The sequence below is a fragment of the Paenibacillus sp. JJ1722 genome, assembly GCF_048282685.1.
Lineage (GTDB): Bacteria > Bacillota > Bacilli > Paenibacillales > Paenibacillaceae > Paenibacillus > Paenibacillus polymyxa_B.
The window spans coordinates 1781614-1896956 of record NZ_CP182500.1 but is presented as its reverse complement, the minus strand read 5'-3'; the positions used below and the strand labels follow the sequence as shown (position 1 = coordinate 1896956).

Annotated in this window: 118 protein-coding genes and 4 pseudogenes (2 of these 122 only partly in view); 25 read left to right on the top strand and 97 right to left on the bottom strand. The window is 41.7% G+C overall.

Annotated features, from left to right (window positions below):
• The 4 genes in view from ACM1ND_RS08520 to ACM1ND_RS08505 are tightly spaced (at most 16 nt apart) and all read left to right on the top strand, a layout consistent with a single transcriptional unit that may run on beyond the window.
• Positions 1-1121, top strand: partial view of a YheC/YheD family protein gene (locus ACM1ND_RS08520; RefSeq protein ID WP_013309575.1) — the 3' portion only. Its footprint begins 250 nt before the window's first position; 1121 of the gene's 1371 nt are visible here — the last part of the coding sequence; its start codon lies beyond the left edge, outside the window; its stop codon occupies positions 1119-1121.
• On the top strand, positions 1118-2227 hold the full coding sequence (locus ACM1ND_RS08515; RefSeq protein ID WP_023987900.1) for a YheC/YheD family protein: 1110 nt from the start codon (positions 1118-1120) through the stop codon (positions 2225-2227). Before ACM1ND_RS08520 ends, ACM1ND_RS08515 begins: the two co-directional genes overlap by 4 nt.
• A gap of 16 nt (positions 2228-2243) precedes the next feature.
• Positions 2244-2759 (top strand): GNAT family N-acetyltransferase, encoded by a 516-nt coding sequence (locus tag ACM1ND_RS08510; protein ID WP_023987899.1) that lies wholly within the window; start codon positions 2244-2246, stop codon positions 2757-2759.
• Positions 2741-3955: a YheC/YheD family protein gene (locus ACM1ND_RS08505; protein ID WP_071558958.1), complete on the top strand. Its 1215-nt coding sequence runs from the start codon at positions 2741-2743 to the stop codon at positions 3953-3955. Before ACM1ND_RS08510 ends, ACM1ND_RS08505 begins: the two co-directional genes overlap by 19 nt.
• A 103-nt stretch (positions 3956-4058) precedes the next feature.
• Here the strand turns inward: ACM1ND_RS08505 and ACM1ND_RS08500 are convergent, their stop codons facing one another.
• The 3 genes from ACM1ND_RS08500 to ACM1ND_RS08490 form a co-directional block, all read right to left on the bottom strand.
• A complete protein-coding gene (locus tag ACM1ND_RS08500) occupies positions 4059-4760 on the bottom strand; it encodes an HAD family hydrolase (RefSeq protein WP_013309571.1) in 702 nt (233 codons plus the stop codon).
• A gap of 84 nt (positions 4761-4844) precedes the next feature.
• Complete coding sequence (locus tag ACM1ND_RS08495; protein WP_023987896.1) at positions 4845-5507, bottom strand: class I SAM-dependent methyltransferase; 663 nt, start codon at positions 5505-5507, stop codon at positions 4845-4847.
• Positions 5508-5532: 25 nt separating this feature from the next.
• Positions 5533-8340, bottom strand: a complete 2808-nt coding sequence (locus tag ACM1ND_RS08490; RefSeq protein WP_418027588.1) for a methyltransferase domain-containing protein — start codon at positions 8338-8340, stop codon at positions 5533-5535.
• Between the two features lie 435 nt (positions 8341-8775).
• Here ACM1ND_RS08490 and ACM1ND_RS08485 point away from each other — a divergent pair, with 435 nt between their 5' ends.
• Positions 8776-9846: a glycosyltransferase family 2 protein gene (locus ACM1ND_RS08485; protein WP_023987894.1), complete on the top strand. Its 1071-nt coding sequence runs from the start codon at positions 8776-8778 to the stop codon at positions 9844-9846.
• Positions 9847-10096: 250 nt separating this feature from the next.
• Here ACM1ND_RS08485 and ACM1ND_RS08480 read toward each other — a convergent pair whose 3' ends face one another.
• From ACM1ND_RS08480 to ACM1ND_RS08450, 7 genes are all read right to left on the bottom strand, one after another.
• Positions 10097-10666: a manganese catalase family protein gene (locus tag ACM1ND_RS08480; protein WP_013309567.1), complete on the bottom strand. Its 570-nt coding sequence runs from the start codon at positions 10664-10666 to the stop codon at positions 10097-10099.
• Between the two features lie 33 nt (positions 10667-10699).
• A complete protein-coding gene (locus ACM1ND_RS08475) occupies positions 10700-11149 on the bottom strand; it encodes a spore coat protein CotJB (RefSeq protein WP_023987893.1) in 450 nt (149 codons plus the stop codon).
• Between the two features lies 1 nt (position 11150).
• Positions 11151-11375 (bottom strand): spore coat associated protein CotJA, encoded by a 225-nt coding sequence (locus tag ACM1ND_RS08470; protein WP_025722540.1) that lies wholly within the window; start codon positions 11373-11375, stop codon positions 11151-11153.
• Positions 11376-11615: 240 nt separating this feature from the next.
• On the bottom strand, positions 11616-12965 hold the full coding sequence (locus tag ACM1ND_RS08465) for a hemolysin family protein (RefSeq protein ID WP_023987891.1): 1350 nt from the start codon (positions 12963-12965) through the stop codon (positions 11616-11618).
• Between the two features lie 107 nt (positions 12966-13072).
• A complete protein-coding gene (yfkAB, locus tag ACM1ND_RS08460) occupies positions 13073-14203 on the bottom strand; it encodes a radical SAM/CxCxxxxC motif protein YfkAB (protein ID WP_023987890.1) in 1131 nt (376 codons plus the stop codon).
• A gap of 97 nt (positions 14204-14300) precedes the next feature.
• The gene (locus tag ACM1ND_RS08455; RefSeq protein ID WP_025722542.1) at positions 14301-15461 is read right to left on the bottom strand and encodes an HD-GYP domain-containing protein; all 1161 of its coding nucleotides are present in this window, start codon (positions 15459-15461) and stop codon (positions 14301-14303) included.
• Positions 15415-16869, bottom strand: coding sequence for a bifunctional metallophosphatase/5'-nucleotidase (locus ACM1ND_RS08450; RefSeq protein ID WP_418027584.1), 1455 nt, complete (start codon positions 16867-16869; stop codon positions 15415-15417). The genes ACM1ND_RS08455 and ACM1ND_RS08450 overlap by 47 nt, the downstream gene beginning before the upstream one ends.
• A 319-nt stretch (positions 16870-17188) precedes the next feature.
• Between ACM1ND_RS08450 and ACM1ND_RS08445 the strand changes: the two genes are divergently transcribed.
• Positions 17189-18253: an HD-GYP domain-containing protein gene (locus ACM1ND_RS08445; RefSeq protein WP_023987887.1), complete on the top strand. Its 1065-nt coding sequence runs from the start codon at positions 17189-17191 to the stop codon at positions 18251-18253.
• A 213-nt stretch (positions 18254-18466) separates the two neighbouring features.
• Here the strand turns inward: ACM1ND_RS08445 and ACM1ND_RS08440 are convergent, their stop codons facing one another.
• The 7 genes from ACM1ND_RS08440 to ACM1ND_RS08410 all read right to left on the bottom strand — a co-directional run bounded on the left by ACM1ND_RS08440 (position 18467) and on the right by ACM1ND_RS08410 (position 25234).
• Positions 18467-18829 (bottom strand): YmaF family protein, encoded by a 363-nt coding sequence (locus tag ACM1ND_RS08440; RefSeq protein WP_023987886.1) that lies wholly within the window; start codon positions 18827-18829, stop codon positions 18467-18469.
• 318 nt (positions 18830-19147) lie between these two features.
• Entirely contained in the window at positions 19148-20545 is a 1398-nt protein-coding gene (gene sufB / locus ACM1ND_RS08435) for a Fe-S cluster assembly protein SufB (RefSeq protein ID WP_013309556.1), read from the bottom strand.
• 30 nt (positions 20546-20575) lie between these two features.
• Positions 20576-20998 carry a Fe-S cluster assembly sulfur transfer protein SufU gene (gene sufU, locus ACM1ND_RS08430; RefSeq protein WP_013309555.1) on the bottom strand — a complete coding sequence of 141 codons (423 nt, stop codon included), beginning with the start codon at positions 20996-20998 and terminating at the stop codon, positions 20576-20578.
• Positions 20988-22211 carry a cysteine desulfurase gene (locus tag ACM1ND_RS08425; protein ID WP_076161336.1) on the bottom strand — a complete coding sequence of 408 codons (1224 nt, stop codon included), beginning with the start codon at positions 22209-22211 and terminating at the stop codon, positions 20988-20990. Before ACM1ND_RS08425 ends, sufU begins: the two co-directional genes overlap by 11 nt.
• Complete coding sequence (gene sufD / locus ACM1ND_RS08420; RefSeq protein ID WP_023987884.1) at positions 22208-23512, bottom strand: Fe-S cluster assembly protein SufD; 1305 nt, start codon at positions 23510-23512, stop codon at positions 22208-22210. Before sufD ends, ACM1ND_RS08425 begins: the two co-directional genes overlap by 4 nt.
• Positions 23513-23535: 23 nt before the next feature.
• Positions 23536-24318, bottom strand: a complete 783-nt coding sequence (gene sufC / locus ACM1ND_RS08415) for a Fe-S cluster assembly ATPase SufC (protein WP_013309552.1) — start codon at positions 24316-24318, stop codon at positions 23536-23538.
• Between the two features lie 445 nt (positions 24319-24763).
• Positions 24764-25234 (bottom strand): Dps family protein, encoded by a 471-nt coding sequence (locus ACM1ND_RS08410; RefSeq protein WP_013309551.1) that lies wholly within the window; start codon positions 25232-25234, stop codon positions 24764-24766.
• 313 nt (positions 25235-25547) lie between these two features.
• Between ACM1ND_RS08410 and mtnK the strand changes: the two genes are divergently transcribed.
• A complete protein-coding gene (gene mtnK / locus ACM1ND_RS08405; protein WP_418027579.1) occupies positions 25548-26783 on the top strand; it encodes an S-methyl-5-thioribose kinase in 1236 nt (411 codons plus the stop codon).
• Positions 26776-27885 carry an S-methyl-5-thioribose-1-phosphate isomerase gene (gene mtnA, locus ACM1ND_RS08400; protein WP_028542909.1) on the top strand — a complete coding sequence of 370 codons (1110 nt, stop codon included), beginning with the start codon at positions 26776-26778 and terminating at the stop codon, positions 27883-27885. Before mtnK ends, mtnA begins: the two co-directional genes overlap by 8 nt.
• A 151-nt stretch (positions 27886-28036) precedes the next feature.
• Here mtnA and ACM1ND_RS08395 read toward each other — a convergent pair.
• From ACM1ND_RS08395 to ACM1ND_RS08190, 42 genes and pseudogenes are all read right to left on the bottom strand, one after another.
• Positions 28037-28237: pseudogene (locus ACM1ND_RS08395) on the bottom strand (YunC family protein); the annotation flags it as partial.
• Positions 28238-28312: 75 nt separating this feature from the next.
• Entirely contained in the window at positions 28313-29440 is a 1128-nt protein-coding gene (locus tag ACM1ND_RS08390) for a tyrosine-type recombinase/integrase (protein WP_418027576.1), read from the bottom strand.
• 99 nt (positions 29441-29539) lie between these two features.
• Positions 29540-29725 carry a helix-turn-helix domain-containing protein gene (locus ACM1ND_RS08385; protein ID WP_263561034.1) on the bottom strand — a complete coding sequence of 62 codons (186 nt, stop codon included), beginning with the start codon at positions 29723-29725 and terminating at the stop codon, positions 29540-29542.
• 537 nt (positions 29726-30262) lie between these two features.
• A complete protein-coding gene (locus tag ACM1ND_RS08380; protein ID WP_044645149.1) occupies positions 30263-30487 on the bottom strand; it encodes a hypothetical protein in 225 nt (74 codons plus the stop codon).
• A 36-nt stretch (positions 30488-30523) separates the two neighbouring features.
• Positions 30524-30772, bottom strand: a complete 249-nt coding sequence (locus tag ACM1ND_RS08375) for a hypothetical protein (protein WP_418027574.1) — start codon at positions 30770-30772, stop codon at positions 30524-30526.
• 345 nt (positions 30773-31117) lie between these two features.
• Positions 31118-33025 carry a CHC2 zinc finger domain-containing protein gene (locus ACM1ND_RS08370; protein WP_418027572.1) on the bottom strand — a complete coding sequence of 636 codons (1908 nt, stop codon included), beginning with the start codon at positions 33023-33025 and terminating at the stop codon, positions 31118-31120.
• Positions 33026-33113: 88 nt separating this feature from the next.
• Positions 33114-33827 carry a helix-turn-helix domain-containing protein gene (locus ACM1ND_RS08365; RefSeq protein ID WP_418027570.1) on the bottom strand — a complete coding sequence of 238 codons (714 nt, stop codon included), beginning with the start codon at positions 33825-33827 and terminating at the stop codon, positions 33114-33116.
• A 254-nt stretch (positions 33828-34081) separates the two neighbouring features.
• Positions 34082-34435: a hypothetical protein gene (locus tag ACM1ND_RS08360; protein WP_418027568.1), complete on the bottom strand. Its 354-nt coding sequence runs from the start codon at positions 34433-34435 to the stop codon at positions 34082-34084.
• Complete coding sequence (locus tag ACM1ND_RS08355; protein ID WP_418027566.1) at positions 34428-35627, bottom strand: WXG100 family type VII secretion target; 1200 nt, start codon at positions 35625-35627, stop codon at positions 34428-34430. The genes ACM1ND_RS08360 and ACM1ND_RS08355 overlap by 8 nt, the downstream gene beginning before the upstream one ends.
• Before the next feature lie 642 nt (positions 35628-36269).
• Entirely contained in the window at positions 36270-37055 is a 786-nt protein-coding gene (locus ACM1ND_RS08350) for an LPXTG cell wall anchor domain-containing protein (RefSeq protein ID WP_418027564.1), read from the bottom strand.
• 25 nt (positions 37056-37080) lie between these two features.
• Complete coding sequence (locus ACM1ND_RS08345) at positions 37081-37680, bottom strand: C39 family peptidase (protein ID WP_418027562.1); 600 nt, start codon at positions 37678-37680, stop codon at positions 37081-37083.
• A 531-nt stretch (positions 37681-38211) separates the two neighbouring features.
• A complete protein-coding gene (locus tag ACM1ND_RS08340; protein WP_418027560.1) occupies positions 38212-39630 on the bottom strand; it encodes a helix-turn-helix domain-containing protein in 1419 nt (472 codons plus the stop codon).
• A gap of 732 nt (positions 39631-40362) precedes the next feature.
• Positions 40363-41217, bottom strand: coding sequence for a tyrosine-type recombinase/integrase (locus tag ACM1ND_RS08335; protein WP_418027558.1), 855 nt, complete (start codon positions 41215-41217; stop codon positions 40363-40365).
• A gap of 743 nt (positions 41218-41960) precedes the next feature.
• The gene (locus tag ACM1ND_RS08330) at positions 41961-42188 is read right to left on the bottom strand and encodes a hypothetical protein (RefSeq protein WP_322159166.1); all 228 of its coding nucleotides are present in this window, start codon (positions 42186-42188) and stop codon (positions 41961-41963) included.
• Entirely contained in the window at positions 42185-42841 is a 657-nt protein-coding gene (locus ACM1ND_RS08325) for a hypothetical protein (RefSeq protein WP_418027556.1), read from the bottom strand. The genes ACM1ND_RS08330 and ACM1ND_RS08325 overlap by 4 nt, the downstream gene beginning before the upstream one ends.
• Before the next feature lie 279 nt (positions 42842-43120).
• Entirely contained in the window at positions 43121-43279 is a 159-nt protein-coding gene (locus tag ACM1ND_RS08320; RefSeq protein WP_274484668.1) for a hypothetical protein, read from the bottom strand.
• A gap of 333 nt (positions 43280-43612) precedes the next feature.
• Positions 43613-44149 (bottom strand): 3'-5' exonuclease, encoded by a 537-nt coding sequence (locus tag ACM1ND_RS08315; protein ID WP_322159164.1) that lies wholly within the window; start codon positions 44147-44149, stop codon positions 43613-43615.
• Positions 44150-44185: 36 nt separating this feature from the next.
• On the bottom strand, positions 44186-44386 hold the full coding sequence (locus ACM1ND_RS08310) for a hypothetical protein (protein ID WP_075154499.1): 201 nt from the start codon (positions 44384-44386) through the stop codon (positions 44186-44188).
• Positions 44387-44447: 61 nt separating this feature from the next.
• Complete coding sequence (locus tag ACM1ND_RS08305; RefSeq protein ID WP_418027554.1) at positions 44448-45035, bottom strand: metallophosphatase; 588 nt, start codon at positions 45033-45035, stop codon at positions 44448-44450.
• Positions 45036-45183: 148 nt separating this feature from the next.
• Positions 45184-45372 carry a hypothetical protein gene (locus ACM1ND_RS08300; RefSeq protein ID WP_418027552.1) on the bottom strand — a complete coding sequence of 63 codons (189 nt, stop codon included), beginning with the start codon at positions 45370-45372 and terminating at the stop codon, positions 45184-45186.
• Positions 45373-45408: 36 nt separating this feature from the next.
• Entirely contained in the window at positions 45409-45576 is a 168-nt protein-coding gene (locus ACM1ND_RS08295; protein WP_155613662.1) for a hypothetical protein, read from the bottom strand.
• A 44-nt stretch (positions 45577-45620) separates the two neighbouring features.
• A complete protein-coding gene (locus ACM1ND_RS08290; RefSeq protein WP_418027550.1) occupies positions 45621-45866 on the bottom strand; it encodes a hypothetical protein in 246 nt (81 codons plus the stop codon).
• A gap of 57 nt (positions 45867-45923) precedes the next feature.
• Positions 45924-46376: a hypothetical protein gene (locus tag ACM1ND_RS08285; protein ID WP_418027548.1), complete on the bottom strand. Its 453-nt coding sequence runs from the start codon at positions 46374-46376 to the stop codon at positions 45924-45926.
• Between the two features lie 303 nt (positions 46377-46679).
• Positions 46680-46901: a hypothetical protein gene (locus ACM1ND_RS08280; protein WP_418027546.1), complete on the bottom strand. Its 222-nt coding sequence runs from the start codon at positions 46899-46901 to the stop codon at positions 46680-46682.
• 161 nt (positions 46902-47062) lie between these two features.
• Positions 47063-47678 (bottom strand): annotated as a pseudogene (locus ACM1ND_RS08275) (stalk domain-containing protein).
• 654 nt (positions 47679-48332) lie between these two features.
• Positions 48333-49295 carry a DUF4062 domain-containing protein gene (locus ACM1ND_RS08270; protein ID WP_418027544.1) on the bottom strand — a complete coding sequence of 321 codons (963 nt, stop codon included), beginning with the start codon at positions 49293-49295 and terminating at the stop codon, positions 48333-48335.
• A 151-nt stretch (positions 49296-49446) separates the two neighbouring features.
• Positions 49447-49923, bottom strand: coding sequence for a hypothetical protein (locus ACM1ND_RS08265; RefSeq protein WP_418027542.1), 477 nt, complete (start codon positions 49921-49923; stop codon positions 49447-49449).
• 452 nt (positions 49924-50375) lie between these two features.
• Positions 50376-51470: a hypothetical protein gene (locus ACM1ND_RS08260; protein WP_418027540.1), complete on the bottom strand. Its 1095-nt coding sequence runs from the start codon at positions 51468-51470 to the stop codon at positions 50376-50378.
• Between the two features lie 533 nt (positions 51471-52003).
• Positions 52004-52630: a hypothetical protein gene (locus ACM1ND_RS08255; protein ID WP_418027538.1), complete on the bottom strand. Its 627-nt coding sequence runs from the start codon at positions 52628-52630 to the stop codon at positions 52004-52006.
• A gap of 42 nt (positions 52631-52672) precedes the next feature.
• Positions 52673-53077, bottom strand: coding sequence for a TatD family hydrolase (locus tag ACM1ND_RS08250; RefSeq protein ID WP_418027536.1), 405 nt, complete (start codon positions 53075-53077; stop codon positions 52673-52675).
• On the bottom strand, positions 53002-53448 hold the full coding sequence (locus ACM1ND_RS08245) for a KAP family P-loop NTPase fold protein (RefSeq protein WP_418027534.1): 447 nt from the start codon (positions 53446-53448) through the stop codon (positions 53002-53004). The genes ACM1ND_RS08250 and ACM1ND_RS08245 overlap by 76 nt, the downstream gene beginning before the upstream one ends.
• 110 nt (positions 53449-53558) lie before the next feature.
• On the bottom strand, positions 53559-54725 hold the full coding sequence (locus ACM1ND_RS08240) for a UvrD-helicase domain-containing protein (RefSeq protein WP_418027532.1): 1167 nt from the start codon (positions 54723-54725) through the stop codon (positions 53559-53561).
• Positions 54670-56298 (bottom strand): ATP-dependent nuclease, encoded by a 1629-nt coding sequence (locus ACM1ND_RS08235; protein WP_418027530.1) that lies wholly within the window; start codon positions 56296-56298, stop codon positions 54670-54672. Before ACM1ND_RS08235 ends, ACM1ND_RS08240 begins: the two co-directional genes overlap by 56 nt.
• 198 nt (positions 56299-56496) lie before the next feature.
• Positions 56497-57420, bottom strand: a complete 924-nt coding sequence (locus ACM1ND_RS08230; RefSeq protein ID WP_418027528.1) for a helix-turn-helix domain-containing protein — start codon at positions 57418-57420, stop codon at positions 56497-56499.
• 424 nt (positions 57421-57844) lie between these two features.
• Positions 57845-58183 (bottom strand): helix-turn-helix domain-containing protein, encoded by a 339-nt coding sequence (locus ACM1ND_RS08225; RefSeq protein WP_418027526.1) that lies wholly within the window; start codon positions 58181-58183, stop codon positions 57845-57847.
• 201 nt (positions 58184-58384) lie between these two features.
• Positions 58385-58699 (bottom strand): hypothetical protein, encoded by a 315-nt coding sequence (locus tag ACM1ND_RS08220; RefSeq protein ID WP_418027524.1) that lies wholly within the window; start codon positions 58697-58699, stop codon positions 58385-58387.
• Positions 58700-58753: 54 nt separating this feature from the next.
• On the bottom strand, positions 58754-59470 hold the full coding sequence (locus ACM1ND_RS08215; RefSeq protein ID WP_418027522.1) for a hypothetical protein: 717 nt from the start codon (positions 59468-59470) through the stop codon (positions 58754-58756).
• 94 nt (positions 59471-59564) lie between these two features.
• Positions 59565-59732 carry a hypothetical protein gene (locus tag ACM1ND_RS08210; protein ID WP_418027520.1) on the bottom strand — a complete coding sequence of 56 codons (168 nt, stop codon included), beginning with the start codon at positions 59730-59732 and terminating at the stop codon, positions 59565-59567.
• 539 nt (positions 59733-60271) lie between these two features.
• A complete protein-coding gene (locus tag ACM1ND_RS08205) occupies positions 60272-60445 on the bottom strand; it encodes a DUF6953 family protein (RefSeq protein WP_418027518.1) in 174 nt (57 codons plus the stop codon).
• Complete coding sequence (locus ACM1ND_RS08200) at positions 60417-60542, bottom strand: hypothetical protein (protein ID WP_418027516.1); 126 nt, start codon at positions 60540-60542, stop codon at positions 60417-60419. The genes ACM1ND_RS08205 and ACM1ND_RS08200 overlap by 29 nt, the downstream gene beginning before the upstream one ends.
• A 77-nt stretch (positions 60543-60619) precedes the next feature.
• Complete coding sequence (locus ACM1ND_RS08195) at positions 60620-61084, bottom strand: hypothetical protein (RefSeq protein ID WP_418027514.1); 465 nt, start codon at positions 61082-61084, stop codon at positions 60620-60622.
• A gap of 55 nt (positions 61085-61139) precedes the next feature.
• On the bottom strand, positions 61140-61775 hold the full coding sequence (locus ACM1ND_RS08190; protein WP_418027512.1) for a restriction endonuclease: 636 nt from the start codon (positions 61773-61775) through the stop codon (positions 61140-61142).
• Positions 61776-62802: 1027 nt separating this feature from the next.
• On the opposite strand from ACM1ND_RS08190, the gene ACM1ND_RS08185 reads away from it, so the two are divergent.
• Positions 62803-63030, top strand: a complete 228-nt coding sequence (locus ACM1ND_RS08185; RefSeq protein WP_418027510.1) for a DUF3139 domain-containing protein — start codon at positions 62803-62805, stop codon at positions 63028-63030.
• Between the two features lie 289 nt (positions 63031-63319).
• Here ACM1ND_RS08185 and ACM1ND_RS08180 read toward each other — a convergent pair.
• From ACM1ND_RS08180 to ACM1ND_RS08090, 19 genes and pseudogenes are all read right to left on the bottom strand, one after another.
• Positions 63320-63439: pseudogene (locus ACM1ND_RS08180) on the bottom strand (DUF1805 domain-containing protein); the annotation flags it as partial.
• Positions 63440-63626: 187 nt separating this feature from the next.
• Positions 63627-63962, bottom strand: a complete 336-nt coding sequence (locus ACM1ND_RS08175; protein ID WP_418027508.1) for an RNA 2'-phosphotransferase — start codon at positions 63960-63962, stop codon at positions 63627-63629.
• Between the two features lie 626 nt (positions 63963-64588).
• Entirely contained in the window at positions 64589-64840 is a 252-nt protein-coding gene (locus tag ACM1ND_RS08170) for a hypothetical protein (protein ID WP_023987879.1), read from the bottom strand.
• A 13-nt stretch (positions 64841-64853) separates the two neighbouring features.
• Positions 64854-65738: pseudogene (locus ACM1ND_RS08165) on the bottom strand (WXG100 family type VII secretion target); the annotation flags it as partial.
• A 371-nt stretch (positions 65739-66109) separates the two neighbouring features.
• Positions 66110-66241 (bottom strand): hypothetical protein, encoded by a 132-nt coding sequence (locus ACM1ND_RS08160; protein WP_279831444.1) that lies wholly within the window; start codon positions 66239-66241, stop codon positions 66110-66112.
• Between the two features lie 177 nt (positions 66242-66418).
• Positions 66419-66865 carry an RNA 2'-phosphotransferase gene (locus ACM1ND_RS08155; RefSeq protein ID WP_418028024.1) on the bottom strand — a complete coding sequence of 149 codons (447 nt, stop codon included), beginning with the start codon at positions 66863-66865 and terminating at the stop codon, positions 66419-66421.
• Between the two features lie 345 nt (positions 66866-67210).
• Positions 67211-67699 (bottom strand): hypothetical protein, encoded by a 489-nt coding sequence (locus ACM1ND_RS08150; RefSeq protein ID WP_071640119.1) that lies wholly within the window; start codon positions 67697-67699, stop codon positions 67211-67213.
• A complete protein-coding gene (locus tag ACM1ND_RS08145) occupies positions 67699-69042 on the bottom strand; it encodes a WXG100 family type VII secretion target (RefSeq protein ID WP_418027505.1) in 1344 nt (447 codons plus the stop codon). The genes ACM1ND_RS08150 and ACM1ND_RS08145 overlap by 1 nt, the downstream gene beginning before the upstream one ends.
• Before the next feature lie 182 nt (positions 69043-69224).
• Positions 69225-69770, bottom strand: coding sequence for an RNA 2'-phosphotransferase (locus ACM1ND_RS08140; RefSeq protein ID WP_418028023.1), 546 nt, complete (start codon positions 69768-69770; stop codon positions 69225-69227).
• A 412-nt stretch (positions 69771-70182) separates the two neighbouring features.
• Entirely contained in the window at positions 70183-70728 is a 546-nt protein-coding gene (locus ACM1ND_RS08135; RefSeq protein WP_418027503.1) for a hypothetical protein, read from the bottom strand.
• A 372-nt stretch (positions 70729-71100) separates the two neighbouring features.
• Complete coding sequence (locus ACM1ND_RS08130) at positions 71101-72471, bottom strand: transcriptional regulator (protein WP_418027501.1); 1371 nt, start codon at positions 72469-72471, stop codon at positions 71101-71103.
• A gap of 1041 nt (positions 72472-73512) precedes the next feature.
• Entirely contained in the window at positions 73513-74844 is a 1332-nt protein-coding gene (locus ACM1ND_RS08125) for a helix-turn-helix domain-containing protein (protein ID WP_418027499.1), read from the bottom strand.
• Positions 74845-75065: 221 nt separating this feature from the next.
• Complete coding sequence (locus tag ACM1ND_RS08120) at positions 75066-75521, bottom strand: GNAT family N-acetyltransferase (protein ID WP_053325065.1); 456 nt, start codon at positions 75519-75521, stop codon at positions 75066-75068.
• An 81-nt stretch (positions 75522-75602) separates the two neighbouring features.
• Complete coding sequence (locus tag ACM1ND_RS08115) at positions 75603-76277, bottom strand: VOC family protein (protein ID WP_076157991.1); 675 nt, start codon at positions 76275-76277, stop codon at positions 75603-75605.
• 94 nt (positions 76278-76371) lie between these two features.
• The gene (locus tag ACM1ND_RS08110) at positions 76372-76896 is read right to left on the bottom strand and encodes a hypothetical protein (RefSeq protein ID WP_316243485.1); all 525 of its coding nucleotides are present in this window, start codon (positions 76894-76896) and stop codon (positions 76372-76374) included.
• Between the two features lie 52 nt (positions 76897-76948).
• Entirely contained in the window at positions 76949-78124 is a 1176-nt protein-coding gene (locus tag ACM1ND_RS08105) for an MFS transporter (protein ID WP_053325062.1), read from the bottom strand.
• Between the two features lie 75 nt (positions 78125-78199).
• Positions 78200-78511, bottom strand: coding sequence for an ArsR/SmtB family transcription factor (locus ACM1ND_RS08100; RefSeq protein WP_023987858.1), 312 nt, complete (start codon positions 78509-78511; stop codon positions 78200-78202).
• Between the two features lie 129 nt (positions 78512-78640).
• On the bottom strand, positions 78641-80689 hold the full coding sequence (locus tag ACM1ND_RS08095; RefSeq protein ID WP_418027496.1) for an iron ABC transporter permease: 2049 nt from the start codon (positions 80687-80689) through the stop codon (positions 78641-78643).
• On the bottom strand, positions 80686-81681 hold the full coding sequence (locus ACM1ND_RS08090) for an ABC transporter substrate-binding protein (RefSeq protein ID WP_023987856.1): 996 nt from the start codon (positions 81679-81681) through the stop codon (positions 80686-80688). Before ACM1ND_RS08090 ends, ACM1ND_RS08095 begins: the two co-directional genes overlap by 4 nt.
• A gap of 168 nt (positions 81682-81849) precedes the next feature.
• Between ACM1ND_RS08090 and infC the strand changes: the two genes are divergently transcribed.
• The 3 genes from infC to ACM1ND_RS08075 all read left to right on the top strand — a co-directional run bounded on the left by infC (position 81850) and on the right by ACM1ND_RS08075 (position 84179).
• Entirely contained in the window at positions 81850-82365 is a 516-nt protein-coding gene (gene infC, locus ACM1ND_RS08085) for a translation initiation factor IF-3 (protein ID WP_418027494.1), read from the top strand.
• A gap of 60 nt (positions 82366-82425) precedes the next feature.
• Positions 82426-83196 (top strand): ANT(4')-I family aminoglycoside nucleotidyltransferase, encoded by a 771-nt coding sequence (locus ACM1ND_RS08080; RefSeq protein ID WP_418027492.1) that lies wholly within the window; start codon positions 82426-82428, stop codon positions 83194-83196.
• Positions 83197-83630: 434 nt separating this feature from the next.
• The gene (locus tag ACM1ND_RS08075) at positions 83631-84179 is read left to right on the top strand and encodes a hypothetical protein (protein WP_023987852.1); all 549 of its coding nucleotides are present in this window, start codon (positions 83631-83633) and stop codon (positions 84177-84179) included.
• 107 nt (positions 84180-84286) lie between these two features.
• Here the strand turns inward: ACM1ND_RS08075 and ACM1ND_RS08070 are convergent, their stop codons facing one another.
• On the bottom strand, positions 84287-84670 hold the full coding sequence (locus ACM1ND_RS08070; RefSeq protein ID WP_028542927.1) for a DUF423 domain-containing protein: 384 nt from the start codon (positions 84668-84670) through the stop codon (positions 84287-84289).
• Positions 84671-84889: 219 nt separating this feature from the next.
• On the opposite strand from ACM1ND_RS08070, the gene ACM1ND_RS08065 reads away from it, so the two are divergent.
• From ACM1ND_RS08065 to ACM1ND_RS08055, 3 genes are all read left to right on the top strand, one after another.
• Positions 84890-85363, top strand: a complete 474-nt coding sequence (locus tag ACM1ND_RS08065; RefSeq protein ID WP_023987849.1) for a hypothetical protein — start codon at positions 84890-84892, stop codon at positions 85361-85363.
• Between the two features lie 32 nt (positions 85364-85395).
• Positions 85396-86247 (top strand): DegV family protein, encoded by an 852-nt coding sequence (locus ACM1ND_RS08060; RefSeq protein ID WP_023987848.1) that lies wholly within the window; start codon positions 85396-85398, stop codon positions 86245-86247.
• 157 nt (positions 86248-86404) lie between these two features.
• Complete coding sequence (locus ACM1ND_RS08055) at positions 86405-88033, top strand: S-layer homology domain-containing protein (protein WP_418027489.1); 1629 nt, start codon at positions 86405-86407, stop codon at positions 88031-88033.
• Between the two features lie 69 nt (positions 88034-88102).
• On the opposite strand, the gene ACM1ND_RS08050 is transcribed toward ACM1ND_RS08055, so the two are convergent.
• Together ACM1ND_RS08050 and ACM1ND_RS08045 are read right to left on the bottom strand one after the other, a co-directional pair.
• On the bottom strand, positions 88103-89692 hold the full coding sequence (locus ACM1ND_RS08050) for an amidohydrolase (protein ID WP_418027487.1): 1590 nt from the start codon (positions 89690-89692) through the stop codon (positions 88103-88105).
• A 45-nt stretch (positions 89693-89737) separates the two neighbouring features.
• A complete protein-coding gene (locus ACM1ND_RS08045; protein WP_418027485.1) occupies positions 89738-90436 on the bottom strand; it encodes a 4'-phosphopantetheinyl transferase family protein in 699 nt (232 codons plus the stop codon).
• Between the two features lie 226 nt (positions 90437-90662).
• Here ACM1ND_RS08045 and ACM1ND_RS08040 point away from each other — a divergent pair, with 226 nt between their 5' ends.
• A complete protein-coding gene (locus ACM1ND_RS08040) occupies positions 90663-92129 on the top strand; it encodes an RICIN domain-containing protein (RefSeq protein ID WP_418027483.1) in 1467 nt (488 codons plus the stop codon).
• 109 nt (positions 92130-92238) lie between these two features.
• On the opposite strand, the gene ACM1ND_RS08035 is transcribed toward ACM1ND_RS08040, so the two are convergent.
• Positions 92239-92754, bottom strand: a complete 516-nt coding sequence (locus tag ACM1ND_RS08035; protein ID WP_013309488.1) for an acyl-CoA thioesterase — start codon at positions 92752-92754, stop codon at positions 92239-92241.
• A gap of 100 nt (positions 92755-92854) precedes the next feature.
• Complete coding sequence (locus ACM1ND_RS08030; RefSeq protein ID WP_023987843.1) at positions 92855-93403, bottom strand: helix-turn-helix domain-containing protein; 549 nt, start codon at positions 93401-93403, stop codon at positions 92855-92857.
• A gap of 413 nt (positions 93404-93816) precedes the next feature.
• Between ACM1ND_RS08030 and ACM1ND_RS08025 the strand changes: the two genes are divergently transcribed.
• Positions 93817-95055, top strand: a complete 1239-nt coding sequence (locus ACM1ND_RS08025) for an MFS transporter (protein ID WP_075153979.1) — start codon at positions 93817-93819, stop codon at positions 95053-95055.
• Between the two features lie 73 nt (positions 95056-95128).
• Here ACM1ND_RS08025 and ACM1ND_RS08020 read toward each other — a convergent pair whose 3' ends face one another.
• On the bottom strand, positions 95129-95302 hold the full coding sequence (locus ACM1ND_RS08020; RefSeq protein WP_160790889.1) for a hypothetical protein: 174 nt from the start codon (positions 95300-95302) through the stop codon (positions 95129-95131).
• Positions 95303-95456: 154 nt separating this feature from the next.
• Between ACM1ND_RS08020 and ACM1ND_RS08015 the strand changes: the two genes are divergently transcribed.
• Positions 95457-96182, top strand: coding sequence for an AzlC family ABC transporter permease (locus tag ACM1ND_RS08015; RefSeq protein ID WP_069080732.1), 726 nt, complete (start codon positions 95457-95459; stop codon positions 96180-96182).
• Positions 96179-96502, top strand: coding sequence for an AzlD domain-containing protein (locus ACM1ND_RS08010; RefSeq protein WP_053325053.1), 324 nt, complete (start codon positions 96179-96181; stop codon positions 96500-96502). Before ACM1ND_RS08015 ends, ACM1ND_RS08010 begins: the two co-directional genes overlap by 4 nt.
• A 44-nt stretch (positions 96503-96546) precedes the next feature.
• Here the strand turns inward: ACM1ND_RS08010 and ACM1ND_RS08005 are convergent, their stop codons facing one another.
• From ACM1ND_RS08005 to ACM1ND_RS07980, 6 genes are all read right to left on the bottom strand, one after another.
• Positions 96547-96702 carry a hypothetical protein gene (locus ACM1ND_RS08005; RefSeq protein WP_155613660.1) on the bottom strand — a complete coding sequence of 52 codons (156 nt, stop codon included), beginning with the start codon at positions 96700-96702 and terminating at the stop codon, positions 96547-96549.
• A gap of 57 nt (positions 96703-96759) precedes the next feature.
• Positions 96760-97494 (bottom strand): ABC transporter permease, encoded by a 735-nt coding sequence (locus tag ACM1ND_RS08000; protein WP_013309463.1) that lies wholly within the window; start codon positions 97492-97494, stop codon positions 96760-96762.
• Positions 97495-97508: 14 nt separating this feature from the next.
• The gene (locus tag ACM1ND_RS07995) at positions 97509-98216 is read right to left on the bottom strand and encodes an ABC transporter permease (protein WP_418027478.1); all 708 of its coding nucleotides are present in this window, start codon (positions 98214-98216) and stop codon (positions 97509-97511) included.
• Positions 98213-99136 carry an ABC transporter ATP-binding protein gene (locus tag ACM1ND_RS07990; RefSeq protein ID WP_023987831.1) on the bottom strand — a complete coding sequence of 308 codons (924 nt, stop codon included), beginning with the start codon at positions 99134-99136 and terminating at the stop codon, positions 98213-98215. Before ACM1ND_RS07990 ends, ACM1ND_RS07995 begins: the two co-directional genes overlap by 4 nt.
• A 144-nt stretch (positions 99137-99280) precedes the next feature.
• A complete protein-coding gene (locus tag ACM1ND_RS07985; RefSeq protein WP_418027476.1) occupies positions 99281-100351 on the bottom strand; it encodes a sensor histidine kinase in 1071 nt (356 codons plus the stop codon).
• On the bottom strand, positions 100348-101067 hold the full coding sequence (locus ACM1ND_RS07980) for a response regulator transcription factor (protein ID WP_023987829.1): 720 nt from the start codon (positions 101065-101067) through the stop codon (positions 100348-100350). Before ACM1ND_RS07980 ends, ACM1ND_RS07985 begins: the two co-directional genes overlap by 4 nt.
• 164 nt (positions 101068-101231) lie before the next feature.
• Between ACM1ND_RS07980 and yhbH the strand changes: the two genes are divergently transcribed.
• From yhbH to ACM1ND_RS07965, 3 genes are all read left to right on the top strand, one after another.
• The gene (yhbH, locus tag ACM1ND_RS07975; RefSeq protein WP_023987828.1) at positions 101232-102398 is read left to right on the top strand and encodes a sporulation protein YhbH; all 1167 of its coding nucleotides are present in this window, start codon (positions 101232-101234) and stop codon (positions 102396-102398) included.
• Positions 102395-103837: a SpoVR family protein gene (locus ACM1ND_RS07970; RefSeq protein WP_418027474.1), complete on the top strand. Its 1443-nt coding sequence runs from the start codon at positions 102395-102397 to the stop codon at positions 103835-103837. The genes yhbH and ACM1ND_RS07970 overlap by 4 nt, the downstream gene beginning before the upstream one ends.
• A gap of 216 nt (positions 103838-104053) precedes the next feature.
• Positions 104054-105085 carry a Rieske 2Fe-2S domain-containing protein gene (locus ACM1ND_RS07965; RefSeq protein ID WP_418027472.1) on the top strand — a complete coding sequence of 344 codons (1032 nt, stop codon included), beginning with the start codon at positions 104054-104056 and terminating at the stop codon, positions 105083-105085.
• On the opposite strand, the gene ACM1ND_RS07960 is transcribed toward ACM1ND_RS07965, so the two are convergent.
• From ACM1ND_RS07960 to ACM1ND_RS07930, 7 genes are all read right to left on the bottom strand, one after another.
• Positions 105072-106253: a PD40 domain-containing protein gene (locus ACM1ND_RS07960; RefSeq protein ID WP_053325050.1), complete on the bottom strand. Its 1182-nt coding sequence runs from the start codon at positions 106251-106253 to the stop codon at positions 105072-105074. The genes ACM1ND_RS07965 and ACM1ND_RS07960 overlap by 14 nt on opposite strands.
• A gap of 122 nt (positions 106254-106375) precedes the next feature.
• Complete coding sequence (locus tag ACM1ND_RS07955) at positions 106376-107959, bottom strand: sensor histidine kinase (protein WP_264454003.1); 1584 nt, start codon at positions 107957-107959, stop codon at positions 106376-106378.
• Entirely contained in the window at positions 107956-108642 is a 687-nt protein-coding gene (locus ACM1ND_RS07950) for a response regulator transcription factor (RefSeq protein WP_025723943.1), read from the bottom strand. The genes ACM1ND_RS07955 and ACM1ND_RS07950 overlap by 4 nt, the downstream gene beginning before the upstream one ends.
• A 34-nt stretch (positions 108643-108676) precedes the next feature.
• Positions 108677-110212, bottom strand: coding sequence for a PucR family transcriptional regulator (locus tag ACM1ND_RS07945; RefSeq protein ID WP_053325048.1), 1536 nt, complete (start codon positions 110210-110212; stop codon positions 108677-108679).
• Between the two features lie 258 nt (positions 110213-110470).
• The gene (locus ACM1ND_RS07940) at positions 110471-111097 is read right to left on the bottom strand and encodes an aspartate/glutamate racemase family protein (protein WP_068940131.1); all 627 of its coding nucleotides are present in this window, start codon (positions 111095-111097) and stop codon (positions 110471-110473) included.
• A 15-nt stretch (positions 111098-111112) separates the two neighbouring features.
• Positions 111113-112063, bottom strand: coding sequence for an aminopeptidase (locus ACM1ND_RS07935; protein ID WP_028542944.1), 951 nt, complete (start codon positions 112061-112063; stop codon positions 111113-111115).
• 26 nt (positions 112064-112089) lie between these two features.
• Positions 112090-112785, bottom strand: coding sequence for an AroM family protein (locus tag ACM1ND_RS07930; protein ID WP_068940130.1), 696 nt, complete (start codon positions 112783-112785; stop codon positions 112090-112092).
• A gap of 326 nt (positions 112786-113111) precedes the next feature.
• On the opposite strand from ACM1ND_RS07930, the gene ACM1ND_RS07925 reads away from it, so the two are divergent.
• The 3 genes in view from ACM1ND_RS07925 to ACM1ND_RS07915 are tightly spaced (at most 22 nt apart) and all read left to right on the top strand, a layout consistent with a single transcriptional unit that may run on beyond the window.
• A complete protein-coding gene (locus ACM1ND_RS07925; RefSeq protein WP_023987818.1) occupies positions 113112-113813 on the top strand; it encodes a response regulator transcription factor in 702 nt (233 codons plus the stop codon).
• Positions 113810-115171 carry a sensor histidine kinase gene (locus tag ACM1ND_RS07920; RefSeq protein WP_068940128.1) on the top strand — a complete coding sequence of 454 codons (1362 nt, stop codon included), beginning with the start codon at positions 113810-113812 and terminating at the stop codon, positions 115169-115171. Before ACM1ND_RS07925 ends, ACM1ND_RS07920 begins: the two co-directional genes overlap by 4 nt.
• A gap of 22 nt (positions 115172-115193) precedes the next feature.
• Positions 115194-115343, top strand: partial view of a PepSY domain-containing protein gene (locus tag ACM1ND_RS07915; RefSeq protein ID WP_068940126.1) — the 5' end (the start) only. 444 nt of this gene lie beyond the right edge of the window; 150 of the gene's 594 nt are visible here — the first part of the coding sequence; it begins with the start codon at positions 115194-115196; its stop codon lies off the right edge, out of view.

The window sequence follows — 115343 nt, the reverse complement described above, 5'->3', positions numbered from 1 at the left end:
GTGATATACAGCTAGGGCCGTTGATTGGCGTGCTGTCTGACGGTACCACCTCCACCACTCGCCCTTTCGGATCACGCACAGGCTTTATTAAGCAACTGCTGAAGGAAGGTAGCAAAAAATCGTATATTTTTGCCTTCACCCCTCGGGATATCAACTGGCAAAATGATACGATTAACGGCTATTTTCTGTCATCCAGCGGGGAATTTACACGTAAACTTGTACCTTTGCCAGACGTGATCTATAATCGTTTGCCGAGCCGTCGCTCTGATTTTTCCCCAGCGATCAATCAACTACGCGAACGCTTTTCCCGCAAACGAATTCCCTTCTTTAACTGGAGCTTTTTCAATAAGTCCGATATCTATAATCTGCTGGAGAATAACCCAGATGTTAACCGCTATGTCCCTGAATCATACACGAATCCCAGCTCTGAACGTATCCGAAGTATGCTGGAGCGACATCAATTTGCTTATTACAAGCCAAGTGGAGGCAGTCTCGGTAAAGGAATCTACCGTCTGTCCCATGTTCCCAAGCAAGGATATTATGTGAGGTACCGTAAGAAAAATAGCAATGTATTGCTAAAATTCACCTCTTTTAACTCCATGCTCAGGATGCTTCACTCCAATCAGGGACAGATGCTAAAGGGTTATGTCATTCAACAGGGCATCCAGCTGATCGAGATTGACAATTGCCCGATTGATTTCCGGTTTCACATGCATAAAAATGGAAATAACCAGTGGGTCGTTGTCGGCATTGGAGCCAAAAAATCCGGACGTGGCAGTGTCACAACCCATATCAAAAATGGCGGCTCCCTTATGACACCTGAACAGGCGTTGAACCGGGTATTCGGAGACCGGGCGGGTGAAGTGCTTCAACGTGCCAAGAATGTAGCAGTTACGCTCGCTGAAGCCATTGAACACCACCACCAGCATCTACTGGGTGAAATCGGTTTTGATCTGGGCATTGATCAGGATGAAAAGGTATGGATGTTTGAAGCCAACTCCAAGCCAGGCCGATCCATTTTTCAGCATCCATCGTTGCGTGCGGAGGGTAAAGCATCCGTGGAGCATATTTTGGACCACTGTCTTTACCTCAGTAAATTCCGCAGAAAAGAGGAACTATGAATACCCGGGCGGAGCATAAGCCAGTCGTTGCTGTATTGACAGTGCACGACGAAGGGCAATTTTTCAAGGGCAATCAGCGCAATTTCAGGGATATTCTTGAAACGGGAACACGGATGGGATATCAGGTGTACATTGTTACCGTCAGGGACCTGAAACTGGCAGATGAGACGGTTAAGGGCTATGTCTTCAACAAGAGCTTACAGACGTGGGAGGAACAGAATTTCCCACCTCCACAGGTCATTTATAATCGCATCCCAAACCGTAATTATGAACTTAAAACCTCTGTGCGCACAAAGTTGGATGAAATTTCACATGCCTCAGGCATTGAACTGTACAATCCAGGCTTTTTTAACAAATGGGAACTGTTCAAGTGGTTGCGTACCTCGGAAACCACTCGTCAGCTTGTTCCGGCAACCAAACGGTTAAGCAACCTGTCTTCATTAGGAAAAATGCTGTCTGCGTATCCATACCTGTATCTCAAGCCGGAAAACGGTAAGGCCGGAAAAGGGATTATGATTCTTAAATTCCACCCAGACCATCTCATGGCTTACAGACTGACCATTCAGCATGACAAAAAAAGTGTAACCTACAAATCTGTATCGCTATCCCGGCTGTGGGGACGTATCCGCCGGGAAGCAGGCAACTCGCCTTATATCATTCAACAGGGTATCGATCTGGCAACCTATCAGAAAAAACCCTTCGACCTGCGTATCCTGGTACAAAAAAATATCCGTGGCTCCTGGAGTATAACCGGGGTCGGTGCCAGACTGGCGGGTAAAGGGAGCATCACCACACATGTCCCGCGTGGCGGGAGTGTAGAGGACCCGTTCAAGCTACTGTCCTCGCTGTTTGGGCCTGAGGACAGCACGGATCTACTGAGCAAAGTTAAAAGTACGGCCATACAGATTGCACGTCAAATTGAACGCGCATCCGGTCTTTCTCACGGCGAAATGTCCATGGATTTGGGCGTGGATACGCTCGGAACACTCTGGTTTTTTGAGGCCAATGCCAAACCGATGAAATTTGACGAGCCGGAAATCCGCCAAAAGTCGCTTAGACGCATATTCCAGTACAGCTCCTTTTTGGCCGGACGATTGAAATCATGATCAAGGAAGTGGAATCATGCCGCAAATTAGCGATGTTCAACATTTGCCTGCCCGGAGCTGGCTACTGAGACGACGACAGTTGCTGTTTTTGGCCCGCAGTTCAGGGGGCATGCGCATTACTCGTAATGCTCTGCGGCAGTTGGCAGTTTTAACGCCCGAGCTATTGAACACCCCCGGCTCCTCCCTCTTGTGCGCATATGTGCGCACGGAGAAGGGGCTGCGGATTGCGGGATTTTCCCTCGCTCTGAATTACGGGAAGGATGCTTGCATCGTAATTGTTCGTCCGCTTTACCGGGGCCGCAGACTGGGCGCTAGACTGCTGTCCGCCCAGCTCAAACAGCTGCGCCGTCTGACGTGCAGCGTAGCCGCCGACAATATGTCCAGTCTCAAAACCTGTTTCCGCGCTGGACTTGTTGCGCACGAAATGACGACTGGACCGACCGGGAAACCCACGCTGATATTTCACGGGGAGTTATCCCAAGATAAGCAGACGGCAGAGGAAGGTGGAATGCTGTGCCAAAACCTGTCCTAGGCATCATGACCTTGTATTTGAACAACAAGAAGCAATTGGAGGAGCGCGACATATATGAGCGCATGATTGCAGAAGGGAAAAGGCTGGGACTGGATATGTATGTATTCACTCCTGCAGATGTCCACAAGGATCGCAGGCTGCTCCTTGCCCAAATCTATGATCCACACAGCGGAAAATGGACCCGAAAATGGAGAGAGTTTCCAGATATGATTTTCGACCGTTGCCGGGTACAGCGCAGTGAGCGATATCGTCAGTTGAAGCAGTTCCGATTGCAATACACAGACCTTGTATATTTAAACCGACCGCTGAGTAACAAGTGGGTCATTCATCAGCAGCTTGCGAGGAGGTCTGCCTTTCGCGCCCATTTGCCTGCAACAGAGCTGTTCAGTGGATTTCATAGTGTAAAACGGATGCTTAAACAGAATTCACTAGTGTACCTCAAGCCGATTAACGGTACGGGAGGCCGCGGCATTTTACGTATTGAACCTGTTAACAAGCAAGGAGGCCTGTATCTGATTGAGGGCCGCAATCGCAAACGCCATATTATTCCCCAGCAGCGGGTACGTCTAGACCGTCTGGAGCCGCGTCTGAGCAGCTGGAACATGGATAACTACATTGTTCAGGAAGGCATTCCTGTGCAGTTGCCGAATGGCAGAGTCCATGATTACCGTATGCTGGTACAGAAAAATAGCCAAGGAGTATGGGAGCTAACCGGATGCGCCGGGCGAATCGGGGCACATCGGAGTGTCACTTCCAACCTGCATGGTGGAGGCAAGGCGGTACCGATGAGCCAATTGCTGACGCAATGGATTCGTGATGAAAGCCATAGAGAGAAAATCATCAAGCAAGGGGAAAAACTCGGACTGGACATCGCTGCATATCTGGAAGAAAGCTACGGGGCATTGTGCGAGCTTGCGCTCGATTTGGCAATTAATAAGGACGGTCATATATACGTGCTGGAAGTCAACCCGAAGCCAGCCCGTGAGGTCTTTTCACGTATTGGTGAAAAAGAAACCTATCGCCGTTCCATCGCCAAGCCCATGGAATATGCTTTGTGGGTCTACCACACACAAATTAATCCTAAGCCTCAGACGGACTACAAAGCAGAAGATAAAACAGAAGATAAAGCAGAAAATAAGACAGAGAATAAGACAGAGAATAAGACAGAGAATAAGACAAAGGAAGGCTCCACGTAAAGTGGCTGCCTTCCTTTCTTTTTTCGTCTGCCCGACAGTACCAGCATGTTTTAATTATATGGTGCGTCGAGCCTATTTATAACCAATTACCTGTGTTTCACAGTTACTCGGCGTTTTTATAAAGTGTAAGCAGTTGCGTAAAGTCTGTAATAATCGCATCGGACCCCTTCAACTCATCGTTCACACCAAATCCAGCATAAGCGCAACCGATCACCGTCTGTCCGTTCTTTTTGCCTGCTTCCACATCTGAGGAACGATCTCCTACCATCCATACGTTCGAAATATCGTGCTTGCTCAACAGAATTTCCAGCAAATTCACTTTGGAAAGCGTGCTGTACTCCCCAGCACTGTACAGTCCTTCAAAAATGGGAACCATTTCATACGCAGCAGCGATCCCCTTTACATAGTCCTCCAGCCCGTTACTGGCTACGAACAATCGAACACCTTGCTCATGAAGGGTCTGGAGTGTTTCTTTTACATGTGGATACAGGGCATGACTTCCGTTCTTCAATCCTTCCAGTTCCAGCTGAAGCAGCAGCTCGTCCGCTCTTCTATGGGCCGCTTCGCTGGCTTCCGGCATCACTCTTCTCCAGATTTCATCCAGCAGCATGCCCAAACTATTCAAAATAAGCTCCTCGGGAGGAGTCTCTCCTTCATAAAGCCCTTCGGCGCGCAGCGTATCAAACAGCTTGTGGTACGCAGGAAGCAATAGCGTCTCCGTCTGAAAAAGTGTACCGTCCATATCAAATACCATAGCCTCAGGTTTCTTCAACACAGGTGCATTGTTCATGTAGTTATCAGTCATTCCTTTCCTATGTAGGTTTACAACTCTAACCCCTCTCATGATAAGCAATAAGAGAGGTCCGTGTAAACCTCATTGCGCATACCGCTAACTCTTATATTTTTTTAAAACAGTCCTGAAACAATGCAAACCACCCCACATATCCGTGTGTAAAGCACCCCGTGGAAGCTTGAGATCCACACCATTCCAATACGAAAATCCCGCCTGCTCTATCCATTGCTCCATCGCTGACAGGTCCACTGTAGGGTAATCAAACGTCAGCAGAAGCATTCCGTCATCGCGTAAGGTCCGGTGAAATTCACGTAAGGCTGCCAAAGATTCATCAGGTGTTAAATGCTCCAGCACCGAAATACATACAATTTTGTCAAAACTGGCATCCTCATAGGGCAGAGCCGTCAGATTGGCATGTGCGGAGTGGAGCCGAACTGGCAAAATCTCCTGAATGCGCTCGGCAGCCTCCTCTCCGATATCCCGCCGCACCTCGGCCAAAATGGCATCCACGGAAATGATCCGAATATCCAGATCGCAGGCATAGACCTGAGCGCAACGGCGGGCCAACTCAAATTTGAATGGATGTGGGATTCCACATGCTGCGTCCAGCACTGTATCTTGCCCAGACATAAATTGAAGACACCACTCATACTCATAGGGGCGACTCCACCAGCTTTGGGGGAGTCTGTAAATCATGCTGGAGGAGTTGGGATCAGAATATACAAAAAAGCGAGACAGATACGGGTCAGACATGTTCATGGATGCTGCCTCCTTTTAGGGATGATTAAATTACTCTTGCGACACAGCACAGTTCATGACCCCGTTTCTCGCCTTGAAGTTTGGCTAACAATCCCATTTGCTCCGTAAAGGCAAGCTCACCGTACAAAGGATGGGCTTGCAGCAGGGCATCCAAACCAGAGGAAAGCTGGCGGGTGAACATAGCCACTGGGCGGAAGCCAGACTTTTCCAGTAAGAGCGCAAGCGTATGCTCAGAATAATGATACAAATGATCTTCCTCCGTAAATAAAGGCGAATAAACACCATAAGCCTCATTGGTGAACGAGTTTTTGTTGGGCACCGTAATATACAACGTCCCGTCAGGTTGAAGCTGTTCGCGTAAATCTGTCAAAAATGTAACAGGGTCCGCAATATGCTCCAGCACATGCCAGCATGCTACGGCCTCGTATTTGTGATCCAGTGATAAGTCAGTATCTTCTTCTGCTTCTTGTTCTTCATTCAATTCCTGTATTTCATGTGCTTCTTCGGTTTGAGTATCTTCTTCGGCTTCATCGCCCCAGTAACCCGGCAATAAATCCACGTCATATTTGTATTTTGCGTAAGCACGCGAGTCTATGGAAGGTTCAATGCCCACTGCATCCCAGCCGGCTTGAAGGGCAGCATGAATAAATTCTCCGGTACCTGATCCAATCTCAAGCAATTTTCCTTTACTGGTACTGAACATATCCAGCAGCATAAGTCCAAAAAGGGCATGATCTCCATAAGTTGAAGTTGCTGCACTATCCCGCATAGCAACCCATTCGGCATTATAAATTTTTGCAATCATATCCTCTGGCTGTATATGATCCACATCATTACGAAAAACCAATCCGCAGGAGCCGCATCCCATCAAGGTAAAGCGTTCATAGCTATGAAATACTGCCGTGTCGGATGAGCCACACAGTTTGCATTTACTATAAAGTAAGTCCTTTGTTTCACTTTTTATTTGTAGGTCGGAATTATTAATAACCTGGACACTCGCAATCTCAGCAACATCCATGGCGTTCACATCATCGGCAGCTTCATACTCTGGTGCAGTTTCTTTTTCTGCATTTATGTTGTCCTGATCTACCCAAAGCGTGAGTCGGGGGTTCGGGTCCAAAATAGATTCATATTGCTCTTTCCAGCCATAACGAGCACTTGGATCAAGCAACTGGTATCGCTGAAATTTGGCCATGCGAATAGCAGGTGTACACCATCCCCAATGCTGGATGCGGTAGTTGCTGATTTCACTGGGTAGGTCAAGCACATTTTCGGGAAATCTCCCACAGTGCAAGGACTGCTCCTTCCATTTATAAGAAAACCCTTCCTTATATCGAATTAAAAAAGGACGGTAATACTGATGAGCCTGCCAATAATCATCATCGCGATAATGCGTGGAAGTCCACATATCAAACAACCTGAAACAAATCGTATCCGCTTTCGTTCCCGCTAACAACGAATGTACCCCTTGAGCAAAACGGGATTCGAACATTTCGTCAGCGTCCATGTTTAATATCCACTCGGGAGAGGATGCCAACGTCTCTCTCCACTGCTGTTTTCGCAGCTCTAATTCATTGGTAAAAGAAGCTGTTTCATTGCGTATTAAACGCAATGGGATTCCCTTCAGGATCTCGCGGCACAACTCTCCGCTATCATCCTGACTGCCATCATCAATAATGACCGCTTCATCAATATATTCCCGATGACTCCGCAGCACGTCAATGAGCTTGCGATCTGCCTCATTGTATACCGTCATGGTCAGCGTCAATTTGGGTTTGGAGACAGGCGGCGTATGAAGTTCACTTTGTCGTGGACCAGAGAATGTTTGTGGTACAGCAAAAGAATCTGCAGTGTACTTGGCAAAGACAGCTGACTCACGGAGATCATACGGTATAACAGGAGGTTCAGGGAACTTAGAGGGACTTGATGATGCAGAACGATTGAAGGCAGGAGAGTTAGTAGAAGTATCGGAGTGATCCAGATATGCTAAATGTTCTGAATGGTCCGTATGAACAGCACTCGTTGTAAAATACTTTAGGGTGAATAGTAGCTGCTCTGCCTTTATTCTATCCGCTTCCCGGTACAGATGCATCGCCGGATAGTGTGTATCCACAAAAAGTGGAAATCCAAATGCAGCTGCCCGAATACAGAAATGTCGATCTTCTCCCCAATAGGAAACGTTTTTGATTTTACCAAAGTGAATCCCTGCTTCCAGTGCACGTCTGCGGATTAGGGTGCAAGCGCCTAGACCACCCACCTCGTACAAACCAGGAACGTGCAATTGGTGTATGAAATGCAACTCGCGTTGCGCTCGCTCCTCTGCCGACAACACTTCGCCTTCTTCACGATGGAACAAATTATATTCATCACTAACCCACACCTGAGGCAATAGAGGCCCCTCCGGCTGCCAGCGTGTCCAGAAAATCTCAGATACAATATCCTTCTCCGCCTCTACCAGTTTACATAAGGTACGGGAATGGAGAATCAGGTCTGAATCGACCAAAAACAGCGCGTCATAATTATGCTGAAGTGCATAATCAATAAGACGATTTTTAAAATCAGCCACTTTCCAGACGAGGGCAGGCGGCCAATAATGAGTGTGCTCATCACTTCGGTTCTCCACTTGCTGTGAGCCTGTCAACAAGGGCAAAACCCTGCCTGGCAGTCGATTAGAAAAATCGGCAAGCCATTGGCTTGAAGTCGGATTGTCATTATCATCGACAAATAAATAATCGGGCAGCACGTCAGGTGCCTCCAGTCGCTCCAAAGCTTGAAGAAATAAAGACAATGTTTCCGGTTTCTGGTGCACCGGGCTACCGATTAGTATACGCATGATTCAACGCCTCCATCAGGTAGAAGCCTCATAAACCGTTCTCCCTCCATGTCCTTAGGCATACCATAATTGCGACCAAGCGATATGGGAGTGAGCGTGGTAGGAATGGACTTACACCTGGAAATATCAATGAAAACGACATCAATACAAAAATACAACCTTAACATCCAGTTAACTGCCTTTTTTCTGTTTTTCACCTGTTTTCCAACTACATTTAGCCATCAAATTTATTTCCCGGTCGCACTTGATAATATCGAATTTCGCACAATCTCCTCCCCCTTCATATCAGACTTTGATTTTCTAATTTATTAGAGCAAGTTTGAATTTATGATCATTACACATCCTCTAAATGCTCCATCGGAATTACTACATAATGAGCAAGCTATCCTACATAAAATGGAGATTATATCAAGTTTTTTGGGAGGGACAAAGAGCATGGTAACTGTCAGCTTATGTATGATTGTCAAAAATGAAGAAGAAGCACTTCATACCTGTCTGAAATCAGTCCATGACCTGGTAGATGAAATCATTATCGTTGATACTGGCTCTACCGACAGTACCCAAGAGGTAGCTGCATCGTTCAACGCTCGGATATACCCTTTTGAATGGTGTGATGATTTTTCCGCAGCCCGCAATTATGCGTTTGATCAGGCAACACAGGAATATCAATTTTGGCTGGATGCCGACGACATCTTAGAAGAGCAAGACCGACTGGCATTTCTCGACTGGAAAAAACAAGCCACCGTCTCGTATGACAGCATTACGATGGATTATGTGCTATCTGTAGATGAACAGGGGCAGCCGCTGCATAAGCTCAAAAGAAACCGAATGGTGCGACGTGATCGTAAATTCAGATGGATCGGATTTGTTCACGAATTCCTGAATGTGACAGGCAGTACCTTTCACAGTAATATGGCGGTGACTCATAAAAAGACACGTGCTTACACTGATCGTAATTTGCATATCTATCTCAAGCATCGGGAGCAAGGCACCGCATTTTCTGAACGAGATCACTACTACTTCGCTAATGAACTTTATGATAACGGACGCATACTAGAAGCCATCCAGCAGTACAAACACTATCTGGGTCTAGATCTCGGATGGATTGAAGATCGGATTGCTGCTTGCTTTAAGCTAGCGGATTGCTACGCTCACCAGGGTCAAAAACAGGAGCAGCGTATGGCTCTGCTTCGCACACTTAACCTTGATGTACCACGCGCACAGTTCTGCTGTGCCTTTGGCAATTTGTTCATTGAAGATGAGCAGTATACTCAAGCCATTTACTGGTTTCGTCAGGCGACGCTGATAGAGCCTCCACAAGATGTGATGGCCTTAACCAATTCCTCGTACTATACCTGGTTTCCACACTTGCAATTATGCCTGTGTTACGACCGAATCGGTGACATCGAAAAGGCAAAATCGCATCATCGCATCGCTCAGTTGCACCATCCTACCCATCCAAGCGTGTTATATAACGAGCAATATTTTGCACAACTGAAGCAATAGGGATGAGAAAGACGCGCCAGGGAAGGTCGTTTAATGTAGGCGGCCTTTTAGTCATCATGCCGATATGTGCTCGGCACGATACCCGGGCTGACAGCCTGCAATTTTTGGGGGCTTTTATTTTTGCCCCCTCTTATATACAAAATGCCCATTGCTACTCCTTGAGAACGACCATTTCATAGCTTAGATGACTTCAAAAGAAAAAAGTCTCCTGCAAGCTAAAGCTCACCAAGAGACCTTGTGTATCATTTTCTCAGAACACTTTCTTCCGATCTCTTTCCCCCTTCAAAATTTCCACAGACTCATGGAAACGGAGCGAATGGATTATTTCGCGTTCACGCAGAAACTTCAGACTATCCTGCAAATCCACATCATCTGTTAAATCAATCAGCCACTGATATGTAGCTCTCGCCTTTTCTTCTGCCGCAATATCCTCATACAAATCCGCAATTGGATCACCCTTGGCTTGAAAATAGGTCGCTGTAAAAGGAACTCCGCCTGCGCTCTGGTAATACAGCGCATGATCATGCGCCGCATAATATTCCCCCAGCCCGGCTGCCTTCATTTGCTCTACACTCGCATCCTTGGTCAGCTTGTAAATCATAGTCGCAATCATTTCGAGGTGCGCAAATTCTTCCGTACCTATATCATTAAGTACGCCGATAACCTTATCCGGAATCGTATACCGCTGATTCAGATACCGCAAAGCCGCCGCCAGCTCGCCATCCGCTCCACCATACTGCTCCATAAGCAGTTTGGCCATATGAGGATCACATTTGCTGACACGTACGGGATATTGCAGTTTTTTCTCATATACCCACATTCATGTTCCTCCTTTATAAAAGGTTGTACCTACCTAGACCTGCCACGGCCAAGGAGTTTGGTTCCATTCCCAAGGATACTTGGAATAGGCACGGCCAAAATTTTGTAAAGGCCCATATAAGATCTGGTACTCGTTAGCAATCGCCGTTCTTTCCTGCGTCAGCTTATTGAACTGTTCGATAGCCTGTAAATCATCCGGGTGTGTATTGAGATACAAATTCAGTTCCACCAATACAAAATCTACCGCCTGAAGCTTCTCCAACAGCGCATAAAACTGGGCATCACCCGGCTTGGTTTGGGGCGTGCAGCCTTGGGCTGGGTTTCCGGCTTGACTATAGTCCTGAGCTTGGCTCTGATACTGGTTCTGGTATGAATACGGATTTGAATAAGGGCTTTGATATGGATTCGGCTGTTGATACCCACTCTCATGCTGAATTTGCTGTTGGAATGGGTTTGGGGACTGACCCTGTTTTGGATTCTCCATTCTATTCGCCTCCCCCCTGGTTTCTCATAGGCTCATAAGGGCTGTAAAGTAGAGGCCATAGTGTCCCCTTCGTCAGCGCCTCATCTGGACTGAATTGCGGTAGACCAGGGGGCTGAAATTGTACAAATAAGTTTGGCGGAAGCACATAAGTCTTGCACAGGACGGGTGGACACGGATCGAACGGGCCGACAAACGGGGCATACTCACCTTGCTGTGGAAATTTCACGGGCCGGGACCTCCTTTGATTGATCCATCTGCTTTACTATTCAACATATGCCGCATCGCCCAAGTCTCGAACAAAAAATCACAGATAAAAATAATTGTTCAAAGAAAATAACTATAGAACTGTTTCTAATCAAAAAAGAGCCTTTAAACCCACGGTACGTGGATCTAAAGGCTCTTTCTTCAGCACTCTATAATAACTTACATACCTCAACTGATCTTACCTATCTCTGTGGATCAGGAATCAATCGGTAGAAAGCTCATCTTCAATCACAGGCTCAGGCTTGCGGTGAATCTTCACTCTCATTATGCGAAGCCTTGTTGCTTCCTCCACCTCAAAGGTAAGGTTATAAAACTCAATTTTCTTCCCTTTCACCGGAATGCCTTCCAATTCCTTGAACAGCCATCCCCCGATGGAATCCACCTCGTCGTCTTCAATATTCACTCCAGTCAAATCATTGACATCCTCAATGAGCATACGACCGTCCACAGAGATGAAGTTCTCCTTCATTTCCACGCTCGGGCGTTCATCCTCAAATTCATCATAGAGATCCCCGACGATTTCCTCCAAAATTTCCTCCGCTGTCAGCAGCCCGGCCGTTCCGCCGTACTCATCTACCACGAGAGTCATTTGGGAATGTTTTTTCTGCATAAGGCGTAGCACGTGACTCACTTCCATGGACTCCGGCACATTCAAAATAGGACGTACCACCGAAGCCAGATCCAGTTGCTCTCCCTGCTCAGCTAGCAGAAGATCCGTAATATGGACAAAACCGATAATCTGGTCTTTATCCTCAACCGCTACCGGGTAGCGGGAATGCTTGGTCTCGCTGATAATCTTGAGATTTTCCTTAAACGACAAATTCGTGTACAAACAATCCATATCTGTACGCGGCAGCATGATTTCGCGGGCAAGCAAGTCAGAAAAATCAAAAATATTATCCATCAGCTTAATTTCGTCCTTATCAATCACACCGCTTTTGGCGCTCTGATTCATCAATATACGAATCTCTTCCTCCGAATGAGCCGCTTCGGCTTCACTCGCCGGCTGAATGCCGAATGCACGCAACAGTAAATTTGCCGCAGCATTCAATACCCAGATCACAGGCAGAAAGACCTTATAAAAAAGCAGCAAAGGCGCCGATAAAAACAACGCCACACCTTCGGTCTTCTGAATCGCTAAGGACTTTGGCGCCAGTTCCCCCAATACGATATGCAAAAAGGTAATTACGCAAAATCCGACGATAACGGATACCGTTGTAATCAGTGTACCGTCAGTTACACCGAGTTTGTGCATGAGTGGCTCTATCAGGTAGCCGGATATTGCTGGCTCTCCAATCCAACCTAGGCCCAATGAAGCCAGCGTAATGCCCAATTGGGTGGCGGACAGATAAGCATCCAACTTTTGGTTCACCTTCAGCGCATAGCCTGCCAGGCGATGACCCTCGCTTTGGAGCTGCGTCAATCGGGATTGGCGCATTTTGACCAACGAAAATTCTGCGGCCACAAATACACCATTTAGAAAGACAAGCAGCAGTACCAAGAGGAGATTCACAGCTAGCAATCCCCAATGAAACTCGGTATGACCATCCAATACGAACTCCCCATTTCTATAGTTTGCATTTTCATCTTTTGGTTTGCAAGCAATTCAATCCAAATTTTATTAATTGGAAGTTGCTAATTAAAATCATGCAAAAATACTCATAATTGTAATGCTTTTCTTGATTTAAAGTCTATTCCTTTGTAGTACATATCCGCCACGAGCAGGTTCGGTCCACAACAGGCAGCGGCATCACAATGACAGTTCACAGTCTGATTCAGCGGATGCTCATTCAGCCATTCACCAAAAATATCGTCCAGACTGTCTTCCTGAATGTTTCCGAAAGCCGGAATGTCTGCAAAATCCGTCACATACACGCTACCCGTGAACATATTCACATTCACACGGTTTCTTCCGTCTGGATCATTACGCACCGTAATATTCGGTTCCTGACGCAAGCGGCGAAGCAGTTTGCGGTCTTCTTCCCGATCCGAACAAGCAAAGAACGGTAATGTGCCAAACAACATCCACATGTCCTGATTACGTACATCCAGCAGCTTATGGATAGAGTTTCGCATATCGTCGAGTGAAAGCACAGGCAAAGCAGAGGCAAAATTCGACGCATACATTGGATGAACTTCATGCCGTCGGCATCCCATTTCGTTGATTAACTGATGAATGCCCTCCAGCTTCGTGTGTGTCCGATAATTAATCATGGATTCAGCTGAAATGAACATTCCCATTTCACTCAATCTGCGGGCATTTTCCATCATTTTTTCATACAGGCGAACAGCGCCCGCACGTGGAGTCGGCCGGCCGGTATTTGCAAAACCCACTTCATAAAAATCGTCCGCATTCAAATAGTTAAACGAAATATGCATCACATCCAGATAAGGAAGCATCTTCTCATATCTGCGAATATCTAACGTCAGATTGGAGTTGATTTGCGAGCGAATACCGCGCTCCTTGGCATATTTCAGCAGTGGAACGATCACTTCATCCACTGTTTTATCGAGTAAAGCAGGTTCCCCGCCTGTAATACTGATGGTCTCCAGATGCTCGACTTCATCCAGACGCTTCAGCATTAGGTCTAACGGCAGGAAAGGGGCCTCCTTCATAACTAACATGTCGCCAACAGCGCAATGCTCACAGCGCATATTACATAGATGCGTTACGGTCATTTCCACACTCGTTAGCAAATGACGACCATGTGTACGCAGTGAGACAATCGGGTCCCACGGATCATAGGTTGGCGATATTTGGGGTAGCGTGTTATTTTGTAGAACTGTCATTATGTTTTCACCTTATTTCTGTTATTAACCTCAAAAGACGTATAATTATCATATCATGATGTGTAAAGTGTCTGCATGCTTTCTTCCACATCATCTGCTAATCTACGTGTACTCCTCCGAAAGGGGCGGCAGTAGCGCCCAATGTGTTTGTAATCATAACCGAGAGGGATACGGACAAATCGACATCATAAGGTGCCTTCACTTCCTGCCCATCCCGGTCCCTTACAATGCGAATGACGGGTCTTTGCGGGATTTTGGGATGTATACGCACCACGACCCCCTCTTCCCCCGTGTTGAGCACCACAGAGAGTCCCAGGGGGTAAATAGCTACACAATCACGAAAGGCTTCCAGCATTCGCTGCTCATATAACGTTCCTGCCCCGGCGTACAGCACTTCCATCGCTTCATAAGGCAACAAAGCCTGTTTATATATCCGACTTGCTGTCATTGCGTCGTACGAGTCCGCCAGACCGATCCATTTCGCATATTCGTGGATCTGGTCCTTTTTCCAACCATGTGGGTATCCACTGCCGTCGATACGCTCATGATGCTGTAATGCACAATGAGCCGACAACAAGGGAATTCCAGGCTCGTCTTTGAGCAGCTTGTAGCCGATCACCGTGTGTGTTTTCATATGCTCATATTCCTCATCCGTCAATTTACCCGGCTTATAGAGTACTTGAGGTGAAATTTTCATTTTACCGATATCGTGCAGTAGTGAACCTATCCCCAGCTCCATGAGCTGGTTATTATCGTAGCCATTGGATATTCCAAGTACTAGTGAATATAAACATACGTTCAAAGAATGATGATACAAATCCTGATCCGCGGCCCCGATATCCATCAACATAATGATGGTGTCCTGACGGCCTCCAATATCGTCCAGAATGGATTCCATCACCTTATAAAATGACTTGCCAAAATATTTGTGCTTATGATCTACGGAGTAGGATGACAACCCTTGAAACTGCTTTTTGATTTCCTGTAGCGCCGCGGCCCTTGTCTGTTCATGGATCATCTCAGGAATGACGATATCTTCTGTCACAGCATCCTCAATGTATACATATCCAATACCGACTTGGCCTAGACGTTCAATCAATCGCGAAGTAAGCTCAACACCTTCCGAGAGCAGCACCATTCCGTTTTCATTGTATATTTTTTTGCCCAGCTTCATGCCGGCTCTCAATAATGTAACAGGTACCAGTCGCAGCTTAATCCTCTCCCGATTGTTTTGATACCTGAAGCCACCTAGCTGCAAAACATTCTTCCATCGCGCCCGGACGCTTCAACTCCATTTCAATCAAATCCCGTAAAAATTCTGGAAGCATAAATCGGAGATCTGTTCCGTTCGCAAGCACTTCATAACCTGCTTTGAAAGTGAACATATCCAACGTGCCCACTGTGTATTCCTCATGCTCTTCCAATAGTTGACCCGCTACACGAATGTCCGTCACTTTTTCATAAGGAACACGGCCCGAGTCATACTGAATGGCCAAGCCTTCCACACACATCGTGCCAAGCACTTTGCCTCTGAAGCCAAAGCCCGTCATGGGCTTGTCTGTAAATTCAGGCAGCAAGGACTGCTCCAGCGCCAACCGAATATCTCTTCCCCGCAACTTCATAACACAGGCATTAATCGGCGAAGGGCATAAGGAATGTAGTATTCCTTTGCTGATATCCCCTTGAGGTAATGGGCCGAGCAGTTGTCCCGCATTGACGAGGGCAATTTCTGTTCCTGTAAAATGGGACACCGCTTGTGCCAGCATATTCCCAAAAGGGGATTCCTGATCATATGCAATCTCCAGTTTCCGATCCGTCACCGCAATGGTGCTCTCCATGGTGCGCTCTGCTTGTCTGCGATGCACCACAATGGCCGATGCCACTTTTTCGTCCAGTAGTGTCTGATCTACAGGAACTACGCCGCCTGACGTGACTCGAAACGGTTCGAGGCTATTGTTACGACTTAGTGTCACTTCACCCAGCAGCGTTCCGAACTTCCCCGCCCCACATAAAGCTGTTTTTCCGATCCAAAGCGGTTCCTCCAGCACATGATGGGTGTGACCTCCAAGGATAACGTCAATTTCAGGAAACTGCGACGCTAATTTTTGATCGGAAGGTAGACCCAGGTGCGACATCACGACCAAAACATCAACCTGCTTTCTCAGTGCCGCGATCTGCTTCCCCAGCACCTCAAACGGATTGAGCACATCCCAGCCCAGCAATTGATAAAACTCTACAAAAGGAGCCGTCACACCGAGTAAACCGACCTTGATTCCAGCTTTGTTTACGATAAGGGATTCCTTCATCCACGAAGGGTTCATCCCCGTAGCACGCTCTGTCATATTGCCGCATACGACCGGACAATGAATCCCCGCATATGCCTGTTCAATCATATCCGGGGTAAAAGTCAGTCCCTCATTGTTACCGATCGTAATTGCATCGTATCCTGTTAGATTAATCACATCCACATTTGCCCCACCGAGCGTTCCTTCCGTTTCGGGGGCCATCCGGTCCATGTGGTCTCCTATGTCGAGCACAAGCAGCGCATCCCGTGATGCGGCTCTTCGTTCATCGATCATCGCGGCTATCGAAGGCATACTGCCAAAATGACTATGGATATCATTGGTATGCAAAATGGTCAACGTTTGCCGAGTCGTCATCTCCATAACCGCCCTCCTCTATACTTTATATATATCGACTTTGGAGCTTCTAATGTTTAAGCATACCATGTTATTTAGCAATATGGTACATATGAGTGGACATAGTCCTTAAGCTTCGCTGTACTCTCTGAACAATCTCACATCATAAACATAGTGAAAAGCATTGACGTAATCTACTGTAGGTATCTGATAGGAAACGGGTTCCTGGGACCTATTTTACAGCTTGGAATAATAGTAATTTAGTCGTTGTCATCCCATATAATTCTTGATATATTAGGGTTGTTTCATATTTTCGACAAATTTACGACAATAAGGAGGTTAGCACATGAGAGTTCACGTTACCGATGCCAAGCCGGGAGATCGCCTCAAATCCGATACATACAATGGGCACGGTGTACCTGTCATGATTCAGGGCACCGAGCTTCAGCATGACGACATTTCCAAACTCATTATGCATGGTGTCGATTATATCGACATTGATGCCGGTTCTGCGAGCATTCCGGTTGACTTTGCCCCCGATGTTCCAGCTTCCCCTGAATCCCTCAAACGCGCCGTTCCCCTCATGGAGCAGACGATCAGTGGCTTTGAAAGCATGTTTCTCGAAGCTTCCTCAACTGGAAAATTTGATGAATATCGAGTTGATGAACTGTTCGGCCCTCTCGTTTCAGAGCTGGCTCGTCAAAAAGATGTCGTATCTCTGCTGTTAATTATGGAGCGGGGAGATCACTATACCTATAATCATTCTCTCCAAGTAGGTGTACTGTCATATTACATTGCCACATGGCTTGGATATACAGAAGAAGAAGCTTATGCCGCTGGTAAAGCCGGATATTTACACGATATAGGCAAATCCATGATACCGGATGAAATTTTGAACAAACCGGATAAACTGACACCTGAAGAATTTCATGAAATGAAGAAACATTCTCTCTATGGCTATGATATTATTCGCAATTCAACCAGCGATGAGATTTCTGCAATTGTCGCCTTGCAGCATCACGAGCGTGAAGATGGAAGTGGATATCCCCATGGACTGTTCAAGGAAGAAATTCATCCTTTTGCGAGCATAACAGCTATTGCAGACGTGTATAGCGCGATGATTTCCAATCGTGTGTACCAGACGAAGCAGGAGCTACTCGCCGTATTACGCGAGCTGCACAGCATGAGTTTTGGACATTTAAACCCAGAAGCTACCCAAGTGTTCATCAGACATATGCTTCCTAATTTCATTAATAAGCAGGTTCTGCTGACTACAGGGCAGACAGGAACGATTATTCTGAACAATCCTGCCGATTACTTCAGACCCTTAGTGAGAATTAACGATGATGAATATGTAGATTTGTCTAGGGAACGCCATGTATCCATTGATGAAATTTATTTGGAATCCTGATCCGCTACTGCCTCCCGGCGTTACTTCGGTGGAACGAAATGTCTTGCCGAAGCCCAGGCTACGCGAATAAAAAGAGACTGTCCTTGATTCGTAGGTTCTTCTACGAAGGACAGCCTCTTTTTATGTTAGGGACATTAACCTAGTCACAATTTACAACGATCAAAAACAATAAAAACGCGTTTCTACTACTATATTATTTGCTACATTTGTTTATTAAATAAGAGGTGCCTGAATCAATGTTGCGAAATTGAACTGGTGTACATGACCATCATTTAATGTGGTTTGGCCCGTAACAAAATGTACGTGCTTGCCATTTCCGACTGGAATAGCGGGTCCTGTTCTAATCCTTCTCAGATTATGAAAATGGTTCACGAAATCAGTTTTTGAAAGATCAATTTCATGGACATGACTTCTTCCAACTCGAATCGCTTGCCCAGTAACACCTGCAAAGCGGTGGTTATGTCGGTCTGCGCCTTCTTCAGCCAGTTTGGTACTACCTTCAAATTCATGTACATGCCTCTGTGTCTGTTTAGAAGAGAGGGTTTTCTTCTTCACTCCAGCTTTATTCTTCTGCATCCGTTGCCTGCCTCCTTATGTTTTGTGGCTTTACAATATCCTATTAAGCAAACATAGTTAAGTGCTAGGCAATTATCCGCAGTCCTAACAATAATTTTTTTTAATTCTATCTCCCCTTATAAAAGCGTTAGATCATAAGACAATTCAGAAAACTGCCGACATCTTTTTAGACATTACGGAAAAAATAGAAGAAGGCGAACTTAAAAAGTTCGCCTTCTGTACTAGCAGGAAATCCGAGTCGGCACAAAATCGACACGACTCCAATTTAACAGCTTTAGAATACCTCAAAAACCTTGTCACACCAAGGGTTACTGCGTTTTAACCAATACTACCTTCCATTTCGAACTTGATCAAACGGTTCATTTCTACCGCATATTCCATCGGCAGCTCTTTGGTGAACGGCTCAATAAAGCCCATAACGATCATTTGCGTTGCCTCTGCTTCAGTCAAACCACGGCTCATCAGATAGAACAGCTGATCTTCCGATACCTTGGAAACCGTTGCTTCGTGCTCAAGCGTGATGTCGTCATTCATGATTTCATTATAAGGAATAGTATCTGAAGTTGATTGATTATCCAAAATCAGCGTATCACACTTGATATTCGATTTTGCACCTTGAGCCTGACGACCGAATGAAGCTAATCCGCGATACGTTACTTTACCGCCGTGCTTACTGATCGACTTGGATACAATTGTGGAGGTGGTGTCTGGTGCCAAGTGGATCATTTTCGCACCTGCATCCTGATGCTGGCCTTTGCCTGCAACAGCGATGGACAGGACCATCCCTTTCGCTCCACGGCCTTTCAATACAACGGCTGGATACTTCATCGTCAACTTGGAACCGATGTTACCATCGACCCATTCCATCGTTGCGTTTTCTTCTGCAACCGCACGTTTGGTTACCAGGTTATAGATGTTTGGTGCCCAGTTCTGGATCGTTGTATAACGAACGCGTGCGTTCTTCTTACAAATAATTTCGACCACGGCACTATGCAGTGAGTTCGTGCTGTAAATTGGAGCCGTGCAACCTTCTACATAATGCACAAAGCTGTCTTCGTCCGCAATAATAAGCGTACGCTCAAATTGACCCATGTTTTCCGAGTTGATACGGAAGTAAGCCTGCAATGGAACTTCACATTTCACGCCTTTTGGTACATAGATGAAGCTACCACCTGACCATACCGCACTGTTCAGTGCAGCAAACTTATTGTCCGCAGGAGGTACAACTGTTGCAAAATACTCTTTCAGAATCTCAGGATGCTCACGCAACGCCGTATCGGTATCCATGAAAATAACGCCCTGGTCTTCCAGTTCCTTTTGCATACTGTGGTAGACAACCTCGGATTCATACTGTGCGGATACACCAGCCAAAAACTTTTGCTCCGCCTCAGGAATACCCAGTTTATCAAAGGTTTCTTTAATTTCCGTCGGAACTTCTTCCCATGTCTTCCCTTGTTTCTCGGAAGGTCTTACATAGTACTGGATATCGTTGAAATCCAGTTCATCCATATCTCCGCCCCAGTTTGGCATTGGCATTTTTTCAAACTGTTTCAGTGCTTTCAGACGGAACTCCAGCATCCATTCTGGCTCATCCTTAATTTTGGAGATTTCCTTTACAATTTCCGGAGTGAGACCCTTACCTGTTTGGAAAATGGACTTGTGCTCGTCACGAAAGCCATATTTATACTCTTCCATTTCCGGTGCTTTCTTGGCCATGTTTCTCAAACCTCCTCTGTTCTATTTAAATTATTTATCTTCATCAATCCCTTTGCGCAGCGCGTTCCAAGCCAGTGTCGCACATTTGATGCGGGCCGGGAACTTATTCACGCCTGACAAAGCTTCCAATTCTTCATAATCATCGAATTCAACGGCTTCTCCCTTCATTAAAGAAGAGAAGCGGCTTGCCATATCCAGTGCCTGATCAATCGTTTTTCCTTTGACCGCTTCTGTCATCATCGAAGCTGAGGACATACTAATCGAGCAGCCTTCGCCAGTAAAACGGGCATCTTCGACCACGCCGTCTTTCGTTTTGAGTTGAAGAGAAATCCGGTCACCACACGTAGGATTATTCAAATCCACCGTAACGGCATCGTCCTCAAAACGTCCGCGATTGCGCGGATTTTTATAATGATCCATAATCACGCGTCGGTACAAGTCATCAAGTTGCATCGCCAAAATACTCCTTTGTTTGGATTAAGGCGCTGACCAAAGCGTCGACTTCCTCTTCCGTGTTATAGAGGTAAAAGCTGGCACGTGCAGTCGCACTGGCTTTCAACCAGCGCATCAATGGCTGGCAGCAATGATGGCCTGCACGTACAGCCACCCCTTTGCTATCCAATACGGTAGCTACATCATGCGGATGCACATCATCCAAGTTGAATGTTACAAGCCCGACATGACGTTCTGCAGGTCCGTAAATCGTCAACCCCTCCACTTCACGGAGACGTTTGAGAGCATAGTCGACCAGACGGCTTTCATGCTGTGCAATGGCGTCCAGTCCGATGCTTTCCAGAAAATCAATGGCAGCTCCCAAGCCAACGGCTCCGGCTATAATCGGGGTTCCACCTTCGAATTTCCAAGGCAGCTCCTTCCATGTGGATTCATACAATCCCACATCGTCGATCATTTCACCGCCGAACTCAATGGGCTCCATGTTTTCCAGCAGCGTCTTCTTGCCGTACAGTGCTCCGATCCCAGTAGGAGCACACATTTTGTGACCCGAAAAGGCATAAAAGTCAGCATCGATGTCTTGCACGTCTACTTTCATATGTGGTGTGCTTTGTGCACCGTCTATAACGATGACTGCGCCTTTGCGATGCGCAATAGCTGCAATCTCTTTGACAGGGTTCACAACACCCAGCACATTGGAGACATGCGCAATCGCTACAATTTTCGTGTTTTCTGTAATGGTATTCTCCACATCAGCAAGATCAACGCTACCATTCTCTTGAAGTGGAATATATTTCAAAGTCGCGCCTGTGGCTTTGGCTACCTGTTGCCACGGAATCAGATTACTGTGATGCTCCATCTGTGTGATGACAATTTCATCACCTGCCTGGCAATTAGCCCTGCCATAGGAAGAAGCGACCAGATTCAACGCCGTTGTTGTTCCTCTTGTAAAAATAATTTCCTGACTGCGCTTTGCATTCAGAAAGCGGGCTACCTTCTCCCGCGCACCTTCATAAGCATCCGTTGCGCGACTACCCAAGGTATGCACACCACGGTGAACATTTGAATTATCATATTCGTAGTAGTGCTTGATCGCCTCGATGACCGCCAGCGGTTTTTGCGAAGTGGCCGCATTATCCAAATAAACCAGCGGATGACCGTTAATCTCCTGATGTAAAATCGGGAACTGTTCACGGATCAATGCAGTATTCATTGGCCTAACTTCCTTTCAACAAGGCTTTGCAGCTGATGTTGAAGTCCTTCGAGCGGAATTTCAGATACGACAGGTGCCAAGAAGCCATAAATAATCAGACGTTCAGCTTCTGCACGGCTAATCCCGCGGGACATCAAGTAATACACTTGTTCACGGTTTACCTGACCAACCGATGCTGCGTGACCTGCCGTTACATCATCTTCATCAATCAGCAGGATCGGGTTAGCGTCACCACGCGCTTTCGGGCTGAGCATCAGAACACGTTCTGTTTGCTGACCGTCTGCTTTGGTAGCACCTTTTTCAATTTTTGTAATTCCGTTAATGATGGAAGACGCTTCTTCACGCATTACTGCGCGCGTAATCATCTGACTGGCGGAATTTTTACCAAAATGCTGTGCTTGTGTCGTATAGTTCAGCTTTTGTGAGCCGGAACCAACAGCAATGATCTTGGCATCCGAATTGGAGCCATTGCCTTTGAGCACGGACATGGTATTGCTTGCTGTATTACCGTTGTTCATTTCGCCCACAATCCATTCGATAGCTGCGTCATTTCCCAACGTAGCACGACGAATCGAAATATCCGTTACTTGCTCTCCAAACTGATGGACTGTCGCATAACGTACTTTAGCTCCTGCATTTGCAACAACTTCTACCGCACCGTTATGAAGAACAGGTGCCGCCAAATCCGCAGATACATAGTTATCTACGTACGTCACGGAACTGTGGCTTTCGACAATGAGCAGCACATGCGGCGCAAACGTTGCAGTCGCATCGTCCGTCAGGAATACAGCTTGAAGCGGAACGTTCAGCTCTACATTTTTAGGCACATAAGCAAATACTCCACCGTTCCAGAGTGCTGCGTGCAATGCAGATAATGAATTTTCTTCAGCCTTAATAACTGTGTTCAGATGAGCTTTAACCAAATCAGCATGCTCTTTAACCGCTGTTTGTAAATCCGTGAAAATGACGCCTTGCGCCGCCAATTCCTCGCTCAGCTTCACATATACCGCGCCGGAGTTGCGCTGAATAATCAGACCACCCTCCTGTTGCTCTTTGACCAGATCAGCAATGGCTGCCGGGACCTGCCCTACCGATGCAATGACCTCGTTCTGTTTATGTTGACCGTAATCGTTTAATTTCCATCGTTCGATTTTTGTTTTTTCAAATACCGGAAGCTCCAGTTTGCCTGCAAGCTCAAGTGCTTTTTGTCTGTCTTCGGCCAACCAAGATGGTTCGCCGTTACGTTCGGACAGAACACGCAGTTGCTCGGAATCTACCGGAAGGATTGTTTGTGTAGTCATTAGTTTTCCTCCTCGCTTCCGGCTTACGCCTCTTGTCCTACAGTTTCATCAACGATACCCAGCTCTTCCTTGATCCAGTCGTAACCGTCCGCTTCCAGACGCTCAGCAAGCTCAGGACCACCGGATTTAACGATACGTCCTTGCATCATTACATGTACATAATCTGGTTTAACGTAGTTTAACAGACGTTGATAGTGAGTAATGATAAGGAAACCACGCTCTTCGGAACGCATAGCGTTGACACCGCTAGCCACGATTCTCAAAGCATCGATATCCAGACCGGAGTCGATTTCATCAAGAATGACAATTTTCGGATCAATCATCATCATTTGCAAAATTTCATTCCGTTTTTTCTCACCACCAGAGAAGCCTTCGTTCAGGTAACGGTGAGCAAACTCAGGATTCATTTCGAGCTCTTTCATTTTGCTTTCCATTTGACGGATAAACTTAATCAGGGAGATTTCTTGTCCTTCTTCACGGCGTGCGTTGATCGCACTACGCAAAAAGTCGGAGTTCGTTACCCCTGCAATTTCACTCGGATACTGCATCGCCAAGAACAATCCTGCACGTGCACGCTCATCCACTTCCATATCCAGCACGTCTTCTCCATCCAAAGTTACTTTGCCATCTGTGACTTCATATTTAGGATGACCCATCAAAGCAGACGCGAGTGTACTTTTACCCGTACCGTTAGGACCCATGATGGCATGGATTTCTCCGCCCTTCATTTCGAGGTTAATACCTTTCAAAATTTCCTTGCCTTCAATGGTCGCCTTGAGACCTTCAATCTTAAAGTTTGTAGCCATATTCGCAATACCCTCCAAAAAATGTAGTGTGGTGTCGAAATCAGAAAGTATATTTAAACAGGGGAGCCCCCTGATTTCAAGTAATATTTAAAAATTTATTTATAATCATTCTAAACTGATTCTCAATGATTCTCAAGTTATTTTATAATAAATATCTTTAAGGGTGCAACCAACAGACACACGTTATCCAACTTTCTTCATAAAATGTTCACCCTACCAGGCACACAAATAGCAAAATTCATCCTGTGGTTGTTCATATAATTATAAATTTGTACAAAAAACATGGGATGCATGATCTTTTTCCAGCCATAAAAACGCTACTGACAGCATGACGTCAGTAGCGTTTTACATGTAGAGAGTTTATTTCAGAGCGTAACCCCATCACTATGGAGTGGAATTAATTTCACCGAACTAGGCATTGGGTAATGGAGCGAAATTCGGCCAATTAGCCCAAATAAGAGCGAAGCATCCACATATGTTTCTCCAGATCCGCTTTATAACCAATCAGCAAATCTGCAGTTGGCTGGTCGGAATTGCTTTCCGCCAGTTCGATACCTTCCTGAAACTCCTCGCATACAGTTGCAAAATCCTCGATCAAGGTTTGTACCATCTTAGGAGCATCTTCGTTGCCGGTTGCTTCCTGAATCGACGACAGCTCCAGATATTCCTTCAACGTTGCGGAAGGAGAACCTTTCAACGCGAGCAAACGCTCGGCGATCTCATCCATTTTCAATGTCACTTCATTGTATAACTCTTCAAATTTAACATGGAGTGTGTAGAAACTAGAGCCTTTCACATACCAGTGATAGTTATGAATTTTTACATATAACACATTGAGGTTAGCGACTTGACGGTTTAAAAGTTCCTCCACCGATTTGGTTTGCGTATTTTTCGAGTTACTTGTTGTTTTAGCCATCATAAATCCCTTCCTTTTTCATCAAATTGACTTTCAGGAACGTTTACATATCCATCACCGTCATTACTGACGGTAAGACGCCAGCGGGCATCCTAATATCACCTGCCGGACGTCTGTCTCATATTTACCCTCTCTATACGGAGACGAAACAAAAAAAGAGTTCTCCTTTCTTCCTCTTTCAATCCCCATAAAAAAAATGTACAAAACTTCAATGATTTTCGTTATACTTTCTATATCATATCAAAATACTTGGTTTAATATTGTGATATTTTTTAAACTATTTACATGCGCACATTTTATGGAGGTGACTTCGTTGTCCCAATATCATCCTTTAACGACTGAAGAAGCAATCGAATTCGTGAAGAACATCCCCGGATTTTTTAGTCAGGAAGCCCATCTGGAATGCCGAGAAATCGGTGATGGTAACTTAAATCTGGTTTTTCATATTACGGATTCTGAATCTAACAAGAGTATCATTGCCAAGCAGGCACTTCCCTATGTAAAAATTGTGGGTGAATCCTGGCCGCTTTCACTGGATCGTGCCCGTATTGAACGCGAGGCACTTCAGCAGGAACACTACATTTGCCCCGAATTGGTTCCTGCGGTACTGGCGTATGACGATGAGCTTGCGTTGACCGTGATGGAGGATCTTAGCTCACACACCATCATGCGCAAGGGACTAATAGAAGGAAACACCTATCCATATTTCGCTAATCATATTGGGGAGTTTCTGGCACGCACGCTCTTCTTCACCTCAGATTTGGGCATGAATCAGCAGGATAAAAAAGACCTGGTTAAACGCTTTATCAACCCGGATCTCTGCAAAATAACTGAAGATCTGATTCTGGATGAACCGTATCGGATCTCAGATAATAACAACTATGGTGCGTACATCGAAGACGAAGCAGAGGCACTACGTACAGATCAAGTGCTTCACCTGGAAGTGGCTTTGCTGCGAGAAAAGTTTTTGACACGAACCGAAGCGCTTCTGCACGGTGACCTTCATACTGGCAGCATTTTTGTAACGACCGAATCGACTAAAGTCATTGATCCTGAATTTGCCTACTACGGACCCATGGGCTTTGATATCGGAGCAGTGATCGCCAATCTGCTGTTGAACTACGCAGCACAACCCGGATGGACCTCTGGCGAGAAGGCTCTAAAGGAAAGGCGTGACTGGGTTCTGGAGACCGCCATTCAGGTATGGGAACAGTTTGAGCGTAGGTTCCGCAAACTGTGGGACGAGCATGTCACCGATCATATGGCACGTACAGCGGGATATCAGGACTTGTATCTCCAGAAAGTACTGCAAGATACGATTGGTTTTGCAGGGTGCAAAGTGATTCGCCGTATCATCAGCCTGTCGCATGTGGCAGATATCGACACCATTGCCGATCCTGCTATCAAGGAAGCTGCGGAACGTCTGGCGTTATCTATCGGTAAATCCTTGGTTCTTCGCAATCGCGAGCTTCATTCGATTCGGGAACTGGGAGACATTGTTCGACAGCAACAGCTGCCCAAACTAAAGGAGCTTAATGAATATGAGTGAAAAGAAAGAATCGTCGCACGTAACCTCTGGGAAAGCTGCAGTGCCCAGTCAGGCTCTATCTTCGCTGGTGTGGAAAGGCAACCGCTTGTCTATGTTGGATCAGCGTCTACTGCCCGAAACGATTGTCATGCTGGATTTATTCACGGCCGAGGAAGTATGGGATGGCATACATGCCATGAAGGTACGTGGTGCGCCCGCTATCGGGATGGCTGCGGCCTACGGCGTTGTGCTAGGAGCTACCGCCTACGACGGCACCGACGCTGCTGGGTGGCTGCAGCATGTACACGCCGTGTGCGGACATTTGGCTACTTCACGCCCGACGGCAGTGAACCTGTTCTGGGCCTTGGACCGCATGAAGAAGCGGGCTGGGGAACTCATCGTTGAAGCTAGCGGAGGTCAGGTCGAAGACTGGAATGCCGGGCTGGAGCGTGAAGCCACAGCCATTCAGGCAGAGGATGAGGAAGTATGTCGCCAGATCGGCATCCATGCTTTACCTCTGTTCGAGGACGGGATGGGCGTACTTACTCACTGCAATGCAGGCGGATTGGCGACAGCGAAATACGGAACAGCGCTCGCGCCGATGTACCTTGCGCAGGAGAACGGCATTCACCTCAAAGTATTTGCCGACGAAACCCGCCCCGTGCTGCAGGGGGCGCGCCTGACCGCTTTCGAGCTTCAGCAGGCAGGCATTGATGTCACCCTGCTCTGTGACAATATGGCGGGCATGGTGATGTCCAAAGGATGGGTACAGGCCGTTATTGTCGGCACAGATAGAGTCGCTGCTAATGGAGATGTGGCCAACAAAATCGGCACCTATAGCCTAGCTGTGCTAGCGAAGGCGCATGGCATTCCTTTTTATGTCGCTTCGCCACTATCTACCATTGATTTGCAGACCGCAACAGGCGCAGATATTCCGATCGAGGAGCGTTCTGCTGAGGAAGTTACCGAAAGCTTTGGTAAAAGGACCGCCCCGCAGGGCATCAAAGTCTACAACCCAGCATTCGACGTTACACCTCATGAGTACATTACCGCCATCATTACCGAAAAAGGGATTGTACAAGCACCCTTTAGCGAGAACCTGACCCATTTGTTTGCCGAATAATTGTTCTTGCAGGTCATATCGTTCGTATATAATTCAAATGATTCTTCTCGATAGAATAATACTTTTCATAGAAAAAAACCGGAGCCAAAAAGTCCGGTTTTTTTCGGTTCTTGTTCCTCTACTTTTATGCAACATATGCACATAGGCTTCATTACACCAGTTTCAAAAGTGCTTCGTATCCTGGCATACCTGGCTTAATCCCCAGTTGCTCCGCTTCAGTCGTCACCGATTCCATCGGCGCTTCCAACAATTCCTTCAGCGTTTTTACCCCCACAGCTCGTGCGGCAAGAATTTTCCGATCCGCCAGCCGCTCATTGAGCAGCCCAACATCCAGTGCACCACACATGATATGAACCATCAAAAAAGCCTTTTATATCAACAGTTTTTACGCAACAACCCATTTGAGGTCACAAAAAGGTCACAAAAATCACAACATGATCATCTGCTCAAGCTCATCGGCTACCTCTTGTTGCATACTAGGAAGTACATGACTGTACGTATCCAGCGTGACAGATATCTTACTGTGACCTAATCTCTCTGAAATCACTTTGACATTCATTTTCTTTTCCAACAGCATCGTCGCATGGGTATGCCTCATATCATGGAAACGGATATGCGGAAGCTTGGCACTTAAAACATCTCTTTTATAAGCCTTGGACAAATTAGCAGGGAACACTGTTTTACCATTTTTTAAGTTGAATATAACAATATCCATATCGATAAAAGTGTCTCCAAACTCTCTTTTCCACTTTACTTTGTAAACTTCATGTAGCCTACGCTGTTCTTCAAGAATCGCAATCAGTTGATTAGGTATAGATATTTTACGTTCCCCGGCGGTAGTTTTAGCTCCAGATTTGATCCGAGTTCCATAATGAGCAAGCGTTTGTTTAATGATAATTGTCTTTGATTCAAAATCAATATCCTTCCATCTTAATCCTAAAATCTCCCCTTGCCGCATTCCTGCTAATAAAGCGAGTCCATAAACACAATGATAACGATCTTCTTTGGTACATTGGAGAAAATGATTCACTTGTTCCAGCGTCCAAATAGACATTTCTTTTTTTATTCGCTTGGGAAGTGTCACTTTTCGCATGGGATTTTCTTTGATGAAGCCATATTCAATCGCCTTATCAAATACTTTTTTGACCATCGTTGTAATGCGATCTATCGTATTCCTCGCAAAATTCTTCTTGTGCAACTCATTCACGAAATTTTGACATTTCATTAAATCAAAATTTTGCAACTTTATTTTTCCGAATTTAGGCTTAATATGATTTTTGAAATACAACTTGTTATTGTAAAGCGTTGTTTCTCCACATTCATGAACCCGGATGTTATCCAGCCAGTAAACCATAAACTCATTGAGTGTAGTGTTATCTTTCCTGATATATTCTTTATTCTTCACATCATTCTGAAGCTCAATCATCTTATCATTGGCTTCACGTTTTGTCTTAAAGCCTTTTCTGCGGATTTGCCGCCTCTTCCCAGTATCATCGTAATAACCAAAAACAAAATCCCATTTTTTTGTCTTCTCATTAACAAAAGGTTCTGCCATTTAAAACTCCCTTCTTGTGACAATAAGAAAGGAGGTCAAGCATGTGACTAAAAGTAATCATACCACATGAAAGCCTCCCTATAACCTACTTGTAATCAGCTATAACCGACCTTTCATCCAGTCTTCAAACACATCTTCATGCACCAGATATCTGGTTCCTAATTTTATGGTGTAAAACTGCTTGGATTTAATTAACTCATATGCCTTATCTCGTCCGATTCCCATCTTACGCATAATATCTGTCACACCAATCATAACTCTTCCGCTTTCCATCGTTTTAGCCATCACGCTCACCTCAAAATACTCCTATGTATGTTTTAATTTGTCCTATTCCATTCCTTGTTTAACTGCTTCATAAATCTTGCCGCGCTATTTCTCAACTTCCTATGTATAGAGTCTAGCTTGTCTTCTTAGCTTCTAAATTTATTGCCCTTCCCTTCGGACTAATCTAAATCATATTGCCCTTAAACCAACGTTTTCATCTGTGTGAAGCAACTTCTATGTATATGCTCACTTCTTAATACAACAACTGATTGTAAAATGCCAATTTTATAAACTATCCGTTGAAAACTAACCAGAGGAATCCATACATTAAAGCGATTAGTCCTATAATACCGAACAAGCAAAAAAGTAAGAGTATAAGAACAAATTTTTTACCTTCCATAATAACCACCTCATTAAAGAATATAAAACGGGTAAAAGAAGTCAGCTACAATCCAATCAACTTTACACAAGAAAGGAATATGTAAAAGGATACTATAGAATGTTGTATCCAAACATGCTAGCCAATCAAGCACATCACCTCCTTTTAATGTATGATAATTATTTTTGTGTATAGCTACGTTTAAACTGTTTTACAAAATTACTACTGGTATATTCCGTACTCGCATTAGCGAATTCTAAGAATAAATCAGCGTTTTTTACGGCAAACTCCATTAGCATATCATGACGGCATTCCAAATCATATTCTGCTTTCAAGTGTCCATCATGCTCCTCGTATCCCAATACGCTTTTAATAAATTCATTTGTTCCTTCAGTATGTGGCATTTTCTATCTCCCCTATTAATTTTTAAAATGCTTGTTTTACTGCATTTTTGCTTCTACGCCTTCGACAAATCCCATATATGTATCAAAGCTAATCAATCTCTCAGAGCTTGCATGCATTCGATCCTGTAGATACTCTTTAAAATCTTTGAATAGCCCATGTTCATGAATGAAATCCAGAACTACTTCATATGATTCTTCGTATCCCTCAACTACTTTTTCAAGTGATTCATTTTCCTTTTTAAGCGAAACAAATTCCTCTGGTGTCAGCGTGACAGCTTTATTCATTTAAAATTCTCCTTGTTTATGTATTGTTATTATTTTATATAATTCTGGCTTACTTCATGTGAAGCCAATCCAACACTAGCTCAATCCACATCACCCCTTTCAATAAACCGCCTCTATGGTAAGTCTATGCGGCTATATGTAAAACGTAAAGGTGAGTCCCTAAATCAATTTTAACGCTCATAACCCTATATATTTATCTATGAATAAACAGGTGTTATCCTTCCCTATACAAATACCTTGTCTATGAAGAAACATCTTAATTTCATAATAGACTATTCAGAGAAAAGGCTGCACTAAAGAAAGGCTCTGAGAAGGATTTTTTCATTTTACCTTCTCAGCCCATAACTAATCTGCTTTATAGATAATCTGAGGATAACATGGATTCCCTTTACTATTCATCGGAACGTCAATACCTAGTCTCTCGGATAACTCTTTATTCAGTTTTTTCTTGACCAACCCATAAGAATCCAAAAATTCAGCCCGAATGGTTTTCATCATTCCAACTTTGTATATAGACTGTCCTCTCCAATGTAAATGTAAACTCTCTTGGATTTCTTTTTCTGTCGTCCAGCCCTTTTGTTCAATAAGCGATAATCCAATCTTAACTAATTCATCTGCAATAGCAATATTAGTAGCTGAAAATTTTTCACCCTTCATCTGAGGATAAACTTTATCTGCTACTTCTTCTCCATGGCCTCTGTAAATCATCTCTCGCGTTAATTCTTTTTTAGTGTATCCCTTCTCTTTCCATTCCATAGCTCTCTGCTCAGCAGATCTCCGCACACTGATAGTATAAGAAGGGAATGTATAAAAGTTTTTCTGATACTTATAATGATTCTTTAACTGGAATTCAACTGCTTTCTTCTTCAAACTCTTAGGTAGTTCTTTTGGGTTAATCTTATTAATCATTCCTAGATATGTATAAAAATTGATGTCCTTAGTCACTTTATCAACAGAACTTTTACCTAAAGCTGCCGTGATACTTTTTAAATCCTTAAAGAAAAGAACGTTTCCTTCATTATCTGTATAGTTTTCGTTTGTAATATTCTGTATTGCTACATTATGTAGTGCCACCAGATTGGGGACATTCCTCACAATCAGTTTATGTAGATTTGGTTCCAGTTCCTCTAATTCTCGACTTAACAGCAAAGCAATATTGGATTCGAGTTCTCGTTTTTGCTGCTCTCCCCATACAGAAAGCTGATCATCAATCATATAGATTTCTTTAAGTAGTTCTACAACCTGCCCACGCCTGATCTCTATTTGCCTATCTTCAAACAATTTTTCAATACATGTAATAATATTGCCTGAGAATCCACATCCAAAACAATGATACATATAATCCCCAGTTTCTTCTTTAACATTAATATATGCTGAAGGATCACCATCATCATGGTACAGACAGTAGTGTTTATGGTTGACTCCTAGTAAAGTTGAAAAGTCTATTTTATAGAGATACCCATATAAATCATACTGTGATAATGAAATTGCAATAGGTTTAATGACTGATTGTAAGTAGCTAATGTCACGATTGATTATGTATTCTATATTATTAGTTGTAGTCTGTGTTATTGATTTACCTTGGATACTTGGTAGGCAAAAGGGGGGAATATTATTACCACTAGATAAGATATAATGTAACCCCTTCTTACCCTCATCTTGTTGAAGAAATTCATCCACATTTAACCTATTACTGAAGTCAAACCTACGTATGTCCGTCCCACCGTAAAACAACCGACTTTCTTCTAAACATTTGCTATCTATGTATGGATACAAATGTTTAAAACTCGTGAATATATCCCTAATCATATCTCTGTTGTAGACTACCCTGTCCAACGCAATAACAACTCTGAATTTAGGATGATCATCTGTATAGCTAAAGGACTTGTACAAGAATAAAGCAAAATCTTTAAAATGATCAATCGCTTCATCATACGTCATACGAATATCTTTTATCTTCTTTTTATTCTTCGGTTTTCCTGGTAAAGGATCAAATACTTCGCTTTCGTTATCAAAATCCAAGAAAACCAGTTGTTGGCTACTCCAACATTCTTTAGACTTTCTAATCTTTCCGTTATATGCATGTCCCAAAAAAGCTGGTAATACCGTCCTACCTTGTTTTATTGCTAGGATTAGCTCCTCGATAGTAAGATCTGTTGGATTCTTCACTATACGATTAACAATTCCACCAGCATCCGTTGGTTTAGATGTGTACGTCTGCTCATCTAGCATTATTTTAAATTTATCTTTCAAAAGTACATACTACTCCCTTCGTTAATTTGTAAACTTAAAAAATGTGTTTGATTTTCAAAGAACAATCGCATAAAGTCTTATTTCCTCACTAACGATCCACATCTTTAAAGAATGGATCTTCCTTAATTCCTAAGACATGATTTGGAGAAAGTAACTTATATTTATGGAGTAATGCCTCTAATTCTAGAATAAAAGCGTTCTCTTCTCTATGCCCAAATGCCAGTTTATTCTCTTTATTCAGAATGTATATCAGTGATTGAATAGCAGTAACTTGGCTTGAATTGCCCTCAATTTCTATACCTCTGTTTGTAACTTGAAAATAGTTATCTTCCTCAAGAAAGTTGCATACTTCTTTCAGTAAATTAAAATGATGATCCAGAGAAAAATCACTTAAAAACGACTCATTATAAAGAACACCTTTAAGTCTCAAAAGCAGTTTCTGTAGTGCTAGTTCTTCATACTTTGCTCTGATTTCATGTTCATGTGGATCGAACATCACCATTATTTCATGTTGAATGCCTTCATCATCTTGAACAACATCTGGAATAAGCATTGAGTTTTTTTTAGAGAGTCGATTTAAATATTCTAATTCAATCTGGACTTTCTCCACTTCATTTAATTCTTTTTGGAAATACTCCTCATCAATTCCAAATATTTTCGAAAGTGCCTCCAATTTCGGCTTAGGAATTGGCCTTTTTTTGCTCAACCATCCCATAATTGTTGGAGAAGATATCCCTAGCTTCTCAGCTAGCTTTTTATATGTACCATTGTAAACTTTGACTATGTGTTCAAGTCCAATCAATTTAATTTAACCCCTCCTTTGACTAATCGATTAGGCATTTCCTTTAAATACAATATAACAGATGGCTAATCGATTAGTCAATGTTTTTTTGCATTCTAAATATATAGTTGGATTTAATTAAAACTGAGATTATTTAAAACTTTAATAGCGATGATTCGGTATATCATATTAAAATGAAGCTGTATATCCTTTATTCAGATAGGCTAACTACAAAAAAAGCTTACTCCCTATGTTTAAGGAGCAAGCTTCGTGGATTAATTGTCTTCTGAATCTTCATTCCATAATCTATCAAATTCTTCGTCCGTTAATCCATCCTCTTTTGTATGAGGAGCATAATAATGTCCATTAGGATCAATTAGATATTTGACCTGTTCCTCTGCATCTGAGATCACAATTGTATACTCATCATCTGCTTGGAATACAGTTGGAATTATACTTACCATTACAAGCCAAACTGGGAGATTGGAATCGTCAAACTGAGTATAAAATTTTACAGTACGTTCCTTTGTACCGTCTATTGTTCCAGAAAGTTTATACTTCTCCTTGTAGTTCTCAGCTATTTGCATAGCTCGTTCTGCTGTTAGATGTTTACTTATCTTTTCACTCATTATTTTCAAAACCTTTCCAGCCCGGTGGAGGCCAATCCCCGTTTCTTAATTTATAGATATATTTTTGTGAAAAGAGAATTTCACCATCATTAAATAGCTCTTTGCTTTTCATGATTTCATTATAAACGAATTCTTCTCTCTCAAGAGTGCTTTGTTGTAAATAGTTATCCTTCCCTAGTTCCTTCCACTGCTTGGCATGATAAGACTCATGAATTGCACTCAAATTTGTCGGTTCTTTTCTCAAAACTATTTCTCCTGTAGCTGGATTAAAACCAGCCGCAGCACTTTCAGGCAAAATTTTATCTTTTTTATCAATCAAAACCTTTATATCTAGTGCATCCATTTCTTTTTTAAATGACTTCATTTCACTAACATTCATAATTCTGTGTCCAGTTGGCGTTCCCTTCCTCTGACCGCTTACAGGCATCTCTTCCCACGATTTCAAATCTAGATCATAGCCTTTGGGAAATGGTCTAACTTCACCGTTTAACTTTATTGTACTACCAATCCCAATTTTAGGCTTGATTACCAAACTAACTCCTCCAAACAATCCTGCTGTACCGATCATATTAGCCCAGTGTTCCTTTGACCAGGCATTGTTTGGATTAAATGCTCCCTGAATCATACCCGTTACTCCAAATGTACCGAAATTGAGCATGTCATTCCATGAATCGTTTTGTTTAGCTGCCCGTTCCATGTATCCTTGATACATTCCTTTTGGAATACCATACGACATATAATCTAAGAAGCTCCAAACTGAATCAAACTTTTTCTCATAGCGTACTGAATTAGCATCTACAAAATCCTGACCTAGTTCAGTTAAGCTATCTACTGATTTCTGGAATGCATTTCGTGTATCTGGAGCAGGAACAGCACATGAATTAGGTGGAGGTGGTAAACAACTTGCGTCAATGTTACCTGCTTCCATCAAATCTGCTAATCTGAATTTATCTGCATGGTGACGTAATTCCCTAGCAATAGAATCCGTCAAGGTAACAAAGTCATTCATATTCTTCTGAGAGGTTTGGAAGGAATAGTAAAAGTGCTCTTTAGTCAGTCCTTCCCACAATTGCCCCATAGATGAAATTTGTTGTACTAAGTTACTATTCATTTGAGTTGCCGTTTGCTGTTCTAACTCAAACTGCTTCGAGACAGACATAAGCTGTTCTGGTGTCACTTTAATGGTTGTCATAATATACCTCTAGTTTGAGTTCGTTATGACATAATAACACTATTCAAATTTATGGAAAACCATCTTAATTCCTAATTGTTATGTGAAGGATTAACCTTTCTACCTACGTCTAAAGGCCTTATAGTTGTAACGAAAACCATATCCTAAAACTCAGAAATGAGTGTTAGAAGTTTTTATAATTATGTAGTTGTTGCTTGGTTGTGCTAATTTCTTGAGCAATACTTAATTGTGTTTTAGGCTCGTATTCTTTTTCATGTACTAGTAGCTTCTATACTCAATCCATAAGAATATGCCCCTAACCAGTTCGCCGCAACTTTCTGGCATGTATAGGGGCATTCATGTATGAACATATTTAATGAGCTGATAACTAATTATTTGAATTTTTCCATTTAAGAAATGTATTTATGGCAATAACAATAATTAGAAAGATAAGCAAAACATTAGTTATAGTAAGAGTGCTATCTATGTTGCTCAATCTAATTTCAATGTCTTGTAAACCTGAGCTAGTTTTATCTCCTATTTCACTTATGCTAGAACTCATCCGATTTAAATACTGCACTATTTCACCTATATTCATACAACACACCAATCCCGTCTAATTATATCAAAACTATTACACGGTTTATTGTATACAAGATTAATCTATACCTTTTTTCTTCTTTTAATTACGAAAATAATGCCACCAATAATTGCCAACCCAGCAATAGAAAATAATGACACTTTTTCTGTGCTGATTTTGCTTGTAATGGTCTGCGAAGTAGTCGAGTTTAGATTAGATGGACTACCTCCAGAGATCAGTTCATCTGAATCATTTTTTTCTGAAGCTTCTTGTCGAGCCTTCTCATTGGCAGATAGAAACTCTACAAACTCCTGTAGATTGTATACTTTCAATGGCTTAAAGTCCATGTATACGCTCTCTCTAAGAGGAACCACAACTTCCTTCCCATCTATATCAGAAATTAGAGCAACCGTAGCCAGTCGATCATCATATACCAGTTTACTGCTTTCATCGTAGCCAATCAATTTTTTTGCTTCTTCGAATTGACTCGGAAACTCAAGATCACTATAAGCTGATCGTATTCTTTTCCCATCTTCTGAAAAAACAATACCGTTATTTTGTTGTCCACTTTTTATGGAAAATAAGTACCCTTTAGATTTTAAAATGTCATTAGCTCTATCTGTATTCCCTGATCTAACAGCTTTAGAATTAACAGTGTAAACCTTAAAACCTTCATCAAGAGTTAAATTTTCCGCTTCTTTAGTAGTTGTTATTTTAAATCCTGTATTCTTTCTAATATCATCTTTGAAATTCCCCAAATCCTTTTCAATAGATTGCTTAACTTCTTGCGGAACCTCATTTGCCGCTAAGACCGTTATAGGAAACAATAAGATACAAGAAAACGCAATACCAATTATTTTTTTATACATTTTATCAGTCCTCCTTAGTCTCATTTTAATTAACATAAATTTCGTTTATAGTGCTATACCAACTAAAATCTCTATTATTAACAAATCCATCATAGTAATCTATTTTATCCATCTTTTCACCAACGGCAGGGTCTTTGTAATATACTTTTTGAAATCCTAAATTTGTATTATCCGAATATCCATTTATTAGATACATATGTCCAAGATCAGAATCGTCCTTCCACACGATATGTGCTAATTGCGGTTGATTTCTTTTTATTTGAGAGATAATAGTTCCAAAGGGTATCGGCTCTTTATCAATTGTAGAGTGCAACCCCCCATATTCTAACGCGCTTTTTACTTCCTTATCCGTGCCTCCCTTATTTACGAGGCTACCTTTAATATATTTTACGATTTGAGATTGAGTTTTATTTCCACCTAAATGTTCTATAGCCATCTGTGAAGTAGCAGCCCAGCACCAATTAGATTTCTCTTGTTTATGCGAAGGCACAGGAAGAGATTTGTAATCTATGTAACTAGGCGTGATTTTGTCTGAATTGATCTCTTGGGCTGATGTTAATGGAGCGATAGCACTAAGTGCTAATACCCCCATAAGCACAAATGATGTCATTTTGATTTTTTTCATGTAATGACACTTCCTTTCTTCTTATTTGGAATACAACCCAATAATATCACAGAAAATATAATAAAATAACATTTTATTCAATATTATTGCAAAAACAGTCATTTAGCACTATATGAACTATTTTTTTGTATGTTAAAATATGAACAGTTTTAATAAAACAGCATCCTTCTGCTTCCTTAATAACATACAACGTTAAAGGTATTACCATCCTTTGACGTAAACCGTTGTCCCTTATCGTAATTTCCTCCTTATTCAAATCCTCATTTTAGTTAGTTTGAAGTAATTGCCTTATGAATCATAAAAAAGACCTACTTTAGTTGTAGGCCTTGGAATAGAACATTATTTATTAATAGATTTTTAAGAGTTCCTCACGGTGACCTGTTGGGTTCGTAATTAGAACTATTTAAGGAATACAGTTTTAAAGAATTCTTCAAATCAATTAGCATTTAAGCTCCTCCATGTGTTGCAAAGACTTGAAATCCTCCAATATGACTATCCACATAAATAGGGATAGCTAAGGTAAACAAAAAACTACTCGCAATGATCAACATTACCGTTTTTTTCAACATTGTTTAACCACACCTTTTCAATGAGATTGTAAAACTCTGTTTTAGTTTCAGGAACCGCATGGGCTTTGAAACGCACAAACAACCCCATACAATTTATAAAATATGTCTCATTATTTAGTATATGCGCTTTTACCATTGAACAAAACAAATGATTAAAGCCATCATAATGCATCCCATGATTTAAATAGTAATAAGCCAATTCATATCCGCACAGTGCCGAGTATTCCGGTATTACTTGCTGGGTATACATATCATCTGATAATGGTCGCTGAGATAAAGACCCAATCTCTGTTTCGAATCGTTTAAGTATATCGTTTAAATCAAGCTCATAACGGTTAGCTGCCATCATTATGTTAAGTAGTTGAGTAACCCTATCTTCTTGAATCGTATCTGATGATTCATCAATATAGTTTAGATATTCATGAAGCACACTCACATCACCAGATAAAAGCCTATAAGCAAGTATATTAGCTTGTGACCAATGTTTAAACAAACCAATCCAGTGCTGGGTATCCTCATCGGTCTCTCTAACCCAATCTAAATTGGAGTAGGCATATGTATAGTGTAATGCCTGCTCATAATTACCCTGCTCTTCACATGCATTAGCACAGAGCAAGTCTGCATAAGCGATGTACACAAACAAGGGACGACTTAGCTTGTCGCTAGATTCGGTCTGTTCTCGGCTGTTCTGTTGATGTTTTATTGTATATTGGATCTCGGCTTTAGCTCTCATTTTCCTCGCTATCTCGTCAACCTTATCCCATTTACGCAAAGACCTGTAGACGTTTGCCAAATCCTTTAATGCATCAAGTTGGTCTATTTCATCTAGGCGTTCGACAAAAGCTTCAAATACGGCTGCCACCCCGACATTTTGGCTTTGATCGTCACTAATCCGAATTTTGAATATGCGATATTGACAGATGGCTAGGCGTTCAGAGTGTTGGTACTTCTCAGCTTCAGCTACCCCCTCATAGAGTATCAATGCCGCTTCTAGTCGTCCCTGCGCCAACAATCCTTCTGCAATTTCAAATAGTTTGGGCGAATAGAGTAGATTGTCCATGATGGCTCCCACCACTCGACGGATCGCATCCAACTTTTCCAACTCCGCACAGCGATATAAAAACGGTTCAATTCGCCTCATATTAGGAGGATGGTCAATGATGTAGTTTTCTATAAATAGATCATAAAAGTGACCTTCTGGTAAGCCCATAGCTTCAGTAATTCGATCAAGCTGATTAATAGACATAGATTTATTACCTGTTACAATGCTACTTATTATTCCCCTATTCATCCCTGCGATTTGTCCAAATTGCGATAATGTTAAGCCTTCTTGTTGTAGAAATTGTTCCAATTCTGCTCTAATCGTGGGTGTAATTTTCATCTATAAACCACCCTTTCAACGTAGACTAACAATACGATGCATAGTTAAAATTATTATGTAGTTGTGAAACAAGTAGTAAAATACCCTAACGATTTTGATTGTACCATCTTTTGGTACAAAATCATATACTTTTCATATATGTAGTTAAGATACCTTTTAGGATAGTTTACGATGATTTTATGATTAAGGGTATCGTCTTTATGCATATGTATAATTTATTTAGAAAATCATAATACAACTCATCCAATACAAAGTTACCAGATTAATAGTTACATTCGTATAACCCTTGTAATTTATCGGTATATTCGGTTTAGAATTGATATGTGAAGCAGACCAACAACGTCCACAATTTGCGTATGGTATTGAGTCAAAAAATAAACTGACTCGCGGAGTGGAAGTGCTATGCCCATATTTATGGAAATTGAATGGTAATTTGATTTAAAATACCCCCGGTATCTATAACATTGGATAAATTTTGAATATATTATAATTCGCTACTTAAATTCCCCGGCATCGGAGAAAATTGTTCATAAGCTTAATCACCATAAGCCAAATAGCTTCAGTGTGGGGCTAGATGTGTTACTTCAATATTTGTAAATTATAGTTGTTATTTGGGTGTAAACTATCCCCCCTTATTCAAATCACTCACCAATATATGGTTATTAAACAACAAAAAAAGCCTAGATATAAATCATCTAAGCCGTGAGTGTGTACGTAGTGTACACATGATTATTATGAGAATGCTCTTTCAATTGCTGTAATCATTTCTTGTTCATCTGGTTTAGAATAGCGGCGCGTTACATTTACATCTTTATGCCCAGCCATTTCAGCCACAACTGCAATATCATTCCCTGATTTAACAAGGGTACGCACAAAGGTATGTCTGAGTGCATGGGGATGTGTTCCATACTTACTTAGCATATGCTGTACTGTTCGAACTGAAATACGTTTACGTTCATTACTGATAAACAAGGCTTCGTTTTCATCCGTCCTTGAGTCAAGGTATTTACTGATATGATAACGTACATCAACAGCTAGTGGTAAAAAACGCGACTCACCACCTTTACTTTCGCGTACAATCAATTTCCCTCCACGTTCTGACATAGCTACATCACTACGATTGAGTGAGCATAGTTCAGATACACGTAAACCACATTGCATCAAAACATACATGATAGCAATATCTCGTAAAATCCCATCCTTTTCAACTTGACGAAGTATACGTTTCCGTTCTAAGTCGCTTAGTGACTTGGGGGCTGTTTGTGTTTGTCTTTGAGGTCGAGTACGCTTAATCCGATCAACAATATCAGGTCGAGAGATGAAACGAGCATACACACTCAAACAAGCAAACACTTTATCTACTGTTGATGCGCTCTTTCCATTCTGTTCTAAATATTTTATGTAGGCTTGCACATCATATCTCGTTAAGTCATTCAGTTCTCCTCCATTGGGTTCAATCCAGCTTACAAAAGTATTCATTATTCTCATATATGTACGGACAGTATTTTCACTCTTACCAAGCTCTTCTTGTTCTTTTAGGAATGACTGTACTTCTACGCAACATTTTTCCATACTTAGCTCCTCCATATCTATTACTTCTACGACACATTATAATATAATTATTGCGTGGAAGTCAACTTCTACGACACATTGATTATCTATAAGTATGTTCTCTTTGGAAGGCTCCATATGTCTCTAATCAATCATCATTGATATTTATAGAGTTAGCTCTGTTCTGCCGGACAAAATGGTCAGCAGAAAACCATCTTGAAATTCAAGACGGTATTAACCAAGTTAGTTAGCACTGATATGGATAGTTGGACACAACGTCCAACCCAATGAGCAACTTAGAAAATATCGAAGTCGATGTATTAGGTTGATGCTGTGTTAACCATTGAGGGCATGCTCAACTCTGAGCGTACTATAAAGGATAAGCCGCATCGACACCCTTATCGAAGCTCAATCGTCAAAATTGATAATATGATGATAAAGCACTTACTCCATATGGCTTTTTGAGTCATTGTGGTTCAAAATTGTACCATAATATATTTACATCGTTACCGTATCGAAAAAATAGCTAAAATGTAGATAAATAAAGGGATTTATGAAGAATTGCTTTGCATCGTGACTTCAATCGTAGGTATCGAGAAATAATGTGCAAAAAAACTTGATATATCAAGGGATATTTAAGTTTTTATAAATAAAATTGCGTAAAATCTAATTTCGAAATATCCTTTATTTATCTATATTTTTGAAGACAGCAAAAACGAATCGTTAATCGTAACACGAATAGCGGAGTGGAAGTGTTATTTTCATGTTTTTTCACTCTATCAAGCTGTTTCTATATAATAGAAGAAACTCAACTTTACCTCACGTAGTTCACGCACAGTCATTTCTTCAACGGTTTTCGTCTCACCAGTTGAAGGGATAGTGTATTCTTGATCAATAAACTCTAGACGGTCAATTGATTCAGGTAAGGATAGCATTTCGAATATTTTACCTAATGGCAGTTGCGATGTCGCATCTCCAAACTGTTCATAAGTCTTATAAACTTTCAATCTTGCTCCTCTAATTTCTCTGCTTCTTTTTCCTTTCTTATTCTTCTTTCTTTCCTATCGTAAATTTGAACAAACTTGGCAATTTGTTTTTCTATTTTTTGTAATTCTGAGTGAATATCTCCAATATCCCGATAAATCTCATTTTCATACCCTGCGTACATATTTAAATCAACCACGTATGATCTTTCATAAAGGTTGCTTTCTAAATCTTCAAATCGGATGCATATATTAAAAATTGGGAATGTTTTTTCTGTATCCATTAACTCAAAAAAACTTCCGATGAAGGCATTTAAAGTTTGGTTAGGAGCTAAAAAAGCTACAATGTTGTTTAGTATATATATCCTTTTTAAATTTGCAGGTAAATCCTCTCGATTTACAGGTGTAAGAATCACTTGTATATTTTTCGCAGCATTTATTCCAATGTTGGACAGTTTAAAAGATACATCACGAAGATCTTCAGACTCAAGGTAAGCAACAATGTTTGGCGTGTTGTTCTCTTGTCGGATTTTTTCATTTTGTCTTAAAGCATCAGCACTATACTTTTGTGAGTTTCTTGCAAACCATACGTTTAGGGCGGTCAAAAGAATGGTTAGTATGATATTGACTAGACTTACTAAATTTAAGTTTTCTGTTGTCCATTGATTTATGCTCATCTTATCTCTCATTTCTTTAAGAAAGTAAACTTTTATTCATTTTTAAGTAGCTTTTAGTTATATATCTATCAACAGCCTCTTTTACTCCAAGCAAATACTTAACAGAATATAATATCACTAAGCAATCGATAGCTCACTTTCTTTTGATAAGAATAAGTAAATAATTTGCCTACTCGCGTCGTCGAGGTATTTTGTTATAACTCTGTTGACCAAGAGAATTTCTCACCAATTTTCAAATTCCGATCAATATCTGCTATTGTTGCCATTGTCTCTTTCGATTCAAGATTTTTTACCGCCTGACAGCAGAAACGATGTAAAAGATGCTATAGCAAATAGACCAATTGAAGACAGTATTGCTCCCCATCCCCAATCATCATACTTGAAAACAGCAAGATATATTGATGAAAATAAACCTATACGAACTATCCATTTAGCCATTATATGCCTCCATGATTATAGTAAAAAAAGATTTGATTAAGTTTGATTCTATTTTTCTTTTGGTTTAATGTTTGCAAGGTAAACAATCAATACTAGATAAAACAAAGAACATATCCATGCCAACACTGGACCTTCTTTCCAAGGAGACACGTTATAGATAAAATTAAAAGGCAAAGCAAATACAACTATCAGTAGAACAACAAAAACAAATTTTATAAACAATGTTTCTCTCCCCAATCTAATGGTGCCACGTAGAAAGAATAGAGCAACTAGAAATATAAGAACCTGAATCCAAGGCATTTTTTATATCACTCTTCCCGTAAAATGTACGATTTATCCAAACTTTAATTGGTCAAATATCTTAACAAAAATCCTTGAGATATTCTTTGCATCATCAATTCCTCTATGATGAGTACCCTCCAATGGCAAATTAAGCATCTTTAACGCTCTCTCCATACCAACTCCACGATCATTTCCAATCAGTTTTCCATGCTGATGTTTAATACTTATATGATTTCTAATCCATTCGGTTCTGATTTTATGTAACTCACAATCCTTCTTCAGTTGACTCTTATCATAAAATCCCCAAGAACAAAGATGATAGGGTTCTTTACCAATCCATTCTTGAAACTTATAGATAGCTGTTGGAAAATATGTTGCCGTATCAATATCTTTCTGTGAAATTGAAGTTAGATTCTTACAGAAGTCAGATAATTGTGGGTTCATTCTAGGTTTGATAAAAGTTTGGAATTCACCCACAATATCAAGCTTGTCGTTTACCTTCACAGCTCCAATTTCGATAATTTCATTCTGCTTTGATCGATCATTCTCCCAGCAAGTAGCTTCTAAATCAAAAATTATGTAGTTCATTTCTTAATCCTTTCTCACGTAAAATGTTTGATTTATCTATAGTAACCAATCTGATGATTCATAGCGTCTTGTGAAATAAAGCACCAATGCCCCGATAAGAAAGGATGTACCTCCAATAAAAAAACTTCTTAGACTATTTATGCTAAAAGCCATCGCTATTATTGCAACTCCCAATCCACAAGGAAAATACCCGAAAATACCTCTTACCAAAGCCATGAAAAAGAATTTCCGATTCATAAATCACCCTCCTCTCTAATATGCAATTTATTATACAAACGAACATATATATAAATCAGTTTCATAACGTAATTTCTACTATATCCGTATACAACAACCTCTGATCCTTGGGTAGCTCAAAATCATGGTGAAAATGCCCAAAATACCATTGTTTATAATCTACTTTTTTCTCTATATTATAAAAATAGGGATGCATTTCATCCAAATCCATGTGAATGCCACAACGCTGCGTTATATACTCTAATGCTGTAGTTGAACACGTGTGAGTCAGTATGTAGTCAACTTTCCAATCATGCTTTTTTAAATTCTTTGATCCTTCTTCATATTCCTCTTGAGATGGCATTTCACGACTCCACCATGACTTGCCTTCCTTGCGATACTCTTTGTCATGTGAAGCAGCTCCACCAAATGTAAAGAACTTATTACCTTCAATATCGAACACTTGTCCTCGCATCAAATGAATTACGCTGTCGTTAATCTTATGTACTTTCCCACCATTCCATTGGCTCACTGGATACTCCTCAAGCAAATCAAAGTTCTCATGATTGCCATCAATAAAGAGTGTTGTAAATGGTTTCGTCTTGTCTAACCACTTCAGCCAATACTGATCCTCTTTATCGCCATTCCAGTAATCCAAAGTCTCCAACAATAATAACATAGTCTTTCTTAGTCATTTCTTTTTGCTGTGGGAAATTTCTAGTATTAAGACGCTTATTTACACTTATTGTTCCATGAATGTCTCCTGTAATATAGATCACTTATTGCACTCATCCTCTCTTGTAAAAGTCATATTTTACTTAGACTTCAGTGTACCATTGTCCTTCTAAAATCAACGCACCATTCAATGGTTGAAAATGCTCCCCCCATGTCGTAATAATGTCATAACTATAGACTTTTTCTCGATAGACGCATTTAGCCTTCTTGTCGAGCGAATCCCATCTCTGTAATGCCTCCATAAATTCACAAGTCCGATATCCCTCAAACATCGTAGTCCTCCTTTCTATTTAAAACTCACATTTCATTCAGTCTTCCAATCTTTCAACTGTGATTCGCACTCTTTTACCTGCTAAAACTAAGAGCAGATACTCATTCAAAGAGCAACCTTGCTCTCGATTATCAACGTCTGCGTATGCGGGTTCTCCATTAACTAAAAACACATCTACAATCCCTTCAAAAACATTACTCTTCAAGAAAAATATCACTTCCCTTAAAAAATTCGTTTTACTTTCTATATCTATCTCCACAATTCAAGATTTCGGACACGACTATCTAGATCATCTACATTTGTATCCATGTCTCTAATATGAGATTCTAGATCACTCAACCTCATATCTAAATCTTCAGTGTCTGTCTTTAAGCTTTCAAATTCTTCTGATAGCCCCTTCAGTGCTTTATCCTGCTGGTAGTTAACATAAGACTGGTAGCCCAATAAACCTACAATCAAAACACTTAGGCAAGTAAATATTATTTTTTTTAACAAGCAAGTTTCCTCCAATAATGTTTTATACTATCGGGTGTATATAGAAGATTAATTTTATTATTTATAAATTTTCAAAATTTCTTTTATAAGATCAGTATATAAATTAGACATCTCGTTGTTCCACTCGTATCTAACCTTATCAGTATTATCAAATATTGTTATATCTAATTTTCGTGTTTTGTCTCTTACTTTTGGTGGCAAGAGGTCTAGATTATTAAATAATATATGTCTAATGCTTTCTCTATACTTTATTAGATTAAATTTCGCAAATGTTTTACTAGATTCAGAATCATATTCGTATGAAATCATCCTCTCCTGACCATCAGCTTCAAGCACTTGATTTAACACTTTAAATTCTTCATATTTTCTGCTCATTTCCTTGTCTTCAAGATTCCAATTCCTCAGTCTGTTATCTTTTTCTCGTTCTCTGCGTGTTTGAAACCAATTGTTTAAAAGGCTTACTAGTGAAGCTACCAAACCACCTATAAGAGCTGCCCATCCTGCATTCATAACAGTGTCTTCTCCTTGCTTATTCATTTTAAAGGGAAGCGAATTTCAGCAAAAGTGTATTTTATCTTCTTGGTCTTCGTTGATTATATGAATACATTTTGCGCTTTTTCATAATAAAAACCTTGCCGAATTTTATTAAACAACTAGAACAGTATGGTTTTCTTTCTGTATTTAATACGGGCTGAGGATTATGGTTGGAGCAGTTAGGACATGTAAAAGTTATCCCTAAATCCTCTCTGCCTTTTGTGCTCCAACGACCAGGGAGTTTACGCACCTTTTTCACGTTAACACCTCTATTTAATATTAGTCCTCATCATAAACAATATCATAATCTGAGGCATCAACATCTCTACCATTCTTTCGTAAAAAGTCTTCTGTTTCTCTAATTCGCACTATAATAGCATCGTCTTCATTTAGTTCTTTTCCCAATTGTTCTTTTATTCTACAAAGCATGTACAGCTCACTCTCTGCTGAGTCCAGTTGGCCTTCTAGATATCCCTTTTCAAAATCAGATTTTTCAGCCATACATGCCACATCCCCTTATAAAATTATCTTTTTACTTACAACACAGTTATCAATATACAAGCAGAAAAGTATCACAGATTTTATGTAACTTTCTAAAACCTGTGATACTTTAATTAGTATATTGATGGTAGTCAAAAATTCTCTAGCTCATTTACATGGCTCTAATATGTTATTTTCAGAGAGTTATTAATGCTGTCTAATTCAATTCCTGCACCTAATCCCCTAGCAAAAACCTGAGCAGGAACATAGGTAACTCCCTTTATTACTTTAGGTGCTGCGCTCACTGTTTCAGATGATCCATTGTAAAACACTATTTTGTTTCCAATGGTAAGTGTCATTTTGCTATTTCCTTTAGTTACACCAATGGTACCACTATTATTATCATAGTTCAGGGTAGCACCCAAGCCTTCAGCAATCTCACGAAGAGGAACCAAGTTTGTATTCTGATAAATCAATGGCTCACTACTAAAGCTTAATTTATTTCCGTTCACGTAAACTCTTAATCCAGATTCTTTATAAGTTGGCTTCGCTGCTTTAGGCTTTGCAGTGCTCTTTTTAGGAGTCGATTTACTCGAACTCGAAGATGAGGAACTACTTGAAGAAGATCCTCCACCATTATGATAATGATATTCCCCGTCTTGGAGTCCCCACTTAGCACAGTTAGTACGACAATAATGTCCACTATTTTGAATCAGTTCTACCCGGATGAGCATATGCTGTAGCACTGGAAAGAATCAACACTAAGGCAAATGAACTAGCTAATACTTTATTTTTCACTCTTCAACAATCCCTTTTTGGTATTATATACCTAGTATATTAGCACAATGTACCAATAATAAGGAAGAATTTTGTTTCATATTTAAATAAATCCAACAAATGATAAAGAGCTATACCTGTTTACTTCTCCTTTTTTACTTCTCCTACAATGATATAAATAACTCATATGATTAAAGATATAATACTTAACACAAGTAGAACATCATGTCCTTTTAACCTATTCAATGCTATATCCAATGGTGAATCAGCATAGTTTACTACACCATTTGTTACAATAAAGTACCTAGAAACATACAATATAGTTGCTATAAAACAAAATGAGACTCCAGTCGCTCTTCTATTCATTAATTCAGCTCCTTCTATAAATTCTGATTTATAATAAATATATTTTGTAATCAATTATATAATTATAAGATAATAAAAAACACCTAATTACTAGGAGCTTAGTTGTATATCATTTGAGGTGGAATTTTCACATTTACCTGACCAAATATACAACATGCTGTTTGAGTTTCTTCCTCATACGTTAAGTAGCTACGATCTGTTTCCTATCCCCTATTTGTTTCTCTACTCCCTTTACCTATTAGACCAGCTTTTATCTGTCACATAGCAAACAAAAAAGACCGCCTAAGCGATCTTGGTCAAATTAATCTTTTATAAGTCCTTTATTTTTTGTCGCTCTATATGATATAGAGCTTGAAATTTAAGTCCTTCTTTGGAAGTTTGATATCTTTGATATTTGACCCCAGCAACTTTTACCTTTTCCATTAAACCAAAAGTATATAACTTTGGAATAACATCATAGAACAAAAACATCTCAAATTCCTCTGAATGCACATTGTTCTCTATCCCAAAATTTAGTTTACTCGCAAATATAATAAAACAATCTAGTAGTGATAGTTGTCGTTCTTGTTCCTCCTTAAAATAATTGTCTGGTAATCTAACTGTAATTTTAGAAAGAGTATCATTAAGTTGCTTATAATCATATCCGTTTATCATTTCATTTGTTTTCAAACGATACTTTGATTTTTCTAAGTTCTCTTTTAATTTACTGTTTTCTTTTATTAATTTTTTATTCTCTTCTATTAGCTTCGTTTGGTTTTTCTCCGTATCTGCCCTAACCCAACCGATTAAATTCTTATCTTCCTCATAATCTTTTAACGTCTCCATTACACTTAACCTAATATCTTTTAAGTCTTCATAAAATTTTGAGATGTTGCTAAGAGCAAGTATTTTAAACGCTTGATACTTACTATATTGTTCTCTTTCAAGAAAATTGGGATTTTCTCTGGCCTTGTCCATTAATTTTTTCTCTGTAATAACAATAGCAAATCTTCTCTTCCCTTGCTCTCCTGCGTAGTCATATTCCCAATGCGTATAACTTTTTCCGCTTTCGGGATCTATGCTGCCATAACGCCCACCTAAAATCAACATATATACATCGGATTCATCAATCCACCGCTTGATTGTCTCTTTTTGGCTCTGATCTCCTGACTTAAACAACTCCATCCCAGCAGGAATATGCCCTGCATTTAAAACCGCTGTTACTGCTGCCTGTCGTTCTTCAATCATATCTATGTAAGTTGAGGATATAAAAACTTGAAGTTTCTTCTTCATAAACAAAACGACTCCCTCATGTATAATATTACCTATTATACTACAGAAGTCGCCAAACCCGTACAATATTCCTATTTAATTGAAAATAAAATCAGACTTTTGTCATTATGCGAAAATAATTGACCACTGAGTTTAACGCTATGTTAAATCTTCAGCCTCTCTCAACAAAGTACCTGTTGGTCATATACCAAGCTTTACCCTTCACTGTATCAACCATACCCTTCTTGCTATCCAGAAACACAATATCCCCACACTCTTTACAGCCCCATTTGTTCCTTTTATACGCTGACACTTCTATATAAGAAGCACCACATTTACATTCTACCTGAATCAACGTTTTATGCTGGCTGTATGCGTCTGCCAACTGTTCAGTGGCCTTACTCGCTACTGCTGGTTGCTGTATTGCTGCTACATATTCCCTTTGCTCAGAAAATTCATTATGTACCTTAAAATCTGCTACAAGCTCAGGATTCAATCCAAAGTATTCTTTTCCTACTGTCGTCACATATTTGCTCCCCACACGATATGACTCTATCCAGTCCTGTATTTGCTTTCTGGATAGGCTAAGAGTTCCTTTAATACCGCTGTTTAGCGTATAGGTCATTGTGTGATGCTGGTTTAGATTCATATATGAAGCTGCTCCTTTAATCTATCTTATAACGTTCATTATACTATAAATAGAAAACAAAAAAGACGTGGTTGCCCACGCCCTTACAATTAATTAATTTTGACGAATGTGTCAAAGAATTTTTGCCGATTGGATTTATCATAGATATATGGATCAGAGAATTTGTCGTTCCAGGATCTGTCCTCGGTGCTCAAACTTTCGATTTTATACCCTAAGAAATTATTCAGGCTACTTCTATCTAAGTCGATTGAATATGTCTTACCATCAAAAGGCAAAACTATTGAGATGGCGTTTAAATCAGGAAATTGACGTAATTGTCGGGTGATAAAAAAGTGTGGAACCAATTTTGTTGATTTTATTGTGCTTGCCTCGACACGTGATAAAGACGAAAAAAGAATGTATGGAACCGCCAAAATTCACCATAAAAAGAAAGTTGGAAACCACAATAATCCTTAATATACCTCAATTAAATGGGTATAGTCCCAAATGCGCCCTTCCTCTTCGTTTATTCCATAATCCACTGGTTCGCTTACATCATTATAAAGTCTAAAACCACAAGTAGTACAAATTGCCTTACCTGATTTAAAGTAATGCTCCCCTTTATTGATTTTATGAGGGGAGGAATAATTTATATCTGGATAAAGAAAAAGAGTGTCGTAGCTGCATACAAAACAAGTTTTTTTTGACTTGTTTTGTATATCGTATATTTGTCTTATTAAATCTTCTTCATAAATTCGTCGAAGAAGATTGCCGACTGGTTTTTGATAAAGTGCTAATCCAACTGCTTTATAAAATGCAATTGCTTTATGATCCATTATTTTCTCTTCTGATATATTAATTATTTCTTCAATTGGGTCAATATCGGTATAATCGTTATCATATCTCCAATATTCTACTAATTCTTCACCATCCCAAAGATCTTCACATTTAAAAAGTAAATCTTGAACTAGCGGAAGAATCATTCTTACAATAAATTCATCAAGTTTCCTGTAGGGTAAAAAGTATGATCCTTGATGTAACAACTTGTTCCTTAGTATATTAATTTCTTTTATTGCGTCCCTATGCTTAACAATTACATCTTTAAAGGAGCTTCTTGGTAATGCAAATATTCTATTTACAGAAGTATTGTATTCAACTGTCCTTTTAGTAAACTTTATTGCATCAATATCTTTTCCCTCATGTATATATTTAAGTAACTCAGTTTCTTTTACAGTACTTCCATGTAACTTATTGGCTAAATTCCCATTATGGAATCTTAGAGCGTCCTTCAGTAATAATTCTATAAAGTGGTGAAAGTGTATTATGGTTTGCATATAATTCTCATGATAATCGCTAAATTCACATAATTGCTTTTCTTTTGCTTCTGTGAAGTTATTTAAATTGTAATTAAAACTGTGAAGTGTATTATAGGTATTGAAAAACCCCTTTAACGCCAGGGTTAACGATGTTAACGCTGAAGGCGTAATATTTTTACAAGAAAAATAATCATCGGGAAATACTTTTATAGTATATCCAACATTGGAATATCTTTTTACTGGAAGGCTCAATTGCAACACTCCTCACATACATATATGTACTTCATAAATCGTATTATCACACAAATTCTAAATCCTGAAGATGGAAAATATATGGCGAATAAGAAATCTCCTGTTTTTCACACCAAGTTAGCTCCCTAGTACTGTAATGCGCAAATCATCAAACAATTAGCATTGCAAAACCTTGCCATCGTACAGTCGAAGTAGCGGAAAAAGGAATTAAACGATAATACAAATGGTCTATTACGAGAGTTCTTTCCAAAGGGACATGACTTTCACTTGTTGACGGACGCGCAATTAGCGGAATCAGTTCACCTCATCGATTATTACCCTGTAAATCCCTAAACTGGAGATCAGCTTTTAAAACCTTTATGGATAAACTGTCGCATTGGGTTTTTGACAATTGTCAAAAATAGAAGAACAGGCCTCAATGTGAAAGATGGCCTGTTCTTCCATGAGACTAAATCGCGATAAACAACCTATTGACCATGTTGGTCATTGCCTCACCAAGCTCTTGAGCCACAAGCGCACCGAACTCACAGTGCTTACCCAAAAAAAGACTTTTCAACTCTATTCTTGATTAGAGCCTCATTTATTAAATCAAAGCTAAAATCTCGAATCATGTTATTTTTGTTCCTCAACTCATCAAGCATTTGTTGAAGCGTGCGACCTCCATGATCTCTTGAAATAATCGTGTTGATCGCTTTAATTTGCCTAGGGAGTGGCTCGCGATTCTTATATTTTTCAAGTTCTTCCTTGATTTTTTGCATTACCCCACTAGGAGGTCGCCCCCAACATATAATTATCAGGTTAATCGCATTAAATAACTGTTTTGTAGCCGGATGCCAAGAATCATTAAATCCTGTATTTATATTGGTACCGCCGCTTGTTCCAGTTCCCACAGTTTCGGGTGCTAGTGGGTCAAAAAGTTTTAATTTAGGATGATGGATTAATTCAAGAAAGTGATTAGCTGCATAGGTACCGCATAAAAAGGTTTCGGTAACATCACTATTTTTCGCTCGATAAGAGAAGCAATAATAGCTATCAGTAAGTAAATCCTTAGTACAACTTCGACGTTCTTGCCCATTTAACAATCGAACATGAGCAATAGGTTTGATATTGTATTCCTGGACAAGCTTCTCTCTAACCTTTGATGATCTGCACAGTAACATCCCAAACACCTCATTTTCCTAGTTGCCCATATTTCCAACAAATTATCTTTCATTACTATACTTAATTGGCAGCAATACCTGTTTAAAGTTACTTTTTATTTGCAACTCAACATCTGCATAAGAACAATTCCAAAGCAAACCCAAGTATTTCAGAACTAGCGATATATCCTGAGATGTAATAACCTTACCTTCAATTTTTACAAAAGGTCCATCAGTTTCAGTTAATAGTCTGTCTCGCGGAATCTTTTCGATAATTTTACATCCATTAGACGACTGAATCATTGCAGGATTAATCGAGAAATAATAACCTGCTTCAACAATTTTTTTTAGTAAGGACAATGAACCACTATACCAATGAAAAATAGCTCCCTTTATTGAGAAATTATAAACGCGGTCATTGCAGGCACACCAGTTTCTTTCACACCGAATTTTGCAACTCGCATCCAATTCACAGATTTTAAGAGCCTAGCGACTTTTCCTTTAATCTTTGGACCGAATCTTTTATGCTCACCGAGTTGCAAAAGGATCGAGCTAAGAAGCGCTGATTTGGCATCATCATAACCTTCGAAGAGCCAACCATTGAAATATAACACTGCTATTTTTTCGTATTTCTCCTTTTCAGGTGAGTCCGATGGATAATTATCGGGATTCAAATCGTGCTCTAACATCTTCATAATACTTGTTTTACCACTACCCCAGTCCCCAAAAACTCCTAATGTAACGGGGAGTAGTTTGGGATCAGTAACAACCGATCTTATCAAATCAGCATGGACCTTAAAACCTAATAAGTCTTGAGAAGTTTCATTATCTGACCACATTGCAGTGCACCTCGACATTTATTAGTATTGAGCGTCTTGTAAGAGTTGAATATTGTAGTTCATAATTCGTTAGTGAAACTCTTCACCAGCAATGGTTATGATAACTAGCACTATAATTTAAACTTTAAAACTCTAATGTTATTACCACCTAAATTGATACTATCTTCAAAAAAATATCTGTTGGGTTTAAGCTTCTCAACCACAAAGGTCAGACTAAACTTTGCTCGTGTGACACCAACATAGTATTTATCTGGGGCTTTCAATCCTTTGCTAGGATCTAGCAAAAATGTTGAAAGAGGCTTATTAGGGAAGATTAAAACACGTTCCAAAGTCATCCCCTTGCTGACACCAAAGTTTAGGGATGGATACCCTAAAGTTGGAGTCTTGACATCATACTTTAAGATACTTGGTTTTAAGTGTTGAATATAATCATGTATGTCAGTTTGAAGAATCTGGAATACCCCGGTCGCAGGTTCCTCAGCTTCTAATGCTCCAATAATCGGTTCCTCTGGGTAGACCAAGTTAGCAAAATTCGCTATATCAGAAACAAATCGCTTGGAGGTATTATTTTTAACGATGTTAATACGATGTGAATCCCTGCAAGTCTCTAAATAACTGAAAACATACATACCGCCTTTTTTTCTATCAGATTTCGGGTTATGAGTCTTTAAGGTCGCTTGTTTATAGTCACCAACACAATAAATCTTTATAGATGAAAGAAATAGTAATTCGAGGAGTTCTATATCCTTCCCCACTAGATCCTGCAGCTCATCAATATAGATGCATGCATAAGTCTCCTCTAGCCTTTTTAATACGGCCCCATCGGATAATTTATTTAATAATAGTGCAAACTCGGAAGCACGATTGGCTTTAACATCATTGTTTCTATTCAAAAAATAAGATGTCGTATTTTTTTTTTCATAATTAGCACCGTACATCCTAGAAAAATCAAAAGATCTTATCTGACTAATTTTTTCCAAAAAAATTCTCTGGTATGGTCTGATTAGCTCTTTTAGAATGAATTGAAACCAGGTACTTATAACAACATTTTTATCGAGAACACCATTATTTTGTTTTGCGTATTCTTTCTTTATAGAGTAAATACCTTTATGCGTGTAAGACAGCATCAAGATTTTTTTAGTTGATTTCTCAGATAAAGACCTTGAATCATTACACATACCATATGTTTTACCTGAGCCGGCACAAGCAAGAACTAATGTATTATCGTATTGCATTTTTAATATACGTGGGATATTCGATACATTCGTCTGAATCAAATACCCTCAATCCCCATTCTGCTTTATTATTTTTCATGAAAGATTCTACCTCTACCACGTTTTTATTAATCATCGAATTTCCTTTAGAAATAACCCTTTTAAACTTGTCGAAAATTTCCGATTCAATCGTATTGACGGCCAATATGCTGGGTTCAATTGTGTGAAGCGATTCATTAGTTTCATAATGTATTTCTATCAAATCACCATATATCTCGGTGTACTCTTTATATTTATCAAAGATATTCTGCTGAACATTCCTATCATTGTCCGTAATAATTCGTAAGGGCTTCCTTACTAAAATAGCTAGGTCACAATATCTTTTAAATGCTAGTGAATCGACTGTAATGACATCTATTCCATTTTCAATTGGCAACTTACCATGAATATCCTTGTAAGCACGTTGAACAATTAATTCATCAGTTGGGCCCTCAACTAATATCACCTTATCTGCCAATAAAAAACGAACAGTACCGTAACCAGGTAACTTTTTAAAAAAATCCATTGTATCAGGCTTTATAGCATCTAATTGACTTATCTTCCCTTTATACAAAAGTATTATATTTTTAAGCCCTAATTTGTTGGCTACATAACTACTGTGAGTTGAAATAAAGATTTGTTTATTTTCGTCTTGATTTATTTTTGAGATTAGGCGTGACATATTCCCAAACGCTAGATTATTTTCAGGCTCTTCAAACAGTATTACATTAGATCTCTCTGTATTTTGTTTGAATACTAATTCCATTTTAATTAAGTTCTGAGTACCAAATCCCATATCCTCAAAGGGAATATTCTCAACATCAATTGGGACTTCATTCATCCAAGACTCAAGTGCATCTTCACGCATACCAAACTTAATCGTTTTGTCGTCAAGCTTTTCCTCTACTGCCAACCTTTCGTTAAGTGCTAGCACATTTGCATTATTATTAAATTCGTATTTCATTTTTCTATACGCTCTTGCTAAATGTACTTTTTCATCTTCAGATAAATTGTTAGTAATTCGTGAATTAATAAACTTGTTCACTGCTGAGTTATAATCTTTTTGGGTAGTATCAATCAGTGAAACATTCACCGGAAACGTCCTAAAAACAATTGGATTGTCACCAAAATCTCTCCAACTAATTTTGTAGAATTCAACCGGTATATCATAGATTTCCCCTTTTTTTAACATGGCTTGAAATGCTTTTGAATAATCGGAGTTAAACTCTACAGTCATACGAATGCCTGGGCAGTCTTCACCCAACTCATTATTTGTTCCTTTATATTCAGTGTTGTTACCATCATTCTCAAAATAGGCTTCAGCGATTATAACAGGCAGTTCTTCGATTGGTTTAGCGGAATCGGCAATATTTTTTTTAAAAATGGAACGGGTTGAATAATTAAAAAAGGAGGCTTTTAATTGACGTTCAAAAGACAAATTATTTATTCTTCCACTTAAAAGAACTTGAATCATCTCAAGCAAAGTGCTTTTCCCAGAGTCATTATCGCCGACAAAAATATTGCAACCACTGTTCAGTTTTATCAGTACATCTTCAAACATTCTATAATTCTTAATTAATAGTTTATTTATCTTCACAACACATTCTCCTCAAATTTGTCTGTACAACACTTTTAATTTATCTTAATCACTTCTACTATTGAGATAGTTATTCTATGGTAATCATTCAGTTTATTGATTTCAATCCATTGAGAATAGTAATCTATTAATTTTAGTTGACATGTTGTCGGGATTGAAAATCAAAGCCAGATTATTGGGATGCCTCTATATATGGATTCATCTATGTGTTCGAAACTTATGCAGAATTCCTTTTTGTTTTTTCACCTTCCAAAGAAAGTCACCATCAGCAAAAACACTAGCTTGACGTATTATCGTTGAATACCTTTTCTCTTGTGCATCCACAAGCAGTAGCTCAAAATCATACTTTTCAGCACATATGCCGTATTCATCAATATTTAGTCTAAGAGGATCTGATGATTCAAAGCCCACCATCAAGTGTCCAACCACTTCTGATTTTGGTGGCAAGGCTAATTTAAAATCTGCACCTACAAATTCATTCAATCCATACACACGATGCCTTGACAGCTCTTTTCCTTGATCGTTCCTTATGTACAAAGAACCACCAATCACAGTGATAGGTAACTCTGTTGAATTCGTTAATGCAACTTCTACAGAAGCACAATCATCGGCATCATGTACAGCGTGTAAAGCATGTTCCAGAAATCTCATCTCAAACTGACCTTTATTTAAGTACATATAATCAAAGTCGCTACGTTTGGCCAAAGCGTTCGTACTGCTTTTACGGATTAAGCAGAGGCCCTCGTTCAGTCGGTCAAATTTCTTTCTCATCATGTACGGTTTATCATCCGTATTATAAATTCTAAAGACGCCTAACACTGAACCTTTATACTCATATTTAAAATAATCAAACTGTATTTCAGGTTCAATGTTACTTTGTATTAATTGTGTGTAAGTAGACGAATCTATAAATTCTTTCGGTTCTATTCCCTTTATCTCTTTACCTTCTGGTCGATCCTTAATTCCTATAATGATGAATTTATCTCCATCATGACGTGAATTAGCCATAGCCATAATATCTGTAATCAAGTCCATACTTTTTTCCTTAGAATACTGTCTTTCTTTGAAATCCAAGTAATAGCACTCGTATCCATATTCGATTAACTCATATATTTTATCCATCTGTACCTCACCTCGAATTCTTAATAAAGTATGTATTTAGATCTATAGTACATTCTATAAATGTTTTGATGTTTTCCATCGAAATTCTATTATTCCCAAAAAAATATACCTTTCTTTTTTTGATTCAGCTTCTGATTATTGAGAAGCATTAATATTGTTTTCCTATTTAAATGGTCTAAATGAGCTTTACTTTTATAATTATTTAAAGAGTATCTACTTAGTACATTTCTAATCCAACTTAAGACTCATACCTTACTAGTTAATTATACACAAATAACTTGTCGTATTTTGTCGCTTTATGGTCAAAACAAAAAAGTATTTGTCATTCATTCTCCCTCTTAAAGGCGGATAATTTGTGACTTTTATGTACCAAAATTAAAATGAGTATTTCTAAGACATATTATTAAGGAGTTCCCGTGGAAGATTAGTACCGAACAATCTTCAGTTTTATAAAATCAATAATTTCATCTCTATCTTTATTAGTAAGTTCTCGAAACAAAGAAATGAGTTCTAATTCCTGAGCTTCAATGGCTAAATTAAAAATTGTGTTCTTTGATATAGGCGTATCTCCAAAGATTAACCACTCTATATGGGAATTGAAGTTTTCTTTAATTGCTATAATTATATCAAGAGAGGGTCTGTATTTATCTTGCTCCAGCTCACTTAACGTTCCTTGAGAAATTCCAATTGTATTTGCAAACTTTATTTGATTTAAGTTGTTTGTTTTTCTAATAGTTCGAATTCGTTGGCCTATTGTAGACATAATTGCCCTCCTAAGCTAAAAAGATCCCGATATATCATCGGGATCTTTCTTGATGTTTGTAAAATGACTAGTTCCAGACTTTTTTTACTGGTTCCACACTTTTTTATCAAGACACTAATTCTAACCTTCTCTCAAACCCTACACTCTTCCTAACTCCTCTTTCACCAATCGTTTATATTTTTAGTCCAAATTAGTCTTCTTTTAATCTAATGCGTCATTTGCAAGTTTTTTATGCAAGGCTTGATAAGCTCTGATTGTTATACTCACCTCGTCAGCAACAATGGTGATGGAATCATTCAAATATGAAGCGATAATTCGAATCGTAAATTCAACGTGGTTTTCAATAAGGTATACCTGATAAATCACTTTTTCTTTACTGTTGTGTTCATTAATCACTTGCGCATCCTTGAATTCCTCGCGAATAATATCAGGTACCAGAGTGACGGTCTTTTTCTTGAATTCAAAAAAAATCAATTTGTTCTCATACAATTCTAGTAGTACCAACCCTTCCCTCATTGCACTCGCTCTCCTTTTTCTCTTTTTGATAAAAGACTCATTTTTTTATGTACATCATGAGAAATTGTTATCAAAACAATCTTTGGTTTCACACTTAATTTTGTACCATTGTTGACCAAAATCATTGTTAGAATGGATGATTAATCTGTTCCCACAGCGAATGCAGTATTTTTCTGTTTGATTTCCTTTTTTATGCTCTACCAGATAAGCCTCTGCTAGTTCTATCTCTTCAATTATTGTTTTAAGAGCATTATCACTTATATCAGTAGGTTTCTTGTCCCCTCTTTTTGCATCAATTGAACGAGAAAAAGCTCCAAATCCACCAACCAACTCATGATGATGCGTACTAATCAGTCCACCACCTCTTTCAAACAATATTATCATCGGTTCATATATGTCTGGAAACTGAAGTGCAATATTGTTGCTGTTATCAAGCAGAGTGCACCATCGTAGATAGTGTATGCTTATTAATTTCATAAGCATACAATCAATTTCTACAAAGTTTGGACATTTTACCAATAGCTCATCCCATACATTATCGACCATTTTATAGCCTATTAACATATCCATTCCTGCATAGATACTTGTGACTTCTTTGGAGATAAACTGTAAATAAGCACCAACTCTTCGGTAATACTCAGCAATCAACCTAGCATCTACTTCGTATTCACCTCTCGATCTGAATTCAGAATACCTTTTATTGGAAACTCCAATGTATTGTTTCGCGTCAATATTCTTAATTCTCTCAACAGCTAGTTCGTAATAACTCATGAATTTATATAGTATCCCTTTCTTACATAATCATTTGATCGTTAATTACACAGCAACAAGAGAACGTCCGGTTTTTTGAGAGCTACTCCATTAGCTAACTATTCTTTAAGTCGTTTCCTTCTTCGTCTATTTTTTTACTACCGCCACCAAACTCCCAGCCATTGGCCTCCACGAATTCAATAAACTCATCAATGAACTCGTCATGATCTACATTTCCCTCAGCAGCAAAGATTGCCCCACTGATCTTGATACCTGTTTTCATTGGGGTATTCCTTTCTATGTAAAAGACTAATTTTATCGGCTTATTAAAGTACCATCTTTTAATTTTTCTCTTACAATTTCAATCGTGCGATTGCAACTGATATGTACAGTAGTCAACCTATTTACACACTCTTTAAACAAATCAATCCTATTGGTATGACGACAGGATTCGCAATCTGCAACTTCAGATGTGCGATCAGGTCTCTTTTCTGTAGGATTAGGAACTTTAATAAGTTTCCCGTAATTACATTCATGATCATAATCAGTATGATGAATTTGAAATCCGTGTAGAGGATAGGACTTGTTACACCAAGAACATCTATTGTCTTCTCTCAATCTTAAATATTCCTTTAGAAATGGATTCTTTGTTGTCTTGCTAACAAAAATCTTCCATGATAACTTTGACCCGTATTTGGCTCTTACTTCCTCTATTCCAAGTAGAGGAACAATTTTGTAGTTCATCGCTTCTTGTTTCCTTTCTTGTGAGTCCGCTTTTTTATCAACCTTTTAAAAGAATTGTTTTATAAAAGTGTACTAATTTCAAAATCTGCTGATTAAGTCCTCCGCTTCATCGTCATTTAACTTTAGAACCCATTTAAAATCATACTGATCCCAATCAACCTTATTCTCATGATTAATTTTTCGAAAAGCGGTTGTTACTTTTTTTATTGCCTTATTCCCATTGTCATTTATGTAAATAAACTTCCCCCCCAAACAGCTCCTCTATCTCACGTACTGCATCATATTGAAAAACCACTTCTCTATCAAGAACCTTATTATATAACCACATAGCAACTTGTTGTTCATCCATTATCAAATTCTTCCCATGACACTTTTTTAAATAGTCGAGCATTAATACTCATTTACCTCATAACGTATTGTATTATTCTATTCGTTCTTAAAAAATAAGTAATATGCTAGATGATCAATTTCTCTATAGGGTTCAAGCATTGTTTGAGTTATTTTTGTTTTACCAGTATCGGGTAATAAGTTTATGTCTGGGATTTTTTGTTTATCCAAAATTCTATATTGAAAATTCCATTCTTCCTCTGATTTAAATTGAAGATAAATTATGATAACTTCTCCGTATGGATCTTTTAGAAGGCTATTTCTAATTTCCCAACTACTTGTTTTAGTTGTAGTTTTCAATTGAATATGTTTCATATTATTATCGCAATTAAGTAATATATCATAACCAAACAAATCCCCTGTATTTGTCTTAAGAACATCAACTTTCTTGTTGTATTTTGCCATAACAATCATAAGATCAGAAATAAATTTATAAGTTGTAACAGCCTCTCTATATTTAAAATCTGTAGAAGAATCATTACCAAACATTGTTTTAAACCCCATTTTATTTTCCCCTCTCCTTATAAAATCATCGTTTTACTACGGGAGTATCCAGTATCTAGTTACCTGAAGCGATAAGCTTTTCAGCCTTGCGATCCTTTTTAATCACTTTACTGTTATTCCTATAATCATCCCATGAATCCAAACTCAAGTATGGCTCTGCTTCAATAATATCTTTTACTTTGCTGTGCTGTTGTTCTTTGAATAGCTCAATCATTTTAATTAAATCGTTGCGATCCAACAGCTTTACTCCATTATAACTGGCTAACTGTTCACATGAAGTTGTGTATTTACTTGAAGTAATGACAATAGATTTCTTAGCTCTGTAAAATCGCATAGAACTATAAACTTCCTGAACTGCGCTCAAACCAACAGGATTGCTCATTGCATACCGTTTAGCCTGAATGACATTACGGTAGCCCTCTCTGTCCGTAAATACCAAATCTGTTCCAAAATCTCTACTGTCTTGTGTTTTATACGCATCACCATAGCCTAAACACTGGAACAGCCTGAACAGATACATTTCAAAGTCCTTGCCATCCTCCATACGGTCTATTTCGTTAATGCCAATTTTATAAGGGTCAATATTCTGCGTTACTTTATACGGTTCCTGAACTCTAGGCTTCTTAAATAAGCGTAGCAACACCAAAGCAATCAATACAACAACGAAACACACTATCACAAATATAGACAACAATGTTCCTCCTTAGCTACTTTGGCTCTTTTTCACACTATCTTATAATACAACAGATAGGGATAATTTGCCATATATTTTGAATAAGTATAGTAAATTGTTAACAAAGAAACGTCTATTGCTAGGCAAATAGCTTCATATTCATGGGGGATGACTCTTCTTGACTCCTGTATACGCATTCCTTCTTGTTTTGCCTTCCTCTTTGTAACATTTGCTTCACATAGACATGCAAAGAGCCTAGACCAATTTTTTAAGCTTATATGTTGTACATTTTATTGAACGTCATTCCAGGTTTAGTGAATCACGAAGAAAAAAGAATAAAATTCCTGATTATAAGAAGTTTTCTTTTCCTTATACTTTTGAGAAACTGTCATAAGCCTTGATATGACTGGATTTAACGTAATGTTAATGTTAGACGCTGTGTACCTAGAGTTACAGGGGTTTTATCCATAGGGCTAACACCAAAGATTGAGTAATGATGATTACATCATTATTCCTTTTTCTTGATTTAAAATAATATAATTGACATAATATCAATAAACATCCTTACCAAAGATTTTTAAGATCGCTATATTTATAGACTTTTCCTACATTACTTTGAATGGCTTCATAGTACAAGAATTCTACTTTTCCAAAAACATTATTGGAGGCTAACAAATGAGTAAATTTGAAAAAAATCTAATTAAGTATTTGTCTTACGGTTTTTTTGTAGGAATATACTATTCCTTTATTAAAGGGCCAACAACAACGAGTACTCCGATCAATGGTATGTTTGAATTTTATACGGTACCCACTTCTACTTTTATTTTCAGAACATTATCAACCTCGTTTCTACTAAGCCTCTTTGCTGGAGTGGTGTATACAATTACTTTTTTATGTATAAGAGGAAATAAGTAGATTCTTTGAATAACTCCAAAGCAAAAGAAGCTGTTCAAATCGCAACGGCTCCTTTTCTTAAGTGACGGTTCGAAGCAAATATTACGTCATTGGTAGCGCTCTTTAGCTTGCTCCAACAAAGGAGATAGTTATGAGAAAATATGGAATAGCAATTTTTATAGTAATGATATTCGCAAGCGTTTGGATGCTTAGTAGTTACACTAAAAATGATACTCAAAACAAAGTATTCGATTATCTTGTAAAAATTCAAGGATACAAACCATCTGAAATTTGTTCAGTTAAAACTCAAATAGGTAAAGCTCCCTTAGTTAGTACACAAGTTATTTTTAAGGACGAAACCAATGCAAGGTATTTTTAAAGAGCGAGATAAAATTATTCAGTATAGCCAAGCCCCCATTAAAGGAGTAGATGATGGGGCGTATAATTATTCTTTGAAGGATTATAACGGAAATGCAATGCACAGTCACATGCTTGTCCCCCTCGAAGAGGTCACAAATGCGGTCACAAAATTCAGTCATTTATAAGATTTTAATAGAATGAATCAGTACAGATCAGAAAATTGAAAATTGCTATGAAAGCTTGTCCTGTTTGACTTTAAAGCTTAAACAGCGAAAAATTTCACTACCCTAAATTCGGTACATCTTAGACGCACCACACATGATGTAACCACGGGAGTTAGAGATCGTCAACAGCGTTGTTTTAGGCAGTTTGACCTCAACTCCGATAAATGTATGCTCACCCACTTGCACGGATTCCATGTGTATCATTGTTCTCACATGCACCTCCTCTTTGTTCACCCGGGATATTTTATGCGGCATTTGCGGGTAAGTGTGGACACTCGTGGATACGTTCAAAATTTTAGGAGGATTATGTATTTACAGCAAAACAGGACATATCAAAAAGACTAGATGATTCATCACATCTAGTCTCTTTATCATCGTTAATGTTCTAAGTCTACGCTTTGTCAAACTTATTTAAGTACTGTGGCGGTACAAGGTCAGCAAGCCAAACACCATGGTTGGCTTTATAAAACTTCACTTGATTAGCTAATGCCTTTTCTGTTTCTACTTCGAGGATCACTAGTTCCCCACGTCTTTTACCTGCTAAAATTGCAAACTCAAGGGATTCAGACAGATGTACATACTTCCTGCCCATTGGCTTAATTCCTTCATTGAAAATATTTTGGATTACCTTTGTGTTTGTACCGTGATAGAGAGTTGTTGGTGGAGTAGCTTCCTTATAATCTACTCTGCCTGTACTGTGACCATAATTAGCTCTTATGTACCACAATGGTTTACTACTTGCTTGATATCCAACTCACAGACATCGGCCCCTCTATTCTCTGATCTTATCCCTTGAATCAAATCTTAAATGTCCCAATAACCTTCATGGTCTAGCTTAAGACTAAACTGTTCTGGTGCATGCCTAAGAATCATACTCATAAATTGCTAAGGCCCTCTTCATGTTTTAGTGTTAACATCACATACTCCTTGTAATAAATATTTGTTTTATTTATAGTAATCTATCCGATGATTCATAGCGCCTTGTGAAGTAAAGCACCAATCCCCCAATAAGGAAAAATGTAGCTCCAATTAAAAAAACTCTTATCAAAGTCATGATAAAAATCTCCGATTCATAAAACCCCTCCCCTCTAATAATCTCATTAGACTATTTTGTTCTTCCCATAATTTTGAGTATGTATCATACTTCATAACATTCACGTACCTTCCGTATACTTTAACCATATCACTAAGTAAGTAGCCTGATTGAAGAATCTCCTGTTTAAACCCACCTCTAAATTCTTAGGTGCATGCAAATTATCTTCTTTATCAGATAAATTACTATGAAAAATGAAAAAAGCTCACTCCCATTTTATTGTTAAAGGAGCAAGCTCGGTTCCTATTATTGAAGCTACTTTATGATTCAAATGTCAGCTTTTCGGGAAATATACCACCTTCTTTAACGAAGCAACGTGCCATCCGCTGTGCAGCCCTATCAAAATAAAATTTATTTGAATGACTCGGATCTGGTAAAGGTTCAATTTCAGAGAATAGCTTAGTCTCTTTGTTCAATTGAATTTTCCCCATAATGTGTTCATTTGGGCCATATCTATAAATAACTACATTCTCATCCTCATGCTCTTTAAAAAGTAAAACAAATGCTCCCATTATAAAATCTCCTCTATTCTATTTCCCATGGACGACCCGACCTTACCGCAGCTTTATGAGCAGTCTCATAGTCTGTTTTAAATATACCCTCAAATCTGGATTCAAACAATTCATGATTAAGCAAATCCATATCTTTTTCTGTTTGTAATCCTTTTTGTAATCTATCCCATGCTTGAGCTATTTCGTAATCAGAATGAAATCTGCCATAACCACTCGACTTTGTATGTTCATTTATGAAAACGTGTTCTTTGATTCTTTGAACTCTACTTTCCTTCCTTCCAGAATTTTCAGCTATTGCTCTTACATCACTATCAGACGCTCTGATTTGATCATACATCTCATCTGCTTCAGCTTCTCTACGAAAATATTCATCAATTGAAAGATCGTTTCTTCCACCTGTTTGTACTTCTGTTTTAGGTTCAGATTCTATTGAATTACGCAATTTCGAATTCGCATTATTCTTCGGAATCTCATACTTAATAGATGATTTCAAACCAATTTTAGGCTTGATTACTGAACTAACTCCTCCAATTAATCCAGCTGTACCGATCATATTAGCCCAGTGTTCCTTTGACCAGGCATTGTTTGGATTAAATGCCCCTTGAATCATACCTGTTACTCCAAATGTACCGAAATTGAGCATGTCATTCCATGAATCGTTTTGTTTAGCTGCCCGTTCCATGTACCCTTGGTACATTCCTTTTGGAATACCATATGACATATAATCTAGAAAGCTCCAGACTGAATTAAACTTTTTCTCATAGCGTACTGAGTTAGCATCTACAAAATCCTGACCTAGTTCAGTTAAGCTATCTACTGATTTTTGGAACGCATTCCGTGTATCTGGAGCAGGAACAGCACATGAATTCGGTGGAGGTGGTAAACAACTTGCGTCAAGGTAACAAAGTCATTCATATTCTTCTGATTTGTAGGAATATACTATTCTTTTATTAAAGGGCCAACAACAACGAGCTCTTCGGTCAACGGTATGTTTGAATTCTATACGGTACCCACTTCTACTTTTATTTTCAGAACATTATCAACCTCGTTTCTACTAAGCCTCTTTGCTGGAGTGGTGTATACAATTACTTTTTTATGCATAAGAGTAAATAAGTAGATTTCATCCGAATAATTTTAAGGCAAAGGAGCCATCCAAGCAACGGCTTCTTTTCTTAATTGACGGTTCGAAGCAAATATTTATGAAAGCTTGTCCTGCTTGACTTTAAGGCTTAAATAAAGGAGATTTTAATCCCCTGAAGTAGCCGTATCTTAGACGCACCAAACATGAGTAACCACGGAGTAGGAGATAGTCAGCAGCGTTGTTTTAGGCAGTTTGACCTCGACTCCGATAAATGTATGCTCACCCACTTGCACGGATTCCATGTGTATCATTGTTCTCACATGCACCTCCTCTTTGTTCACCCGGGATATTTTATGCAGCATTTCCGGGTAAGTGTGGACACTCGTGGATACATTCGAAATTTTAGGAGAATTATGTATTTACAGCAAACAGGCCATATCAAAAAGACTAGATGATTCATCACATCTAGTCCCTTTATCATCGTTAATGTTCTAGGTCTACGCTTTGTCAAACTTATTTAAGTACTGTGGCGGTACAAGGTCAGCAAGCCAAACACCATGGTTGGCTTTATAAAACTTCACTTGATTAGCTAATACCTTTTCTGTTTCTACTTCGAGGATCACTAGTTCCCCACGTCTTTTGCCTACTAAAATTGCAAACTCAAGGGATTCCGATAGATGTACATACTTTCTGCCTATTGGCTTAATTCCTTCATTAAAAATGTTGTGGATTACCTTTGTGTTTTTACCGTGATAGAGAATGGTTGGTGGAGTAGCTTCCTTATAATCTAACCTGCCTGTACTGTGACCGTAATTAGCTCTTATGTATCCATTAACAGTTTCATACCTTTGCTTTGGACAATGGTTTACTACTTGCTTGATATCCGACTCACAGACATCGGCCCATCTATTCTCTGATCTTATCCCTTGAATCAAATCTTGAATGTCACAATAACCCTAATGTAGCTCCAATTAAAAAAACTCTTATCAAAGCCATGATAAAAAATTTCTGATTCATCCCCCTCCTCTCTAATAGTCTCATTAGACTATTTTGTTCTTCCCATAATTTTAAGTATGTATCATACTTCATAACATTTACGTACCTTCCCGTATACTTTAACCATATCACTAAGTTAGTAGTCTGATTGAAGACTCTCCTATTAATCCTGCCTCTTAATTCTTAGGTGCATGCAAATTATCTTCTTTATCAGATAAATTAATATGAAAAAAGCTTTCCCCCATTTTATTATTAAAGGAGCAAGCTTATAGATATTTATCAATTGCTGTGAATTATATTGATTTAGGATTTTTATAGCACCAGTTTGGATCATAGGGCAGAGATCTGAACTTCTGAATATCTTCCCAACTGTAAACCCAATCATAATCAGGAATCCAAAAATAGTCAGTAGGATTTAGCTTGAGATATTCATATATAAATCGAAAAATTAGCTCTTCAACACCATAAACATCTTCAATACATCCTACTTGATACAAGGACAAGCTTGAATCTAATCCACTAATATCTTCATCATGCTCATAATTAATTTCGTAATTATCAATTCCGTCAATATAGAATATAAACTGCTGGTTATTTTCAGCACCCAGTGGGTTATAAGATATATTTAGAGTTGTTGAAAAAAACTGTTCGTTCTTATATTTTTTATCATTGTCAAAATATAATCCAGCATCTGCATGAAAGGCAGCTACGATTGCATCTCCCAGTAATTTCTCAGGTGTATATTTTTCTCGTTCTATTAAAATAAAAGCCGAACTTCCCATCACTTAACCACCTTTCTTAATTCCTCTAAGGAATTCACAACAGTTACTCCTAGCTTCTTGATATTATCTAATTTTTCTATATTACTTTGAGATAGATTGCCCAAAGGCTTATCGATATAAAGTATAACTTTCTTCTGTTCTGGATTAAAATAAAGCTTATCAGTCGTAATTGTCATTTTCTCAAGTTGTCCTTCTTTAACTGCTTTGATTGAAGCCTTAACCTCAATTAATTCATTTTTTGTAACTACATCTAAATCACCTGCAAATTGACCATCTTTCTTTAAAATTTTTTGTCCAAAACCAGTGACTTCCCGTTCTTCTTTTAAAAAGCCAGCTACTTTTGCTTCAGTTGCCTTTCCTACATCTGAGCTATTCATAAAGTTCTCAATATCCCGGTTAATATTTTTGGGATGTTGATCAACCCATGTCAATTCATTGCCAGCAGGGTTTGTATATTTCGTCTTATTTCCTTCCTTAATTATACTCCCTATATTATTATTGTGAGTTCCCTCGATTACATGTGGAGCCTTTTCTGCCTTAGCTCCCGAAGATGGAGTAGATTTAGATGAACCTCCACCTTCTCCCTTCATCATCTGCCACAATTCCGCTGAGCTTTTTCCTATTCCGCTTGCGCCTTTAACTGCGGTTGTACCTCCATGTGCCGCTAAAGCTGCTGAGCCAATCAATCCAGGTATTCCGATAATACTACCAACTCCCGTGGATGAAACAGCAACTGATAATCCTTCTCCACCTGTTCCAACGATTACCTCACCAGCTCCCTGCAATGTCGTAGCTACGTGACCGAGAGTTTCACCTACTTTAGCAGCCATAGGATGATCATAGTCACGGTCTTTGTCAGGCAGCATCCCCAAGGTTAAATCTTCCTGAATAGCACCTTTCGCTCCCTGAGCAGTATCCCACAAAATTTCCCCTTGAAGCTTACTAGCTTCCATCTGAGCTTCGGCTTTTGTGATCTCAGCTTTACCGATCTGTTCAAAGATTTTATGTAACCAACCTTCACCGCTTGATGCCGTTTTAACAGGCACACCATTCCCCGGCACATCCAGTACGACTTTTTCTCCATCTACCTGTGTGAAGTTTTTTGAAATAAAAATGAGTTCTTGTGCAACCGTAGAAAGTCGTTCAAGCGTCACGCCCATGGATTGTCTAGAGACCTGAAAATCTTGGAAAAACCTCTCTCGGGTAGCACCAGACCAACCTTGTTGGACTAAATCAATTCTTCCATTCAGTAAATTCAATATACGTTCCATTTCGTGTTTACCATGCAAGAACTGGTCAGCCACTTCCATAAGCTTGTCAGGTGGAACCAATATTCTCCCCAATTGATCACGTCCATTTTAATTTAGATGGAAATAATCTTATCAGAAGGAGATGTTTAGGGATATCCACCTGTCATCCTGAAATTTCCTTTTATATTATGTGACAAATGGACTGATATAAACGGATTTACTATGTCAAAAGTATTGTATAAAGCCTCTTTTTAATATAAACGAAAATATCAGTGTTAAATTTTTTTAAAATATTGTGGGGGCACAAAATCGGCAAGCCAAACACCATTGTTAGCGACATAGAACTTAACATTGTTAGCCATTGATTTTACTGTATCGATTTCAAGAATGACTAATTCACCACGTCTCTTACCTGCCAATGTTGCAAATTCAAGTGTCTCAGATAGATGAACATACTTTCTCCCCATGGGTTTAATTCCCTCGGTAATAATTTTATCAACTACTTTGCTATTTGTTCCGTGATAAAGAGTAGTTGGTGGAATGGATTCTTTGTAATCTAATCTTCCTGCACTGTGCCCGTAGTTAGCTCGTATGTATCCATTTACCATGTGGTATCGCTTCTTTGGACAATTAGTTACGACTTGATCAATTCCTGCTTCTCCTATATCCGACCATCTATTCTCTGACTTAATTGCTGAAATTAAGTCTTGCACGTGGCAATAACCTTCATGATCCAACTTAATTCCAAACTGTTCTGGTGTATGCCTAAGAATTTTACTCATAAATTTACTAAGGCTCTCTTCTTGTTTTGGTGATAACATCATATACTCCTTCTAATGTAATATTTGTTTTATCTATAGTAACCAATCTGATGATTCATAGCGTCTTGTGAAATAAAGCACCAATCCCCGATAAGGAAAAATGTAGCTCCAATTAAAAAACCTCTTAGACTATATCTGCTATAAGCCTCCAATAATACTGCAACTCCCAGCCCACAAGGGAAATACCCGAAAATACCCCTTATCAAAGCCATGATAAAAAACTTACGATTTATAAATTTTTCTCCTCGCTAATCGTACTTCATTATATAAAAACGAACAAATTTATTTCATCCATATCCATATATCCTCTTTGTCCCCATTTCACAGCAATCCAAAGTCGACCAACAATACCTTTCCATTCTAAGCCTAAATTAAAAAGACAACAGGTGATACCTGCTGCCTTTACTCACCATTATTCAGCTTCCGTCAACATTTTTAAAATGCCAGTAAATGAGCCGTCAATCGACATAATATCTCCATTAACTTGTTTGCTAAATTGAGACTCCGTAAGTTTATCTTTTCCTGCTGTGTGATTCTTAATGAATTTTATAAGCTCTGCTTTCTGATTTGCAATATCCTTTAATGCTTGTTCGCTTTCTTTTTTGTAATTTTTAACTGTTTTATTTAGTTCCACCTTAGCCACGCCGAGCTGCTTCTTTAATTTATCACAATCAGCCTTGGCTTGAGCTATTACCGCTTTACTTGATTTATTTTTCACTTCGTTTTTATAGCGCGCTGATGCTTGACTTAATCTCTGAGTTAGCTCACGAACTTCTGCCCCCAGAACAGCATTAAGTTTTTTTTGTGCAATTTTAATTTCCTTCACACGATCTTTGTAATTCTCAAAGTATATTTTTTCGATTTCACTTGTTGACATTGCTTTTGTAGATGTTGCTGCCAATACTTGTGATGGAATTAAGATAGCAAACATTAATAGTAGTAGAATAGCTTTCTTCATATGTATCTCCTTCTTTGGTAGTAGTGCAATTATCATAAGGGAAATGAAGGGAATAGGCAATATGTCTTGTTATTTAAATACTACTTTCCACATTATATAATCTTCCAATGATCGAATAAGCATTTGACAGATAAAAGTCCAAGCTAAGTCACTTCTAGAAGCTTATTTATGTAGAGCAAAACAAACGATATAAAAAAAGCTAGACGGATAATTCCATCTAACCTCTTGATCATAGTTAATTTTCTAGGTCTATTGTGATCTTAAACTTGAGATTATTTTATTCCAACATTCCTCCATGTTGTCCAGTTGGATCGTAATTACTAATGCTACTGACATAAAACTGGATACTAGGAGAGTGGAATCAACTTACTCTTACTCTTCATCTTCATTAACCACTTTAATTAGATTTCCGTAGACTGCCCTCGTGTGAGCAGATGCATGTTCTTTAAAATGTGTAAACAACCTCATACATCTGATTGCTTGTATTCTATTATTAGCTTCAGCAGACTTTTCCAAACAGCTGAACAAAAATGTGAAGCCGTCTGAAAATCTCCCCTTACGCAAAAGATAGATCGCCAATTCCCTTGAAAAATGAGTAAAACGTTCTGAACTAATTTGTTGAGTATATACGCCTACCTGATTTTGTTCATTCAAAAAAGACTGAATTTCTGCTTCAAACAATTCAAGGATGTGATCTACATTTATATTATATCGATTAGCCACCTCAATTATATTATCTATTGCGGGGAGTATTTCATCTTTCTTTGAAGAAAAATAAGCAACATAATCAGGGATTACACTTAAGTCGCCTGACATAAGCCTATTCACATAAATATTAGCGCTTGCCCATTCTTTAAATTGATTTTTCCATTCTAGGGTCGTTTCATCTTTCTCTTCTACCCAGCTTAAATCGGCATATCTCTGGATATGTTGGAGTGCTGTCTCATAATCTTTATTAGCATCACAAACTTCAGCACGTATTAAATGCGAAAATGCCCAGTAGACAAATGAAGGGTATAGCGGCTTCTTTGTATGTTCACTATTTTCAGAATGCTGTTGATCAATTTTGTATTGTATTTTCGCTTTATTTCCCAGCGATTTAGCAAAATAATCCAATTTAACCCATTTTCGTAGAGAACGATACGTATTCACCAACGCTCTTAGTGCATCAAGCTGATCTATTTCATCTAATCTTTCAACGTAAGGCTCGAACTGAACCGCTGCATCATAGTTTTTCTCTTGATCGTCTCCAACACGAATCGTAAACAATCGATAATGACAAACCGCCAATCGCTCTGAATGTTGCTGCCTTTCACTCTCGGCCACATTTTCATAAAGAAACGCCGCTGCTTCATTGTGACCATCTCTGTAAATATTCTCGGCTACTTCAAAGAGTAACGGAGGATAGATTGGATTATCCAGCAACAAAAATACAACTCGTTGCAAGCAATCGAGTCGATCAAGCTCCACACATCGGTACAAAAAAGGGCTAATTCTTCGCCAGTTGAGCGTTTCTTCTATGATACACTCTTCAATGTAACGTTCATAAAAATAGTCTGGTGGTAATTCCATCCCGGCAGTAATGCGATCCAATTGGTTAACGGATAAAATACGATTTCCAGTAACAATACTGCTAACCGTACCTACATTCAAATCAATGATGTGTCCAAACTCGGTCATGGTTAAGCTTTTCCGTATCAGATAGGTTTGAACTTCTGCTCTAATCGTAGGTGTGATCTCCATAGATAAACCACCCTTCATCATAAACTTTTCATATGATGCATAGATAAAAAACTATGTAATTGAGAAACGAGTTATAAAATTAATTTATTTGATCACTCATGATTATACCGTTTTTTAGAATAAAATCATATATATTTCAGATATTTACTCAAGATACCTTTTTGGATAGTTTACAATGATTTCATGATAAAGTGGAATATCAGAGGACAAATCAAGCAATACAAATTTATCAGATTGAGTAGATGTGTTCAAATTCCATTATAATTTATCTGTAGATTGGTCTTAAAATTGATATGTAAAGCTGACCAACTACCGTCTACAATTTGCGTATGGTATCAAGTCGAAAAATAGGCTGAGTCAGGGAGTGAAAGTGCTATGCCCATATTTGTGGAAATTGAATGGTAATTTGATTTTAACCACCTCCGGGGTATTTAGAAGCAGAAATCAGCGTCCATTAAATAACTATACGGTGTAGATAGATGTGCTGGAGGAAATTGTAGAAATTAAAGAGATGTTTTGGGTGTAAATCCCCCCCCTCATTTTATCTAAATAATAATATATGGATATTAAAAACAAAGAAACCTAGACATATTATCTAGGCTGCAACAGTGTACGAGTGTACACATATGAATTTAGAGTCTGTTCATTTCAGTCAGTTATGAGATTTTAATAAAATGAACCAGTACATATCAGTAAATTGAAAACAGCTATGAAAGCTTTATTTATCCAGATATTTTTATGCAGCAATTGCAGTACTGTGGACATCCGTGGAGCCATAAAATATTTAGGGTTTATTCATGTATAGTAAAATAATATTAAAATAAGTCATATAAAAAGAGCTAGACGGATAATCCCACCTAACTACTTGATAATAGTTGATTTTCTATGCTCTACTGTAATCATGAACTTGCGACACTTTATTCTCACATTCCTCCATGTTGCCCTGTAGGCTCATAAGTAGACCCTTTGTCTTGGTGCTGAAGAAGGGGAACCGCTACTACTACTAGTATAAAACTGGTAACTAAAAAAGATAGAATTACTTTACGTTTCATCATTATCCACCTCATTAATTAAATTTCTATATGCTGTCTTCGTCTCAGATGCTGCACATTCCTGATAGAACTCATATAGCTTTACACACTTAATTATATACGACTTATTATTGATTAATGTAGATTTTCCCAAACAATTTAACAAAAAAGTAAATCCATCCACAAAATTATTTTTGTTAAAGTAGTAAACCGCTAATTCATGTGTGAAATGAACATAACGTTCTATAACTAATTGTTGGTTGTACGTACCTACACACTCAGGTTTATCCAGCAAAACTAAAATTTCTGTTTGAAATTGATTTAGTATATTATCAACATTTAAATGATATCGATTAGCAGCTTCAAGTATGTTATCTAATCCGGAAAGTAACTCTTCTTTCCTTGAAGAAAAAAATGTTACATAATCAGCCAAAACACCAATTTCACCAGCATGAAGTTTATTTACATAAGTATTGGCTTTAGACCATTCTTCATATTGCCTTTTCCACTTCAAAGTAGTTTCATCTGAATCTTTCACCCAACTTAAGTCACCATATTTGTACGTATGTTGAAGTGCCTTCTCATAATCTTTATGAGCCTCACAAACTTCTGCACGAAGTAAATGAGAAAATGCCCAATAAGCAAACAGAGGAAAACTTGGTTTCTTTGAATTTTCTTTTTTCACATGATGCCGCTGTTGTTCCAATTTGTATTGAATTTTAGCTTTGTCTCCCAAAGCTTTAGCGAACAATTCTACTTTGTCCCATTTACGTAACGAACGGTATGTATTCGCCAAATCTTTTAACGCTTCTAACTGATCTATCTCATCTAGTCGTTCAACATATATTTCAAATTGAACTGCCGCCTCATAATTTTTTTCTTGATTGTCTCCTTGCCTCGTATGGAACAAGCGGTACTGACACATAGCGAGGCGTTCTGAGTATTGTTTTTTCTCACTTAAAGCTACATTTTCATAAAGTATGGCTGCCGCTTGGTACATCTTTTCATGAAATAATTCTTCAGCAAGCTCAAATAAGGATTCTGAATAGCCCAACTTATCCATCAATAGATTGACCACATCATGAATGCAGTCCAGTTTGTTTAATTTCGCACAATTATGTATAAAAGGACTCATTCGACGCCAATTCGGATTAGCCTCTGTTAAATACTCAGACACATACCGTTCGTAGTAATAGCCAACGGGATGCCCCATTGCTTTTGTAATTCGGTCTAGCTGATCCACTGAAAGTGTGCGGTTCCCATTAATAATACTGCTCATGGTTCCCGGATTCATTTCTGCCTCTCTGGCGAGATCACTAAGGATTAAATCTTTATCTTTCATATGTTTTGTTATCTCTGTGAGTATCGTGGTTGTGTTGTACAAAAGTAACCACCCCTTATCAGGAACTTGTTAGGATATCAACTCATTAAAAAGAGGACTATTGCAATCCAATGATTGTATAGCCTTTCCGCAATTTATTGTACCATCTTTTGGCACAATATCATATACCTTTCAGAACCTTACTTAAGATACCTTTGAAGGGTTTGCAAAGAAATTAAGCTCTATAAATCCTGAGACATACGAATCATATCTCTACACTGTATGCCATTCTCATAAATTTCTTCTAGATAGTTATGTCTGACAAAGAAATCTAGATCTACACCAACAATTCTGAACCCACATTTTTGGTAGAGAGCTAACTGCCCAATGCTAGAGTTTCCTGTGCCCATTTCCATCGTTTTATAACCTTGTGCCCTAGCTGTTTCAATTGCATGTGTTACTAATTGTCTGCCTATTCCTTTACCATGCATACCTTCTGATACTGCTATATTCACTAACTCAACTGTTTCAGGTCTTGTAGGTAAAAGAACATAGACTCCAACAATATGATGGTCAATCTCTGCTACAAAACACTGCCCTCTTTTTAAGTATTCCTCAACAAGTTGGTGCGAAGGATCAGCTAGTAACAAGAGCTCTAATGGATATTTTTCATTTGAATCAAGTAGTCTAATATTCATATATTCTCTCCTGAATGTATTATGGCCCCCGGATTTCCCCCTTGTGTAAGCTTTATTCCAGAAATCCGGGGAAGCCCTAAATCAGTTTGATCTCAATTCATACAAACCATTGTGAAGCGAAAGACTGGCAGAGCATGGAGCTTCGAACAAGACTCTGGTGTTAAATACGGCCGGAAGCCTATCATCAGGGAACCAAGGCCGTTGTTTGTCTATGACTATAAATGATCCTTCTACATCCCCTAGCGGCGCGAATTTCTGTCCAGCCCCTCCCCATGAATCAAGTTGGAACGTTTCGGTGATTATCCTTGATACTTCGGAGACATCATCGACAGGAAGACCGATCTCGCTTATACGAAGTAGAGAGTGGGGCCCGAAAGCTTCAGTGACTGCGTTGTTGAGTGTATGGTGAGCAATGAACTCGACAAGGTTATGATCCGGATCATAGAAGTAAAGCGCTGTTGCATTCCAGTTTTCGAAAAAAAACTCATCTTCTTGGGGTCTTGAAATCAATGAAATCCCACGGTCGATTATCCACTGTTTTGCTTCTATGAATTTATTCGTTGGAATCGTAACCGCAATATGATAAAATTCATTTTCCATGTGAGAAGATTCCTGAAAAGCAAGAACCGATTCCCCTACTTGAAAAGACAACCGCGAAGGGTTCTCCTCCACAACCTGCAAATCCAAGAGAGAGCCGTAAAAAGCTTTCATCGCTTCGAAACTGTGGGTGCCTAAGAGCACTTCTTTTAATTTCAATGCATTGGTCCTCCCCATAAATAATATTGAAACCCATTTTCCGTCGTATCCAGATCAGCATTTTATCTCAGACTGTATGAGGCCATTACATTGGTTATTGATTATCCTTTAAATCGCTTAGAAGTTTGGCATTCACATCTAACGCCGCAAATTGAAGTAATACATCCTGTTCATCCAGAGCTTTACTTTTCGCCATTTCGAGATAAAGCTTGGGCTGATCCCGAAATGCCCGTGCGCCCCCAATCGAGTATGCCTTCTTGAGATATTTATGAACTAATCCAGGCTTGCTCTGAAGAAGAAGCGTTTCCGCCATTTGTATGTAAGGCTCTGCATGTATGATTCGGTACCCTGAACCTTCTAAATCTATAATCTCCCCATTTAAAAGCTCTACTGATCGCTGAGTATGCCCGTTATAATTAAGAATTTGAACGTATTGATGTAGGGTTACACCTGTAATGCCCCATGTATGCTTAGGTTCGGGTATTAGATCCCAGGCCCTCTGTGCTTTTTCCTCAGCTAAGTTGCTATCTAATGGGAGTATATGAGCTGCTTCCTCACCAAGAGCCCAAATTTCCTCTTCCAATTGAGCCTCCAGATCATGATACATTCGAATATTCATCTATTCCTCCCAATACATAATGTAGAGTACTCTTCTAATGTCTATCCATATTTTAACGCACGCTGGCTTCCGTTGCATTCGAATTGAACAATTTTATTTTTATAATCATAGATAAAAACGCTAGCAGCGCAAACATCATTCCGCTCCAGATGAGCTGGTGTATTCCCAAGTGAGAGATAAACCAGCCGCCTATAGCAGCTCCCATCGTAATACCTAGATTAGAAAATGAGACAAACAGGCTGTTTCCAAACTCTGGAGCTTCTTTCGCTTCAGTGGTTAACCATGTTTGACTAATAATTAGCCCCCCGGAATGCACGGCCCCCCAAATGAGCACAACCACAATCATCGGTAGGAAAGAAGCCCCCAGAGCATAAGTGAATACGTAAATGACCATATATAGCAATGGGAACATGATGACGGTCTTAGTCAGATTTTTATGTAATAATCCTCCAAATAAAAAGTTTCCAAAAATCATGACGATTCCAAAGACCATCAACATCATACTGATCCATGACCCGTTCATAAGAGTTACTTCTCCAAGATATTCGGCAAAGTAGCTATACACCGAAAACATAGCTGCAAAGATAAAAATAACAGTCACAATGTTGAACCACAATTGAGGTTTACGTAATATACCAAGCTGTTTGCCATAAGACATCTTTTCCTGAACTGGCAGGGAAGGAAGCCATACGAGTATTCCTACAAATGCAATCATGCTTACGACAGCACCAAATAAGAAAGCAGCTTCTAACGATATCTTATCAGCAAGATAGGAAGTCAAAGGCACGCCAAAAGCAAATCCTACTGTAATTCCAGCGAAAACCTTGGTGACCGCTTTACTACTCTTTTCAGGGGGGACAAGATGAGATGCAGTCACGAGAGCGACCGAAAAAAAGACAGGATGAAAAATAGCAGGAAGAACACGAAAAATGAGCATGACCTCAAAATGAGTGGTATAGGCATAGACAATATTGGAAATGACAAAACTGAATACAGCGGTTAATAGAATGACTTTACGATTCATGCCGGAAACGAGTAAGGTCAAGAACGGTCCTGAAATGGCTACAACTAAAGAAAAAATACTGACGAGCCAACCAGCCTGGGCAGCTGATACATTGAATTTTTGAGTTACTTGGGGGAGAACACCTATAATCCCCATTTCCGTTGTAATAATGCCGAATACGCCTAAAGCCAGAATGATAATAAGTAACGGGTTAACCTTTTTCATTTTAAGTATAAGCCTCCAATTTAATTATATATATAGATTTGTAGATATGTTATGTAAAAAAAACCTCCTTTCTGTTTATAGTTCCTTTTGAACGTACTCGGCAAATTCCCGGATTGTTTTTTCATTCCGACGATAGTACGTCCACTTCCCAATACGCTCAGACTCTAACAAACCGGATTTTTGCATCGTTAATAAATAACTTGAAATCACAGACTGCGCAAGTCCCGCTTTAGCCTGAATATCTCCCACACATACACCAATTTGAAAATTAAGCCCTTGTTTTAGATAAGCCTGTTCATCAAAAAACTCTTCTGGTTTTTTTAACCACAGCATAATTAGACGACGAGTTTCGTTTGACAATGCTTTATAAATCAATGACGGTTCCATATAAAATATTATATCTATTTTATTAGATTTGTAAATATAAAGCCCAATGACTACGTAGGAGAATTAATAATAAAGGCTGCTTCCCCACAGAAATCCGCTGGGAAACAGCCTGTTTGTGTACATATTCAACTACACTGACTTACTCTTATTGGAGCGATACATCAAGTACAGGAAATACGGTGCACCGATCAGTGCGATCAGCAATCCGGAAGGAATTTCGGTCGGCGCAAGCACTGTCCGGCCAATCGTATCAGCCAGCACCAGCATCACCGCTCCCAAGATGCTCGACAGAACAATGGAGCGGCGTACATGGTGCCCAATCAACGTACGCACGATATGCGGGGCAATCAGCCCGATGAAGCCAACTGTACCCACACAGGCCACCGCTCCGCCCGCCAGCAGCACACCCACTGTCATGGCCAGCAGCCGGGTGCGGCGCACCGGAAGTCCCAGTCCCATGGCGCTGCTATCGTCAAATACCAAAAGATCGAAGCGGCGAGCTAGCCACCAGGCTATTGGCAACAACACGAGCAGAAAAGCCAGAATCGTCGCCACCTGCCCCCAGTTTCGAGCGTAGGTACTACCCGTCAGCCAAATATAGCCTGTGCTGCCCCAAAGCGAACCTTGGATAATCAGTATCTGAATGCCAGCTGCTCCGATCGCTGATACGGCAATCCCAAGTAGGATGACCACAGACGGGTTTAGGTGCTTGTTCCATGATAAAAAGAAGATCACCGCCGCCGAAACCGTCGCTCCGGCAATCGCCGCGATGGGCAGCATATAAACAGGCAGCCCAGGCCAAACGATAATTACTGCAAGCGCGCCGAAACCAGCCCCTGAAGAAACACCAATGATCGAGGCATCCGCTAAGGGATTACGAACGGCTAATTGGATCAAGACACCGCTGACCGCAAGTGCGATACCAGCCCCGGCTGCCACCAGCGTGCGCGGAATTCTAAACTGCAGCAAGGCCGAATTTGTGTTCTCACCGCCGAACAGGCCGGACAGCAAATCGCCGACCGGAATTCGCATTCCTCCAAACATCAGGCTGAATACGGTCAACAGCACGGCACCGCACCCAAGCAACATGACCAGCCTGCCATACGGTAATTTCCGAGAGCGCACACCTATGTTCATTGAAGACTGCCCGCTAATACCAGAAGGCAGCTTCATTTTCCACAGAATCAGCCAAATTAACCAAGGAGCACCGATCAAGGCCATCATTGCTCCGGTCGGCAGATCCATGCTTGATTGGTGGACCATTTTCGCCAGCACGTCAGCGCCAGTCAACAGTAATGCCCCCCACAGGAAGGAACCAGGCAGCACCCAACGATGCATTTTTAGACCGCTTAAGCGAACCAAATGCGGAGCTACCAGACCCACAAAACCAATGGGTCCAATGACGCTGACTGTAATGGTCGATAGCAGGACAGCCAATACAATTCCCACCGCCCGGGTCAAGCTAACCTTTTGTCCGAGCGACGTGGATGTGGACTCATCCAGATCCAAGACATCAAACTGTCTTGACAGCAGAAAGGCAATGACCGAGAGTCCTACGACCCATGGCCAGGCGTAAGTCGTCCCGCTCCAATCGTTTTGCACAAGCGAGCCAGAACCCCAGAGAAACAATCCCTGGGTTTCAAATGAATAAAAGATATGCAAAGCTCCGGTAAACGAACCGAGAACCATGGATACAATCAAGCCGGCAAGCGCCAACCGAATCGGACTTCCAGCTCGTCCCCCGCCCATGAAGTAAGCCAGCACCGCTGCAAGCAGGCCGCCGACAGCGGCAAATAGAAACGGCGCCTGATGCAGCAATCCGGGAAACATCACCGCGCCAAGGACGACCACAAAGTAGGCACCGGCGTTAATTCCTAGTGTATCAGAAGCCGCCAGCGGATTTTTGGTGATGGCCTGGAGCAGAGCACCGGCGATGGCCAGCGCACCACCAGCCAGGATTCCGATGACCGTACGCGGCATTCGGAGATCCCACACCATGTTATGATCGAGCGTATTCTGACGCTGGGTCAACGCCTCAATTACTGTATGCAGCGGGATTGAAGCCTCTCCATAACACAAGCTTACAAAAAAAAGCACGATGAGGACGATCAATCCGCCCCCAAAAATGCTTCCTACACGCCAAGTCTTCGATAAACCCGTTGTGCCTGTTCGGGTCATTTCGTCAGAGCTCCGACTACTTGATCAACCAGCACTTTGGATGAGATTGGGCCGCCGAACGTCCATGTTGTACCGTCCAGTGGGTAGGTCCGTTTTTCTTTGACAAAGTTCAGTCCGTTCCATACCGAGTTGTTCTTCATCGCGGCTCCAAATACATCGTCCGTCTTTTGCGTAATATAGATAAAATTGCTGTCCTGCACAGCTGGAAGAGCTTCAATGCCAACGGTGCTAAACCCGTATTTCTCGGTCTTGTCCGACTTCCAGTCGTTCACCATGCCGATTTTCGCAAGCGTTCCCACTACAACCGAATTTTCTTTGAACATTCGCAGACTGGCAGCATTTTGAGCTGTAAAGGCTTGTGTCAGCGCATAGTGAAAGTCTGCTTTGCCTGCCTTCTCCAATGTAGCCTTTGCATCTACATAGTGCTGGTCAAGTTCGCTTAGGACCTTATCAGCCTGTTCCGTTTTTCCGGTAGCCACAGCGACTTGCTTGAAAATTTCGACCATACGGTCGTAATCATAGCCGTTCCCCTTGTAAGGATCGAATTCTATCGTCGGTGCAATCCCCTTAAGCTGTGCATAGATCGCTGCATTGTTATCGGCGTTAGAGATAATAAGATCTGGCTTGAGCGCCGCAATCGCTTCTAGATTCGGTTCGCCCCGTGTGCCGATATCAGTTACGGTATCAGCCAGCTTTGCCTCCGGTGTTACCCACAGCTTGTAGTTTTCATTGTCCGCATTGCCGACAGGCTGTACGCCAAGTGCAATGAGGTCCTCGGTAAACGTCCATTCGAGTACAACGACACGTTCCGCTGGCTTGTCCAGCTTGACTTCCCCGTGGTCGTCCTTAACCGTAACCGGACCAGCCGTAGTAGATGTCTGCTCAGACCCAGCAGTACCTTCCGTCTTCGAGCTATCCCCAGCTGCACCGCAGCCCGCCAATACAATAGTAAATACTACAAATAACAATAGGCTATTCAACATCTTTTTCATTTCTCTCAATCACCCCTGTATGTATATTGCATTGGAAAATGATAATCATTATCAGTAAAAGAGTATAGGGCTTAGTGACTTTTGTCAATACGGATAGATCTAAAATTGAATCGCAAACGGGTTCCGTATATGATAGCTTTATCATTGTTTAAGGGAGGCTACATTTACGTGGCAGTATTAATCAACGAGCAAATTAAAGCTGACGAAGTGGTACTCACTGGACTCGCAGGGGAGAAGCTCGGCGTTGTCTCGAAGTCAGAAGCCTTGGCTATGGCCCGATCCAAAGGGGTGGACCTGGTCTGCACCTCACTGATGAGCAGTCCACCGCCCTGTAGCTTGGTCGCAAAGGGCAAAGGAAAAGCGCTTGCGCAAAAAGAAGCCGCAGCAAGCAAAACGAATGTCGGCCGAGCCGCAAGAAACAGCGGCAAAGAAAAGGTCAAGGAGCTTCGCTTCACTGCTCATATTGAGGAGCATGATTACGACACGAAGCTGCGTCAGGCAGACAAACATCTGCGTTCCGGCAAACCGGTGCAGTTGGTCGTTAAAGCGTCTGGTGCAAAAGAAGCACCTTTCGCCAAAGTTGTACTAGAGCGGCTACTAGTCGATCTGAAGGAAGCCGGAGTGAAGGATACTGGAATCCAGACGGGCGGCAAGGGCTCACAAGTGAAATTAAACCCTCGCTGAATGGCAAATCCGTAAATTGGACAAGTCACTTAGACCGTAGGAAATAGAGGGAGATCACTAATGGACATGAATGGACCTGTCAACATTTCTCGAAGTGAGAGACTTCAGACTTGCCACGAAATAGCTGCGAGGTTACATGAAGTATACAGAGACAAAATTCTGGCTATAGGGATCTATGGATCTGTTGCCAAAGGTACTGACGGCCCTTTCTCGGACATTGAAATGTTTTGTGTACTAAGTGAACCAAACGGCCCCGTAGAATTTAGCCATGAATGGTCGGCGGGGCCCTGGAAAGCTGAGGTGAACGTCTGTAGTTCAGACATTCTTCTTAAAATTGCCTCTACTGTTGAGGGCGATTGGCCATTGACACATGGACCCTTCTTTTCCCCACTTCGTCTGTATGATCCTAAAAACTTTTTTTCTATATTAAAGGAAGCTGCCGAATCCCCAACAAAGGAAGATTTCAGGCATGCCATCAACGAAGTGCTTGTAGGTGAAATGTACGAGTTTATAGGAAAGCTTAGAAATGTCCGTGTAAATGGCCCTCATACCTACTTGCCGTACTTGGTAATGCAGTTTGCCCAATATGGGGCTATGTTAGCTGGGTTGCACAATCAGAAGCTTTTCTCAACGGGTTCAATGGTTCTACCGGAGGCCCTGGAACTGCCGAGTCGTCCAGAAGGATTTGATCATGTAGTTAAGTTGGTGATGTCCGGAGATTTAGCTGAACCAGCGAAGATCATTTCAGCCTGTGAAGATTTCTGGAGTGGTCTTGTGAGTTGGGCAGTCGAACATGACTACCTTATTCGATCACAACGAATCCCATTTTGATCGAAATAAAATTTACTTTAATTGCGATTACTATAATATATCATGTTTTTGATATGCCCCATCCCCCTTTCGTTAAGGGGGATTTTACTTTTCTTCTGGATGGATGATACTGCTTCGTTATATTTTCCCACTGTAACATGTTTAAAATTTAAACTACTTGATTTCACCCCCTACCTCCTTTATTCTCTGTATATGTAACTCTGGCTTTGCTTATCTATATCTAGTGCTCACATACTGACCTCATTCGTGTACACATGCAAAAATGTACAATTCCGGTGTACTCCATTAAAATTTTACACATAGGGCTTTATATAGATTTTATTTTTGTTAATATCCAACAACAGGGCCTTAGGCACTATGATAGATTACGTTTTAATGATATATTGATAGGTACTATAAAAGACTAATTACCCATGGCTTGGGCTGGAGGATGTATGAAAAAGGAATCAAATCAAGACGAAACCAGTTATTTATTTAATGTAGATGTATTAGTTAAAGGCCGTTCGAACGTAGAGGCCCTTCAGTTCCTGCTTAATCTCTTGAGCCAAAACGAACACATTGCGGATAGCCGGATTCAATCCGGTATTGAACTTGGGAATTTAATCGAAGCTGCACTGTATCTAAAAAAACAGTCAGCCAGTAATAACCCGTCTGACGCAGCTGCTACGCTTGCGGAAAAGTTCTCCAAAAAGAAGTCAGCCGCAGTTACGAACAAGCCGCCAGTCGTTCAAGAGATCAAACAATCCCACGTACAGCCAAAGCCTGCAACACAACAAGAACTTAGTACGTATGAATGGATCAAACGCTATATACAAGATAATACGCTTGTACGGTTAATCGTGAACCGCTATGGCGGACAGCGTAGCATCCCTTGCCGCATCCTCAATCTGGATCATGATAATAGCCTGCTGAGTGTGTATCATGTAGATGAGAAGCAAGTGTACTCCTTTAAAATGAATGAGATCGATGAAATCACATCGTAAATGTAAATACTTCATAAAAAAACGAAGCAAAAAAAAGAGAACGGGCAGGAAAAACATGACGTCTTTCTTGCCCCTTCTCTTTTTTTTTGCATTATCCGAAAAGAACTCTAATCCTCTTTCTTCAGACCCATGGCAGCCCATGCCAGCAATATCCATCCTGCAATAAAACACACGCCTCCTAAGGGGGTGATAGCCCCCAGCACACGGATTCCGGTCAAACTTAGCACATACAAGCTGCCGGAAAACAAAATGATACCCGTTAATAACAGACGCGCTGCCCATCTCAAACGGTTGGAAGAACCCCACTGTCCAGCAGCCAACGCAATGATCAGCAAACCGACAGCGTGAATCATATGATATTTCACACCTGTTTCATACACGGCCAAAGCATCCGCGTCGATCCGGGGTTTCACAATATGTGCCCCGAACGCTCCAATGGCTACCGCCAACATCATCATTATAGATCCCACAAATATCCATTTTCGTTGCATGTTTGTGTACTCCTTTTCATCTCATCCTTTTAACCGAATGTTCTTCTTATTTTATCGAAACCGTATGAAGTTTACCAGCCAGCGTGTGTGAACAGACCGCATACAGAATTGGATGATTAGACCCTGTCTTTTGAAGGGTAATGTGTAGGGTGGCTTGCTTTTTTGTTTATTTTGTGGAAAATTAGTACCTGTTCGGACTATGTTCAAGGAGTTGAAAAAATGAGTACCCAAGATCCTAATTTGCAAAAGCCTGCTGCGCCTGAGGAGCACCCTGTTTTTTCAGAAACTCCTGTGTTCCAGCCTCCGGTCAAGCTCAAACATTCCGGTCCCGGAATTGCTTCTTTTATTATGTCGCTTGTCAGCCTGATCGGATATATTATTCTGGCTATTATGGTTATTAATCTGCTGGCTCATTTCGGCCAATACCAAACGATGAACCCGGAAGTCGCTCTGCAGCAAACCGGAACGGTACTGCTTCCTTTTATTTTTTTAGGCAGCCTGTTGCTGAATTGTAGCGGACTTGTGGTCGGTATCATTGGAATTGCGTTAAAAAACCGTAAGAAAACCTTTGCTATTACAGGCTTAATCATTAATGCACTTATTATTGTGGGCTTTATTGCACTTCTTGCCATCGGTCTTTCCGTTCCGAATAGCACAGCGGATATCTATCCTTCCTCCGTGCAATCTTTATAATTTTTCTGCATCACACAGAGAGGATTCAATGTATGAACAAAATTAAAATTTTTGCCGACAGTACCAGTGATATTCCTGCTCACTGGCGTCAACAGTACGAAATTAGTATTGTGCCATTGTATACAGTATTTGGTGATGAGGCATTGCAGGATGGTGTAAACATTCACCCAGAACAATTATTTCAACGTGTAAGCCGCGAGGGACATTTACCGCGTACCGCCGCACCTTCTCCGTCGGATTTTATTCAAGCCTTTGCGCCCTACATAGAACAAGGGGACGACATTTTATATATCAGTCTGTCTTCCGAGCTATCATCGACGTACCAGAATGCGCTACTCGCTGCCTCCGAATTTCCGGAAGGTCGCATTACGGTTTTTGATTCCTTGAATTTGTCGTGCGGCTTTGGCCTGCTTGTGATGAAAGCTGCTCGTGCGGCAACCAACGGCAATACGATAGAGCAGATTGTAGACATGTTGACAAAAACCAGGCCGTTAATAGACACGGAATTTGTCATTGATACACTTGAATACCTGTATAAAGGCGGAAGATGCTCAGGCATGCAAAACCTGATTGGCAGTCTGCTCAAAATTCGTCCGGTGATCAAAGTGATTGACGGAAAAATGACGCCTGTCTACAAAGTCCGCGGCAAACGTGAAAAAGCACTGGATCAGATGCTGCAAAACGCTCTGAATCAACGAGATCAGATGGATAACGATATCATTATTGTCGTGCACGCTTTGGCCGAGGAAGATGCGCTGATGTTGCAAGCTCGCTTGAAAGAAGAAACGAACGCACAAGAGGTACTGCTAACTACAGCAGGCTGTGTCATTTCCAGTCATTGTGGTCCACAGACTATCGGTATTATGTATGCCAAAAAAGCATAGTTTATCCAATATCAAACCCGTTGCCGCATAGGTAGCGGGTTTTTTGGTGTTTTTCCAGCAATTTAGCAATGAATAACTTTCCTCTTTTTGATAGTATTATTCGTCGAGTAACGATATATGAATCTACAATCTATCATAAAAAAGAAGGTTATTTGGTATGAGTTCCAAACGATCACGTTGGTTAACCAGGCTCACCCTTTCAGCAACTGCAGCCATCACAATATTCACAACATTCACTTCATACTTAGCTGCTCCAGCAGCAGCAGCATCCGGCGCTACGTTCCAAGATATTGCACACAGCTATGCCTATCAGTCTATTATTTCCCTGCACGCTAAAGGAATTTTGAACGGTACACAACCTGGTTACTTCTCTCCTAAAAAGGCTGTTACCAGAGCCGAATGGGTTACCGCACTGGACCGTACACTCGGTCTGGAGCCTGTACAAGCAGCCGTTTCCTCCTACCGAGATGTTGCCAAAAAGACGTGGTACTATGGATGGATTGAAGCGGCTTCTCAACTCAATATCGTTCAGGGGGGAACGTCTGCCACATTCCAACCTAATAGTCCTATAACCCGTCAAGAAGCGGCCTTGATGATCGCACGTCTCATCCGTTCTTCGGGCGGATCAGGAAATGCTACTTCCTCCTTCACAGATACTGGGGAAATTGCAGATTGGGCTCTTGATGCGGTAACCACCGTAAATCGTTACGGCTTTATGAAAGGTGAAAGTAACTATTTTCGTCCAGCATCCTCTCTAACCCGCGAAGAAACAGCGGCATTGCTGGAGCGTCTGCTAACGTATTCAACAAAGCATGCTAACCAAACTGCTTCCACGGCTTCTTCCATCCGACTAGGCTGGCAATATGATCAAACCGTTCAGCAGTTTGAAAATACGGTGCTCCAATCCAACATCAACACCCTGTCACCACGTTGGTTTTTTCTAAATGAAACAGGTAGTATAAGCGACTATACCAATGCGTCGCTGCTTACCTGGGCCAAACAGCATCATAAAAATATCTGGGCTATGGTAGGCAACCGTTCCAATCTGGTGCTGACGCACCAAATTCTATCCAGTGAGGTTCTACGGAATAAAACTATAACTCAGCTTGCCAATGCCGTATCTGTATACGGTTTGAACGGACTTGTCATTGATTTTGAAAATGTAGATGGTCAGGATCGTGCCAATTTAACATTGTTCGTCCAACAATTAAAAGCTAAGTTGAAGAGTCAGAATACGGTACTGGCGATTTGTGTATCTCCTGATTATGGAACGGACTGGACTGCCGCCTTTGATTATAAACAGCTTGGCGCTGCGGCAGACTATCTGATCCTGATGGGATATGACGAGCATTGGGGAGGTAGCTCGATCCCCGGCTCTGTGTCCTCATTGCCATGGCTCCGTGAAAGCGTGCGGCGTTTCGTACAAACCACCTATCCGGAGAAAGCGATCTTGGCGTTGCCATTATTTACACGGAACTGGACTCTTAATGCTAGCGGACATTCAATCGCTTCCTCTGATATATCACTAGATCAGCAAAACCAGCTAGTATCCCGTTCCGTTTCCAAACCAATCTGGAATGAGGATATTCAGCAGTATACCGTGTCTTACAAAGACACACAGCTTCATAAGCTTTGGCTTGAGGAAGGACGATCCTTCACTCGTAAGTATCGCTTGGGGCAGGATGCTGGGTTTGCTGGCTTCGCCTACTGGTATCCGGGCGGAGCCAGCTCTGATCTGTGGTCCAGTGTGACAAACGCAGACCGATTCATACAGCGTGGTTTATAAAATAAAAAGCCTTCAACTTCACGTAAAAAGTGAAGTTGAAGGCTTTTTGCATACGTACTTAGCACCAGCCTATGACCGATATGCAACTTTCCCGTTTACAACTGTCATTCGTACCTTAACATCAAGTAAAGCTTGCGGGCTTTCCGATACATCACGGTCAATGACTGTAAAGTCAGCGGCTTTCCCTTCAGCTATCGCCCCTCTTTCATCAGCTTCCCCGGCTGCTACTGCGCTTCCCGTGGTAAACAGACGAATGGCTTCATGTACATCCAGCTTTTCAGCGGGAAGATAGCCCTCATGCATTTCTTCCGGCTTGGCGCGAGTCACTGCCGCATGAATACCAAGAAAAGGGTTTAACGGCTCAATCGGCGCGTCACTACCTCCAGCACATGGAATGCCTGCTTCCAGCAGTTTTTTCCAGGCATATAAATATTCAGTCCGTTCTTTCCCCACCCGATCCAGTACCCAAGGGAAGTCACTTGCGACAAAACGGGGCTGGATGTCCGCAATCAGCGGCAGCTTCGCCATTCTCTTGATCAAATCCCTCCTAAGCACCTGTCCATGGATCAGGCGATCTGGCAAACCGCTTTCCTCCGTGAGCACATGGGCCTCCATCGCTGTCAAAATCATGTGCGCTGCCCCATCCCCTATAGCATGTACAGCCACTGGAAAGCCTGCGGCCCTCGCAGCTGCCACCATCTGATTCAGCTCTGGCTGCGGTTGAATCGCCATTCCGCGGGTATGTGGAGCATCACTATAAGGTTCTGACAATAATGCCGTTCTTCCACCAATAGCGCCATCGGCAAACATTTTAATCGCACCGATTTTAAACCACTCATTTCCGGTACCTGCACGCAGCCCTTGCACTTTCGCTTCTTCCATAAAGGGATGATAGATGAGCTGGTGTGTGCGAAAAGCAAGACCTTCTTCCCTCAGCTCCCTGTAAATTCGCTGCATCGTCTCCACGCTGCCCAAAAAACGTAAATCTTCCGTGTGCGCAGCAGTTAGACCAAGCCGTAGCGCATCCAGGCAAGCCCGCCGAATCGTATCCTTCTTAACCGAATAATCCGGCTCTGGCTGCACGCTAGTAAAGGCAAAGGATGCTTCCTCATAAATCAATCCGTTCAACCGTCCATCTGCGTCTCGTCCATAGGCTCCCGAAGCCGGGTCAGGGGTGTCCTCGCTAATACCCGCACGCCGAAATGCCTCTGAATTGGCCAAGAACGTATGAAAGCACGTACGAGTGAGATATACCGGATGCTGATCTGTAATGGCATCCAGCTCGGCTATACCCGGAATTTCAACAGGAATAAACGCATTTTCATTCCAGTTAAGTCCTAAAATCCACTCTCCCGGCGGTGTTACAGCGACCCGTTTGCGCAGCATAGCCAGCATCTCTTCCTTGGAGGTAGCTGATGTTAAATCCAGCATAGCCAGCTTCATACCATGCATAGACAAATGCATATGTGAATCGGTTAAGCCTGGCAGTACATAGGCGTCTTCCCAATCCACAGTTTCATATTCCTTACCGGTCAACTGCAATTCAAGCTCCCGAGCATATCCGATGGCTTGTATCCGACCCTGCTGTACAACGATGGAGTCTCCTTTGGAAGCCCACTCCCCATGCAACCGGCCGTGCTTGAACAAAACGAATGTCAACGCCACTCAACTCCTTTTTTCAACTATACGCATATCCACTTCATATTACGCCTGTGTTGCCACTTCCAAGCGTAGTGTATTTATATCTATCTGCTGCACCTGCTGGGCAAATTGGTCATGAGCTGCACAGACAGCCATTTTATAATCCTGATCCAGCTCATACTGCTTAAAATGACAATACTCGGTGGTAAAGCCCTTTGTCGTGAAGCCTATGAACGGTTGTGCCTTCAGCTCGAATGAAAAAGACTTCAACGGTAGAGTTAGTCCCTGCCCCTCGGCCTTCACAAAGCTTTCTTTAAGCGTCCATAGATCGTAAAAGTAGGACAATCGGCTGTCTGCGTCCTGACGCATTAACGCATCATACTCTGTGTCCGAAAAGCACACTCTACCTACCTCAAAATCAATAGGACGGAGCTGTTCAATGTCGATTCCAAGCGGGTGATCATCAATAGCGCATACCACCCATTTTCCCGAGTGAGAAACATTAAAATGGAATGCGGGTGCATTTATCAAGGAAGGCTTACCGAACGCATTGTATGTAAATTGAAGACTAGCATTAGATACCTTCAATTGCCGGCAGGCCAACCATCTTAGCAGCACATCGGCATATAAACCCCTCAAAGCATCTTCCCGATGTAAAAAACGATCTAACTTGTGCTGCTTTTCCAGCGAAACCCGATTTACCAGTAATTCGTAATGCTCCTCAGCTTCCGGCTTGCTCGTATCAATCGCGTATATTTTCATGGTTGCCTCCTGTATATCTAATGAATATCAGCCAGTTTGTAACACTCACCGTTCGATGAAGTCTGTTAGATATGGATGGCGTGTGCCGTGTACATGGTCAATATACTACTCTAGCACTTTCAATTCAATATGGATACAATTGGGATAAGCATCTCTATTAAAACTACTTCATAGAGCCTATTAATGAAAGCGCTTTAAAATAACGCATGCAGAGGAGGACGAAACAATGAAATATGATTTTGCCCGCTTGCTGTGTATTATGCTCTCTATTTTGCTGACGTTGAGCATTTTTCAGATGTTTTCACCTAAGGTCGCTTCAGCCGCTTCAGCGAATGTTGTAAATGGCATTCAGTTTAAAGATACAGATGGAAACGTGGTCCATGCCCATGGGGGTGGTATGATTAAAGTAGACGGTTACTATTATTGGTTTGGTGAAAATCGTAATCCCAACGGCACGTTCAAGGCGGTATCCGCCTACCGTTCCTCTGATTTAAAAAACTGGGAGTTTCGTAAAAATGTACTGACCAGCAGCTCCGCTGTGGAGCTGAATGTTTCGAATATTGAACGTCCGAAAGTGATTTACAATGAAAAAACACGTAAATACGTATTATGGATGCATAAGGAGAATGGGGTTAATTACAACGAGGCCCGAGTGGCTGTTGCTTCTTCCGATACCGTGGACGGCGATTACACGTATCAGGGCAGCTTCCGTCCTCTGGATCACGATTCGCGCGATATGACCGTATACAACGATAACGGTACAGCTTACCTCATTTCGGCTACCCGGGTAAATGCGGATCTGAACATCTATCGTCTGACACCGGATTTTCTGCAAGTTGAATCGCTGGTGACTACACTTTGGCCAGGACAATATCGTGAAGCTCCGGCGATGTTCAAAAAAGGAGACGTCTACTTCCTGATTACATCCGGGGCAACCGGCTGGAATCCCAATCAAGCCAAGTATGCTACCGCATCCAGCATTGAAGGAACCTGGAGTAATACGATAAACTTCGGGGACGGTACGACATATGGTTCACAGTCGGCTTACGTGATTCCTGTTGAAGGTGCCCAGACAACTTCATACCTGTATTTGGGCGACCGTTGGGCGGGTGCGTGGAGCGGTCCTGTGCAGGATTCTCAATATGTATGGCTGCCACTGCGTTTTCCAACAGCGACTTCATTAGTCATGGATTGGTTCGACAGCATTAATATTGACACCGCCAGTGGTGTGGTCGAGGGGATAACAACGCCAATTGCCATTGATCCGGATGCCTATTATCAGCTAGTGAATCGCAAGAGCAATAAGCCACTAAGCATTATTGGCAATGCAACGACGGACGGCGCAGACCTGGAGCAGCGTGCAAATTCCGGAGCTGCAAACCAGCAATGGCAGCTCAAGGATGCAGGCAGCGGATATTATAAAATTGTGAACCGCAACAGCGGAAAGCTAATTGGTGTTGAAAGCGGTACCACAACAGACGGTACAGTTATTGAGCAGTGGAGTGACGGAGGCTGGTCCAGTCAGCATTGGCAATTAGTATCCGTAACCGGTGGTTATTACAAGCTGAAAAATCGGGCAACCGGCAAGCTGATCGATATTTCTGAAGGCGCCACCGCCGATGGAGCCAAAGCCATTCAATGGGGCGATAATGGTGGGACGAATCAGCATTTCCGTGTAGTTAAGGTAGAATAGCTCAAGTTATTTTCAAAAGGAGCCGTATTCCGAGCAGATCATGGTGACTGCTAACGGAAAAGACGGCTCCTTTTTACGTAAAACGATGAAATTGATAATCTCTAGTACGTTACAGTTCCCACGGATAATCTGTTGTCAAAAAACTAGCCAGCTGCTTACTTTCTTCTCTCCGCTGACGCCGTATGGCTGCGCGTGATGGAGCCGTCTGGTGCAATTGTAACTGCTCTTCTGTTTCTGGAATCACCTGCGGGACGGTCACTTTACGGTTGTTCTCGTCCAATGCCACAAAGGTCAGGAAGGCGGTGGCTGCGATTTTCCGGTCGCCAGTCATCAGTCCTTCACGAATTACCTTTACGAACACCTCCATCGAGCTACGGCCTGTCCAGGTTACGAACGCTTCTAGCGTGACAGAATCACTCGGATGGATAGGTAGCAAAAAATCCACCGAATCCGTAGAGGCTGTAACTGTGTTCGTACGACACAGCTTAGCAGCTGCAATAGATGCGATATCGTCGATATACGACATCAATCGTCCGCCGAAGAGCGTGTTATGATTGTTGATATCGTTGGGAAATACTCGGGACGTCTTGAAGCAGTAGGTTTCTCGGATGTACTTGCTTTCCATGGGTTCTTTCCTCTCTTTTCCTTGTGGCTCTCTTTTTATATCTCATGATTTTGCAAAATCATGATGTGGAAGCCTGTTTTAGACTATGCTAATCATCCCACTAATCCGCATAATAAATCAATACATAAAAATCGGCATCCTCATCCGAATCATTCCGGTAGGTATGTATGTCAGATACTTGAAATTGCACGGCATCCCCTGCACTCAGCTTGAGCTGTTGCCCCTGCATTTCAAAGTACATTTCCCCACGGATCATGAGAATCGTTTCCTCTCCCAAATGCTTCTCTGCCTGGTGTGTAAAACCTGGCTTCAGACTTACCGTGAACACCTCAAACTTCTTTTCAGCGTGATACGGGAATACAGGGTAAACAAAATAATTACCGTCCTCATCAATAACCGGATGCAGGTCTTCCCTCCGAATCTTCGTGATTTGCGGCGGGTCTTCTTTAAGAAAGGTGGAGAAGGATACGTGCAAACCGTTCGCAATTTTCCAAAGGGTTGTTACCGTAGGATTGGATTTCCCCTTCTCAATCTGAGCCAGCATCCCCTTGCTGACCCCTGTCAGTTCAGCCACCTTATCCAAACTTAATCCTCTAGTCTTCCTGATTTGAGCCAAATTAGAGCCAATAATATGCTGCATTGAATCCACGGACGTTGCCTCCTTGTATCCAAAAGTCTATATAAGAAGAATACACAAAAGACTGTGTGTTCGCTATATATAGACTGTATCGTAAAATATCATTTATCTTTTGCAATTTTGGATGCATGACTTATTATCCACAGTAAATTAAGTGTAGCCGATCAAGGTAATACAAAGCTTAAACGGGAAGTAGACATGCTACAATTTACTGTAATTGTAATATGGTCAGGTTCCTCGCTTACTTCAACATGCAATAAAAACATTTGACATTGAATATAAATGTCCTTAAACTTTTCACTTATTAAAACTTTTTTCAAAACTATTGTAATATCCTGAAGGAGGGCTGCTATCCTATGACTTTTCCGTCCCTGAACACCCAACAGGTGAGAAAATCAAGTTTGGCTATCTAGGAGGGACTAAATTTGAATCTGCAAACCCGCAAGTCCCGCCACATGTATACGATGCAGCTGGCGACAATTTTTATTGGCTTTATTGTATTTGGCATCTCGGAAAATATTAAAGGCCCTGCCATTCCACGCATCCAATTCGACTTCAATCTGGATGAACAGCAGCTCGGAACATTGTTGTCTCTAAACGCACTTGGTTATTTGATTGCCTGCTCGTTCACCGCTGTCCTTGTCCGTAAGTGGGGAATCAAGGCGGTCAGCATCATTTCCTTTGCTTCCATGATCATCTCGGGAGTGTTCATCTATCTGTCGCACACGTATCCGTTCTTCGCCTCGTCCTACTTCTTGATGTATATCGGGAACGGCATGCTGGAGATTGCGCTCGCAATTTTGGGGGCGAGGATTTTTGTGAAAAATACCGGCACGATGATGAATTTGTCCCACTTTTTCTATGGGCTCAGCTCAACAGTCGCCCCTTTGCTGGCGACGGGAGTCATGTCACTGACGGTATTTGGACATATGCTGGACTGGCGGGGGATGTATCTGGCTATGTTGTCGCTCTGCTTGCTGCCGATTGTGGCCGCACTGCTCAGCACCTTCCCGGGAGACGATTTGCAGCATGAGGATCGAACCTCACTCAAGACGCTAACCCGCGATCCAGCACTCTGGATGATGGTAATGATCCTGTCGTTTGGAGTAGTCTCTGAGCTCGCAGTTGGGGGCTGGCTGGTCAACTTTTTAGAGAAAGCGTATTCATGGAACACGGTGAAGGCGTCCAGCATGCTCTCAGCGTTCTTTCTTACCTTCTCGTTGGGGCGCCTGTTGCTTGGTCCACTCACAGACCGGATGGGGTTCGTGCTTTCGACGATTCTATTCTCCGCCTTCTCAGCGATATGTACGTTCGCAGCAATCGCGGGTGGAGAGAGACTGGCGTTTCTCTTTGCCGTATCGGGTGCAGGTATTGCAATGATCTATCCGACCGTGATGGCGTTCATAGCAAGGAGATATCCGAAGGACAGTGATACAGCTATTACGTTCGTCGTCACGCTGATGGGCATAGGTAGTGTCATTGGCAACTATGTGATCGGCTGGGTAATCGAAGGGGTCAAGATAGTCTACGGCGCAACCACTGAGCTTGGCATACTGCGCGGACTTCAGGCGGGATATGGAGTTATCGGTCTATGCGCAGCCATCTGCGCGATCTCGGGAATTATTCTCTACGGATATCTGAAAAAGCGGCAGGAGCTTATATAAATCACCACCTTAGGGTTGTCCCATAAGTCATGAACTGACTGGGACGCCCTTTTTTTACGAGTTCCCCATTCAGTCAAAACAGCCCTTGTATGAACACATCCGAGCTGCTTTGATTCATCATCAGTTCTTGCTCATTTTCCATTTCGAAGAGCTCATCGGGAGCACATTTGAACACCACTTTTGGATGACTGGCTGCTGCCAAATCGTCTGGAACCGGAACACGACCGAACCTTTTTGGTAAGTACATAGCCTTCATTGGGTTGTCAACAGTAAAACAGCTTTTTAAGAGCAATTCTCCTGCAGGAACTATTCAACATAACATACAAACGTATAATATATTGATACTTTACAACTTACGTTATATACTATTATAAAATTTATACACTGGGGGTAAGGTTAAAATGTCCATAGCTTCGGAGTTGAGCGGAACGAAGCACGATTCACTCAGCTTTTTACAAGGGGTTAAAGATTGTATTCCTACATTGCTCGGTTATGTATGTATTGGGTTCGCGGCAGGCATTGTGGGCGCTTCATCAGGGGTTAGCACCATGGAAATTGCCTTCATGTCGGCGCTTGTATACGCAGGAGCCTCCCAGTTTATCATGTGCTCGATGCTGGCTGCAGCCAGTCCTCCATCCGTCATTATTTTAACGACTTTCATTGTGAATGCTCGTCATCTGCTGTTAAGTGCGTCGCTGGCTCCTTACTTTTCTAAATATTCATTGTGGAAAAACATAGGCATCGGTGTTCTTTTGACGGACGAATCCTTTGGAGTAGCGTCGGATAAATTGGCTAAAGGCGGGCAGGTCAGTGACCGCTGGATGAACGGGCTTAATATTACAGCTTATCTCGCCTGGATTGCATCCTGTGTAGCGGGAGGGGTTCTCGGGAACTGGATTTCCCGGCCGGAGGCTTTTGGTCTGGACTTTGCCTTGCCAGCGATGTTTCTTGCCCTGCTCATTTCCCAGCTCCAAAGTGTCCAGACCTCCAAACTCAAGCATCGTCTGCTGCTTGTGCTATGTATGGCTGTTCTGATGTACCTTTTGGCCTGGTGGGTACCATCACATATCGCCGTCATTGTAGCGACCATGATCACCGCAACGATTGGAGTGTTAACTGACAAATGAACATTAATCCCAATGTCCTGTATATCATAATCGGTGCCATGCTTGTCACGGCGATTCCAAGGATCATTCCCTTTGTCGTGCTGCAAAGGCTGGCGCTACCCAAGCCAGTGCTACAATGGCTTTCCTATATTCCCATCTGCATATTCACGGCCCTCGTGATGGAAAATCTGCTCGTTCGAACCGAAACCTCAGTCACTCTTAATGGACAAGTGCTTATGGCTGTCTTTCCTACGCTAGTGACCGCCTTGTGGAGCAAAAACCTGCTGGCTACCGTCGTTGTCGGTATTGTGAGTATGGCTGTAATTCGACTTTTGTGGTGAAGAAAAAAATTACCCTCCTACAATAGGAGGGCATCTGTCCTTTCTTAGGCTCCACCTGTCGTCCTTACTAACGAGGGCGACAGATCTCCTTCCTCAAAACCACGTTCTCGTTGTGAAAGATACGAGGAGGCTTGCAGCCTAAACATTTCTGCATACACTCCGTCTATATCCATTAAGTGTTCATGGCTACCTGCTTCCACAATTTTGCCCTCCTCCATTAAAATAATGGTTGGGATTACATCCTCATGCTATCCTAACTACAACCAGTCCCTATTCACAAACATCTTTCTTCCACCATACAGATAGGCTAAAAACGTAAAAATGACAATCAGTCCGAGACTGTAAGGCTCAACTCTGGGTGCATAAGTCGCTGTTTGCGGCATCATAATATAATAAGGAATCGTAAAAGGAAACCACGCACCTATGGAAGAGTGAAAGCCTGTTATGACAATATTAGGAACCACACAACAAATGGACATTCCTAGAGAAGCTCCAAAATTCCGAATTTTTATCGAGAGCATAAGCTGTAGTGCTGCCAGGGGAAAAATCCCGAGCCACCCTCCCAAACCGGTAGAAAGAACGACAGACCAAGGGATTTCTCCTGGAGCACCTGCTATATTTCCACTTACAAAATAGCCTACTATAAATATAAGCTGATCCAGACCCAGTATGAGAATGAGCAATATATATTTTGCATAATAAATTTGCTGACGAGGATACGGGCTGCTTAATAAAATCTTCCATCCCCCATCCCGATGCTCGTACGCACACAAAAGAGAAGCAATAATTCCACAATAGAGCGGATAAAAAAACATAGAGTGAAATTGCGCTGAATAAGTATATAAAGTTAACCAACTGGGTGAAAAAAACTGCTTCAAATCATTCAGTTCCAGGACTCCCATTAAAGAATTTATGATCGCATCCAATATAATGAGAATCCAAACCATGATCCATTGAAGCTTTATTGTCTCCACGCGTAAAATAGAGCCCATGTATCTTTTCCTCTCTATTTGAATTCATGCTTGGTAAACTGTAGTGTACCAAGTCCCGTAAAGATGACTCCTGCACTTAAAGCAACGATCACCCAAATCATGTGTTCCTTCATCAGAGGACTTGATAATGCAGGGTACGACCAAGGCAATATTTTAATCCACAGAATACTTGTGCGTGCCAAAAACAAGCTTGCAATTGAACCGAATATACCAAACGCTAATGGGAATGCCTGATTAGTGAAAAGCGTAGACAGCCAAAGTTGAATTGCAAGTACTGGTAGGGTAGCCAAGCTTGCATTAATCGGCTGTAACAACATGAACCGCCAAGGAATGGGTTCGTTTGTATATAACACCCAGATGAGGCTCATACCTGCTACAGTGATCAAGGCGGTACCCAACTGCAGAATCACAATCCATACGATTTTGGATAAATAGATATAACTTCTGGGAACAGGCATGGCCATAAGCTGCTTCCATGTTTGAGTATCATGCTCTGTACCGGCCATAATACTCGCCAAAAGTGTACCGCCAAGCAGCATCACAAACGAAAGGAACATAAACATAACGGCAAAACCAGCGTAGACACCTCCCGGTCCTTGCCGAAAGTAAAGATACCATTCCACAGCAGTCATGCCTGTAAGTACACACCCCTGTATAAGAGGAATCCACCAGCATATTTTCTTCAGCTTAAGCCCCTCTGCCTTTATAACCCGGAGTATCATAAGCTTCGCTCCTTACCTGTCAGTTCCAGGAATATCTCCTCCAATGTTTTTTTCTTCTCTGTGACCCGATAAATGGGATGATTGTGTTCCACAAGCACCTTGATCATCTCCGAAGATTGTTGCCGATCTACAATAGGAGTCACGACCTCATTTTGTTCAATCGATTCAGCCCCGGCCGTCCACCCATGCTGAATCAGTGCACCGGCAGCCAGAACAGGATCTGGGGTTTCAATGAATAATTGAGGCTTGCTTTTGGCGGTGAGTTCCTTCATCGTTCCCTGGAAGATCATTTCACCCTGATTAATAATTCCTACATAGGTTGCAATCTGCTCAATTTCGCTTAATAAATGGCTCGAAACCAGTACCGTCATTCCGTAAGCGCCAGGGAGGCTCATAATTAACTCCCGAATTTCCTGAATACCAGACGGGTCCAAACCATTCGTCGGTTCATCAAGTATCAATAATTTGGGGTTGGCAATAAGCGCCATAGCAATCCCCAGTCTTTGTCGCATCCCCAAGGAATATCCCTTTACCGGACGATACGCATCCTTGGTTAATCTCACTAAATCCAGCACTTCATGAATTCTTCGGGTCGGCAGTCCACGCATGGTTGTAACGATTTCTAAATTTCGATATGCGGATAAATGGGCATAATAGGCAGGTGATTCAACCAAGGAACCAATATCCTTCAATATTTCCATACGCTGATCCTTCAGCTTTTTCCCGAAAATCTCAATTTCCCCGGATGTGGATTTAATCAGCCCAAGTAGCATACGAATCGTGGTTGTTTTACCCGCTCCATTAGGTCCTAAAAATCCATAAATCTGCTGTCCGGGTACCTGGAGATTTATTCGTTTTACAAATTCCCGTTTTCCAAAACGCCTAGTTAGCTGCTGTGTATGTATTACATATTCAGACATTTCCTGATCTCCTCTCGACTTCTAATGCTGAAGCTTAAGTTACATACAGTTTACTGAAGTAAAGTAAACATCAGGTAAACAGTCCCTAAACAACAGGCAAAAAAACCGAGCAAACTGCAAAATGTGAGATCAAATGTTAAAAAGTTAGATGTTTAGCGGCAGTGAAATCTCCATCCTAGTACCCGCTTTACTGCCTGAAAGGATATGAAGCGTTCCGTTATGCGCCTCAATAAAGCTTTTGGCAATAGGTATTCCATGCCCTTGGGAATGAGATACCTGCATGTACTCATTGGAATTCATTCCTATTCCGTCGTCTTCGATAGAAATATGAAGCTTATCGTTCGCTTTGCTTACTTCCATGGAAACGTGTGTACCTGGAGGATTATGAATGATAGCATTAATCAAAAAATTCTGCAGCGCTCTGCCTAATAATTTACTATCGAAGGGCATAATACATGCCGCGTCCATTGACGTAAAAGAAAATTCGTATTGCTCGGCTGAAGGATGGTTAGCGATATCTATGACTGTACTACGGAGAAACTCCACAATGTCCTCCTTCTCCAATTGGATTGGCAATGGACCTTCCTTAAGCTGCATAGAAGCATTCAAATCCTGAATCAACTGCTTCATTTCCGTCACTTTCTCACTGATACCCATACTAAAGCTTCTTCTTTCTTCATCAGACCAGTCATACTCTTGAGCAGTCAGCATGACCGCATATCCTTCAATATAAGATAATGGTGTTTTCAGATCATGGCTTACACCTGCTACCCACTGCTGTTTTCGTTTCTCTATTTCCACTCTCTCTTCCTCATTGCTGCGCAATTGGGCCGATAAGATGTTCATTTGTTCAAAAACTTCTTTATACAATTGATACGGAGGTTTATAACTATTTTTCTGATTTTTTTTGCCCTCTGGCAGTTCCAGTTCACTTAGCGGCGCTTGGAATTCCCCTGTCGCAATATTTCCAATCCATTTAATTACATACACCAAAGGTTTGCCTATATACCATCCGTAGGCAGCTATGAACACAACACTCTGCACGATACCAAGTCCTGTCCAGAATAGATCAATATTTATATTTTGAGATGCTCCAAATATACTTTTTATAAAAATATATAAGATCGTGCAAATAACAAAACATAGAACATAGGCCAGTACAAAGCATAATGTTACTTTCATAAAACGAAAGGACATCTTAACTAGAGAGTTCATTCTTGCTCCTCCATCTTGACTGACATCATTTTATAACCAAGTCCTCTTACATTGATTAAAAATTGCGGGTGCTTGGGATCAGGTTCTATTTTTTTCCGCAAACGGGAGATATGAATCACTACGGTCTTCTCATCACCCAAGAAGGCCTCGCTCCATATCGCCTCATAAAGCTGCCGTACACTGAAAATACGGTTAGGATGCTTGCACAGAAATACCAGCAGTAGCCATTCACGTGCCGGACAATCGACCTGCTTGTCCTCCACATACAATACACCGGATTCCAGTTCCAGACGAAAATATCCAAAATCTAAAGTGCGTAAGGTCGGTTTCATGGCCACTGTCGAAACTTTCCGATATTTCATTCGAGCTTTCATACGCGCAACGACTTCCAGCGGGTTAAACGGTTTGGTAATATAATCGTCCCCTCCGATACCAAACCCCATTAATTTGTCTAGGTCTGTATCTCTTGCCGTCAAAAAAAGAATAGGGGCATCCGTATATAGACGCATTTGACGACACACCTCAAACCCATCGTTATCAGGCAGCATAACATCAAGTACAATCACATCCACATGAGATTCCATCACGACTTGCAGCGCTTCCCGACCCGTTGCAGCATGCTTGACTTGAAGGAATCCTTCTTTTTTTAACACCGTTGTCAGCATATCCCGCAACCCCTGCTCATCGTCTACTATAAGTACTGCAATTTCTTCCATAACCCAAGGTTCTCCATTCTTTTTTTACATTTTTTACTTTCATTATAAAAGCAAACGGGCAGAATTTAAATCGAGTTCCATCACATATCGTTCATCCCCGTGAATATACTTAATAACCAACAAGGCCAAACTGTGCCGTGTATCCACTTGGGGGGTGCCTAATAATGCCGGAACCACGCCAGCCATATTCATTCGTCGTATCCCGCGAAGATTGGTCGCTGCATCGCAAAGGGTACCAGGACCAGCAACGTCATCAGCAGAAGGTCAAAGATGTCATTAAGCAAAATCTACCCGATCTGATAACGGAAGAAAATATTATTATGTCGGACGGTCAACAGATTATTAAAGTGCCGATTCGCAGTCTGGATGAATATCGCTTCATTTATAACTATCAAAAGCAAAAGCATGTAGGCCAAGGAGATGGCGACAGTCAGGTGGGGGATGTCATTGGACGTGATCCTGCTTCCCAGAAGCCAGGTAAAGGTGAGAAAGCCGGCGACCAGCCGGGACACGATATTATGGAAACGGAAGTCAGCATAGAAGAACTGGAAGATATGCTGTTTGAGGAAATGGAATTGCCGAATTTACAGCAAAAAGACAAGGATCAAATTGAGGTTGAATCTATCGTATTTAATGATATACGTAAAAAAGGCATGCAAGCGAACATTGACAAGAAACGAACCATTCTCGAAAATCTGCGCCGCAACGCCCGTGAGGGGAAACCGGGCATTCATCATATTAGTCCGGACGATCTTCGCTACAAAACATGGGAAGAGAAGACCATTCCCCAATCCAACGCGGTGATTATAGCCATGATGGACACATCAGGCTCGATGGGCTCTTTTGAAAAATATTGCGCTCGCAGCTTCTTTTTCTGGATGACCCGCTTTTTGCGCCGTCAGTATGAAAAGGTGGAAATTGTCTTTCTCGCGCATCATACCGAGGCTAAAGAGGTTACGGAAGAAGAATTTTTTACCCGCGGAGAAAGTGGCGGCACGATCTGCTCTTCCGCTTATTTGAAAGCACTGGAGATTATCGACAAACGATATCCTCCTTCCAGCTACAATATTTATCCCTTCCATTTCTCGGATGGCGATAACCTGACCTCGGACAATGAGCGGTGTGTGAAGCTAATCGAGGAACTTATAAAGCGGAGCAATATGTTCGGCTATGGAGAAGTGAATCAATATAATCGCAGCAGCACGCTGATGTCAGCCTACAAGAATATTAAAAAGGATCAGTTTATGTACTATGTCATCAAGGAAAAAGGTGAGGTATACCAAGCCTTACGTACCTTTTTTCGCAAACGGGAAGGGGGATCGGTGGGATGAGTACCGACCAGAAGGAGCTAGAATATGCGATATCAGAAATTATGGAGATTGCCGATGGATTCGGGCTCGATTACTACCCGATGCGGTATGAGATTTGTCCGGCGGATATTGTATACACGTTCGGAGCCTATGGTATGCCCACGCGCTTCAGCCACTGGAGTTTTGGAAAAACATTTCACAAGATGAAAATGCAGTACGATTTTGGATTGAGCAAAATCTATGAGCTGGTCATTAACTCCAATCCCTGCTATGCCTTCCTGCTGGAAGGAAATTCTTTGGTGCAAAATAAACTGATTGTCGCCCATGTACTGGCACACTGTGATTTTTTCAAACACAACGCTCGCTTCTCAGCTTCTAATCGCAATATGGTAGAGAGTATGTCGGCCACAGCAGATCGAATCAACAGCTATGAAATGGAATACGGGTCAAAGGCTGTAGAATCCTTCATTGACTCTGTACTGGCGATACAAGAGCATGTGGATCCACAGATTATCAAACCAAGGCATCTGGATAAACAGCGCTATATGGAGCTCAAAATTCGGGAGCAGAAAGAACCCGGAAAACGCCAGCGTCCCCCTGGGCCTTACGATGATCTATGGTCACTGGAAACAGCGAAGCAGCATGATCCGACCGAGACCGAGGGCATCAAGGTACGCAAGTTCCCACCGGAACCTGAAAAAGATATCGTCTGGTTTATTCAGGAATTCTCGGAGGTGCTGGAGGACTGGCAGCGGGATATTATGACGATGCTACGGGACGAAATGCTGTATTTCTGGCCCCAAATGGAGACCAAAATCATGAATGAAGGCTGGGCCTCCTATTGGCACCAGCGGATTGTAAGGGAACTGGATTTAACCGGGGAGGAAACCGTTGAATTTGCGATGCTGAACGCTTCTGTCGTACAGCCTTCCATGCAAAGCCTGAACCCGTACTATTTGGGACTGAAAATATTTGAGGATATTGAAAAACGATGGGATAACCCAACCCGTGAGGAGCAAGAGCGACAAGGACGCAAACCGGGCGAAGGACGCGCTAAAATGTTCGAGGTACGAGAGTTCGACTCAGACACCTCTTTTATACGCAATTACATGACCAAGAAACTGACAGAGGATTTGGATCTGTACGTGTTTGAGAAACGGGGACCCGATTGGAAAATTACCGATAAATCCTGGGAAAACATACGGGATCAGCTCGTGTTTTCACGTGTGAATGGAGGCTCCCCTTATATCGTCGTCGAGGATGGAGATTACCTGCATACGGGCGAGTTGAAGCTCAAGCACCAGTACGAAGGCATTGAGCTGGATTTAAAATATATGGAGCGCACACTTCCGTATGTATATCAGCTGTGGGGGCGCACCGTTCATTTGGAAACATTGATTGAGGGTAAGCTCGCCTTATTCTCATATGACGGTAAGAAACATCATCGTAAGTTTGTATAGTCATACAAAATCAAATAGCCAGCCTAATTTAAAAAAGGGGCATTCCTAAAAAGGATATGCGCCTTTTTTTTTACTATTTCATACAACCTTAAGCGACCTTCGTTTCTTGCCAATTTCAGGACACCTGTTTCGTTTTGGATCAGGGGTGTATTATACTAATATAATAAATGACCCACGGGTCATAATTGAGAAGCAGAACAAGGAGCGTTGATATAGATGAACACCCATCCCAGCTTTCGTGAAGTTCGTGAAAGTGATCAGCAGGTATTCCCGATTGCCTGGTACGCCGTTGGCTGGTCCAAGGAGCTAAAAAATAAACCGCTTAAAAAGCGACTGCTTGGCAAAGATTTTGTCCTGTACCGTGATGATCATCGTCAGGTACATGCCATCCATGCTTATTGCCCGCACCGAGGAGCTGATTTGTCGCTCGGCTATTGTCAAAACGGGCACATCACATGCCCATATCATGCATGGTCTTTCGATGAGAGCGGGCAGTGTGTGGATATTCCGGCACATCCGGGACGGGCTATTCCTGAGTTTGCTCATACCTATGCCTATCCCGCGATTGAAAAAGCCGGCCTGCTGTGGGTATATCCTCAGGCCGTTGGCTCAAAGTCTGAGATAAACTCAGAGATGGGGACATCCACATCCCCACCTCCTCTGGAGATTTTTCCCGAGCTGGAGGACCCCTCTCTCATTTTGTCTCCCTACGATTCCGTGTGGAAGGCACATCTGACGAGAGTTGTGGAAAGCGTGCTGGATGTCGCTCATTTGCCAATTGTCCATAACAAAACAATCGGTAAAAAATCCTCCACCGACATTCATATCGAGTTTGAAGCGGATGACAATCATATTCGAGTGAAAAACGGGAAAGGTCTATTACAATATACCTTTCCACAGCAATGGATTTTGACTCCCGCCAAGGAAGGACGCAGCAAGTTTATTAATTTCGTCACCTTCACTCCGATTGAGCAAGAGTTAACTGCCATCTACGGACTGGCTGGACGTAATTTTGCCAGATTTGTACCGGGCATGAGCCACATTTTTTCCAGATACAGTGGTAAGGTGCTGGAAGAGGATCGGGCCGTGGTGGAAAGCCAGCATCCGCGTCCAATCCCAGAAGCGCTGCGAATGGAGGCACACGTCCCCGCTGATGGACCTCAGGTTCGGTTTCGCAACCGCTGGTATGATTTCCTTGTCAACGATGAGCCTCGTGTACGACTGGGTCCAGAAACTACTTCCTCTTAAATTCGACGATGTAGCTTTGATTGAGCTGTTTTCCACCTTCCGAGATGTTCTGGTACATGGATAAAAACCGGGCGGATGGGCTCCATACCGTTGGGCTGTCATAGGATTGGATATCGGTCGTAACCGGAGTGGTTTTACCCGTAGACTGGTCAAATACATACAGCCCTCTCATGCCTTGCTGATCCTCATCATAAATGGAATAAGCAAGCTTGGACCCGTCGCTGGACCAGCTTCCACGACTCATTAAAGTGCCTTGACCGACGATTCCTTTCTCTTTGCCCTGTTCATCCAAAATGATCATACGGGCTGGTTCGGATGTATTCCATTTCCGCTTTTCAATGGCAATTGACTTACCATCAGGCGACACGGCAAAGGACATGGCACCCTCTGCAATGGTCACAGCCTGAGGATGATTGAGGGTGAACCGATTCAGCACCGGATACCCTTGTTTATCACTGCCTGTATAAAATATGGCGTTACCCACTTTTTCGACATGAGACATCAATTCAGAGCGATTCGGATCTTGAAAACTCAATTCTTTAGCTTTTCCGTCCAGACCAATCAGCTGGATTTTACCATCCGGTGTGCCTGTAATGAGATCATTCTCATCGCTCCAGCTCACTTCGTTAGTCATATCCAGCTTGCCGATCGATGTAACCTTACCACTGCCTAGTTCCAAAATGTAGCCTTGAATATCATATTTGCTGCTGGTGCTACCTTCAGTAAAAAAGACATGGCGCTGATCCGGTGATACCACAGCAAGTAACTGTGGAGCCTTACGACCTGGTGTTAAAATCCGCTCCTTGTCTGTCTCTACATTATGAATCCACAGCTGGGTTTTACGCTCCACAATCAGCTCTTCGTCGCTCAGCCAAGACCTCGCGTAGACATCCCCCAGCCTGTCGATAGACGATACCACCAGCTCGTCCGTTACTTGCTGCTGGGCTGCATCCGTGTCAATCACAGTAAGCTGTTGGCCCGGTTTCATACCGGATGCTGGATTTGTCTCTCCTGCGCTCTTCATGCCGCAACCGCTGAACAATGCCCCGGCGATTAAGCCGGTCATGAGCACCCCCGTGGCTTTCTGTCTGAAAACTCTTGTACGGGAATCTTCGCGATGAGAGGAGCCGTTCTTTTGCCCATAGCTGCCTATGTTTTTCTTTATCATGTATAACGGCCTCCTTGTTAACGATACCCCCAGTTTAATGCCCGAACATCTCATGAATACATCGGATTGTTTCCAAGTTGTAAACAAGACACCATTTTAGCCCTGTGCTAACAGTTGGCCATTTACAGGGAGCCATCGTGAACCAAGAGAGGGAGTCTAAGCGAAAATTCATTCCCACTTACATTTGTATGCCCGTTGTCATTTTCCAACCCACTATGATCTGAAGCTGTAAGCTGCAACTCTCCCCCCATGCGCTCCGCCAGTCTGCGCGCCAGAGGAAGACCGAGTCCCGTACCGCTGTCCTGACGAGATCGATCACGACTTAAGGTAGCAAACGGCTCAAAAATCATGTCCCATTGCTCCCTAGGAATCCATGGGCCGGAATTGCGTATACACACAATCACGGTGTCCTGTTCTACTCGATTCGATAACGTAATCCATCCACCGTCCCGATTGTACTTCACTGCATTATCCAGCAAATTCAGTACAATATGCATCAGATGCTTAGGGTCTCCCCACACCTGGGCAGGAACGGTATCTATCGAAAAATTCAGCCTACGCGCTGCCGCTTTTCCTCGAATACGGCTCCCTGCATCTTCCAGCAACGAATGCAGTTTCACAGCCTCCGTATGCAATTCAAAATCATATTTATCCAGCACAGATAGCCGCAGCGAGTCCTCGACAAGCTCGTATAACCGTTTTGTTTCCTTACTGATACTTTCTCTCGCTTCACGCACCAGTTCAGGATCATCCCCATACATGTCCAGTAAATCAGCATAGGCCTGAATAGAGGTTAATGGAGTCTTCAGTTCATGGCTGATATTTCCAATAAAAGATTTTTGCTGCTGCTCCAGCTCTCTCAAACGCTGAACCGCTTCTTCCAGCCGAAGCTTTTCGTTTTCCAGCGCGGTAATGCTCTCCCGGATCACATGACTCATCAGGAGCATTCCTTCATCCAGTCTTCCCAGCTCATCCTGCCGCCGCAGCAGTCTGGTTTCCGGATAATGCCCTGCCGATATCTGTTCGGAAGCGCGAGTCAGTCGTCCGATATCTGTCGTCTGGCGGCTGACATAGCCTAAGCCCAAAATAAAGCTCAATACCAGCACCGCACCTCCCGTCCATAGAAACAAGTGGGCAATGGCCTGGTAGAACTGCTGCTGCGCTTCTGTTGAGCTATGAAGCTGTACCACTCCCAGCAAGCCGTCCGGACCTTGAAGCGGAGCCAAATAGGTGACTGCGCTACCTTCCGTAATATACGCAATTTTGCCTTGGAGCGCATAGGAAAGGGCCTGGCTGACATTTGTTCTAAAAGCCAGCGGTAGAGAATTGCCAACCTCATGCCCCTGACCATCATATAAAATAACGCGCATATTGCTGGATACGCCCAGTTCCACTGCGAGTTGGGGCGCCTGCTTCTTCATGAAGCCTTCCGGTGATTGGCGCACTCCCAACAGGTAAGACTGTTTTACACGCATTTCTACAATTTCGGCCTGGCGCTTTAAGCTGCGTTCCATTTGGTCTGTCTGGTTAGCGCGAATGCCAGTAAGCACGAGCCAGCTCAGCACACCGACAGTAAACAGCAGCAAAGCCGCCAGTACCAGGGGAAATTTCCAACGCAGGCTTAAGCCTGTAGGTTTGCGTTTGCGTTTCTGTTGGTCGGTGGACCGCAAGCTTCCTTGCTGATGGAGTGAATGATGTTCGTTCACGTCATTTTCTCTGCCTTATAGCCGATACCATACACGGTCTGCAATATCGCCTGATGCGGCTCAAGCTTCTTGCGCAAGCGCTGGATATGAATATCCACCGTCCGCGTTCCGCCCACATAATCGAAGCTCCATACCTGCTCTAGCAGCTCGTCCCGTGTATACACCCTCCCGGCATGAGACACCAACAGCGCCAGCACATCAAACTCCTTGGGGGTCAGATCCAGCGCTATGGCTCCAAGTTCAGCCGTTCGGCTGGACGGACGTACCCGTAATGGGCCGAGTACCATTTCTGTTCCTTCCGGGGCAGGCGCTCCTTCTCGCTCCAGTCTCCGTACCAATGCTTTAATACGAGCGAGCAGCTCCCTTAGGTCAAACGGTTTGCTCATAAAATCGTCCGCACCCAGCTCCAGCCCGAGTACCTTATCAACAATATCGTTTTTGGCCGTCAGCAGTAAAATACCGATGCCCTTCCGACTTTCCAAACGGCGGCACACCTCATATCCACCCAGTTTGGGCATCATCACATCCAGTATGAGAACATCCGGGTGGAACAAACGCACTTTTTCCAAGGCGTCCTCCCCATCAACAGCAGTTTCCACCAAAAAACCCTCTCGCTTTAACGCATAAGCCAGCGCATTCCGAATGCTCGCCTCATCGTCCGCTATCAGTATTTTTTTATCCATGTCCTGCCCTCCCTGCATTAAAAAAACGCTCCAGCTACCTATGTTCCCGCAAATAATAATGAATCAGACATGTATGACATATAAACTGCTCACGTGGATCGTTAAGATCAAAATCCGTCATGTCGCGTATCCGTTCCAATCTGTATTTTACTGAGTTACGATGTATAAAAAGATAATTGGCTGTATCTACCAGACTGCCCCTGTTTTCCAAATAATAAAATAACGTTTTGAGTAAGTCACTGCCATGTGAGCGATCATATTGCTGAAGTCTCCCCAGCTTGCGTTCAAACAAATTTGAAAATTCCTCTTTGTCCATCGCTTCTCCAAGCATATAGTGCATCTCTATATCGCTGTATTTGCATACACGTTTATCAGGATACAGCCGCTGGGCTACAGTAATGGCACGACGTGCTTCATTGTAGCTTTGCAGCAGCTCCCATAACTTTTTGGCACTTCCGATGCCTAAATAATAATCGGCGGTACCCCAGGCTTTTTCAGTTGACCAGTTTTTCAGCGTATCACTCCAGGACGTTTCCTGATCAGAGCCAGGTGCGTTCTGATGATCATTCGGCTGAAGAGTCGGCAGAAATAATATCGCACGATTTGAACGGAACTCAATATGAGACACCACACGCCGTCGGGTCGATTCGATACTCAATAACCCAGAAAGAATCTCTTCTGGCGGAGCCGTAGCACTTTCCAGTACAGCCACCTCCCAGTTATATTCCGGGTTGAATCCCAATTGACGACCTCTCCGCTCAACCTCATGCCGCACCGGCAACGGAGGTGTCATGAGCTCATCTATAAAATTCCCCCGTAGTCGGCTTTCCGTATCTTCTACTGCCTTTTCACGCATTAATTCTAACGCCATCACCAGCCGTGCCTGCTCAATACCAACCTGCTCCATATCATCCAGTTCATTGCGGGCAATGACCAACTTGGCGACTGTACGTTTATCCACACTAATTGGAAAATGACGAGCATCTTGTACCTTCGCCCAATCCCAATCTTGTGGTGAAGTGACAATGGCTTGACCACCATTATCAACCAAAGCAACCGGAGCTTTAAAAAGCTCTGCTATATTATCGCTTACAGCCTGTATGCCACTGTTCTCCAGCACCATCGTCGTTAACGTTCGATAGATTTCTTCCGAACGTCGCAGCAGCTCTGCCTGTCGGTTCAACACCATATCCATGACACGCTGCGTAATATCCGTATAGGGAATATCGGCTGGAATCTCAATCACAGGAAGGCCACAGGCATTGCTTTCTTCAAGCGCACTATGGGGAATTTCCGTGAGAAAGCGGGTAGGCTTGATCACAAGCGCCGCCGCCCCGCCCTGATGCAGTAATTGAATAATTTGACACAATACCTCAGGCTCATGACGGATCGAATAAGCCGTTGTCATTAACAATACACCTTCCCGGACCCAGCCTTTCAGGTCAGGGACTTCCATAATGTCAATAAACCGGACAACCCGGCTTAGCCCTTGTTCTCCGCTTAATACCTTCGCCTCCTTCAACACGGGTATTGCCATGAGCTCTTGAACTGTTACACCCGGTATTTTCATAAAGACAGACCACCCTGCTATTTATTTTGCAAAATCCTTAGTTCATCTAATTTTCAGGATAGTGTACCAAAAAAGTGTACAAAACAAAACCTTTTACCGCTTGGTCAAATCTATCCACACCAGCCCATTCCTATCTTTAGGAGCTCAATGGAACATAAATAAACCGCCCTTTTCTGGAAAAGGCGGTTTATTTTAATATTCAACTATTTATAATGAAGTTTAAGAACTATCCTGCTTGTACCCCACACGAAGTGGCTGCTAGCGTACCGAAACAGCTGCACCCAACGCCACAATCGGGTCAATAGCCCGAATCCCTAGTGTACGCTCCAGCTCTGGCGCAAAGTTCATTGTTACAAAACCTGTACAGGCAAGTACAATTACCTCAGCCCCCTTCTCCTGAAGCCGTAACGCTGCTGCCATAGCTGCCTCTTTACCTTGTGGAGTGTTCAAGTCCAGTGTCGTCTGCACACCTATGGGACGCTCTGTACCGATATAGGAATCGCCCAAAATGCGGCGAATCAGCGGCGGAGCCTCCTCCAAAATGGTCAACACGCCTACACGGCTGGCCGATGTCAGAGCCAAGAGTGCCGCACAGGACCCCGCCCCGTATACAGGTACAGATACAGCCTGACGAGTTTCCTCTAGCGCCGGATCAGCCGCGCAGCTAATACCGATAGACGTACAGCCTTGTTCAACGAGTTGTTGCGCCGCGAGCACAATTTTAGGCACCGCTTCCCGGTCTGTGATATCATCGTAGATTCCTTTCGGCTGATCGGGGATACATACACTGGTGACAGGCAGCCCGTAGTGCTGCTCAATAACCCGGCCGTGAAGGTCGATAGCTGCTTTGTCCTGCATGGTAAGCACTCTGATCATTCCAAGCATGATAACTTCCTCCCTTTATCGCTCTAGCAACTGACCAGCCTTCATAATCAGACGATCATCCAGATATACATCCGGTTTTTGTACGACTCCGTCAATATGTACACCCGCAGCGACAGTTCCCCCAAAGGTATTATTGCTGCCAAAAGCGACATGAATCGTGCCATATACTTTCTCGTCCTCTAACACAACACCTGTAATGCGGGCTTTATCATTCGTTCCAATACCAAATTCGGCCAGCATTCTACCATCGCCTTCGCCGAGCATATCCAACAGGGACTGTCCGGCTTCCCCTTCTGCCGCGATTAATCTTCCATTTTGCACCGTCAGCAGCAGCGGCTCTTTTAAGGCACCGATTCCCGCTACAGAACCGTCCACCACAATCTGACCCTGTGCCGTTCCTTCCAGCGGAGCAATATACGCTTCACCGGAAGGCAGGTTCCCCGATTCGCCGGGATTCAAATACATACCTGTGCTGGGAACACCGTTGCGCCCTTCTATGGTAAAGTTCAGACTATATCCATCCTTTTCAATCCGTACCTGCTTGGCAGCAGTCAGCAATGCGGTCACCTCTTCGGTCAGCGCCTTGACCTTCGGATAATCAGCAGCAATTGCTCCATTCATGAACATATCGTCTGTCATGCCAGGCATGGTCGCCAGGCGTGCTCCAGCAGCTGCGGCTTGCTTACGGGCACTTGTATGTGTCAGCGAATACCGGGTGACACATACAACAACGTTGGAGCGAAGCATGGCTTCGGCAACAGGGGCTGGAGGCTCCTCGCCCGATTTGGAACGAACCTTCATCGTCAAAATAGCTGCTTCTGCCCCCAGTGCCTTGCCAGCTTCATATATGGACTCGCCCAATTCTTTTTTATCATCGTCGGTTACGACCAGAAGCGTCTCTCCAGCGGTAAGTCCCAAACATTTTTGCAATACATTTTTACTGATTTCAATACGTTGTTGACTCATAGTTCTTACCTCCAATTTTTAGCTCCTTACACCATTTCCGATACCAGTTTGCCAATCAAGGCATTGGACAATACAACGGGAACCCCTGAGTAATGCGCCGCTAGTTCTCTATGCGTTTCCGTATAGCCCATGCAATCCAGTACGATCAGATCGGCTTGATTCTTGAACTGTCCTGCTGCTCGGCGAAATTCTTCCTCACTGCCACTGTAAGGCGAGGCTGCCGCAAACTCTGGATTCAATCCATAAGGGCTGAATTTAAGCTTGAGGTTGTTCTTCTGTTCTTCGAGCGGTCCAATGAGACCCAACCTTCTTCCGCTGGACATGGCCTTTAGTACAGGAGGAAGCACATGATCTGGCTCAATTAGAAAAGCGCTTCGGGTATGCAATCCAGGAAACACACCGGTACAGAGTAGCAAAATAGTACGTATGCCTTGCTCCTCCAAACGTGTGATTTTGTCTTGGAGCAGTGGCTGGATTTTTTCGCGTGAAATGACCACCGACTCCCCGGTCGTCAAGCGCGAGGTTAATACATATTCTCCCGGTGACGGTGATAGAAGCTGTTGTATATAGTCCAATGAGAGCCCATCTAGCGCACCAGCCTGTACCAGCTCTGCCCGTCCTTCCAATGCCCTTTCTACGATAGGGGTCACATCTGACCGGGGGGCTTGCCCAATCGTAATCATCCCAAGCTTATGCATTTTGAATCCCTGCTTTCGCTTCATTTTATTTTACGCTCCTGGCGACAAAGGGCAAGCTCGCGGTCTGCCCTTATTTCGGTTCTGGTGAATAGTTTTAACTTATGTTACTGCAACTTTCCTCACATAGACAATGTTCGTCCTGACCAAAACAAAGGCTTGTTTGTTGTGCATAAAGGATAAAAAAACAAAATCATAGCGCTACCATTACATTTTATTCCTTTTTAATGTCAAGAAATATAACGCAGCATAAACATCGCTTCCCTCACTGCCCTGCGCTTTGAAGTGCCTTACCTGTCCGTATATGCTAAAATACTTCCGTATCGGCTATTCGCCTACAGGAGGGCATGATCATGAAACAATCTATTTTGATCGTAGAAGACGAAGAAAAGATTGCCCGGCTTCTAGAGATCGAACTTCAATTTGAAGGCTATCAAGTATGTAAAGAAAAAAACGGAATTGATGGGCTGGAGACGTATTGCAAAGGCAATTGGGATCTAGTGTTGCTGGATATTATGATTCCCGGTCTCAATGGCATCGAGCTACTTCGTAGGATTCGTAAGCATGATGCGAACGTTCCTGTCATTTTGCTGACGGCTAAAAGTTCCATTGCAGATAAGGTCGAGGGACTCGATTTGGGAGCCAATGATTATGTTACCAAACCGTTTGTGATCGAAGAGCTGCTTGCACGTGTACGGGCCGCACTCAGAGTGGGTGCAACGAAAGACATGGCTCCACAAGGGGTAGATAAATGGCTTAGTGCCGGGGATTTACGTCTCCATGAAGGTACTCGTGAAGTTCTTCGAGGAGAGCACAACATTGAGCTTACACCGCGAGAGTTTGACTTGCTCGTTCATTTACTCAGACACCAGCGGCAGGTACTTAGCCGTGAACAATTACTGGAGAATGTATGGGGCATAGATTATATGGGCGATACCAATGTGGTCGATGTGTATATTCGCTACGTGCGCAATAAAATCGACCCTACGCGCCAGCTCCCTGAGCTGATCCATACTGTACGCGGAATTGGTTATGTACTGAAGGAATCTTTATGAAGCTACAAAACAAAATCCATACGTACACCTCGTTATTATTCGCGGTCTTACTTGTAGCCATTAATTTTTCGATCTATTTCCTATTCAGCCAATTTTCGATAGACAATCGAAAAGACCAGGTAGAGGCCGCAGCAGAGAACATAGTTCGTGGGATTCAACGTGCTCCGGTATCCGTAGCCGCTGAGGATCTTCTCCGAGCCTATGTACCGCTGGATGGCATGCTTCGGCTGATGAAACCAGAAGGCGACTTTCTTCCCCCTATCACCTCTTCTTCCGAGCAATCTCTTAGCTTGATGAAGGGCGTTTTTGATGAAACACGGCAGGTTCGCATGATTACCTATGAAAGCAATCGTTACATTCTTGTATCGCTCCCCATGATTTGGACCAATGGCGAGGTTGTCAATCTCCAGGTGACCGAAAGTCTGCAACCGACGATGCAGACGCTACAGGTACTCAGAATTGTACTTGTGGCTGTCACTGGAATTGCGCTCATTCCTGTTGTGGTGTCGGGAAGGCTGCTCGGCAGACTGATCACACGTCCAATTACATCTATGATTAGCACGATGAAAGAAATTCAGCGCAGCGGGAAATTTAAACGCCTTCCGCTCAATTCATCATCACGCGACGAACTGGTCGAAATGGGAGAAACATTTAATGACATGATTGAACTGCTGGAGCGGAATTTCGTCAGGCAAGAACAATTTGTATCTAATGCGTCCCATGAGTTGAAGACACCGCTCACCATTATTGAAAGTTATGCCAGCCTGCTCAAACGGCGGGGGTTGCAGCATCCCAACATTTTCGCCGAATCCGTTGAAGCGATTCATTCCGAGGCGATCCGAATGAAGGACATGGCAGAGCAGCTTCTTCTGTTGGCCAGAAACGAAGAACAATGGAATGTCGTGCTGGAGCCTGTACACCTGACCAGAATAGCGACAGAATTAAAAGCTACATTTGAAAATGCGTTCGCCCGACAAATTCAACTGGATGTACAGACAGACTGCATTGGCTATACCGATGAAAATAAGCTGAAGCAGCTGCTATTTATCTTTTTGGATAATGCACGCAAATACAGTGACGAGCCGATACACCTGATGATTGATACGGTGGGCGGTACAGCTCAACCCTGCATAAGAATCACAGATCAAGGAATTGGAATCCCGGAAGAAAAGTTATCTAAAGTATTCGACCGCTTCTATCGTGTGGATGAAGCCAGAAGCCGCGAGGAAGGTGGGGCTGGGCTAGGCTTATCATTGGCTACAGGAATTGCACAAGCTATACATGCTCAAATTGGGCTAGAAAGTGTAGAGGGGAGCGGAACAACTGCAACGATCATCCTCCCTACCGTTCCAAAATAATAAGCCAAAGGAGGGAATAACGATGAAAGCCATCTATGTGTGGATGATTGGGGGTACGCTGGCGGCTGTATTGATTACAATTTGTCTTTTACAGTGGCCTTGGGCACGGTCGTTAGCAGCTTCTCCATTGGAAGAAAAAGCCGTCATCCAATCCGTTTTGCATCAGTATCCC

What these genes read in the sequence shown, in the direction of transcription:
- ACM1ND_RS08490 (WP_418027588.1), bottom strand. Translation starts at nt 8,340, where the DNA reads ATGCGTATACTAATCGGTAGCCCGGTGCACCAGAAACCGGAAACATTG.
- ACM1ND_RS08380 (WP_044645149.1), bottom strand. Translation starts at nt 30,487, where the DNA reads ATGCCACATACTGAAGGAACAAATGAATTTATTAAAAGCGTATTGGGA.
- ACM1ND_RS08345 (WP_418027562.1), bottom strand. Translation starts at nt 37,680, where the DNA reads ATGAAAAAAATCAAAATGACATCATTTGTGCTTATGGGGGTATTAGCA.
- ACM1ND_RS08280 (WP_418027546.1), bottom strand. Translation starts at nt 46,901, where the DNA reads ATGGCTGAAAAATCTGATTTTGAAAAGGGATATCTAGAAGGCCAACTG.
- ACM1ND_RS08135 (WP_418027503.1), bottom strand. Translation starts at nt 70,728, where the DNA reads ATGAAGAAAGCTATTCTACTACTATTAATGTTTGCTATCTTAATTCCA.
- ACM1ND_RS08410 (WP_013309551.1), bottom strand. Translation starts at nt 25,234, where the DNA reads ATGGCTAAAACAACAAGTAACTCGAAAAATACGCAAACCAAATCGGTG.
- ACM1ND_RS08325 (WP_418027556.1), bottom strand. Translation starts at nt 42,841, where the DNA reads ATGAGCATAAATCAATGGACAACAGAAAACTTAAATTTAGTAAGTCTA.
- ACM1ND_RS08105 (WP_053325062.1), bottom strand. Translation starts at nt 78,124, where the DNA reads ATGAAAAAGGTTAACCCGTTACTTATTATCATTCTGGCTTTAGGCGTA.
- ACM1ND_RS08095 (WP_418027496.1), bottom strand. Translation starts at nt 80,689, where the DNA reads ATGACCCGAACAGGCACAACGGGTTTATCGAAGACTTGGCGTGTAGGA.
- ACM1ND_RS08045 (WP_418027485.1), bottom strand. Translation starts at nt 90,436, where the DNA reads ATGAAAATATACGCGATTGATACGAGCAAGCCGGAAGCTGAGGAGCAT.
- ACM1ND_RS07945 (WP_053325048.1), bottom strand. Translation starts at nt 110,212, where the DNA reads ATGAAAATACCGGGTGTAACAGTTCAAGAGCTCATGGCAATACCCGTG.
- ACM1ND_RS08385 (WP_263561034.1), bottom strand. Translation starts at nt 29,725, where the DNA reads ATGGCTAAAACGATGGAAAGCGGAAGAGTTATGATTGGTGTGACAGAT.
- ACM1ND_RS08440 (WP_023987886.1), bottom strand. Translation starts at nt 18,829, where the DNA reads ATGCAGAAGAATAAAGCTGGAGTGAAGAAGAAAACCCTCTCTTCTAAA.
- ACM1ND_RS07930 (WP_068940130.1), bottom strand. Translation starts at nt 112,785, where the DNA reads ATGAAGCGAAAGCAGGGATTCAAAATGCATAAGCTTGGGATGATTACG.
- ACM1ND_RS08120 (WP_053325065.1), bottom strand. Translation starts at nt 75,521, where the DNA reads ATGAATATTAGACTACTTGATTCAAATGAAAAATATCCATTAGAGCTC.
- ACM1ND_RS08485 (WP_023987894.1), top strand. Translation starts at nt 8,776, where the DNA reads ATGGTAACTGTCAGCTTATGTATGATTGTCAAAAATGAAGAAGAAGCA.
- ACM1ND_RS08515 (WP_023987900.1), top strand. Translation starts at nt 1,118, where the DNA reads ATGAATACCCGGGCGGAGCATAAGCCAGTCGTTGCTGTATTGACAGTG.
- ACM1ND_RS08270 (WP_418027544.1), bottom strand. Translation starts at nt 49,295, where the DNA reads ATGAAGAAGAAACTTCAAGTTTTTATATCCTCAACTTACATAGATATG.
- ACM1ND_RS08265 (WP_418027542.1), bottom strand. Translation starts at nt 49,923, where the DNA reads ATGAATCTAAACCAGCATCACACAATGACCTATACGCTAAACAGCGGT.
- ACM1ND_RS08070 (WP_028542927.1), bottom strand. Translation starts at nt 84,670, where the DNA reads ATGCAACGAAAATGGATATTTGTGGGATCTATAATGATGATGTTGGCG.
- ACM1ND_RS08225 (WP_418027526.1), bottom strand. Translation starts at nt 58,183, where the DNA reads ATGTCTACAATAGGCCAACGAATTCGAACTATTAGAAAAACAAACAAC.
- ACM1ND_RS08350 (WP_418027564.1), bottom strand. Translation starts at nt 37,055, where the DNA reads ATGTATAAAAAAATAATTGGTATTGCGTTTTCTTGTATCTTATTGTTT.
- ACM1ND_RS08040 (WP_418027483.1), top strand. Translation starts at nt 90,663, where the DNA reads ATGAAATATGATTTTGCCCGCTTGCTGTGTATTATGCTCTCTATTTTG.
- ACM1ND_RS07995 (WP_418027478.1), bottom strand. Translation starts at nt 98,216, where the DNA reads ATGATACTCCGGGTTATAAAGGCAGAGGGGCTTAAGCTGAAGAAAATA.
- ACM1ND_RS08315 (WP_322159164.1), bottom strand. Translation starts at nt 44,149, where the DNA reads ATGAACTACATAATTTTTGATTTAGAAGCTACTTGCTGGGAGAATGAT.
- ACM1ND_RS08170 (WP_023987879.1), bottom strand. Translation starts at nt 64,840, where the DNA reads ATGGGAGCATTTGTTTTACTTTTTAAAGAGCATGAGGATGAGAATGTA.
- ACM1ND_RS08300 (WP_418027552.1), bottom strand. Translation starts at nt 45,372, where the DNA reads ATGTTTGAGGGATATCGGACTTGTGAATTTATGGAGGCATTACAGAGA.
- ACM1ND_RS08310 (WP_075154499.1), bottom strand. Translation starts at nt 44,386, where the DNA reads ATGAATCGGAAATTCTTTTTCATGGCTTTGGTAAGAGGTATTTTCGGG.
- ACM1ND_RS08390 (WP_418027576.1), bottom strand. Translation starts at nt 29,440, where the DNA reads ATGGCAGAACCTTTTGTTAATGAGAAGACAAAAAAATGGGATTTTGTT.
- sufC (WP_013309552.1), bottom strand. Translation starts at nt 24,318, where the DNA reads ATGGCTACAAACTTTAAGATTGAAGGTCTCAAGGCGACCATTGAAGGC.
- ACM1ND_RS08125 (WP_418027499.1), bottom strand. Translation starts at nt 74,844, where the DNA reads ATGAAAGATAAAGATTTAATCCTTAGTGATCTCGCCAGAGAGGCAGAA.
- ACM1ND_RS08210 (WP_418027520.1), bottom strand. Translation starts at nt 59,732, where the DNA reads ATGAAAACAGGTATCAAGATCAGTGGGGCAATCTTTGCTGCTGAGGGA.
- ACM1ND_RS08285 (WP_418027548.1), bottom strand. Translation starts at nt 46,376, where the DNA reads ATGAATGCAGGATGGGCAGCTCTTATAGGTGGTTTGGTAGCTTCACTA.
- ACM1ND_RS08075 (WP_023987852.1), top strand. Translation starts at nt 83,631, where the DNA reads ATGAAAAAGGAATCAAATCAAGACGAAACCAGTTATTTATTTAATGTA.
- ACM1ND_RS08340 (WP_418027560.1), bottom strand. Translation starts at nt 39,630, where the DNA reads ATGAAAATTACACCCACGATTAGAGCAGAATTGGAACAATTTCTACAA.
- ACM1ND_RS07920 (WP_068940128.1), top strand. Translation starts at nt 113,810, where the DNA reads ATGAAGCTACAAAACAAAATCCATACGTACACCTCGTTATTATTCGCG.
- ACM1ND_RS08445 (WP_023987887.1), top strand. Translation starts at nt 17,189, where the DNA reads ATGAGAGTTCACGTTACCGATGCCAAGCCGGGAGATCGCCTCAAATCC.
- ACM1ND_RS08215 (WP_418027522.1), bottom strand. Translation starts at nt 59,470, where the DNA reads ATGAGTTATTACGAACTAGCTGTTGAGAGAATTAAGAATATTGACGCG.
- ACM1ND_RS07980 (WP_023987829.1), bottom strand. Translation starts at nt 101,067, where the DNA reads ATGGAAGAAATTGCAGTACTTATAGTAGACGATGAGCAGGGGTTGCGG.
- ACM1ND_RS08110 (WP_316243485.1), bottom strand. Translation starts at nt 76,896, where the DNA reads ATGAATATTCGAATGTATCATGATCTGGAGGCTCAATTGGAAGAGGAA.
- ACM1ND_RS07990 (WP_023987831.1), bottom strand. Translation starts at nt 99,136, where the DNA reads ATGTCTGAATATGTAATACATACACAGCAGCTAACTAGGCGTTTTGGA.
- ACM1ND_RS08080 (WP_418027492.1), top strand. Translation starts at nt 82,426, where the DNA reads ATGGACATGAATGGACCTGTCAACATTTCTCGAAGTGAGAGACTTCAG.
- ACM1ND_RS08010 (WP_053325053.1), top strand. Translation starts at nt 96,179, where the DNA reads ATGAACATTAATCCCAATGTCCTGTATATCATAATCGGTGCCATGCTT.
- ACM1ND_RS07940 (WP_068940131.1), bottom strand. Translation starts at nt 111,097, where the DNA reads ATGCTTGGAATGATCAGAGTGCTTACCATGCAGGACAAAGCAGCTATC.
- ACM1ND_RS07985 (WP_418027476.1), bottom strand. Translation starts at nt 100,351, where the DNA reads ATGAACTCTCTAGTTAAGATGTCCTTTCGTTTTATGAAAGTAACATTA.
- ACM1ND_RS08230 (WP_418027528.1), bottom strand. Translation starts at nt 57,420, where the DNA reads ATGGATAAAATATATGAGTTAATCGAATATGGATACGAGTGCTATTAC.
- ACM1ND_RS08150 (WP_071640119.1), bottom strand. Translation starts at nt 67,699, where the DNA reads ATGGGAAGTTCGGCTTTTATTTTAATAGAACGAGAAAAATATACACCT.
- ACM1ND_RS08510 (WP_023987899.1), top strand. Translation starts at nt 2,244, where the DNA reads ATGCCGCAAATTAGCGATGTTCAACATTTGCCTGCCCGGAGCTGGCTA.
- yfkAB (WP_023987890.1), bottom strand. Translation starts at nt 14,203, where the DNA reads ATGACAGTTCTACAAAATAACACGCTACCCCAAATATCGCCAACCTAT.
- ACM1ND_RS07950 (WP_025723943.1), bottom strand. Translation starts at nt 108,642, where the DNA reads ATGGATAAAAAAATACTGATAGCGGACGATGAGGCGAGCATTCGGAAT.
- ACM1ND_RS08100 (WP_023987858.1), bottom strand. Translation starts at nt 78,511, where the DNA reads ATGGAACCGTCATTGATTTATAAAGCATTGTCAAACGAAACTCGTCGT.
- ACM1ND_RS07925 (WP_023987818.1), top strand. Translation starts at nt 113,112, where the DNA reads ATGAAACAATCTATTTTGATCGTAGAAGACGAAGAAAAGATTGCCCGG.
- ACM1ND_RS08480 (WP_013309567.1), bottom strand. Translation starts at nt 10,666, where the DNA reads ATGTGGGTATATGAGAAAAAACTGCAATATCCCGTACGTGTCAGCAAA.
- sufB (WP_013309556.1), bottom strand. Translation starts at nt 20,545, where the DNA reads ATGGCCAAGAAAGCACCGGAAATGGAAGAGTATAAATATGGCTTTCGT.
- ACM1ND_RS08195 (WP_418027514.1), bottom strand. Translation starts at nt 61,084, where the DNA reads ATGGGGTTTAAAACAATGTTTGGTAATGATTCTTCTACAGATTTTAAA.
- ACM1ND_RS08020 (WP_160790889.1), bottom strand. Translation starts at nt 95,302, where the DNA reads ATGTACTTACCAAAAAGGTTCGGTCGTGTTCCGGTTCCAGACGATTTG.
- ACM1ND_RS08450 (WP_418027584.1), bottom strand. Translation starts at nt 16,869, where the DNA reads ATGGAGATGACGACTCGGCAAACGTTGACCATTTTGCATACCAATGAT.
- ACM1ND_RS08090 (WP_023987856.1), bottom strand. Translation starts at nt 81,681, where the DNA reads ATGAAAAAGATGTTGAATAGCCTATTGTTATTTGTAGTATTTACTATT.
- ACM1ND_RS08055 (WP_418027489.1), top strand. Translation starts at nt 86,405, where the DNA reads ATGAGTTCCAAACGATCACGTTGGTTAACCAGGCTCACCCTTTCAGCA.
- ACM1ND_RS07970 (WP_418027474.1), top strand. Translation starts at nt 102,395, where the DNA reads ATGAGTACCGACCAGAAGGAGCTAGAATATGCGATATCAGAAATTATG.
- ACM1ND_RS07935 (WP_028542944.1), bottom strand. Translation starts at nt 112,063, where the DNA reads ATGAGTCAACAACGTATTGAAATCAGTAAAAATGTATTGCAAAAATGT.
- ACM1ND_RS08360 (WP_418027568.1), bottom strand. Translation starts at nt 34,435, where the DNA reads ATGAGTGAAAAGATAAGTAAACATCTAACAGCAGAACGAGCTATGCAA.
- ACM1ND_RS07960 (WP_053325050.1), bottom strand. Translation starts at nt 106,253, where the DNA reads ATGATAAAGAAAAACATAGGCAGCTATGGGCAAAAGAACGGCTCCTCT.
- sufD (WP_023987884.1), bottom strand. Translation starts at nt 23,512, where the DNA reads ATGACTACACAAACAATCCTTCCGGTAGATTCCGAGCAACTGCGTGTT.
- ACM1ND_RS08130 (WP_418027501.1), bottom strand. Translation starts at nt 72,471, where the DNA reads ATGGAGATCACACCTACGATTAGAGCAGAAGTTCAAACCTATCTGATA.
- ACM1ND_RS08000 (WP_013309463.1), bottom strand. Translation starts at nt 97,494, where the DNA reads ATGGGCTCTATTTTACGCGTGGAGACAATAAAGCTTCAATGGATCATG.
- ACM1ND_RS08335 (WP_418027558.1), bottom strand. Translation starts at nt 41,217, where the DNA reads ATGGAGGAGCTAAGTATGGAAAAATGTTGCGTAGAAGTACAGTCATTC.
- ACM1ND_RS08355 (WP_418027566.1), bottom strand. Translation starts at nt 35,627, where the DNA reads ATGACAACCATTAAAGTGACACCAGAACAGCTTATGTCTGTCTCGAAG.
- ACM1ND_RS08320 (WP_274484668.1), bottom strand. Translation starts at nt 43,279, where the DNA reads ATGGCTAAATGGATAGTTCGTATAGGTTTATTTTCATCAATATATCTT.
- ACM1ND_RS08245 (WP_418027534.1), bottom strand. Translation starts at nt 53,448, where the DNA reads ATGTGGTCAGATAATGAAACTTCTCAAGACTTATTAGGTTTTAAGGTC.
- ACM1ND_RS08495 (WP_023987896.1), bottom strand. Translation starts at nt 5,507, where the DNA reads ATGAACATGTCTGACCCGTATCTGTCTCGCTTTTTTGTATATTCTGAT.
- ACM1ND_RS08475 (WP_023987893.1), bottom strand. Translation starts at nt 11,149, where the DNA reads ATGGAGAATCCAAAACAGGGTCAGTCCCCAAACCCATTCCAACAGCAA.
- ACM1ND_RS08060 (WP_023987848.1), top strand. Translation starts at nt 85,396, where the DNA reads ATGAACAAAATTAAAATTTTTGCCGACAGTACCAGTGATATTCCTGCT.
- ACM1ND_RS08015 (WP_069080732.1), top strand. Translation starts at nt 95,457, where the DNA reads ATGTCCATAGCTTCGGAGTTGAGCGGAACGAAGCACGATTCACTCAGC.
- ACM1ND_RS08220 (WP_418027524.1), bottom strand. Translation starts at nt 58,699, where the DNA reads ATGAGGGAAGGGTTGGTACTACTAGAATTGTATGAGAACAAATTGATT.
- ACM1ND_RS08255 (WP_418027538.1), bottom strand. Translation starts at nt 52,630, where the DNA reads ATGTTACTGTGCAGATCATCAAAGGTTAGAGAGAAGCTTGTCCAGGAA.
- ACM1ND_RS08200 (WP_418027516.1), bottom strand. Translation starts at nt 60,542, where the DNA reads ATGGATGAACAACAAGTTGCTATGTGGTTATATAATAAGGTTCTTGAT.
- mtnA (WP_028542909.1), top strand. Translation starts at nt 26,776, where the DNA reads ATGAGTGAAAAGAAAGAATCGTCGCACGTAACCTCTGGGAAAGCTGCA.
- yhbH (WP_023987828.1), top strand. Translation starts at nt 101,232, where the DNA reads ATGCCGGAACCACGCCAGCCATATTCATTCGTCGTATCCCGCGAAGAT.
- ACM1ND_RS08140 (WP_418028023.1), bottom strand. Translation starts at nt 69,770, where the DNA reads ATGTTATCACCAAAACAAGAAGAGAGCCTTAGTAAATTTATGAGTAAA.
- ACM1ND_RS08425 (WP_076161336.1), bottom strand. Translation starts at nt 22,211, where the DNA reads ATGAATACTGCATTGATCCGTGAACAGTTCCCGATTTTACATCAGGAG.
- ACM1ND_RS08065 (WP_023987849.1), top strand. Translation starts at nt 84,890, where the DNA reads ATGAGTACCCAAGATCCTAATTTGCAAAAGCCTGCTGCGCCTGAGGAG.
- ACM1ND_RS08035 (WP_013309488.1), bottom strand. Translation starts at nt 92,754, where the DNA reads ATGGAAAGCAAGTACATCCGAGAAACCTACTGCTTCAAGACGTCCCGA.
- ACM1ND_RS08500 (WP_013309571.1), bottom strand. Translation starts at nt 4,760, where the DNA reads ATGACTGATAACTACATGAACAATGCACCTGTGTTGAAGAAACCTGAG.
- ACM1ND_RS08375 (WP_418027574.1), bottom strand. Translation starts at nt 30,772, where the DNA reads ATGAATAAAGCTGTCACGCTGACACCAGAGGAATTTGTTTCGCTTAAA.
- sufU (WP_013309555.1), bottom strand. Translation starts at nt 20,998, where the DNA reads ATGCAACTTGATGACTTGTACCGACGCGTGATTATGGATCATTATAAA.
- ACM1ND_RS08185 (WP_418027510.1), top strand. Translation starts at nt 62,803, where the DNA reads ATGAGAAAATATGGAATAGCAATTTTTATAGTAATGATATTCGCAAGC.
- ACM1ND_RS07965 (WP_418027472.1), top strand. Translation starts at nt 104,054, where the DNA reads ATGAACACCCATCCCAGCTTTCGTGAAGTTCGTGAAAGTGATCAGCAG.